Genomic DNA, 112,484 nt, shown 5'->3' with positions numbered 1-112,484 from the left:
TACCGCCTTGTCGAGCAGGCCGACGTCGAGCATGCCTTGCGCCAGTAGGTTCACCGCGCTGTCGTGGATGTCGCTGTAGCGCCGCCCCGGCCGCACCGCCGCCAGCGCCGCGCTGTGCGCCGCCAGTACCAGTTCGTACAGCAGTTTCTGCGGCGCGCTGAAGCGGCCGTTGACCGGATAGGTGCGGGTGATGTCGGCGGCGTAGCTGTCAAGCTCGCAGCCGGCGTCGATCAGCACCAGGTCGCCGTCGCGGCTTTGCGCGCTGTTGGCGTTGTAGTGCAGCACGCAGGCATTCGCGCCGGCGGCGACGATCGGCGTGTATGCCGGGTACTGCGCGCCGCTCTTGCGAAACTCGTGCAGCAGTTCGGCTTCGATTTCGTACTCGAACATGCCGGGCCGCGAGGCGCGCATCGCGCGTTCGTGGGCGCGGCCGGAGATTCGCGCGGCGTGCTGCATCAGCGCCACTTCGCTGTCGTCCTTGAACAGGCGCATTTCGTCGAGCATGGCCAGCAGGTCGTGCGCGACGGCGGGCGCGGTGACGCCGCTGCGGGCCTGGCGCCGCACCGCCTGCAGCCACGTCTTCATCTGCAGGTCGAGCGCGGCGCTGTGACCCAGCGCGTAATAGGCCGCCGGCGCGTTCGCCAGCAGCTTCGCCATTTCGCCGTCGAGGTCCTCGATCGAAAACGCCGCGTCAAAGCCGAAGGCGGCGCGCGCGCCGTCGGGGCCGTGGCGAAAGCCGTCCCAGATTTCGCGCTCGAGGTTTTTCTGGCGGCAGAACAGGATCGCCTGCGCTGCGCTGGCGCCGTTGGCGGCGACCAGCACCAGCACGCTGTCAGGCTCGGTGAAGCCGGTCAGGTAGTAAAAGTAGCTGTCGTGGCGGTACGGGTAATCGGTGTCGCTGTTGCGCATCGCTTCGGGCGCGGTCGGCAGGATCGCCACCGCGCCGGGCGCCATCTGGGCGCACAGCCGAGCGCGCCGTTCGGCGTGGGCCGACGCCGCCAGTGGCGTCATGAAGCGGCCCTGTTCGCCAGCGGCGCGTTGAGCTCGTCGAGCTGGGCGACGGTGCCGACGTTGACCCACTCGCCGGTATAGATTTCGCCGCCCACCAGGCCAAGGTCGATGTACTTGCGCATCAGCGGGCTGAACTTGGCGTGCTGGCCCGGCGTGAGCTCGGCGAACATCTCGGGACGGTAGACGCCGATGCCGGCGAAGTTCCATTTCGGCGTACCGGTGTTCGACAAGGTGTACATGTCGAGCGCGAAGTCGCCCTTGAGGTTGTGGAAAGGATTTGGCGTCAGGTATAGCCACGAGACGTCGCGCTTGTCGGGTGCGTGCGGGTTGCCCCAGATATCCTTGTCGTGCAGCACGTCCTTGACCTGGGCGAAGTCGAAATACGGGCAATAGATGTCGCCCGACACGGCCACGAACGGTTCGTCGCCGAGCAGGTGCAGCGCGTTGGCGATGCCGCCGAACGTTTCCAGCGCCACTTTTTCGTGCGAGTACTCGATGCTGGCGCCGTACTTGCTGCCGTCGCCCAGTTCCTCTTCGATCATGTGGCCCAGGTGGGCCGTGTTGATGACGATCTCGGTAATGCCGGCGCGCACCAGGTTCAGCACGTGCCAGGTGATCAGGGGGCGGCCGCGCACTTTCAGCAGCGGCTTCGGGCAGGCATCGGTCAGCGGGCGCATGCGCTCGCCGCGGCCGGCGGCAAAAATCATCGCTTTCATCAAGACTCCGCCATCAGAAGGTGTAGCCGACAACCGGCGCCTTGTCCTCGAACGCGTCGAGCAAGCGCGCCAGCGGCTTGAGCTCGATGTAGCGGTTCGCGGTCTTGCGCACGTAGTCGAGCACGGTCGGCAGGTCGCCCATGTAGATGCTCTTGCCGTCGCGGTAGTGCAGCCGGCAGAAGATGCCGAGGATCTTCAGGTGGCGCTGCAGGGACATGAATTCGAAGTCGCGGTAGAAGGCGTCGATGTCCGGATTGACCGGCAGGCCGACCTTCTTGGCTGCCTGCCAGTAGCGGATCACCCAGTCGAGCACAATCTCTTCATCCCACTGGATGTAGGCGTCGCGCAGCAGCGAGCCGAGGTCGTAGGTGACCGGGCCGAACACGGCGTCCTGGAAGTCGAGCACGCCGGGATTGTTCTGCTCCATGAACATCAGGTTGCGCGAGTGGAAATCGCGGTGCATGAATACCTGCTGCTGGGCCAGCACGTTGGCGGTGATCGCCTCGAAGACCTTGTCGAGCTGGGCCTGCTGGGTGTCGCTCATCGTCACGCCGAGGTGCTTGCCGACGAACCATTCGGGAAACAGGTTCATCTCGCGCAGCGCGAACGCGCGGTCGAATTCGACCAGCACGCCGGGCACGCTGCTGAGCTGGAACTTGATCAGCGCGTCGACCGCGTCGGAATACATGAAGCCGGCGTTGTCGGCGTCGAGCCGCGCCAGGTAGGTCGTGGTGCCGAGGTCCGACAGCAGCAAAAAGCCGTTCGGCACGTCGCGCGCGACGATCGCCGGCACGTTCACGCCGGCGTCCTGCAACAGGCCGGCGACGTGGATAAAGGCCGGCACGTTCTCGCGCTCGGGCGGCGCGTCCATCGCGATCAGGCTGTGGCCGAGCTTGTCCTGCAGCGCCGGCAGCACGTCGAGCCGGAAGTAGCGGCGAAAGCTGGCGTCGGACGAAGCGGGGCGGCGGCTGGCGACGTCAACCAGGCCGAGCGTATCGAGCCAGGCGGTAAGTTGGGCCAGGCGCGCGTCGGCCGACGGTGGTGTTGCGGGAGGGTGTGACAAAAGAGACATGAAGCGACCTGTAGAGAATCCGGATGAATGTGTAGATTCCCATATAATAAGGGATTAGCCCCAAAAAATCGCCCTTCAATGGTGTTTGCGCCCGTTTCATGAGTTGGTTCTCCTCCCCTCCCTCGTCGCCGCGCTGGGCATATGCCCTGACCGCGCTCGTCACCGTCACCTCGGGGCCGCTGCATGCCCAGAATGCGCCCAAGCGCGAACAGGTCGACGACCCGAATGCGCCGGTCATCTTGCGCGCCGAGGAAATCACCGGACGGCCCGACCGCGAGGTCAATCTCGAGCGCGATGTCGAGCTGATCAAGGGCGCCACGCGCATGACGGCCAGGTCGGCCTGCTACAAGGTGGTTGACGACGTCGTCACGGCCAAGGGCGACATCAACATGTGGCGCTTCGGCGACCGCTACAAGGGCGATCAGCTCGAACTCAATCTCGATTCGGGCCAGGGCTGGGTGCTGCATCCCGAATACCGCATGCAGCTCAACAACGCGCAGGGCAAGGCCAACCGCATCGACTTCGTCAACGAAGACGTCGCCGTCGTTACCGACGGCACCTACAGCACCTGCGAAGGTCCGACTCCCGACTGGTACCTGAAGGCCGATACCTTGCGCCTCGACAGCGGGCGCGACGTCGGCACCGCCGGCAAGACGGTGGTGTACTTCAAGGGCGTGCCGATCATCGGTACCCCGGCGATGTCGTTTTCGCTGTCGGGCGCGCGCCGCTCGGGCTGGCTGCCGCCGACCTTCAGCCCCGGCTCCAAGGGCTCGACCGAAGTGATGATGCCGTATTACTTCAACCTCGCGCCGAACCGCGACCTGACCGTGTTTCCGCGCGTGATCCTGACGCGCGGCCTGCAGATGGGCGCCACCGGCCGCTACATCGGCCAGACCGCGGCCGGCTCGTACTCGGGCGAAACGCACGCCGAATTGCTGGTGCACGACCAGGTCACCGATACCAACCGCTGGCTGATCAACTCGCTGCACTCGCAGGCGATCGCGCCCGGCTGGTCGTATGGCTGGGTGCTGCGGGCGGCGTCCGACAACGAATACCCGAGCGACTTCTCGAAGTCGGTGGCCAACAGCGCCGAGCGCCAGCTGCTGCGCGAACTGCGCACCGATTACCAGAGCAAGTACTGGAGCCTGACGGCGCGCGCGCAAAACTACCAGGTGCTGCAGGATCCGGCCGCGGCGACCAACCCGGGCCTGGCGGTGCCGCGCCCGTACGACCGCCTGCCGCAGATCAATTTTCACGCCGGCCGCTACGACGTTGCCGGCTTCGACTGGGCGCTCGACGCCGAGGTGACCCGCTTCCGGCATCCCGACCTGATCCGCGGCAGCCGCGTGGTGGCCGTGCCGCAGCTGTCGTATCCGATCATCCGGCCGGGTTACTTCATCACCCCGAAGGTGATGGTGCATGCCAGCAAATACCAGCTCGACCGCGACAGCAGCAACCTGGCTACCATGCCCGGCGCCAGCCTGACGCGCGTGCTGCCCACGTTCTCGCTCGACAGCGGTCTGGTGTTCGAGCGCGAAAGCAAGCTGTTCGGCCGCGCCGTCACCCAGACGCTCGAGCCGCGCCTGTTCTATGTCCGCACGCCCTACAAGGACCAGAGCCAGTTCCCCAATTTCGACACGGCCGAGGCGGGCTTTAACTTCGCCCAGATCTTCACCGAAAACCGCTTCATCGGCGCCGACCGCATTTCCGACGCCAACCAGGTCACCGCGGCGCTGGTGTCGCGCTTCATCGAAAGCAACGGTGCCGAACGGCTGCGCCTGGCGCTGGGGCAGCGCTTCTACTTCAGCCAGCAGCGCGTGCGGCTCGACCCGAGCACCCAGCTCAACGTCAGCCGCTCGGACGTGCTGCTGGCCGCCTCCGGCCGCGTCGCCGATAACTGGAGCTTCGACAGCGCGATACAATACAATGCGAGTGCACGCAGCGTGTTCAGTTCGAACTACGGCGTGCAGTGGCTGGCCGGCGCCAAAAAAGTGGTGAATGCCGAGTACCGTTATCAACGCGACAGTTTCAAGAACGTCGACCTGTCGAGCCAGTGGCCGCTGTCGCTGCGCTGGTTCGGCGTTGGCCGGGTCAGCTACTCGGTGCGCGACAAGAAGGTGCTCGAGAGCCTCATCGGACTCGAGTACCAGGCCGACTGCTGGGTGTTGCGGATGGGTGCGCAGCGTTTCGTCACCGCCGCCCAGACCACCTCGTCGTCGCTGTTGTTCCAGCTTGAGCTGAACGGCTTGTCGAAACTTGGCCTCGGCAGCAACCCGCTGGACACGTTTTACAAGAGCATTCCCGGCTACTCCCGGCTCAATCCGGTGACCGGCCGCTGATGAATGAAGTGGCAAGCTGGAAAACGATTTTTTTCATTTACCTGAATATGAGTGCCCCAGATTATGCGTAATATCCGTATGCACCAACTGAAACTCGCCGCTGTCCTGCTGTGCGCGCTGGCCGGTCAGGCCGCCGCGCAGGGACCGGTCGCACCGGCCGCGCCCGCCGCCAAGACGGGCGGCTTCCTGCCGCCGGCGTCGAGCTCGGCCAATGTGATCGATTCGATCGCGGTGGTGGTCAACGACGACGTCATCACGCGCAATGAAATCGCCGCGCGCCTGCGCGGCATCGTCACGCGCATGAAGGCCAGCAATGCGCCGATGCCCGATGCGGCCGACCTGCAGCGCCAGGTGGTCGAAGCGATGATCGTCGAACGCGCCCAGAACCAGCTGGCCAAGGAAATGGGCGTCAAGGTATCCGACCAGGAACTCGACCGCGCGATCGGCCGCATCGCCGAAGGCCAGAAGATGAGCCTGCAGGAAATGCGCAATCAGATGGAAAAGGAAGGCATGACGTATCCGGCCTTCCGCGAAGAGATCCGCAACGAAATCATGCTGCAGCGCCTGCGCGAGCATGAAGTCGACAACAAGATCCAGATTTCGGACGCGGAAGTGGATACCTACCTGGCTGGCGAGCAGGCCGCCGCCGCCGAGCAGTTCGAACTGAACGTCTCGCAGATCCTCGTCAGCATTCCGCAAAACGCCTCGCCCGAGCAGATCGCAGCGCGCAAGGCACGCGCCGACGAGGTGGCGCGCCAGCTGCGCACCGGCGCCGATTTCGCCAAGATCGCCGCCACCTATTCGGACGCGCCGGACGCGCTCAAGGGCGGCGAAGTGGGCTGGCGCGACGCCAACCGCCTGCCGCCGGTGTTTGCCGAAGCACTCGGCAAGTTGGCGCCGGGCCAGGTCACGCCTGTCATCCGCAGCAACACCGGCTTTCACCTGCTCAAACTGGTGGGCAAGCGCAGCGCCGCCGAATCGACCAAGGACAAGACCGCCGAGCAGCAGCAGACGCAGGTGCGCCACATCCTGCTGAAGGTCACGCCGACGATGAGCGCGGCCGACGCCAAGCGCAAGCTGACCGAGCTCAAGGAACGGCTCGACAACAACGCCGCGAAGTTCGAGGAACTGGCGCGCCTGTTCTCGAACGACGGCTCGGCCTCCAAGGGCGGCGACCTCGGCTGGCTGTATCCGGGCGACACCTTGCCGGAAATGGAAGCGGTCATCAATACGCTCAAGCCGGGCGAAGTCAGCGGTGTAGTCGAGACGCCGTTCGGTTTCCACCTGATCCAGGTGCTGGCGCGCAAGACCGATGACGCCTCGAAAGAGCGCCAGCGCAATGCGGCGCGCCAGGTGATCCGCGAGCGCAAGATGCAGGAAGCGTCCGAAGACTGGGCGCGCCAGGTGCGCGACCGCGCCTACGTCGAGTTCCGCGACGAGAAATAAGATGAGTGCCTCCCGTCCGGCGATCGCCATCACCACCGGCGAGCCGGCCGGTATCGGGCCGGAAATATCGCTGCGCGCGGCGTGGGCCATGCGGCACGAAGTCAACTGCGTGCTGCTGGGCGATGCCGCCTTCCTGGCGCTGACCGCCAGCGAACTCGATCCGGACATCGAGGTCGCGGCGCTGTCGGTGCAGGCGCTGCGCAACGGCGGCCTGCCGCAGTTCGGCCCGGGCCGCCTGTCGATCATCGATGTGCCGTTGGCCGCCCACGTCATCCCCGGCACGCTCGATCCGGCCAACGGCCGCGCCGTGCTCGCCACGCTCGACCTGGCGGTGGAGGGCATCGCGGCCGGCTGGTTCGCCGCGATGGTCACCGCGCCGCTGCAGAAAAGCACCATCAACGACGCCGGCGTGGCGTTTTCCGGCCACACCGAATACCTGGCCGACAAGACCGGCACGCCGCTGGTGGTGATGATGCTGGCCGGCGACACGGCCGCCGCGGCGCAATCGGGCGCCGCGCCGCTGCGCGTGGCGCTGGCCACTACCCACCTGGCGCTGCGCGCCGTGCCCGACGCCATCACCGGCGACGGCCTGGCGCGCGTGCTCGACATCATCGACGCCGACCTGAAGGACAAGTTCGGCATCGCCGCGCCGCGCATCCTGGTGGCCGGGCTCAATCCGCATGCGGGCGAAAATGGCTACCTCGGCCGCGAGGAAATCGACACCATCGCGCCGGCCATCGAAGCGGCGCGCGCGCGCGGCATCGACGCGCGCGGGCCGTACCCGGCCGACACGCTGTTCCAGCCGAAATACCTGGGCGACGCCGACTGCGTGCTGGCGATGTACCACGACCAGGGGCTGCCGGTGCTCAAGCACGCCACCTTCGGGCGCGGCGTCAACATCACGCTCGGGCTACCGCTGATCCGCACCTCGGTCGACCACGGCACCGCGCTCGACCTGGCCGCGCGCGGACTCGGGCATGCCGATGCCGCCAGCATGCAGCAGGCCATCCGCAGCGCGCTGCAAATGGTTGCCGCCCAGCGCCGCACCTGAATTCGACATCTCCACATAAAGCAAACACATGAAACACGTAGCCCGCAAGCGCTTCGGCCAGAATTTCTTGACCGACAAATTCGTCCTTGCCGACATCATCGACGCGATCGGTCCGCAGCCGGACCAGGCGATGGTCGAGATCGGGCCCGGCCTGGCGGCGATGACCGCGTTGCTGCTCAAGCACCTGAACCACATGCACGTCGTCGAACTGGACCGCGACTTGGTCGCGCGCCTGGAGAAATCGTTCCCGCGTGACAAGCTGACGATCCATTCCGGCGATGCCCTGAAGTTCGACTTCGGCCAGATCCCGGTGCCGCCGGGGCAGAAGCTGCGGGTGGTCGGCAACCTGCCGTATAACATCTCCAGCCCGCTGCTGTTTCACCTGGCCGACTTTGCCCCGCTGATCGAAGACCAGCACTTCATGCTGCAAAAGGAAGTCGTCGAGCGGATGGTGGCCGAGCCGGGCAGCAAGGTCTACGGGCGCCTGTCGGTGATGCTGCAGTGGCGCTACGACATGAAACTGATGTTCATCGTGCCGCCGACCGCGTTCGAGCCGCCGCCGCAGGTCGAGTCGGCCATCGTGCGGATGGTGCCGGTGGCCGAGCGCCTTGCGTGCGACGGCCCGACCCTCGAGGCGGTGGTGCTGAAGGCGTTCTCGCAACGCCGCAAGGTCATTCGCAACTGCCTGGCCGGCATGTTTACCGAGGCGCAGATCGTCGAAGCAGGCATCGATCCGACGGTGCGGCCGGAAACGGTCGGCCTGGTCCAGTACGTCGCGCTGGCGAACCTGTTGAAGCCGGCTGTCACGCCGTCGGCGTGATCGGCGGCGGCGTAATCGTTTTTTCTTCCACCATCGCCACCGCGGCCTTGCGCGCTTCGGTTTCGGCTTGCGCCTCGGTGGCGAACACGTGCTCCACCGCCACCCGCTGCGCCGGGACGATGCTGTTGCGGTGCATCGGGTTGGCGGATGCGCCGTAGACCGTCACGAACGCGGCCCAGCCGTCGACATCGGTCATCCGGACGCCGGAGTAATCGATCTCGTAATCTCCCAGTTGTTCTGTTGGCACGGAGCCTCCCTGGCATCAAGTAGATGTCGATCATGCCAGTATTGGCCGCAAGGCGGCGCGGCGCTTGTCGCGGCCCGAGGATACGACGCGGGCGAAAAAAAAGCCCGCTGTTGAGCGGGCTTGAAATCCAATTCTTTGTAAGGAGTTGGAGGAGACAAGTGAATTATGCTGCGTTACAGCATATAACGCCAATTTATCTTTCGAATACCAGATATTCCAGAAGAGAATATCTGCTTACTTCGGCACGCAGGTGACCGCGACATTCGTCACCGCCACGTCGCCCATTTCGCCGGTGCCGTTCGCCACGCTGCACGTTTCGGTGGCCGGTTGGGTCAGCACCGTGATGCCGTAGGTGATGCCGAACGGAACCTTGTTCGGCATGGTGAAGGCGGTGGCACCGGCGGCCGCCGTTGAAACGGCTGGGTCGCTGCCATTGGTCAGCTGCAAACCGGTCGACTTCAGGCCGGTGATCGTGCCGCCGACCGGCGCGGTGTTGATGGTGCAGTACACGTCGATATTGATCGAGGACAGCCGCCCGGCCGTCTCGGTGCCGCGCAGCACCTGGCATTCCTGGTGCGCCGGCGGCGTCTTCCGGATCACGGCGTAGACGTCGCCATAGTCGAGCGTGTTCGGGAACGTGAAGGTAGTCGCCTTGGCCGGCACCTTCAGGTCCATGCCATTGGTGCTCAGCACCAGGCCTTCATAGACCAGGCCGTTGATGGTGCCGGTGATCGGGAAGGTCGCTTTGCCGCCGCCGCAAGCGGCCAGGCTCAGCGCGAGCGCCAGCACGATGGCCGGGCGCAGGAAAGATTTGGTCATGTGTTCTCCAGAAAGTAGATGGCGCGGGTCAGCTGCAGATGACCTGGATGTTCTTGATATCGGTCTTGCCGACCGTGCCGACACCGTCGACGATGCGGCAGGTGCGCGAAACGGGCTGGGTCAGGATCGTCACGCCGTACGGCGAACCCTCGGCGACCTTGGTCAGGCTGAAGCTGGTCGCGCCGGCCTTGACTTCGATGCGGTTGGCGCCGTTGACCAGCACCAGGCCGTTGCTGTCGAGACCGCTGACGGTGCCGCCCAGTTCATGGGTGTTGGTGATACAGTTCACAACGACCGTACTGATGCTGAACGAGCCGGTCGCGCCCTTGCCATTGGCGACCGAGCAGACGGCGTTGTCGGGCGAGGCAGAAATGTCGACGTCGAAATTCTCGTCATTGCTCAGCAGCTTGGCGAAGACGAAACCCACCTGCCCCCCCTGTACCGGTTCGACCGCAACTTTGTCGCCGTTGCCCTTGTTGATCAGCACCAGGCCGGTCTTGCTCAGGCCGATGACGGCGCCACCGAGCTGCAGGTTGCCGTCGTTGCCGCCGCCGGCGCCAACGCTCAGTGCGCACGCGAGCGCCACGCTCGAACGCAGGGTCAATCTTTTCATGTGTTCTCCAAAAACAAACAGGGGTAGAGCGGGGGAGGGCTGACGCCGCGCCGCGGGACAGACGGTTTGGCCGTCATTTTAGAGCATTTGGCAAGCTGGAGCGTCTTTCCTCTTGTATCGCGGTGTAACCGGCGTGCAGCACCGGGGTCAGTGCCGCACCGGGGTCAGTGCCGACATTCGGACACGGGTTCATCTGTCGGGCGCCGATTTGCACTTCGCCGCCCGACTCGTTATGCTGGCATCGCCTCCACTTCCGTTTGCCGCAATGACCGCTACTACAAGCACCCAACGTCCCGCCTGGCCGAAGGCGGTCCTGTTCGACCTCGACGACACCTTGTGGCCGATCGCACCCGTCATTGCCCAGGCCGAGCGGTCGCTGCATGCCTGGCTGCAGCAGCACGCGCCGCGCGTGGCGGCCGGCTTTTCGATCGACGCGCTGCGCCAGGCGCGCCAGCGCTTGCTCGAGCGCCGGCCCGAGTTTCACCTCGACCTCGGGGCGCTGCGCCGCGCCGGCCTGCGCGAGGCATTCGCCGATGCCGGCGAGGACAGCACCAAGGTCGAGCACGCGATGGCGCATTTCTTCGCCGCCCGCAACGCCGTCGCGCTGTACGACGACGTGCTGCCCGGCCTCGAGAAGCTCAGCGAGCTGGTGCTGGTCGGCTCGATCTCGAACGGCAACGCCGACTTGCGCGCGATCGGCATGTCGCATCACTTCAAGGTGTCGGTCGCGGCGCACCAGCTCGGCTGCGCCAAACCGGACGCCGCCATTTTCCTGGCCGCCTGCGAACAGCTCGGCGTGGCCCCGCACGAGGCCGTGTATGTCGGCGACGACGTGCTGCTCGATGTGCGCGGCGCCCAGCAGGCCGGCCTGCGCGCGGTGTGGCTGAACCGCACCGGCAGCAGCCGACACCTCGAGCACGGCGTGGTGCCCGACGCCATCTGCGCCGATTTCGGCGAGTTGCTCGACTGGCTGGAGCGCCGCCACGGCTAGTGCCGGGAACTGCACAGCGGCGCCGCGAACGTGCATAATAAGGGTGTCCGTCTTCGCGCCCCCATACAATCATGCAACTCGATACCCGCGCACAAACTTTGCTCAAGGCTCTCGTCGAGCGCTACATCGCCGACGGCCAGCCGGTCGGCTCGCGCGCGCTGTCGAAGATTTCCGGGCTCGACCTGTCGCCGGCGACGATTCGCAACATCATGGCCGACCTCGAGGAAATGGGCTACGTCGCCAGTCCGCACACGTCGGCCGGCCGCATCCCGACCCCGCGCGGCTACCGCATCTTCGTCGACACGCTGCTGACGGTGCAGCACATCGACGAGCACGCCGTCGAGTCGCGCATGCGCATGCCCAACCAGCAGCCGCAAAAGATCATCTCGAACGCCGCGCAGATGCTGTCGTCGCTGTCGCAGTTCGCCGGCGTGGTGCTGAGCCCGCGGCGCGAGTCGGTGTTCCAGCAGATCGAGTTCTTGCGCCTGTCCGAAAAGCGCATCCTGCTCGTCATCGTCGACCCGCGCGGCGACGTCCAGAACCGCCTGCTGCTGACCGACGCCGACTACACCCCGAGCCAGCTGATCGCCTCGGCCAACTACATCAACCAGAATTACGGCGGGCTCTCGTTCGACCAGGTGCGCCTGCGCGTGACGGACGAACTCAAGCAGCTGAGCGACGACATGAGCCGCCTGATGCAGGCCGCGGTCGAAGCGGGCAGCGAGGCGATGACCGACCATTCGACCGACATGGTCATCTCGGGCGAACGCAACCTGCTCAGCGTGTCGGACCTGTCCTCGAACATGGCGTCGCTGCGCCAGATGTTCGACATGTTCGAGCAAAAGACCGGGCTGATGCAGCTGCTCGACGTGTCGAGCAAGGCCACCGGCGTGCAGATTTTCATCGGCGGCGAATCGAACCTGGTGCCGATGGACGAAATGAGCGTGGTGACGGCGCCGTACGAAGTGAACGGCAAGATTGTCGGCACGCTCGGCGTGATCGGCCCGACCCGCATGGCGTACGAGCGCGTGATCCCGATCGTCGACATCACCGCCAAGCTGCTGTCGAACGCGCTGAGCCACGGCGGTCAGGTCTGATATTCGGACATTGCGGCTCGTTGAAATGTTCGAACGTCCCGCCAACGCGAGGGACTGGCCCCAGCTTTTTGCTTAATGCCGGTGCGGGCAGGCCGGCTTGATGCAGTTGCCGTAAATGGCCAGCGCATGCTCGGCGATGTTGAAGCCGCGCTCAGCGGCAACCTTGTGCTGGCGCGACTCGATTTCCTCGTCAAAGAACTCTTCCACCCGCCCGCAGTCGAGGCACACCAGGTGGTCGTGGTGCGAACCGGCATTCAGTTCAAAGATCGCCTTGCCCGTCTCAAAATGGTTGCGGTTGAGCAGGCCGGCCTGTTCGAACTGGGTCAGCACGCGGTACACGGTGGCCAGGCCGACGTCCATGTTTTCGGTCAGCAGGATCTTGTAGACGTCTTCCGCAGTGAGATGGCGTACTTCGCTGTTCTGAAAAATCTCGAGAATTTTCAGGCGAGGAAGGGTCGCTTTCAGGCCGCTGGCCTTGAGATCGCTTGGATTGTTACTCATGTTTGTTGCTCGTATATTGGCATAGTGCTTTATGATATAGCGTTTTGGAGCTAGCGCTCAAACGTTTTGAGGTCACTTATGCGCGTCAAGAATGCTTTTTTGCACAGTTTTTACTCCCGGACACCACTGCTGGCAGTTGCCGTCTGCGCCGCGCTGACCTTGTCGGGCTGCGCATCGTGGCGCAATGCGCTGTCGCCTTCGGCGTCGCAGCCGGTCACGCCGGCGCAAGCTGCCGCCGACGCCGACCAGTCCGCGGCATCGGCCAACGCCGGCGCCCAGACCACCAGCGCGACGTCGCTGCAAAAATTCCTGTGGATATTCAAGCCGTACCGCCCTGACATTCAACAAGGCAACTTCGTCTCGCAGGAAATGCTGGCCCAGTTGAAAGTGGGCCAGACCCGCGAGCAGGTCAAGTTTATCCTCGGTACGCCGCTGCTGACGGACGTGTTCCACACCGATCGCTGGGATTTTCCGTTCTACCTGGCGCGCGGCAATGGGGAGCTGACCAAGGCGCGCGTGACCATCTACTTCAAGGACGACAAGGTCGAGCGTTTCGACGGCGGCAACCTGCCGACCGAGCGCGAGTACATCGCCCGCATCGCCGGCCCTGCCAAGGCCGCGGCGAAAGAGGCACCGAAGAAGGAAGAGGCAGGTTCGGCCTCCATCCAGATCAGAAAATAAGCGGCCAGCGACCATGACTTCACTGAACATTGCGGTGGCAGGCGCCAGCGGGCGCATGGGCAAGATGCTGATCGAGGCGATCGCCAGGGCGCCCGACGCCGAACTGACCGGCGCGCTCGACGTGGCCGGCTCGCCGGCGATCGGCACGGACGCCGCCGCCTTCCTCGGCCAGCCGGCGTCGGTGGCCATCGCCGCCGACCTGGCCACCGCGCTCGCCGGCGCGCGCTGCCTGATCGACTTCACCCGCCCGGAAGGCACGCTCAGGCACCTGGCCTATTGCGCCGAGCACGGCATCGCGATGGTCATCGGCACCACCGGCTTCGACGATGCCGGCAAGGCCGCCATCCGCGCCGCCGCCGCCAAGACCGCGATCGTGTTTGCGCCGAACATGAGTGTCGGCGTCAACGTCACCCTGAAGCTGCTGGAAATGGCGGCAAAGAGTTTCGCTGAAGGGTACGATATCGAGATCATCGAGGCGCACCACCGCCACAAGGTCGATGCGCCGTCCGGCACCGCGCTGAAGATGGGCGAAGTCATCGCCGACGCGCTCGGACGCGACCTCAAGCAGTGCGCCGTGTACGGGCGCGAAGGCGTCACCGGCGAGCGCGACCCGTCCACCATCGGCTTTGCCACCATCCGCGGCGGCGACATCGTCGGCGACCACACGGTGCTGTTTGCCGGCGACGGCGAGCGCATCGAGATCAGCCACAAGTCGGGCAGCCGCGTCACCTACGCCCACGGCGCCTTGCGTGCGGCGCGCTTCCTGGCCGACAAGCAAACCGGCCTGTACGACATGCAGGACGTGCTGGCGCTGGGGCGCTGAGGAGAAAACGATGGCTACTGCAGAACTGAACGGCGCCGTCATCGACGGCTGGGACAGCTTCCACGCGGAATCGCGCAAGACGTTCGGCTTTCCTGAGTCGTACGGCAACACCATCGATTCATGGGTCGATTGCCTCAGCTACCTGCGCGACGCCGACGGCATGAGCAAGTTCCGCCTGAAGCCCAACGAGGTGCTGGAAATCGTCATCAACGACGCCGCCGCCATGCGCGAGAAGGCGCCCGACCTGCTCGAAGAGTTGACCTTCTGCGTCGCCGGCATCAATGAGCGCTATGAGGATTACGGCGAGAAGCCCGCGCTGGCGCTGGTTCTGCGCTGACCGATCGCTAGGGGAAGTAGATCTTGACGATGACGGCAATGAGCATTGCCGTATTTGTCGCACACATCCATCGAAGCAGTTTTAGTTCACCACGTACCCGTGCTATTTCAAGATCCATCCTTGCCTCCAACGCGTCGATCCGTGCGTTGATCCTTGCTTCGAAGGCGTCCATCCGGCCTGTCATCTTCGCCTCGAAGGCATCCATTCGGCCGGTCATCCTCGTTTCGAACGCCTCCATCCTTGTCGTGAGCTGCTCGCCAAGCGAATTCAAATCGGCACGTGAAGCGGCGCAATTAGCCAACGCCTCGGAGAGCAACTTGGCATGCGTTTCAGCTTGAGTTTGCGAAACGCCGACAGCCTGAAGCTGGTGCGAATAATTGATAGCGTTGAATTGGTTGTCCATACTTATTAGACCAAAATGACGCGTTATGGTTCAGACGCAGAGGCTCTGTATTCGCCCTCGGCTCATCCCCGCCACCGCCGGAAATAGCATGAACCAGTATAATGTTCGGTTCAACTCCACTTTCCTGGCCTTTTGATCATCATGCAAGATAAATATAGTCCCGCCGACGTCGAACAAGCCGCCCAATCGCACTGGAAGGCGATCGATGCCTACAAGGCGGTAGAAAACGACCCGCGTTTCCCGAAAGGCAAGTACTACGCTTGCTCGATGCTGCCTTACCCGTCGGGCAAGCTGCACATGGGACACGTGCGCAACTATACGATCAACGACGTGATGTACCGCTACCTGCGCATGAACGGCTACAACGTGCTCATGCCGATGGGCTGGGACGCGTTCGGCATGCCGGCCGAAAACGCCGCGATGGCCAACAACGTGCCGCCGGCGCAGTGGACCTACGCCAACATCGCCCACATGCGCGAGCAGATGGAATCGATGGGCCTGGCGATCGACTGGTCGCGCGAGATGACCGCCTGCAAGCCGGAATACTACAAGTGGAACCAGTGGATGTTCCTCAAGATGCTCGAAAAGGGCATCATCTACAAGAAGACCGGCACCGTCAACTGGGACCCGATCGACCAGACCGTGCTGGCCAACGAGCAGGTCGTCGACGGCCGCGGCTGGCGCTCGGGCGCACCGATCGAAAAGCGCGAGATCCCGATGTACTACGCACGCATCACCGACTACGCCGACGAGCTGCTCGACTACGTCGACAACAAGCTGCCGGGCTGGCCCGAGCGCGTGCGCGTGATGCAGGCCAACTGGATCGGCAAGTCGACCGGCGTGCGCTTCGCCTTCCCGCACACGATCTCGGACGCCGGCGGTGAACTGATCGGCGGCGGCAAGATGCACGTCTTCACCACCCGCGCCGACACCATCATGGGCGTGACCTTCTGCGCCGTCGCGCCGGAACACGCGCTGGCCGCGCACGCCGCGCAGACCAACCCGGAGCTGGCCGCCTTCATCGCCGAGTGCAAACTGGGCAGCGTGATCGAAGCGGACATGGCGACGATGGAGAAGAAGGGCATGCCGACGGGCCTGTTCGTCACCCATCCGCTGACCGGCGACCAGGTCGAAGTCTGGGTCGGCAACTACGTATTGATCACCTACGGCGACGGCGCCGTCATGGGCGTGCCGGCGCACGACGAGCGCGACTTCGCCTTCGCCACCAAGTACCGGCTGCCGATCACCCAGGTCGTCGCCGTCGAAGGCCAGCAGTTTTCGCTGGCCGGCTGGCAGGACTGGTACGGCGACAAGGAGCGCGGCGTGCTGGTCAACTCGGGCAAGTACGATGGGCTCGACTACATCGCCGCTGTCAACGCCATCGCCGGCGACCTGGCCGTGCAGGGCCTGGGCGAAAAGAAGACCACCTTCCGCCTGCGCGACTGGGGCATCTCGCGCCAGCGCTACTGGGGCACGCCGATCCCGATGATCCACTGCGCCGATTGCGGCGTCGTGCCGGTGCCTGAAAAAGACCTGCCGGTGGTGCTGCCCGAGCACCTGGTCCCTGACGGCAGCGGCAACCCGCTGAACAAGGACGAAGCCTTCCTCAAGTGCGAATGCCCGCAGTGCGGCAAGCCGGCGCGCCGCGAGACCGACACGATGGACACCTTCGTCGACTCGTCGTGGTACTACATGCGCTATACCTCGCCCGGCGCGACCGGCATGGTCGACGCGCGCAACGACTACTGGATGCCGATGGACCAGTACATCGGCGGCATCGAGCACGCCGTCATGCACTTGCTGTACGCGCGCTTCTGGACCAAGGTGATGCGCGACATGGACCTGGTCAAGTTCGATGAGCCGTTCGTCAACCTGCTCACGCAAGGCATGGTCCTCAACGAGACGTACTACCGCGAAGACGACGCCGGCAAGAAGACCTGGTTCAACCCGGCCGACATCGATCTCGATCTGGACGACAAGGGCCGCCCGCGCGGCGCGCTGCTCAAGTCGGACGGCCGGAAAGTCGAAATCGGCGGCACCGAAAAGATGTCGAAGTCGAAGAACAACGGCATCGACCCGCAGGCGCAGATCGGCCAGTACGGCGCCGACACCGCGCGCCTGTTCACCATGTTCGCGTCGCCGCCGGAACAGACGCTCGAGTGGTCCGACAGCGGTGTCGAAGGCGCCAGCCGCTTCCTGCGCCGCGTGTGGGCGTTCGCTTGCGCCCAGTCGCCGCGCATCGCCGCCGAACTGGCAAGTCCATCGAAGGATGGCTACGACGACGCGCAAAAAAGCCTGCGCCGCGAACTGCACAAGATCCTGCAGCAGGCCGACTATGACCTCAAGCGCATCCAGTACAACACCGTCGTCTCTGCCTGCATGAAGATGCTCAACACGATGGAGTCCGCCAAACTGGCCGATGGCGCCGCGTCTGACGCGGTGATCGCCGAAGGCCTGTCGATCTTCCTGCGCGTGCTCAACCCGGTCGCGCCGCACATCACCCATGTGCTGTGGGAAGAGCTGGGCTACGCCAGGGTCCATGGCGACATCCTCAACGCCCAGTGGCCGCAGGTCGACCCGCAGGCGCTCGAACAGGCCGAGATCGAGATGATGATCCAGGTGAACGGCAAGCTGCGCGGCTCGATCATGGTGGCGAAAGGCGCCGACAAGGCGTCGATCGAAGCGCAGGCGCTCGCTTGCGAAGCGGTGCAGAAGTACATCGAGACGCCGCCGAAAAAGGTGATCGTCGTTCCCGGCAAGTTGATCAGCATCGTGGTGTAAGCGATGAACGCCCTGCGATCGATCTCCCTGCGCGCCGGCGCCGTGCTGCTGCTGGCGGTGGCGTTATCCGCCTGCGGCTTCCAGCTGCGCGGCTCCAGCGGCCAGTACCAGATGCCGTTCAACAGCATCTACCTCGGCTTTGCCGACACCTCGCCGCTCGGCATCGAGCTGCGCCGCAACCTGCGCGGCGGCGACGCCGTCATCGTCGTCGACGACGCGGCCAAGGGCGAGGCCAGGCTCGACGTGCTGTCCGAGACGCGCGGCAAATCGATCCTGTCGCTCAACAGCCAGGGCCGCGTGCGCGAATACCTGCTGACCTACACGCTGGTGTTTCGCGTGCGCGACGCCAAGGACGCCGAACTGCTCGGCCCCACCGAGATCACCCTCAAGCGCAGCATCGCCTTTAACGAGTCGCAGGTGCTGGCCAAGGAATCGGAAGAAGCGCTGCTGTACCGCGACATGCAGACCGACCTGGTACAGCAGATCCTGCGCCGCCTCGCGGCCATCAAGCGCGCGTAAGGATTGCCGATGCAACTGCGCGTTGACGGACTCGAAGCACACCTGGCCAAGGCGGTCGCGCCGCTGTACGTGATCAGCAGCGACGAGCACCTGCTGGCGCTGGAAGCGGCCGACAAGATCCGCCGCGCCGCGCGCGCCAACGGCTATTCGGAGCGCGACGTGCTCACCGTCGAGCGCACCTTCAAGTGGGGCGAACTGCTCGCCGCCAACAACGAGATGTCGCTGTTCGGCGACAAGAAGCTGATCGAGCTGCGCATCCCCACCGGTAAACCTGGCAAGGATGGCGGCGCCGCGCTGCAAAGCTACGCCAAGAGCCTCAGTCCCGACAACCTGACCCTGATCACCTTGCCCAAGCTGGACTGGCAGACCGCCAAGGCGGCCTGGGTCGGCGCCTTGCAGCAGGCCGCGGTGTACATCGAGATCCCGATCGTCGAGCGAGCCGCGCTGCCGGGCTGGATCGGCACCCGGCTGGCCAGCCAGGGCCAGAGCGTCGACCGCCAGGGCCTCGACTTCATTGCCGAGCGTGTCGAAGGCAACCTGCTGGCGGCGCACCAGGAAATCCAGAAACTCGGCCTGCTGCACGAGCCGGGCAAGCTGACGTTCGAACAGGTCCACGACGCCGTTCTCAACGTCGCCCGCTACGACGTCTTCAAGCTGTCCGAGGCGATGCTGGCCGGCGACGCGGCGCGCCTGGTGCGCATGCTCGAAGGCCTGAAGGGCGAGGGCGAGGCGTTGCCGCTGGTGCTGTGGGCGGTGGCCGATGAAATCCGCACGCTGCTCAAGCTGAAGGCGGCGATGGCGCAGGGCCGCCCGCTCGGCGCGCTGCTGAAGGAATACCGCATCTGGGGGCCGAAGGAGCGCATGATGGAGCCGGCGCTGCGGCGCGTGTCGCTGGCCACGCTGGAACAGGCGCTGCAGGACGCCGCGCAGGTCGACAAGATGATCAAGGGACTGCGCGCCAAGGCATTCGCCGGCGACGCCTGGGACGCGATGCTGCAGCTGGCGCTGAAGGTGGCGCGCTAGGCATGTCGCTATTAACACTAAAGAGCACAACGATGAACATCCCCGACTATATGGAACAGGTAGGCCGCCAGGCCCGCGCCGCATCGCGCGCGATGGCGCGCGCCGACAGCGCCGCCCGCAACCGCGCGCTGCTGCTGATCGCCGATGCGGTCAATCGCGACAGCGCGCTGCTGCGCGCGGCCAACCAGCTCGACCTCGATGCCGCGCGCGCCGCCGGCCTGGCGCCGGCCATGGTCGAGCGCCTCGAGCTGTCCGACGCGGCCATTGCCGCCATGGTCGAAGGCCTGCGCCAGATGGTCGCGCTGCCCGACCCGATCGGCGAAATCTCCAACATGAAGTTTCGCCCCAGCGGCATCCAGGTCGGCCAGATGCGTGTGCCGCTCGGCGTCATCGGCATCATCTACGAAGCGCGCCCCAACGTCACCGTCGATGCCGCCGGCCTGTGCATCAAGAGCGGCAACGCCACCATCCTGCGCGGCGGCTCCGAAGCGATCAACTGCAACCGCGCGCTGGCGGCCATCGTCGCCGAGGGCCTGGCCGGCGCCGGCCTGCCGGCTCACGGCGTGCAGATCGTCGACACCATCGACCGCGCCGCCGTCGGCGCCCTGATCACCATGCCGCAGCATGTCGACGTCATCGTGCCGCGCGGCGGCAAGGGCCTGATCGCGCGCCTGATGAAGGAAAGCACGGTGCCGATGATCAAGCACCTCGACGGCATCTGTCACGTCTACATCGACGCCAAGGCCGATATCGCCAAGGCCCTGCCGATCGCGTTCAACGCCAAGTGTCACCGCTACGGCACCTGCAACACGATGGAGACGCTGCTGGTCGACCGCGCCATCGCCGCCGCCGTGCTGCCGCGGCTGGCCGCGCTGTACCTGGAAAAGCAGGTCGAGCTGCGCGCCGACCCGGAAGCGTTCGCGCTGCTGGCCGCAGCCGAATATCCGCACCTGGCCGCCGCGCTCGAGGAAGACTGGAGCACCGAATACCTGGCGCCGATCCTGGCGGTCAAGGTGGTGGCCGGCATCGACGAGGCGATCGAGCATATCAACACCTGGTCGTCGCACCACACCGACGCGATCATCACCGAAGACTACAGCGACGCGCTGCGCTTTCTGCGCGAAGTCGATTCGGCGTCGGTGATGGTGAACGCGTCGACGCGCTTTGCCGACGGCTTCGAATACGGCCTTGGCGCCGAGATCGGCATTTCCAACGACAAGCTGCACGCGCGCGGCCCGGTCGGCCTCGAAGGCCTGACGTCGCTCAAGTACATCGTCTTCGGCCACGGCGAAGTACGTAGTTAATCAACCTGGAACCCTATGCTCTGGATTAAAGCGTTTCACATCGTCTTCGTCGCCTCGTGGTTTGCCGGCCTGTTGTACCTGCCGCGCATCTTCGTCAACCTGGCGCAGGAGACCGAAACGGTCGCCACCGCGCGCCTGCTGCTGATGGCGCGCAAGCTGTACCGCTTCACCTCGATGCTGATGATTCCGGCCGTCGTGCTGGGCGCCTGGCTGTGGCTCGGCTACGGCTTCAAGGGAGGCTGGCTGCATGCCAAGCTGGCGCTGGTGATCCTGGCGATCGGCTATCATCATGCATGCGGCTCGCTGCTTCGGAAGTTCGAGAACGGCGCCAATCGCCGTGCGCACACCTGGTACCGCTGGTTCAACGAGGTGCCGGTACTGCTGCTGGTGGCGATCACGATCCTCGTCGTCGTCAAACCTTTCTGACGGAGCTGCGATGAGCAAGACCATCCAGTATTATCTGGCCCCGAACTCTCCCTGGACCTACCTCGGCCACCAGCGCTTGGTCGACCTGGCCAAGGCGGCCGGCGCCCAGGTCGAGCTCAAGCCTTTCGATCTCGGCAAGGTGTTCGGCGTGTCCGGCGGCCTGCCGTTGGCCAAGCGCTCGCCGCAGCGCCAGGCTTACCGCCTGGCCGAGCTGGCGCGCTGGTCCGAGTTTCTGCAGGTGCCGCTCAAGCCGCAGCCGGCCTTCTTCCCGGTGCCGGCCGACGCAGCGGCAAAGCTGATCATCGCCGCCCGCACCAGCCTGGGCGGCGACGCCGCGCTGCAAGTGGCCGGCGCCATCATGCGCGCGCTGTGGGCCGAAGACAAGAACATCTCCGACCAGGACGCGCTGGCGCACATTGCCACCATGTGCGGCTTCGACGGGCGCATGCTGGTCAAGTCGTCGCAAACGGCCGGCGTGCAGGAACAGTACGACCGCAACACCGACGAAGCGATGGCCGCCAGCGTGTTCGGCGCGCCTTGGTACGTCGTCGATGGCGAAAGTTTCTGGGGCCAGGACCGTCTCGACTTCGTCGAACGCGCGCTCGCCAAATCGTAATAACGGTAAAACGCAGCACACCAGGATGGGCGGAGGCGCCTGTCCATTGATTCATTGTTTAACGGATAAAGGGTACACCCATGGCTTCATTTTTCTGTCCTTGCCCGCGCGGCATGGAAGCGGCGCTGGCCGAAGAACTCGGCGAAATCGCGCTGCAAAGCACCACCATGAAGGTGCACAACCAGGTCCCCGGCGGCGTGCACTGCTCCGGCCACCTGCTCGACTCGTACCTGATCAACCTGCACTCGCGCATCGCCTCGCGCGTGCTGATGCGCATGGCCCACTCCAGCTACGCCAACGAGAACGACATCTACGACCTGGTGCTGGCGCAGCCGTGGGAAGACTGGTTCGGCGTCGACCACACGATCCGCGTCGACGTCACCGCCATCAAGTCGCCGCTGCGCAGCCTCGAATTCACCACCCTCAAGATCAAGGACGCCGTCTGCGACCGCTTCCGCGACCTGGTCGGCAAGCGCCCGTCGGTCAACACGGCCGAACCGGACGTGCGCATCGTCGGCTTTCTCGACAACCGCAACTTCACCATCTATCTCGATACCTCGGGCGAGGCGCTGTTCAAGCGCGGCTGGCGCGAGGAGACCGGCGACGCGCCGCTGCGCGAGAACCTCGCCGCCGGCATGCTGCGTGTGTCGGGCTGGAAGCCGGGCACCGTGCTGTTCGACCCGATGTGCGGCTCCGGCACCATCCTGATCGAAGCGGCCCAGATGCTGCAGGGGATTGCGCCTGGCGCGCGGCGCAGCTTCGCCTTCGAAAAATTCAACAGCTTCGTCGCCGCCCCGTGGCAGGCGATGAAGGCGGCGATCAAGCCGAACGCGCTGCCGGCGGAACCGACCATTTTCGGCAGCGACATCTCCGGCGACATGATCGAGATGACGCGGCATAACCTGAGAATCGCCGGCATCATGTTCGACGTCCCGCTCAAGCAGATCGAAGCGCAGGAAGTCAAGCCGCCGACCGAGCAGCCGGGCATCCTGCTGACCAATCCGCCGTACGGCGAGCGAATCGGCGTGCGCGGCGACAGCACCATGCCGGCCGACCAGATGAGCGTGTCGTTCTACGCGGCGCTCGGCACCACGCTCAAGCAGCGCTTCGCCGGCTGGACCGTGTTGCTGTTTACCGCCGACCTGTCGCTGCCGAAGCTGCTGCGCCTGAAGGAAGCGCGCAAGACGCCGTTCTTCAATGGCGCGCTCGAATGCCGCCTGTTCCGCTTCGACATGGTCGCCGGCTATAACCGCCGCGAAGAAGCCAAGCCGAAGCAGGTCTGACGATGTTCCCGCAACAGCCGCCGCCGAACGTGCCGCCGGATCCGGTGGTGCCGGTGCCGCTGCCGCCGGTGCACCGCATCGCGCTGCTCGGTTCCGGGGCGCTGGCGGCGCTGCTTGCCTCGCTGTCGATGCTGGGGCCTTTTTCGATCGACGCCTACTTGCCGGCTTTCCCAAACATCCAGGCCGAACTTGGCGCCAGCGCGATCGAAGTGCAGCAGACGCTGACGGCCTACATGCTCGCCTTCGCCGGCATGGTGCTGTGGCACGGCGCGCTGTCGGACGCCTTCGGGCGCCGCAACATCGTGCTCGTGTCGCTGGTGGTGTTCGCCATCGGCACCTTCGGCTGCGCCGCCTCCCATTCGGTGCACTACCTGTGGATATTCCGCATCCTGCAGGGCGTGTCGGCCGGCGCCGGCACCGTGGTCGGGCGCGCCATCATCCGCGATTTGTATGCGGGGGCGCCGGCGGCGCGCCTGCTGTCGATGGTGACGATGATCTTTTCGATCGCTCCGGCCATCGCGCCGGTGCTGGGCGGCTGGATCGTCAAGCTGTTCGACTGGCGCACCATCTTCCTGTTCCTGCTGGCCTATACGGTGGTGCTGTTCGTGGTGTGCTGGCGCTACCTGCCCGAGACGCTCGCGCGCGAGCACCGCCAGCCGTTCAATCCCAGCTACCTGGCCGCCAACTACGGCGCCATCTTCCGTTCGCCGCTTTTTCACATGAAGTCGGGCATCGTCGCCTGCAATTTCGCCGGCCTGTTCCTGTTCATCACTGCCGCGCCGGTGATGCTGCCGGTGCACCTGCACCTGGGCCCCGACGAATTCGCGTGGCTGTTCGTGCCTAGCGTGTCGGGCATCTTCCTCGGCGCGCTGGCGGCCAACCGGCTCGCCGGGCGCATCACGTTCGGACGCCAGATCGGCGTCGGCTTTTGCTTCATGCTGGTGGCGGCGATCTGCAACGTCGGCTATCACCTGGCGTTTGCGCCAAGCCTGCCGTACTCGGTGCTGCCGATGTTTTTCTACACCTTCGGCATGTCGGTGGTCGCGCCCGTCGCCACCTTGCTCACGCTCGACCTGTTCCCGCACATCCGCGGCACCGTCGCGTCGTGCCAGTCGTTCGCCATGACACTGCTCGGCGCGGTGGTGGCCGGCGTCATCGCGCCGTTCCTGTCGCACTCGGTGCTGTGGCTGGCCCTCGGCCAGCTCGGCTTCGTGCTGGTGGCGCTGGCCTTATGGTTGACGTCAAGGCAATACCGGCGCATGATCTCGGCCCAGGCGGTGGACGAAAGCACGTCACCGTAACCGTGGTAAATGTGAACATTTTTCTGGAAATTATTATTCCCAGTGAGAAATTTCGTGTATATATGCTAAGATCATAGTAGTAAATAGTTGAACAGAGCCCCGAACACTGCCTTGTCCGTGGCTTAAAACAAAAAACGTCGTGGCCGCTTCCCCGTTGAGCGCCACTTGCAAACCTTCGACATTGGCGGCTGTGCCTGAGACAATGCATCAATCAGACCATGATATTCGCAATCGACTGCTGATTGCCCGTCTGCCGGCAATGCCGCAGATACTCATCAAGTTGATCGAGCACTTGCAGGCCGACGACCTTGGCATGCCCGAACTGGCCGCGCTGATCTCCAGCGACGCCGGCATGACCAGCAAGATCCTCGCCGTCGCCAACAGCTCTGCCTACCATCGCGCCACCCGCGCGGTCGCCCTCGAGCCGTCCTTGATCGCGCTTGGCACCGACATGATCAAGACGATCGTGATCAGCGAATCGGTATTCCAGACCTTTAACAACTTCCCCCATTCCGGCAGCATCGACTTGCGCGCCTTCTGGAAAAATTCGCTCAGCGCCGCCGTCATCGCGCGCGACTTGGCGCAGCGCATGGAATACGGCCACCCGGAAGAGGCCTACCTCGCCGGCCTGCTGCACAACGTCGGGCGCCTGGCGCTGCTGGCCACCGCGCCGAAAGAATACGCCTTCAACTTCACCGCGCGCGACGACGAAGACCTGTGCGCCGTCGAACAGCGCACCTTGCAGATCACCCACGCCGAAGCGGGCGCCTGGCTGATCGAACGCTGGCATCTCGATTCCTTCCTGGCCGACTCGGTGCTGTACCACCACGAGCCGAGCGAGCGATTGCAGTCGGCCCATCCTTTGATCCGCATCGTCCGCCTGGCGCACCTGATGTCGACCCACCAGCCCGACGACGAGGCCATCGCCGCCGCCGCGCGCCTGTGCGGCCTTGAGCAGGACGCGGTCGACGCGATCGGCGCCGCCGCCGTGCGCCAGGTCGGCAAGTCGGCCGCCCACCTCGGCATCGACCTGTCCGGCGCCGACGATATCCCGGCCCCGCCGGCGTACGCGCCGGCCATGCTCGACCCGGTACGCCAGCGCCTGTCCGACGAAGTGCGCAACCTGGTGCTGGTGTCGGAAGTGGGCCAGAGCTTCGCCCGCCAGCAGGGCCAGGACGGCCTGCTTGAATCGATGACGCGCTCGGCGCGCATCCTGTTCGACTTCGACAACACCGTCATCCTGCTGGAAAACCCGACCGGCCATGCGCTGGTCGGCATGCCCACCGGCGAGCAGCAGCGCATCGCCGAGTTTTCCATTCCTCTCACACGCGGCGGCGTCGTCGCCGAAGCGGCGCTGGCGCGTAAACTCGCCTTCGTCACGCGCGACGCCGACTCGCTCGGACTGGCCGAAGAACAGCTGTTCCGCATGCTCGGCACCGACAGCCTGGTGTGCCTGCCGCTGGTGTCGGGCGGGCGCTGCCTCGGCGTGATGATCGGCGGGCTGGCCGCGTGGCAGGTGCCGCACTGCCAGAAGCGCGAGCGCTTCATGCAGGCGTTCGGCGCGCAGGCGGCCGGCGCGCTCGAAGCGGCGCTGTCCGAGCGCGGCCAGGCGCACCGCCAGTTGGCCCACGTGGCCGAGGAATACCGCGAAGCGTCGCGCCGCGTGGTGCACGAAGTAAACAACCCGCTGTCGATCATCAAGAACTACCTGTCCGTCCTTGACGCCAAGCTGGCCAAGCGCGAGCCGGTGGTCGGCGAGATGTCGATCCTGAACGAAGAGATTGACCGCGTCGGCCAGTTGATCAACGGCCTGGCCGACCTGCAGCCGACCGAGTCGAGCCGCGCCACCAGCGTCGCCCGCGTCGTCGACGATGTGCTGCGCTTGTTCCGCGCCACCGAGTTCGTCCCGGCCGGCGTGCAGATCGTCGTCAACATGCCTGCCGACGCCGGCGAGATCGACGGCGATGCCGACATCCTCAAGCAGATCCTGGTCAACCTGGTCAAGAACGCCGTCGAGGCGCTCGGCGCCAGCGGCCGCATCGAAATCGCCAACCGCGGCCACGTCAACCGCGACCGCACGCTGTACGTCGAGCTGGTGGTCAGCGACAACGGCCCCGGCCTGTCGGCCGACGTGCTGGCCAATCTGTTCTCGGCGGTGCGCAGCACCAAGGACGGCGCCCACCATGGCCTCGGCCTGTCGATCGTGCACGGCCTGGTCAAGAAGATGGGCGGCATGATTGCCTGTCGTAGTGGCCGCGCCGGCACCACATTTGAAATCCTGCTGCCGGCCCGTAGTGGCGCCAGCATGGTCGCCGGCGTCCAGCCGCGCGCAATGGACTCCGTATAAGGTGATAATGAACGCGACAGCTTTCAGCGCAGCCCTGGCCATCAATCCGGCCGACGACGGTACCCCCGCCGATGCGCCCGTCAACCCGCCCAACCTGGCGCATCAGATCGATCCCGAAAACCTGCCGCGCATCCTGCTCGTCGACGACGAACCGCGCCTGCTGTCGTCGCTGTACGAGCTGCTGCGCGAGCGCGACTATCACCTGGTGACCGCCTCGTGCGGCAGCGAAGCGCTGGCGCACCTGTCGCGCGTGCGCTTCGACCTGGTACTGCTCGACCTGCGATTGCCCGACATGAGCGGGCACCAGATCATGGACTTCATCAACGACAAGGGCATCGAAGCCGATGTCATCGTCATGAGCGGCGAAGTGGGCATCGACGCGGCCATCGGCGCCCTCAAGCGCGGCGCCTACGATTACCTGCGCAAGCCCTACAGCCGCGAAGAGCTGCTCAAGACGGTCGCCAACGCGCTGCAGCAGCGCCGCCTCGAGTCGGCCAACCTGCGCATCGCCTCGCAGCTGGAAGACTCGGAAAAGCTGTACCGCTACCTGGTCGACAGCTCGCCCGACATCATCTACACGCTCAACCACGAGGGCCGCTTCACCTTCGTCAACGACCGCGCCTACCAGCTGCTCGGCTTCGCCCGCGATGACCTGATCGGCAAGCACTACTCGATCCTGGTGCACGAAGAAGACCTCGAGCGCGCGCGCTACGTGTTCAACGAGCGCCGCGTCGACGAACGCGCCTCGCGCAATGTCGAACTGCGCCTGAAGTGCCACGCCGGCGGCAGCCAGGACCGCACCTTCAACAACACCTTGATGACCATTTCGCTCAATTCGATCGGCATGCACGTGCCCGACTACGAAGTGAAAAAGCTCGAGTTCTTCGGCACCTACGGCGTCGCGCGCGACATCACCGACCGCAAGCGCGCCGAGGAAGTCATCTCATACCAGGCTTACCACGACATCCTGACCGATTTGCCGAACCGGATGCTGTTCAAGGACCGCCTGGGCCTGGCCGTGATCCAGGCCAAGCGCAAGCTCACCGAGCTGGCCGTGATGTTCATCGACCTCGATCGCTTCAAGCTGGTCAACGACACGCTCGGCCACGTCAAGGGCGACGAGCTGCTGCAGCAGGTGTCGGTGCGCCTGAAGGACTGCCTGCGCCGCGGCGACACGCTGGCGCGCCAGGGCGGCGACGAATTCACCATCGTGCTGCCCGAACTGCGCGACCGTGAAGACGCCAAGCTGATCGCCGACAAATTCCTCGAATGCCTGCACAAGCCGTTCGACCTCGATGGCCACGAAGTGCACATCTCGGCCTCGATCGGCATCGCCATCTACCCGGGCGACGGCGAGTCGATCGACGAGCTGCTGCGCCACGCCGACATCGCCATGTACCAGGTCAAGGCGCTCGGCAAGAACGGCCACAGCTTCTATCACAACTCGATGCTCGACGTGTCGCACCAGAAGATCGCGCTCGAGCAGAGCCTGCGCAAGGCGCTCGAGCAGAACGAGCTGGAGATGTACTACCAGCCGCAGATGGACGTCATCACCGGCCGCATCATCGGCGCCGAAGGCCTGATGCGCTGGAACCATCCGCAGCGCGGCCTCCTGACCGCCGGCGAGTTCCTGCCGTTCGCCGAAGACAACGGCCTGATGCTGCCGATCTCCGACTGGATGATCGGCGCGCTGTGCCGCGACATGTTGCAGTGGAACGCGCTGGGCAGCGAATCGATCCGATTGTCGCTGAACCTGTCGCCGCAATACCTCGACCGCGGCGACTTCTTCGAGAAGATGCGCGGCGCGCTGGTGCGCTACGGGATTTCGCCGGCCCAGATCGAAGTCGAGATCACCGAGAACATCTGCATCCGCAATCCGCAGTACGCGATCGACCAGCTCAATAAACTGTGCCAGCTCGGCGTGTCGGTAGCGATCGACGACTTCGGCACCGGTTACTCGTCGCTGTCGTACCTGCACCGCTTCCCGATCCACACCATCAAGATAGACCAGTCGTTCGTCAAGGAGATCCACGACGAGCACGGCCACTATCCGGTGATCCTGGCGATCATTTCGATCGCGCGCGGCCTCGGCCTGCACCTGATCGCCGAAGGCGTCGAGACCGACGTCCAGGCGCGCTACCTGAAGTCGAACGGCTGCCTGACGATGCAGGGCTACCTGTACCACCGCCCAATCGCGCTGTCCTCCTTCATCGGCCTGCTGCGCGAGCAGGACGCCGCCGACGGCGCGCCAGACGCGCGCGTGCTGCGCGCCTGATAGCGAGGCGCCATGCAACCGCAACCGGTCTCCGCGCGCGCACCAGCGGCCCATACGGCTGAATTTTTGCGCGTCAAGGCACTGGCCGAGCGCGGTGTCGCCAACGCCCAGCACAGCCTGGGCTTCATGTACGTCAACGGCCAGGGCGTCGCGCAGAATTACGAGATGGCGGTGGCCTGGTACCGCATGGCCGCCACCGCCGGCCTGGAACAGGCCCAGTACAACCTCGGCGTGATGTACCAGAAGGGCCAGGGCGTCGGCCAGGACTACCAGCAGGCCGTGTACTGGTACCAGCGCGCCGCCGAACAGGGCTACGCCGCCGCCCAGTACAACCTCGGCTGGCTGTTCGCCAAAGGCCAGGGCGTGGCGCAGGACGTGCACCGCGCGATGTACTGGTTCAGCCAGGCCGCCGAGCAGGGCGATCCCGGCGCCCAGAACAACCTCGGCATGATGTACGAAAGCGGCAAGGGCGTGCCGCAGGACTTCCGCCAGGCGATCGTCTGGTACCGCCGCGCCGCCGAGCAGGGCTACGCGCGCGCCCAGTTCAATCTGGGGCTGCGCTACGCTAACGGCCAGGGCGTGCAGCACGATCCGGTGCAGGCGCTGTCGTGGTTTCGCAAGGCCGCCGAGCAGGGCCACGCACCGGCCCAGTTCAACCTGGCGCTGCGCTACGAAAACGGCCAGGACGTCGCCGCCGACAGCCAGAAGGCGGTCGGCTGGTACCGCCGCGCCGCCGAGCAGGGTCACGCCAGTTCGCAGTTCAACCTGGGCCTCATCTACGACAACGGCCAGGGCGTGGTGCGCGACGAGGCGCAGGCGCTCGGCTGGTTTCGCAAGGCCGCCGGCCAGGGGCACGCCGGCGCGCAGGACAACATCGGCCTGCGCCACGAATTCGGCCAGGGCGTCGACCAGGATTACGCGCTGGCCGCCGAGTGGTACCGCAAGGCGGCGCTGCAAGGCTTCGCCAGCGCCCAGTATCACCTCGCGCAGCTGGTCGACGGCGGCTACGGCATTGAAGCGGACCCGGCGCAGGCGGTCGAGTGGTATCGCAAGGCGGCCGAACAGGGCCACCTGCGCGCCCAGTTCGACCTCGCGCTGCGCTTTGAAAGCGGCATCGGCGTGGCGCAGGATTACGCCGCCGCGATGGCCTGGTACCTGCGCGCGGCCGAACAGGATTACGTCGCCGCCCAGTACAAGGTCGGCGTCATGTTCGACGAAGGCGACCTGGTGGCCGATGCCGGCCAGGCGTACGGCTGGTACCTGAAGGCGGCCGACCGCGGCCACGCCCAGGCCCAGTTCGCGCTGGCGCTGCGTCACGACTGCGGCCAGGGCGTGCCGCGCGATTACCAGGCGGCCCTGTTCTGGTACGAGAGCGCCGCCCGCCAGGGCCACGCGCGCGCCCAGTTCAACCTCGGGTTGATGTACTTGAGCGGCCAGGGCGCCGCCCCCGATGCGCTGACGGCGGCGCTGTGGCTGCAGCGCGCCGCGCAGGCCGGCGTCGAGGCGGCCTGCCGCTACGCCAGGCAGGCCGCCGCGCGCATGGATGCGGCGCAGCGCGCCCAGTTCGAGCGCCTGTCCGAGGAACAGCGCGCGGCCTGAGTCGCTGCACGACCAATCTCGATCTCGTTGTCCCTCCCTGATTATGCAAAACATGAAAATCAGGGTCCTGATTTCCCTCGCCTTGGGCTTTTCGGTGGCCGCGCGTGCCGCCGCCCCGTTGCACAGCAACCAGGCGCCGTTCGACCGCGCCGCCTACACCATCGCCCACAACAAGTTCGTGCTGCCGAACGGCCTGACCTTGCTGGTGCACGAGGACCACAACGCGCCGGTAGTGGCCGTCGACATGTGGTACCACGTCGGTTCACGCAACGAAAAGCGCGGCAAGACCGGCTTCGCCCACCTGTTCGAGCACTTCTTCTTCAACGGCTCGGAAAATTATCCGCATGGTTTTCGCGAAGCGATGGACGACCTTGGCGCCAACAACCGCAACGGCACCACGAATACCGACCGCACCAACTTCTTCGAAGACGTACCGGTGTCGGCGCTCGAGCGCACCTTGTTCCTCGAGTCGGATCGCATGGGCTTTTTGGCCAACTACATTTCGAAGGAAATGCTCGAGCGCGAGCGCGGCGTGGTGCACAACGAAAAACGCCAGGGCGAGAACCAGCCTTACGAGCGCGTGCGCAATGAAGTGAGCGCCAAGATGTACCCGTATTCGTGGTCGACGATCGGCGCCGCAGCTGGCGGCGGCCTCGCGCAAGTTCATCCGTTCCGACGACGTCACCTGGCTGGTGATCGGCGACCTGCGCAAGATCGAAAAAGGCGTGCGTTCGCTCGGCTGGGGCGACGTCATCGTGCTCGACGCCGAAGGCAATCGCTTGACCCGCTAATCTTGTTGTCAACGGGGCGCCGCCCCGCCGTCGTTGGTGTAAGATACTGTATAAACATACAGTAAAGACCTGACGATGGAACTGACCGACAAGCTCGAAATCCTGGCCGACGCCGCCAAATACGACGCGTCCTGCGCCAGCAGCGGCGCGCCGAAGCGTTCATCCGAAGGCAAGGACGGCGTCGGCGCCACCAGCGGCATGGGCATCTGCCACAGCTACACGCCGGATGGGCGCTGCGTCTCGCTGCTCAAGATCCTGCTGACCAACTTCTGCATCTACGACTGCCAGTACTGCGTCAACCGGCGCACGTCCAATGTGCCGCGCGCGCGCTTTTCGGTGGCCGAAGTGATCAAGCTGACGGTCGATTTTTACCTGCGCAACTACATCGACGGCCTGTTCCTCAGTTCCGGCATCATCCGTTCGGCCGACTACACGATGGAGCAGTTGGTCGAGGTCGCGCGCCAGCTGCGCGAAGTGCACCATTTCCGTGGCTACATCCACCTCAAGACCATACCCGACGCCGATCCTGCGCTGATTGCCCTCGCCGGCAAGTACGCCGACCGCCTCAGCGTCAACATCGAGCTGCCGACCGAAGCGAGCGTCGACCGGCTGGCGCCTGAAAAAAGCATCCACACCATCAAGCTGGCGATGGGCTCGATCCGCCGCAAGCTCGACGAAAAGGCGGAGGAACCGAAGTCGCCCCGGTTCGCGCCGGCCGGGCAGAGCACCCAGATGATCGTCGGCGCCGACAGCAGCGACGACCAGACCATCCTCAACACTGCCGAAACGCTGTACAACAGCTACAAGCTCAAGCGCGTCTACTATTCGGCCTTCAGCCCGATTCCGCAAAGTCCGGACAGCGTGCCGCTCGCGCCGCCGCCGATGCTGCGCGAGCACCGGCTGTACCAGGCAGATTTCCTGTTGCGCAGCTACGGTTTTGCCGCCAGCGAACTGCTGCCTGCGTCCGGCGGCAACCTGGCGCTCGACATCGATCCCAAGCTGTCGTGGGCGCTGGCGCACCGCGAGCACTTCCCGATGGACCTGAACCTGGCAGACGCCAGCATGATCGCCCGCGTTCCCGGCATCGGCCTGCGCAATGCCAAGCGGCTGGTCGAATTGCGGCGGCTGCGGCGCATTCGCTATGTCGACCTGACCCGGCTGCGCTGCAGCATGAAAAAAATCGCGCCGTTCATCGTCACCGCCGATTATTCGCCGGTGAACGGGGCCGCCACCTCGGAGATGTTGCGCCGTTCGCTGGCCGACTCGCCGCAGCAAATGAATCTATGGACGGAACTGCAGGCCGCATAAACGCGGCAGTGGCGGCCGCCGCCGGCCAGCCGCTGCTGGTGCAAAGCTTCGCCGATTGGCGCGAGGCGGCGCGCGAGCTGCTGGCGTTCGAGATTGCGCCGCACACGGTCAAGTGGATCACGCACGAGGGCGGTGGCGACCTGTTTTCGGCGGCGCCGCAGCCGCAGTCTGCGCCCGCTGTTGCGTCCGCCACTGCGTCCGCCGACGCCATTGCCGTCCTCAACCCGCGCAAGGCCAATCCCACGCTGCACCTGCCGCGCAAGCTGATGGACATGCTTGCCAGCGCCGCCTGCTGCCGCGTGGCCGATCGCTGGGCTTTCCTGTATCGCGTGGTATGGCGCTGGCAACACGGCGACCAGGTGGTGATGTCGGCGGCCGACGAGGACGGCAGCCGATTGCACGCGATGTTCAAGGCCGTGCATCGCGAGGAGCACGACATGCACGCCTACATCCGTTTTCGCGAGCGCCCCGAAGAGGCCGGTGCGCCGCGTTTTGTCGCCTGGTTCGAGCCTTCCCACGACGTGCTGCCGCAGGTGGCGCAGCACTTCGTCAGCCGCATGGGCCGCATCAGCTGGATGATCGCCACGCCGGACGCCAGCGTGCTGTGGGACGGCGCAACGTTGCACAATACCGGGCCGTTGATGAGCAGTTCGGCCGACCTCGATGATCCGGGCGAAGCGCTGTGGCTGACCTACTACCGCAGCATCTTCAACCCGGCGCGCCTGAACGCGCAGCGATTGCAAAGCCACATCCCGTCGCGTTTCTGGAAGAACCTGCCCGAAGGCGCGGTGGTGCCGGAAATGATCTCGCAGGCCGCCGCCGGCGCGCGCCGCACCGGCCAGGCCGAGGCGGTGGGGCAGCGGCGCGGCACCACGATCGCGATCACGCCCGCGCAGGCCCAGCCGCGGCGCGATGCGCCGTCGACGCTCGACCAGTGCCGCCGTTGCGAGCTGTGGCAGCACGCCACCCAGGCGGTCGGCGGTGAAGGGCCGCAGCGCGCCCGCATCATGCTCGTCGGCGAGCAACCCGGCGACCAGGAAGACCTCGCCGGCCAGCCCTTCGTCGGCCCCGCCGGCAAGCTGCTCGACGTCGCGCTGGCCGACGCCGGGCTCGACCGGCGCACGGTGTACCTGACCAACGCCGTCAAGCATTTCAAGTGGGAGCCGCGCGGCAAGCGGCGCCTGCACAAGACGCCGGCGCAGCGCGAAGTCGAAGCCTGCGCTTACTGGCTCGACCAGGAGCTGGCGCAGGTGCAGCCCGATGTCATCGTCGCGCTCGGCAGCACGGCGCTCAAGGCAGTGCTCGGCAGCAGCCACGCGGTGCTGAAGGACACCCTCGGCCAGCCGATCCGCCACAACGGCCGGTGGGTGGTGACGGTGTACCACCCGTCCTTCATCCTGCGCGTGCCGGACGATGCGGCAAAGAAGAACGCGATGGCCGTGATGGTCGCCGGCCTGAAGCTGGCCCAGCAATTGGCGGCCGGACAGGGGCCGGCGACTCCCGCACCGTGATCGCTGGCGGCGCCGGGCGCCGCGGCGTTTCCGCCCGCTAGACGCAGCAACGAAAACTCACGCGCTCCCGGTGATTGTGACTATATTGAGGCAGTGGGACCCCATGCCGGCGTCCCGCTTCTGAGCCGCACGGTGGACTCGATTGTTGAGTCTAGCCATCGTGATGGAGGTTCATATGAAACGATTTTTGCTGGCCACAGGCCTCGCCACATTGGCGCTCGCGGCAACAGCGCAAACCGCACCGGAAAGACACATCGGTGCGCATTCCTGGCTACCGAATCGAGCTGCCGGAGCAACCCTACCGCCTGATGCCGGGCGACTTCATCGATTTCAAAGGCGCCTACGACATGTCGAACGGCGATACGATGGTGCTGCGCCAATACGGTCGCAAACTGTTCGCCGAAATTGGCGACGGCCCGCGCACCGAGATCATCCCTGCCACGCGCAGCGAATTTGTCTCACTTGATGAACAACTGAAAATGACGCTCAACAGGAACTTCGGTGGGCTGGTAAAAGGCGAACTGCTGATGGCGTCGCCGCCGCAGACGATGGGCCAGGCAGGAGGCACTGGCCGATCGCCTGCAGCATCATGGCGTCGCGTTGCGCGACCGATTGCGCCAGAGCGCTATCGGCGAGCAGGCGAGTCCATTCATCGCACAGTTGCGGCTGAAAACTGCGGTAACTGGGTCTGACCCAAGCTCTGACCCCGGTTTTGCAATCCTCCGAACGGGCGATCCGGGCGCATCGAATAGAACTTGCCGCCGCCGCCGCCGCGCCGGCGGTTTTATGACGACCCATACCTTTCTTTGGCATGCCTGCCGGGCGCTTGCCTCGTCAGGCGACGCGATTGCGTCCGTCCTGCTTCGCCTTGTACAGCGCCTTGTCGGCGCTTTCCATCAGCGACTCGCAGGAGTCGCCAACGCCCATCTCGGCGATGCCGAAACTGGCCGTCAGCACCGGTCCGCCCTCGAGCGCGCTGGTGGCCAGCTGGATCCTGATGCGCTCGGCAATGGCGCGGGCGGCAAGGTGATCGATGCCAGGCAGCACGGCGACGAACTCGTCGCCGCCAAGGCGGCCGAGCAGGTCGGTCGGCCGCAGTGCGTGCTGGGCGATCTTGCAAGCGTGCTTGAGCGCGCGGTCGCCGACGGCGTGGCCGAAGCCATCATTGATGCGCTTGAAGTTGTCGATATCGAACAAGATCATCGTCAGCGCCTCGCCCTGCACTCGGCAGCGCAGCATGTCGAGCCGCACACGCTGCTCGAGGTGAGGGCGCGAGGCGGCCTGGGTCAGCGAATCGGTGTCGGCGATCCTGCGCAGCGCGATGTTGTCGGCCAACAGCGTCGGCAAGGCGAGGGCAAACAGCGAATTGGCCGCGATCACGTTGATGGCGAACTGATACACCATGGAGAATTCCTTCAGCCCGAACACGTGCACCAGCAGCGCGATGGCGACACTGCCCAGCGCCACGCTGACAACATTGCAGAACGCCGATTCAGTGCTGGCAATCCACATGTAGGGGATAACCAGGAAGAAGACGGCAAACGCGCTGTTGGGCGAGCGGGTTGCATGCGCCAGCCACATCGATGCGGCCAGCAAAGTCAGCGTCATCAGCAGCTTGTATTTGAATTGCGCGGTTGCGCGCTGATGGTTCAGCTTGAACGACGCCCGCAGTGATGCCGTTTTGAGCGGGTTCAACGTTACCAGCGCGGCGCCGAAGAAGGGCGCGAGGACGATCACGCCGGCCATGTCGCCGATCCAGTAAGGCAGCCAGGCGGAAGCGGCGTCGGCGGCTGGCATCATGCCGCTGAACACCAGCGCGGCCACGCCCGTTGCAGTGGCCAGCAGCGAGCCGGCGGCGGCGATCAGCAGGAAACCGATCACCAGCAACGGCAGTTCACGCGTGCCGCGCATGACCAGCATGCGCAGCGCGCGCGCGCCGAGCGCATACGAGCCGATGTGCGCCAGCGCGAACAGCATGCCGGCGTACACCAGCTGCAGGTCGGTCAGCGCCACCCCATACTGCGGCCGACCCAGATCGTCATCAGCACGCAGCCGCCGAACAATCCTGGCAACAGGTAGGCGCCTTCCAGCAGCAACACGGCAAACGTCAATCCGGCCACCGGGAACCATACACTGGCGTGCTCGGTATATTCGACCAGCCGGCCCAGCTGCCACACCAGCACCCACAGGACCAGCACCACGATATTGGCCAACACGAGCGAGTTCATGACGATGCGCGTTGCAGCCGCTTCGCGCACACGGGACCACACGCCTGCGTTGACGGCTTCGCAGTGTGTAGTCGAAGGGCTGCCGGATGCTGGCAAGGCAGCGACGAGCTTTGGCTTCGAGTTCTGTTGGGACATTTCGAGTATCTTTCGCCAACCTATCGCGGCATGTCAGCGCAAGGTCTTGCAGAATGGGCCGCCTGGCGCGATGCCAGCGGATGCTCGGAGATCATACCCGCGGACTTCGTGAAAGGTAAGTGAAATTAACTCGGGGAAACCAGGTCGTCAGCAGATACCCGACAAGGCAGGGCGACAGTCGCGAGAGAACGTCTGTATTTCGCCGCAATTGGAGCAAGAGTGTGAAATACGCCGACCATGGGGGGCAGGGCCGGCGAGGTAAAACGACGCGAAAAACGATCAGGCCGGGATCGCTTCCGCTTCCGACTCGGCCGGCACGTCGACCGGCTGGCGGATCAGGTAATCGAAGGCGCTCAGCGCGGCCTTCGAGCCTTCTCCTGCGGCGATGACGATCTGCTTGTACGGCACCGTCGTGACGTCGCCGGCGGCGAACACGCCGGGCAGGCTGGTGTGGCACTTGGCATCGACGACGATTTCGCCAAATTTGCTCAGCTCCAGGGTTCCTTTCAGGAACTCGGTATTCGGCACCAGGCCAATCTGCACGAACACGCCGGCCAGTTCCACATGGTGGATCTGGTTGCTGACCCGGTCCTTGTAGCTGATGCCGTTGACCTTCTGGTCGTCGCCGGTGATTTCCGTGGTCTGCGCGTTGACGTGGATGGTGACGTTGTTCAGGCTTCTCAGCTTGTTCACCAGCACCGCGTCCGCTTTGAGCGCATCGGCAAATTCAATCACCGTCACGTGCTGCACCAGGCCGGCCAGGTCGATCGCCGCTTCGATGCCGGAGTTGCCGCCGCCGATCACCGCGACGCGCTTGCCCTTGAACAGTGGGCCGTCGCAGTGCGGGCAATACGCCACGCCCTTGTTCTTGTATTCCTGCTCGCCTGGCACGTTCACATTGCGCCAGCGCGCGCCGGTCGACACGATCACGCTGCGCGAATGCAGCACGGCGCCGTTTTCCATGTGCACGGCGACCAGCCCGCCTGGCGTTGCGGACGGCACGATGCGATCTGCCTTCTGCAGGTTCATGATGTCGACGTCGTAGTGGCGCACTTGCGCTTCGAGCGCGAGGGCAAACTTCGGACCGTCCGTCTCCAGCACGGAGATGTAATTTTCAATCGCCATGGTGTCGTTGGTCTGGCCGCCGAAGCGCTCGGCCGCGATGCCGACGCGGATGCCTTTGCGTGCGGCGTACACGGCAGCTGCGGCGCCGGCCGGCCCGCCGCCGACGATCAGCACGTCGAACGGCGCTTTCTCGTTCAGCTTGGTCGCTTCGCGGTCGGCCGAAGTGACGTCGAGCTTGGCGACGATTTCTTCCAGCGTCATGCGGCCGGAGCCGAACAGGATGGCGTCCTTGAACACCATCGGCACGCCCATCACCTGGCGCTCGTCGACTTCGGCCTGGTACATACCGCCGTCGATGACGACGGTATTGATATTCGAGTTGTAGATGGCCATCAGGGCCGCTGCCTGCACCACGTCGGGGCAGTTGTGGCAGGAGAGCGACATGTACACCTCGAAGTTGCCGCCGTCGAGCGCCTTGATCTGGTCGAGAATTTCCTGGTTCACTTTCGGCGGATGGCCGCCGGTCCACAGCAGGGCCAGCACCAGCGACGTGAATTCGTGGCCGAGCGGGATGGCGGCAAAGCGCACGCCGCGCGTCTCGCCTTGCTTGGCGATGAGGAACGACGGCGCGCGGCTGTCGCTGCCCGATTCGTCGACCGTGACCTTGTCGGACAGGCTGGCGATGTCAGCCAACAGCTCACGCAGTTCCGTGCTCTTGGCGCTGTCGTCGAGCGTCGCGATGAGCGTGATCGGGGCGCGCAAGTTCTGCAAATAGCCCTGCAATTGAGTCTTTAAGGTGGCGTCAAGCATGTCAGTATCCGTAAAAAAATGCCTTGATTTGAAACTGCGAGAGCCGGTTCAGCTGGCTCCGCGGCAAGAAGGGCGGCAAGGCAGCACGCCCTTCTGTTTCAATGCTAGTTAGATCTTGCCGACCAGGTCCAGCGATGGGGTCAGCGTTGCGGCGCCTTCGTTCCATTTTGCTGGGCAGACCTGGCCAGGGTGGGCGGCGACGAACTGGGCAGCTTTCAGCTTGCGCAGCGTTTCCTTGACGTCGCGTGCGATCGCGTTGTCATGGATCTCCAGCGTCTTGATGACGCCTTCCGGGTTGACGATGAAGGTGCCGCGCAGTGCCAGGCCTTCTTCTTCGATGTGCACGCCGAAGCCGCGCGTGAGCGCGTGGGTCGGGTCGCCGACCAGTGGGAACTGCGCCTTGCCAACCGCTGGCGACGTCTCGTGCCACACCTTGTGCGAGAAATGGGTGTCGGTGGTGACGATGTACACCTCGGCGCCAACTTTCTGGAACTCGGCGTAGTTGTCGGCCGCATCTTCAACTTCGGTTGGGCAGTTGAACGTGAACGCTGCCGGCATGAAAATAATGACGGACCACTTGCCTTTGAGGCTTTCATTCGTGACTTCAACGAATTTGCCGTTATGGAAAGCTTGTGTTTTGAAAACAGGTACTTGGGTATTGATCAGTGACATAGGAATCCTCGTTGGCCGGTTAATAAAAACTATCGAATGAGAAGAACTCATTGCATTCATCATACCCCAACTTGGACGTGCGCCTGATTGGTTGTATTAATCGCTTCGATTGAAAATGCTATCGGCGCGGCGGCGGGCCGGACCGCTGGATGGACCGTTCGAGGCGGCCCGAGCGGGCCAATTGACAGTGGGGCGCAGCCGTAGCGGCAACGCCCCTGGGCGTTACGCGGGCGCGAGCGCCGGATGCAAACCGGACTGCATGACCCGGCTGTGCAGCTGGCGGCCCAGTAGCTGCTCGCAGGCGCGGCCCACGTCCAGCATGGCGGCCAGGTCGATGCCGGTGCGCACGCCTTCCGACTCCAGCAGGTTCACCAGATCCTCGGTGCTGACGTTGCCGGTATGGCCACCGCCGTATTTGACTTTGGCCGGATGGCCGCCGACGCCGCCGATGGCGCTGTCGAAGTAGCGCACGCCGGCGTCGAACGCGGCCATGCAATTGGCCAGTCCCGTGCCGCGCGTGTCGTGGAAGTGCGATATGAACGTCACGTCGGGGAAGAGGGCAATCGCTTCGCCGAACAAGGCCTTCACCGTTTTCGGCGTCGCCATGCCGGTGGTGTCGCCCAGCGTTACATGGCGCACGCCGAGCGCGGCGAAGCGTTCGACGTCCTGCAGCACCGACGCGGTCGAGACCTCGCCTTCGAACGGACAGCCGAAAGCGACCGACAGCGTGCCGACCTTGCGAAACGCCCGTCCCGCCGCGGCGACCATGTCGGCGATGTTCTGCCATTGGTCCTGGCGCGAGCGGCGCAGGTTGCGTTCCGAATGGCTGTCGCTGGCCGAGGCGAGCAGGCTGATTTCGTTCGCGCCAAAACCGGCCGCATCATCGACCAGCGCCCGCTCGACGGCGCGTACATTGGCGCAGGTGGCCTTGTAAAACACGCCCGGCCGGCGCGCGATGCGGCGCAGCAGGTCGGACGCATCGCCAAACTGCGGCACCACGGCCGGATTCGAATACGACGTCGCCTCGATTCGCTCGAAACCGATAGCGCCGAACCGGTCGATCAGCGCCACCTTGGCGTCGGTCGGCACGAAATCGGGCTCGTGCTGCAGGCCGTCGCGCGCAAAGCACTCGCAGATAACGACATCGTTCATGACTGGCTCCCTGCAGTTGGCGCACCCTTTGCGGCGCCCTCGTTGCCGAAGCCGGCCAGCGCTTCCTTCCAATTAGTCTGGCGCAGGTTCTCGTCGATCGCCAGCAGTTCGATCGCCATGGCGCCCTCGCGCGTCGTTTCGACGCCCTGGTCGAGGCAGCGCTTGGTCAGCCGTACCGTCAGCGGCTGGGCGGCTGCGATCTTCTGCGCCATTCCGGCGACGGCGGCGTCGAGCATGTCGCTCTGGTACACATGGTTGACCAGGCCGATCTCCTTCGCTTCGGCGGCATCAAAGACGCGGCCGGTAAACAGCAGCTCCTTCGCCATCCGCGTGCCGGCCAGCCGCGGCAACCGCTGGGTCGCGCCGACCGTGCCCCAGCCGACTTCCGGGTAGCAGAACTTCGCCTCGGAACTGGCCAGCACGAAGTCGCACGCCGCGGCGATCTCGCAGCCGCCGCCGAACGACGGGCCATGCACCACCGCGATCACTGCCTGCGGCAAGCGCTCGATCGCCGCATAAGCGCTAAAGCCGAGCGCCCGCCGTCCCAGCATGTCGGCCGACGACAGGCTCTTGTTTTCCTTGATGTCCATGCCTGCGCAAAACGCCTTGCCGGCGCCGCGCACCAGCACCACGTGCACGCTGTCGTCGCGGCCGAGCTGGTCGGTCGCGGCGAGCAGGTCGCGGCACATCTGCGCATTGCAGGCGTTGCGCGCGTCGGGCCGATTGAGGATCAGCGTGGCGACCGCGCCCTGCTGCGTGACGATCACTGTGTCAAGTTCGAGATTGGTCATGATGCTGGAGTCCTGTTTCTATTTTGCGCCGCGAAAGCCGCGCATCATCACGTTGGCATCGCGCCCGATCGCCAGGCCCGTTTCCAGCGGCACGTCGGCAACGCGGTGAAATAGCCGCTTGGTGGCGCTCATCGCAAGCGGACTCCATGCCGCCATCATGGCCGCCAGCGCAATCGCCGTATCGAGCACGTCGGCCGCAGCGCAGACGCGGTTTGCCAGCCGCATTTCCCGCGCGCGCGCGCCGTCGATCGTCTCGCCCAGCGCGACGAGCTCGAACGCGTCCTTGCGCCCGAGCTGGCGCACCAGGTTTGACATCACGACCGCCGGCAGGATGCCGCGCTTGAGCTCGGGGTAGCCGAAACGCACATCGTCAGCCATCACGGTCATGTCGCACGCCAGTGCCAGCCCGGCGCCGCCGCCGAGCGCATTGCCGCGCACCGCGGCCACCACCGGCTTGGACATCCGCGAAAAGGCCGCATGCAAAGCGGTCGTCAGGTCGGCCCGTTGATTGACGGCCGACGGGTCGTCCGGCACCAGCGCGTCGAACTCCGACGTGTCGGCACCGGCGCAAAACGACTTGCCGCTGCCGGCCAGCACGACGCTGCGCACGGCGCCATCGGTGTCGGCATCGCGCAGCGCCTGCAGCAAACTAGTGGTCAGCTCGGTGTTGAGCGCATTGTGCTTTTCAGGGCGGTTCATCGTCAGGATGCGCACTCCGTCACGGTCTTCGACAAGCAGGCAAGTCATGGTGGATCCTCGTTGGGTTAGCCGCTACTAGTATGAGGCAGGGCGCCACCAACGGCGTGGCGCCCCGACCGGTCAGTCGAGCTTCGCGCCGGACGTCTTGACGATCTTGTTGAACTTGATCTGTTCGGAGCGGTTGTATGCTTCGAATTCGGCAGGCGTGCTGCCGACCGGGATCGAGCCCATGCCGGCGATGCGTTTCGCCGTTTCCGGATCGTGCACGATGCGGTGAATTTCGGTGGACAGCTTCTTGACGATATCGGCCGGCGTGTTGGCCGGCGCCCAGACCCCGTACCAGGTACTGATTTCGTAGCCGGGCAGGCCGGCTTCGGCCACGGTCGGCACATTCGGCAATGCCGCAACGCGCTTGGCGGTGGTCACCGCGATCGGGCGCAGCGATCCGCTGCTGATGAACGGAGTGCTCGACGGCAGCGGGTCGAACATCATGTCGACGTGACCGCCCATGACGTCGGTCAGCGCCGGCGAACTGCCCTTGTACGGGACATGCTGCAGCTTCAGGCCGGCGGCCATGTTGAATGCCTCCCCGGCCAGGTGGGGCGCGGCGCCGTTGCCCGATGAGGCGAACGTCATCGGCTTGGCCTTGGCCTGCGCGATCACGTCCTTGACGGTCTTGGCCGGGTTTTGTGCGCTCACCACCAGCACCATCGGCACATCGGCAATCTGCGAGACGGCGGCAAAATCCTTGATCGGATCGTGCGTCATCTTGGCGTACAGGCTCGGGTTAATCACGTGCAGCGACGCGTTGACAAGGATCGTGTAGCCGTCGGGCGTCGCCTTGGCCACCTGGTCGGCGCCGATCATGCCGCTGGCGCCCGGCTTGTTTTCGACCACGAACGGCTGGCCGAACTTGACGGCCAGCCCTTGCGCGACGATGCGGCCCATGATGTCGGTCGGCCCGCCCGGCGGATACGGGATGATGACCCGGACCGCCTTGGTCGGATACGCTTGCGCAAGCGCCAGTACCGGCGCGGCCAGCAGGGCGGTCGCAACGGCGAGTTTGGACAGGGTGGTGGTAGTGATTCTCATGATCTTGTCTCCTCTATCTTTCTTGGTTGGTAGTGCTGTTATCGCCGGACTTGGTGTTGCGGGTGGCGGGGGATTCGTGCTGCGGTGTGGGCGGTGAACCTTGCTGCGGGCGCGCGTACACCACGCGCGCTGCTTCCAGCGCAGCGATCTCGCGGTCGGCCAGGCCGCAGCCGCGCAGCACCTCGACGGTATGCTGGCCGAGGTAAGGCGCCAGGCAGTCCGGCGGTGGCGCGTCGAGCCCGGGCAGTACGGCGACCGGAATCGTGCCCATGCCCGGCTGGTGGCGTTCGTGGAACAGCTGCTGGTGGATTACCTGCGGATGGGCGCGAAACTGCGTGTAGTCGAACACCGGGGCGCACAGCACGTCCTGGTCCTGGAAGCGCTCGACCCAGTACGCGTTGTCCTGGTGCAGAAGCGATGCCTGGATGCCGGCGTTGATCTCGGCGGCGCGCTCCAGGCGCAGCTGGTTGGTGGCGTAGGCCGGTTCGTCGGTCCACTCCGGGCGCCCCAGCACGCGCGCCATCGCGAAAAACATCTTGTCGCGCAGCGCGGTCAGGTTGATCATGCCGTCGCGCGTGCGAAACGTCCCGGACGGCACCGTCACCGGCGTCTTCGGTATGCCGGCATGCGCATGGTCGTCGATGATCGGCAGCGCCTGCAGCGCGGCGCTCACCGCCAGCAAGGTGACGTCGATGCGTTCGCCCTGGCCGCGGCGCTGGCGCGCGAACAGCGCCGCGCCCACGCGCTGCGCGGCGTACACGCCGGCCGCCGCATCGACCAGCAGCATGCCGACTCGCCGCGGGTTGCCTTCGGCGTCGCCGTTCATGACCATCATGCCGCTCATTGCCTGTACTACCGAGTCGGCCCCGGGCAGGTCGCGCGCCGGTCCATCCTGGCCGAAGCCGGTCACCGACAGGTACAGCACGGCCGGGTTGATGGCGCGGATGGTGGCGTAGTCGAGGCCGAGCTTTTTCATCACGCCCGGACGAAAGCTCTCGATGACGATGTCGACATCGCGCGCCAGGCGCAAGATCAGCGCCGCGCCGTCGGCCTGGCTGGCGTCGATGCAGACGGCCCGCTTGCCGAAATTGGGCGTGACCGACATCGGCGTGATGCCCTCGCTGCCGCCGCCCATCAGGCGCGCCCAGTCGCCGGCAAACGGTTCCACCTTGATCACTTCAGCGCCCTGGCGCGCCAGGATGCCGCCGCACGACGGGCCGGCAATGCCCTGCGACAGATCGAGCACGCGCAATCCTGCGTAAGGCAGCGTCATTGTTTGTCCACCACGATGTGTTGATCGATGAGGGCGGCGATGCGCTCCTCCGAATAACCCAGTTCGGCCAGCACTTCCCGATTGTGTTCGCCGAAGCGGGGCGGCCGCATGCGCACCGAGCCGGGCGTGCGCGACATCTTGACCGGCACGCCGGTGCCGCGGTAGCCGTCCAGTTCGACCGCCATCTCGCGGTGCAGGGTGTGCGGGTGCGACAGCGCGGTGCCGACGTCGCGCACCGGGCCGGCCGGCACGCCGGAACGCGCCAGCTGCTCGCACAAGGCTTCGCCGTCGTGCAGCGCCAGTGCCTGCAGCAGCGTCTCGCGCAGCGCCGGCCGGTTGGCGCCGCGCGCGGCATTGGTGGCGTAGCGCGGATCGGCGGCGACGTCGTCCAGGCCAAGCGCCCTGGCCAGCGCGCAGAACTGGCCGTCGTTGCCGACGCCGATGAAGATGTCGACGGTACGCGTCGGGAATTTATCGTAAGGGACAATATTCGGATGTCCATTGCCGAGCAGCCGCTGCGGCTTTCCCGACATGAACCAGTTGGCGCCCTGCGGGTGCAGCAGCGAGATGGCGACGTCGTACAGCGCCGTTTCGATGAATTGACCGCGCCCGGAGCGCGAGCGCTCGAACAGCGCCATCGCAATGCCGAGCGTGGCATTCAGGCCGGTGGCCATGTCGACGATCGGCACGCCGATGCGGGTGGCGCCGCCTTCCGGCGCGCCGTTGATGCTCATCAGCCCGGACATGGCCTGCACCACGGCGTCGTAGCCGGGCAGGCCGCCCAGCGGGCCGTCGGCGCCGAAGCCGGTAATCTTGCAATGGACCAGGCGCGGAAAGCGCTGCGACAGCACTTCGTCGAAGTCGAGACCCCAGCGTTCCATCGTGCCGGTCTTGAAATTCTCTACCAGGACATCGGCGTCGGCCAGCATGTCGAGCAGTACCTCGCGCCCGGCCGGCACCGACAGGTCCAGCACGATGGCGCGCTTGTTGCGGTTCACGCCCATGTAATACGATGCGGCGCCGTCGGCGAACGGCGGGCCCCACTTGCGGGTGTCGTCGCCGACCGGCGGTTCGACCTTGATCACTTCGGCGCCGTGGTCGGCCAGGATCTGCGTGCACGATGGACCGGCCAACACGCGCGATATGTCGATCACCTTGATTCCGGCCAGGCTGCCTGTCAGGTTGGTTGGCATTGGTTCTCCTGTTGATTCTATGTGGGGCATCTCAGGGCACGGTGGCCAGCGCCAGCGTGAGCTCGATTAGCAGTTTGCCGGTGGTGACCTGGTCGCCGGCCGCAACCGTCAGGCCGCTGACGAAGCCGTCGGCCGGCGCGCAGTGCCGATATTCCATCTTCATCGCTTCGAGCGTTAGCAGCGGGTCGCCGGCCTTGACGGCGGCGCCATTCGCCACGAACACGGCGGCGACGCGCCCGTTCATCGCTGCGCGCACGCGGCCGTCGGCGGCGCCGTCGACGGCGGCCGATGCCGGCGCGTAGGTGACATCGTCAAACGAGTGGACCTGGCCGTCGATCTGCAGGTCGATGCCGCCATCGCGGCGCAGATACGGCACCACCGACGACACGCCGTCGACGGTGCAGCGCAGCTCGTCGTTGCCGCTGAGCGCAAGCGAGATGTCGATGGCCTGCAGCGGCAGCGCAACGTGGTAGTGATTAGCCGCTGTGTGCGTCACGCGCGCCACCGTCACGCTGCCGGACAAGGCGTCGCGCAAGTGGACCATCGCCGATGGGCGTCCCAGGGGCGCCGCCTGCCGATGGTTGCCGTCGTGCGCGCACATCGCAGCGGCGGCCAGCGCCACCACGGACGGCGGTGCGTCGGCAGCTTCGCGGAAGATCTCGTCGCGGCCCGCCTCGAGAAAGCCGGTACCCATGCCGCCGCGGACGAACAGCGGATGCTCGAGGCAGCGCGTGAGCAACGCCTTGTTCGTCTTGACGCCGAATACGACCGTGTTGGTCAAGGCGGCCACCAGCTGCGCGCGCGCTTCTTCGCGGTCACGGCCATACGCGATGATCTTGGCGAACATCGAATCATAGTACGGCGACATTTCGCTGCCCGACGACACGGCCGTTTCGACGCGCACGCCATCGGCGGCGCTCCAGCGGGCAAACACCCCGCTTTGCGGCATGAAGTTATTGTGTTCGTCCTCGGCGCACAGGCGAACTTCGATCGCATGCCCGCTCAGGCGCACCTCGTGCTGCGCCAGCGGCAGCGGCTGGCCTTGCGCGACCGCGATCTGCAGCTTGACCAGATCGAGGCCGGTGATCGCTTCGGTGACCGGGTGCTCGACCTGCAGGCGCGTGTTCATCTCCATGAAGTAGAACTCGCCGCCCTCGTCGAGCAGAAATTCGAGCGTGCCGACGCCTTCGTAGCCGATGGCCAGAGCGGCCGTTACCGCCGCCGCCCCCATCCGCTCGCGCAGCGCTTCGCTGATGCCCACGCCGGGCGCCTCCTCGATCACTTTCTGGTGGCGGCGCTGCACCGAGCAGTCGCGTTCGCCCAAGTGGATGGCATTGCCGGCGCTGTCGGCCACGACCTGGATCTCGATATGGCGCGGATTGTGAATGACGCGCTCGAGGATGACGCGGTCGCTGCCGAAGGCGTTGGCCGCCTCCGACTTGGCCGACGCCAGCGCGGCGTCGAATTCGGGCGCTGCGGTCACGATGCGCATGCCGCGTCCGCCGCCGCCGGCGGTCGCCTTGATCATCACCGGGTAGCCGACCTGCGCGGCGGCCGCGCGCAGCGCCGCCGGGTCCTGGTCGGCGCCATCGTCGCCCGGCACGCAAGGCACGCCGGCGCGGCGCATCAGCACCTTGGCGTTGGCCTTGTCGCCCATCGCGTTGATCGCTGCCGCCGACGGTCCGATGAAGGTCAGGCCGGCGTCACGGCACGCCTGGGCGAAGTCGGCGTTTTCAGCGAGGAAACCGTAGCCCGGATGGACGGCGTCGGCGCCGCTCGCTTTTGCCGCGCTCAGGACAGCGGCGACATTCAGGTAGGAAGCCGACGGCGTGGCCTCGCCGATATGGACAGCCATGTCGGCTGCGCGCACGTGCGCCGACGCCGCGTCGGCGCTGGAGTACACGGCGACGGTCTGGATGCCGAGTGCGCGGGCGGTCTTCATGACGCGCAGCGCCACTTCGCCACGATTGGCAACCAGGATTTTGCGGATTGTCGGCATAGTGTTTGTCCGTTGTGGCTTTGAAGGATGGGGCGTCGGCTCGGCTTATGGCCGCGCGACCGAGAACTGCATCGGGCGCGTGGTGCGGCGGCGCTCCTCCGCGCACACGGCCAAGGCTAGCGCCAGTACGGCGCGGGTGTCGCGCGGGTCGATCACGCCATCGTCGAGCAGGCGCGCGCTGGTGGCGAAGACGTCCATCTGCTGTTCAAAGTTATCGATGATCTGCTTGCGTAGCGCATCCATGCGCGCCTCGTCGATGGCTTTGCCGGCGCGTTCGAGTTTGGCGCGCGCGACGGTGACCATCGTCTCGGCCGCCTGCTCCGGCCCCATCACCGCGGTCTTCGCGTTCGGCCACGAGAAGCACAGGCGCGGCTTGAAGGCGCGGCCGCACATGGCGTAGTGACCGGCGCCGAACGATGCGCCGCAAAACACCGTCAGCTGCGGCACGTTGGCATTGGTGATCGCCTGGATCATCTTCGAGCCGTGCTTGATGCTGCCGGCTTCCTCGAACGCACGGCCAACCATGAAGCCGGTCGTGTTGTTCAGATAGAGCAGGGGCGTGCCGGACTGGCAGCAGGCCTGGATGAAGTGCGTGGTCTTCGACGCGCCGGCAGGGTCGATCGGGCCGTTGTTGGTGATGATGCCGACCGCGTGGCCGTCGATCCGGGCGTGCCCGCACACGGTCGCCGATCCGTACTGCGCGCCGAACTCGCGAAAGTCCGAATCATCGACCAGGCGGGCGATGACTTCTTTCATGTCGACCGGCGTCTTGTAATCGAGCGGCATCACACCGAGAAGGTCTTCGCCGTCGAAGCGCGGCGGCTTGACTGCGGGGCGCGATACTGCCGCCCGGTCGGCGTCCCACTGCAGCGAGTCCATGATTTCGCGCGCGATGCGGATCGCATCGCGGTCGTCCTCGGCCAGGTAGTCGCCCAGGCCAGATATCGAAGAGTGCATTTCGGCGCCGCCGAGTTCTTCTTCGGTGGCGATCTCGCCGGTGGCCGCTTTCAGCAGTGACGGTCCGGCCAGGAAGGCTTTCGAGCGGCCGCGCACGAGGATGACGTAGTCCGACAGGCCGGTCTGGTAGGCGCCGCCGGCGGTGGACGGACCGTGGGTGACGGTCACGACCGGCAAGCCGGCTGCCGACAGCAAGGCCAGGTTGCGGTATTTTTCGCCGCCATCGACAAAGTTTTCGACCCGATAATTCAGCAAGTTGCCGCCTGCGCTTTCGATCAGCTGCACGAACGGCAGTTTGTTTTGCAGTGCGATTTCCTGCGCGCGCAGCAGTTTTTCGAGTCCCTTCGGCTGGAAGGCGCCGGCATCGATGCCGGAGTCGGATACGACCACCATGCAGCGCACGCCGGATACGAAACCAATGCCGGCGAGCAGTCCACCGCCGGCGGTGAGCCGGCCGTCGGCGCCGGCCGGCTTCATGGCGTAGCCGGCCAGCGAGGCTAGTTCAAGAAACGGTGCGCCGCGATCGAGCAGCAGCGCGATACGGTCGACCGGCAGCAGTTGCTTGCGCTTGTCGAAGCGCGGCTTGGCTGCGGCCGACACCGCGCGGGTATCCGATTCGACCTGGTTCACCCGCGCCAGCAACGTGAGCATCGCTTCTTTGTTGCGCTGGAAGGTGGCGCTGGACGGGGAAATCTTGGTTTCTAAAATCGACATCGCAGGCACCTAGGGTTGGCAATCGGGGATCTACCGAGTTGCGCTGTACGCAAATGATTGAATCGACGTGGTGTTTTATAGTAGCGAGTTATTTCGTGTAATGCAATCGAATCGGCGGATTTGTTCGCACTGCCTTGCTATGAGCCCGTTATTGAGGCATTTATTGGTTGCGCTGTACGCAATAACATGCAAAATTCCACGTAGCGCTTGGTGCAATCGCGATTGGATGGCATGATTCTCGTTCCACAGGTGTACGGTGAAGCGACAGGGTTCCACATGACAAGCGACGACAAGGGGCAAGCGACTGAACGTGGGGGCAATGGCGTAGCCGGCTCGATCGAAAAAGCGTGCCGCATCCTGAAGGCGATGACCGATCCGCGCAATGCGCGCTTGACCGATATCGCGACCTACTGCGGCATGGAAAAATCGACTGCCATGCGCGTGCTCGACGCCCTGATGCGCGAAGAGATGGTGGTGCGCGATCCGCTGAGCAAGCGCTATACCTTCGGACCGGAGATCGCCCGCATTGGGTCCTACGGGCAGGAGCGGTTCGACTGGCGCCTGGCCAGCCGCGCCAGCATGGTGCGCCTGGCCGGCGAGTTCGAGGACACGGTGATCTTGTCGGTGCTAAGCGGCGTTGAAACCGTCTGTGTCGATGTGCAGATGGGCAGTTACCCGATCCAGGCGAATTACCAGCAACTGGGCAGCCGGCGCACGCTCGGCGTCGGCTCCGGCGGCATCGCGCTGCTCGCGGCGATGAGCGATGCCGAACGCGAGGCGGCGTTGTCGAAGATTCCGCCGCGGCTGGCAAGTTTCCCCCGGATCAGCGCCGAGTTGCTAAGCGAGCGTATCGACGCGGCGCGACGCGACGGCCACGCGATGCTGATCGACGTGGTGGTCGACCGCATCGGCGGCGCTGCGGTGGCGGTGATGGACCGCGACGGCCGGCCGGTCGCCGCGCTGTCGATCGTCGCCCTGTCCGAACGCGTCACCGCGCGCGAGAAGCAGCTGGCTGCCGCGCTGAAACGTGAGGCTGCGATCATCGGCGCCAATCTCGCCGATGCGAGTCACGGACAAGGTTGATTTTCTACTCAGTTAACAAAGGATTCAGATGCCAGTGCCAGCGATTTTTCAGGGCCTCAGACTGCCCGTCGTTTGCTCGCCAATGTTTATCGTCTCCAGCCTGGAGCTGGTGATTGCGCAATGCAAGGCCGGGGTGGTCGGCTCCTTTCCATCCCTGAATGCGCGGCCGGAAGCGGCATTCGGCGAATGGCTCACACGCATTGCGGCTGAATTGGCGGAGCACGACCGGTTACACCCTGATCAGCCGTCGGCGCCTTTTGCCGTCAACCTGATCGCGCATCGCTCCAATGTGCGGCTCGATCACGACCTGGCGGTGTGCGTCGAGCACAAGGTGCCGATTGTGATTACTTCCCTTGGCGCGCGCGAAGACGTCAATCAGGCGATTCAATCTTACGGCGGCATCGTCCTGCACGATGTCATCAACAACAAGTTCGCGCGCAAGGCGATCGAGAAGGGCGCCGACGGACTCATCGCGGTGGCGGCCGGCGCCGGCGGACATACCGGGGCACAGTCACCGTTTGCGCTGATCCAGGAGATTCGCGAATGGTTTGACGGGCCGCTGCTGCTGTCCGGCGCCATCGCCAATGGCAACGCGATTCTGGCCGCCCAGGCGGCAGGCGCGGACCTGGCGTACATTGGCTCGGCATTCATCGCCACGGAAGAAGCCAACGCTGCTCCGGCCTACAAGCAAATGGTGGTCGAGAGCAGCGCGTCGCAGATCGTGCTGACAAATTTCATCACCGGAGTGCACGGCAATTATTTGCGCGACAGCCTCGTCAACGGCGGACTTGACCCGGACAACATGGCGATTGCCGATCCATCGAAAATGGACTTCAGCGCCGGCAGCTCAAGGCCAAAGGCGTGGAAGGACATTTGGGGCGCGGGGCAGGGTATCGGCGCGGTCAAGCAGGTGATGCCGGTGGCGCAAGTGGTGGCGCGGCTGCAGGACGAGTATCGCGCGGCGCGCCAGCGGCTGGGGTGCTGATCCGCCGGTCTGAAAAAAGGGTGGCGGCACCTTGAATTTGTCAAAGATGCCAGAACGCGCGTAAAATGCGGGCTACGCGGGTGTAGCTCAATGGTAGAGCAGAAGCTTCCCAAGCTTACGACGAGGGTTCGATTCCCTTCACCCGCTCCATAGGTAAATTGGCGCTTTTTCTGGCCGTTCTCTGCTCCGCAAAAGTGGATTTGCTCCCCAAAATCCTATTTCGTCGAATCTACAATCTTGCCCCGGCGTAGGTAATGCCGCTTGGTTGTCTTCACACTGTCGTGCCCCAAAAGATCAATTGCCGCCTGCACGCCGCGCTCGTCGCTGGTGTCGTCGGCGGCCTTCGCGCGCAGGTCGTAGAAATGGAAAGCCTTGATGTCGGCGGCCATCGCTGGGTGCGCTTTGGCCGCCAGGGCGCGCGCATCGTCGAAGTGGTTGCGCAGCACAGCCGGAGTCAGGCGCTTGCCCTGCAGGTTGACCAGCAGCGCGGAAGTAACGATCTTGTGGTCGGCCTTGCGCGCGCGGATGCGCACCAGCAGCTCGGCCAGCTCGCCAGCGATGATGATGCGCAGCGCCTGCTTGGTCTTGCCCTGGGTGACGATCAGGTGGCCGTTGAGGATTACCTGATCGCACAGGGCTATGCCTGGGCGGCCTCGAGCTATTCCAAGAACTACTATGATGTCCGCGCCGGCGTAGAAGATACCAATGCACTGGCGCTCGCGTTCAACCGGATCGCCGCCGCCAATGGCCGCGCACTGTCAGCGCCCAGCAAGACTTATATTATTGGCGTTTCCATGGGCGGTCACGTGACGGCCGCAGCCATTGATGCCGAGGCGGCCGACTATGCCAATCACAAGGTGAAATACGACGGCGCAGTGCCCATGTGCGGCGTGCTGGGCGACACCGAGCTGTATGACTTCCTCGCTGCCTACCAGACCGCGGCCATGCAGCTTGCCGGCGTGCCCGCTACTACCTGGCCGGTAACAAACTGGGAAACGTTGCAGCCCACGGTCAAGAGCGCACTGTTCACAACTTTCCCCAGCACTTCGGCCACCGGCGTCACGACAGAGCTGGGCAACAAGCTCAAGACCATTGCGCAGAACCTCACCGGCGGCCAGCGCCCGATGTTCGAGGTTGGCTTTGCCAGCCCTTACACCGATACGGCCTGGGGCACGTTCGGGCGCGACGGCAAGATGCTGGGCATCCTGAACGAGGATGTGGTGTCGACCAAGGATCTCGTCTATCAACTGGACAATTTGCCTGCGCTGTCGGCGGAAGAAGCCGCCTTCAACAATACGATCTACCGGGTCCAGGCGACGCCGGACGCGAACCGCCTACGCAGGGATGGACTGCGCTGGGTGCCCAAGACCAATGCGCGCTTCAATATCCCGGTCGTTACGCTCCATGGGCTGGGCGACATGTATGTGCCCTTCAGCATGGAGCAGATCTTCAAGAAACGGGCCGACGCCCAAGGCACATCCGGGCGGCTGGTGCAGCGCGCGATCCGTGGCGTGGCGCACTGCGATTTCACGGTCACTGAGCAGGTGAAGGCATTCCAGGACATGGTGAGCTGGGAAAGTGGCGGCGCGAAGCCGCAGGGAGACGACGTGGTTACTGCGGCGACCGTAGCGGACCCAAAGTATGGCTTCAAGTTCACCGACAACACGATGACCGTGGATGAGCCTCCAACATCCGCAATCGCCAAGTCGCGTGCGCAACTCGCCGCGGCGTATCCTTGCAACTAGGAAAGCAGTAGCCTCCTGACTCAACTCGGGCCTAAGCGCCACGGATCGAAATATGTCCTGGCGCTTTGGATGCACTGCGGCTAGCAGGAGTGGCTTGCCGGCACGCCTTTGTCGGCTTCAGGGCGTCGATCACGGACTGCTCGGCGTACACGGCGTGCGGGGTGGCGTCGTCCACGCCGGGTGTGCCGAATTGGTGAATCGTTTTCATAGTTGCGCTCGCGGATTTTGACGGAATTGACTTGCTGGGCGACCCATTCGAGGTTGGCGGTCCACTTCGACTTGCCGGCCGCACGGCCGGTCATGAAATCGCAGTGGTCGGCGATGTACTCGAACAGCTGCTTCCAGTAGTCTAGGCTCTGGTGCTTGGGGTTTTCGCTCCAGCGCGCGCGCAGGGCGTTATGGCGCGCCGGGGTCCAGTCGCGCACCTCACCCAGGTCGTGCAGGTTCTGCTCGACGCGATGTAACCGATCTTGGCGCCCGACTGGTCGCGGTCCTCGCTGCGATAGCCGTGCGCGCGCAGCGCGGCGAGCGCGAGCGCGAGCGCGTGGGAGGCGTCGTAGGCCAGCGTGAAGCGGCTCGCCAGCGACAAGCCGGCATTGTGCGCGTCGGTGGCGCGCTCGACGGCCGAGCGCAGCAAGCCGTCGAATTCACGCGGGCTTGACGGCTCCGCCTTGAGCTTGCGGATCTGGGCCAAATTGGCCAAGAAGTCTGAGGCAGCGCCTCGTCGACCCGGACGAAGAGCACGGCGAGCAGTTTCTGCTGGGCAGGGGTGAACAGGGCTTCGGCGATCATGTGCCAAATTCCAGCATGACTAAGCTAAAATTTGGCATGAACTGGCCGACGCCTGGCGCTTTCATTGATCTGATCAATAATGCGGCGCAGGTCGCCGTACCATCAGCGCCGGCGATGCGCCGCTTCGATAGCCTTCAACCGCGGCATCGCCGCCGCCAGGTCGGCCATCATGGCGGCGACTTGCCGCCGCCGAGTTCGGCATGCTGGCGTTCTTGGCGACGCGGGCCTTTCCTTCTGGCGTCAGGCGTCTCGATGCAGTTCATTTCCGCGCGCGCAACTCAATACGGATCGGGCGACAGCACGCCGGCAGTCACGCCGACCGACCGGTGAATCGGAAAGCTCGACCAGTCCGACATATTAATCACCGTGTCCGAGTCAGCCAATTTGCGAATCTGTACCGCCGATGCGCCAATCGTCAGCGGCTTGCCGGACGCGCACAAGGTCGGACCCTGCGTCACGTTGACGAAATAGACGGCAGCTTCGGTAGTCGGAGCAGGGGTGTTGGTCACCCGCCGGCCGGCGTAGTGGCCATTCACCGGATCCCAATTCACCAGCAGCGCCGATTCCACGCTCACGCCAATTCCCTTGGCCGCATTATTGGCAAGCACACCGCCGGTGCAGCCGAACTGTTGGGAGCCCGATCCCGGATAGCTAGCCACCAGGCGCGATACGAACGTCACCAGGCGCCCCATGCGGTCGCGCGCATCGAGGTGCGAGTCGAAGATGGTATTGGCCAAAGCCGGCGGTGCAAGGAAGCCACCGGACGTGCTCAGCGGCGCCGGATCGAGCGTCATGTATTTGTTGTACGGGTTGCTCATCGCCTGCGCCGAAGTGACGGTGCCGCTTAAGGCCGCGTAGTCGAACTGACCCAGTACAGCGAGTCCCGCGCTGGTACCGCCGACCGGGATGTTGTTCTTCATCAGCGTGTTCAAGGTGCGCTCGAGCGCCTGGCCCTTCCACAGCTTGATGTAATCGCTCTGGTCGCCACCGGCGATCCATACCGCGTTGGCGCGGCCGACGGTTGCGTTGACGAACGCGTCGTTCGCCGCGGCGATGCTCGGGATGACGAGCGTCTCGACCGACGTCAGCCCGAGCGATGCACCACCGACCCAGCCATCGACGATGTCGGCGGAAGCGGTCGACGAAGAAGGGCTGCTGTAATAGATATACGGGTTATAAGCGCCATCGCCGGTAACGCGAATTACCACCAGACGACCGCCGGTTCCAGGACGCACGCCCGCCTGCTTGATCATCCACCGAAATGCTTCATCCACATCGGGGCCGCCGCCCATCAACACATACGATGGATATGGTTGCACGGAGCCGACGGTGGGTGCGGTAGCGGGGTTGCCAACCGAGGTATAGGTGTACGGCGGGGGTTTACCTGCGTAAGCGGCGCCGATCGCCGTCGTCAGCGACAGCGCCAGGACGGAGTTGCAGACGATGCGCCATGCGCGCTTCTGGCCCAACGCTTCGTATAGAAAATTGGTCACGGTCCACTCCCAGGCTAAAGATTGTCCATTCTACTCATAAAAAACAGCGCCGAAGCGCTGTGTTAAATATTTATCTAAATTGACAAATTTGCCCGAGAAGGTCGTGGGCGGAGATGAACTTTTCCCGGCAGCGTCTGCATGGCGAATGTGGATCAGCCGTGGAAGCAAACGCATATCCGGGTCAATAACTTCAACCGGGCGTTGATGTTCTATGCGAAAAACACATGTGACAGCACCGACTCCCCCTTTGTTATACGTGCTCCTTTCGATCGACCAGTACCTTCGAACAGCGCATGAAGTGATCGAACTTGCCCGCCAAATCCTGGGCCAGGGCGTCGAGATCCTGCCCCTTGCCCCGCGTGACAATTTCCTGAAACCGGTCATGGAAGCTGTCGTTCGCTTCCTTCCAGATCTTGTGGGCAGTGCGGAATTCGTCGACGGGTGTCGGCTCGGACAATTGAGTCTGGATCATATCGTTCTCCCTTGATTGGCAACGGCTGACCAGGAATTTCTCCGCCGCCGTTGCAGCATACGCCGTGTTTATGACCGGTTCGTTTCAAGGTTTGGTAGTGGCGATCCTGATCTTGTCTACGAGCCTCCAGCCGCCTTTCGCGTCCATTCGCAAGGTAAAGCGGACCGGTATCGATGGCGCGCTGCGCGGGTCATTCGGCGCGTATTCGATGCCCTCGAGTACCAGCGCATCGGCGTCGCTGCTGACGCCCCGGCTGACGAAACGAACCGGACTGTCGAAGGCGGCCACCGGTGATGAGAGTTCCGGCTGAACGACGTACTGGCCGGTATTGATGGTGGCGATCGACAGGCGCGTCATTTCCGCTCCGGAGCCCTCCATGCAACCGAGGTCGCCGTGCCATAACACCGCGTATTTCGACAGCGCTAAACCGCCGTCGTCCTGGTACGCGCTCAACGTCAGCACATCTTCTGGCTTTATCGATACGCCGCCGCAGGAGACAGCATTCGCGTAGCGCTCGACGACATCCGCAACGCCGCGCTTGATGTCGATTTCCGAACGAGGCGCCGCTGATGCGTCAAGCGAAATGGCCAGGCCGGCCACCAGCACGACTGCGAGTTTCATGAAGGATTCCGTCAAGAGTTGAACGCCCATGTTGCCTGAAAACTAGTGGAAAAGATCATGTTGGCGACCCTGTGGCAACAATATTTATTCGCTACCCGTATCCCCGGTCCTTTCCGTCGTGACGGCGACGCAACGCGGCCGCAGGAAAGTGCGCGTGCGTGCTGCGCGCGCAGGCCCAAAGCGTAAAATCGGGTTAGCGGGTGTTCGATCTCGGAATCTTGATTTATCAACGACCGGAGAATCTCATGCAAAAGCGCAGCTTCCTGCTTCACACCACGGCGGTGCTCGCCTTGTCAGCCTTGGCCCTTAGCGGGTGCAGCATGACGAAGGATACGTCCTCCACAGCGGGCCAGGCCGACAATGCCGCCGTGCGTACCGAAATTCGCACTGGCGTGGACACGACGCTGACGCGACTGTATTCCCAGGCGGCCGGCTCGCGCGAGCTGGTGTCGAAGGCCGAAGGCGTGTTGGTGTTTCCGCGCGTGCTCGCGGCCGGCTTCGTCGTCGGCGGCGAATATGGCAGAGGCGAACTACGCGTCAAAGCAAAACACAGCGGCTACTACAATCTGGCGTCGCTGTCGGTCGGCTTCCAGGCCGGCGCCCAGTCGAAAGCCATGGTGATCCTGTTCATGACGCGCGACTCGCTGGAAAAATTCCAGGCGGGCAGCCACGGCGGCTGGAACCTCGGCGCCGACGCGTCGGTGGCACTGGTGAGAGTGGGCGCCAACGGCCAGATCGACACCACCACCGCGACCCAGCCGGTGCAGGTGATTGTGATGACCAACGCGGGACTGATGGCCAACCTGAGTCTGGAAGGCACCAAAATCACGCCGATCAATTTGTAGCCGCGGCGCGGGCCGGCGGTACCGGCTTCTTCTGGTGTGCGGTGGAGGTAGGGCGCGCCGCGTCCTATCGGGCGAACAATGTTGTCCAAATTGTATAAAATCGGACGAGTTCGACTATTGCCCCACCATTCAAGGAGAAACCCATGCGTGACGCCGTCCCTGTGCGCCTGCTTGCAGCCAGCCTAGTCCTGAGCCTGGCAGCCTGCAGCGAAAAAGCCCTGCTGCCATCGACCGCGGGCGTCGGCCCGGCACCGGTCATTCCCGAGCCGGTCAAGAGCCTGATCCCCACCGTCGACATCGCGCCGGCCAAGGGCTGGCCGGCCGGCGTAATGCCGACCGCGGCGTCCGGCATGGTGGTCAACGCGCTGGCCACTGGCCTAGTGCACCCGCGCTGGCTGCACGTGCTGCCCAACGGTGACGTGCTGGTCGTCGAGACCAACGCGCCGCCGCGGCCGGAAGACGGCAAGGGCATCAAGGGCTTCGTCATGAAAAAAGTGATGGCCAAGGCCGGCGCCGCGGTACCGAGCCCGAACCGCATCACCTTGCTGCGCGACGCCGACGGCGATGGCGTCGCCGAGACGCGCACCGAATTCCTCAAAAATCTCAATTCGCCGTTCGGCATCGCGCTGATCGGCGACATGCTGTATGTCGCCAACACCGACGCGGTGGTGCGCTTCCCGTACAAGGCGGGCGATACGACGATCACCGCGGCGCCGGTCACGGTCGCGGCGCTGCCTGGCGGTCCGCTGAACCACCACTGGACCAAGAACATCATCGCCAGCAAGGACGGCAGCAAGCTGTACGCGACGGTCGGCTCCAACAGCAATGTCGCCGAAAATGGCATGGACAAGGAAGTGAACCGCGCCGCGATCCTCGAGATCGACCTGAAGACCTCGGCCACGCGCCTGTTCGCGTCGGGCCTGCGCAACCCGAACGGCATGGGCTGGCAGCCGCAAAGCGGGGAGTTGTGGACCGTCGTGAACGAGCGCGACGAACTGGGCAGCGACCTGGTGCCCGACTACCTGACGTCGGTCAAGGACGGCGCCTTCTACGGCTGGCCGTACAGCTATTACGGCAGCCACGTCGACAAGCGGGTCGAGCCGCCGCGGCCTGACCTGGTGGCCAAGGCCATCAAGCCGGACTATGCGCTCGGCACCCACGTCGCGCCGCTCGGCATGGTGTTCTACGAGGGCAGCCTGTTCCCGGCGACGTACGCCGGCGGCGCCTTTATTGGCCAGCACGGCTCGTGGAACCGCAAGCCGCTCAACGGCTACAACGTCGTCTTCGTCCCGTTCGTCGGCGGCAAACCGAATGGCAAGCCGATCGAAGTGCTGACCGGTTTCGTCAACAAGGACGGCGACGCGTACGGCCGCCCGGTCGGTGTGGCGGTGGACAAGGCCGGCGCGCTGCTGGTCGCTGACGATGTGGGCAACGTGATCTGGCGCGTCAAGCCGGCGCAGTAGCGCTGTGACGCTGGCGCACTGCCAGCATGGCAGACGGTGTCACCTGCAGCCGTCGACCAGCAGCATGGGCAGAGTCGTCCACACGATGCCCATCGTCGCCAGGACCGCGCTGCCGGCCGCCGCCCAGTCGAGCAGGCTGATGTCGCCGCCGGCGTGGCGCAGCGTCCTGCGGGCGCGCCACAGCATCAGCGCGCACGCCGCCAGGGCCAACGCCGACAGCACCCACAGCATCCAGCGCCGCGGCGACTCCGGCGAAATCGCCGCCGGGCTGCATTGCGCCGCTACCAGCACGTAAGCGGCGAACCAGTGCGCCGCCCACACCATCAGTGGCAAAGTGCCGTGCAGCAGCCGACTCCAGAAATGGTCGCGCATGGTCATCCCATCAGCTTGGGCACGAGATGGATCGCCACCGATGCGGCGATCCCCTGCAGCGTCGTGTAGTGCCACATCAGCGCAGTGTTGTCGAGCGTGGCGCGGCTGCTCTGGCGCACATGGCCGTTCCACGCGCGCGCGCACAGATACAGCCCCGTGATGACCATGCCGGCAACGTGCAGTCCCTGGTAGGCCAGCATGGCGGCCACCGTCGCGCTCCATGCCTGGCGCGTCGGCTCCAGCCCGGCCAGGCGCTGGCCGTTGAAGTCGCACGCGAAAGCGGCCACCATGCACGCCATCGCGGCGAGCACCAGCCAGGGCAGCATCGGCTTGACGAGGAACCGCTTCGACAGCACGATCAGGGCCGACCCGGCCAGCAGCAGGCCGCCCGACAGCAGGGGCCACAGCGGATCGGCCAGCGCGGCGTTCGGCGGCGGGCATACCGTCAGCCGCATCGAGATGTGGATGTAGGCGAACACGAACGAGGCAAAGATGGTGGCGTCGACCACCAGCATGATGATCGTCGCCCACCACGACATCGATGCGGTGCCGCTGGCGCCGATCGGCAGCGTCAACTTGTCGGACACCTTCGCGCTTGCCATCGGCGGCGGGCGGTCCGACTGCCACAGCCACGCGACGATGCCGACCATCGCCATGATCGCGCAGGCCCACGCGGTGAGCGTCATCTTCACGGTCAGCAGCAGGAAAAAGCCGGCGGTGCCGGCGGCGGCGATCAGCGGCCACCAGCTGTCGGTCGGCAGGATCAGCAGGTAGCGCGGCTCGCCGCTGACCGGACTGGTGACGATCGTCTCGCGCTTGCCGGTGGCGCTGCCCGGCAGATAGTGGCGGCCGGCTTCGACTTCCTCTGCCAGCGCCGGCTGGTCCCACAGCGGGTCCATCGACACGATGTGCGGGATGCTGCGATTGCCGTAGTCTTCCGACGGCAGCCACTCGAGCGTCGCCGCGTTCCACGGATTGCCGACCCCTTTTTCAGGCTTGCGAAACGTGCGCACCGCGTCGACGATAAACAACAGCACGCCGGCGGCGAAGATGAAGGCGCCCACCGTCGACAGCATGTTCAGCGCGTTCCATCCCAGCTCGGGTGCGTAGGTGTACACGCGGCGCGGCATGCCGAGCAGGCCGGTGATGTGCATCGGGAAGAACGCCAGGTTGAAGCCGCCGAACATCAGGCCGAACACCCACCGCGCCAGCGATTCGGACAGCCGGTGGCCATTGATGAGCGGGATCCAGTAATACATCGCCGCAAACACCGGGAACACCATGCCGCCGATGAGCACGTAGTGCAGGTGGGCGACGATGAAGTAGGTATCGTGCACCTGCCAGTCGAACGGCAGCACCGCCACCATCACGCCGGTCAGCCCGCCGAGCACGAAGATGAACATGAACCCGAGCAGGAACAGCGTCGGTCCGGTGATCGTCACCTTGCCGCGCCAGAGCGTGGCGATCCAGCCGAATACCTGGATCGCGGTCGGCACCGCGACGGCCATGCTGGCGGCCGACACGAAGCTCATCTCGAGCACGCCGAGGCCGGCGGTGAACATGTGGTGCGCCCACAGCGCGAAGCTGAAAAAGCCCACCGCCACCAGCGCGACGATAATCGGCCGGCGCCCGATCAGCGGCGTGCCGGCAATCGTCGGGATCATCGTCGACACCATGCCGGCCGCCGGCAGGAAGATGATGTACACCTCCGGATGGCCGAAGAACCAGAACAGGTGCTGCCACAGCAGCGGGTCGCCGCCGCGCTCGGCGATGAAGAACGGCCAGTCGTAGGCGCGCTCGAGCTCGAGCAGCGCGGTGCCGGCGATGATCGCCGGGAAGGCGAACACGATCATCACCGCCACCACCAGCATCGCCCAGGCATATACCGGCATGCGGCCAAGCGTCATGCCGGGCGCGCGGGTAAACAGGATGCCGACGATCAGTTCAATGGCGCCCGCGATCGCCGAAATCTCGATGAAGCCGATCCCCAGCAGCCAGAAATCGGCGTTCAGTCCGGGCGAATACTCCTTGCCCGTCAGCGGCGGATACATGAACCAGCCGCCGTCCGGCGCCAGCCCGGCGAACAGCGTGCAGAAAAACGCCAGCCCGCCGATCGCATAGGCCCAGAACGCGTACGCCGACAGGCGCGGGAACGGCAGGTCACGTGCCCCGAGCATGTTTGGCAGCAGGTAGACCGCGATCGCTTCGACGACGGGAATGGCGAACAGGAACATCATCACCGTGCCGTGCATGGTGAACACCTGGTTGTAGGTGGCGGCGCTCAGCAGCGTGTTGTCCGGCACCGCCAGTTGCGCGCGCATCAACAGGCCAAGGATGCCGGCCAGGATGAAGAACAGCAGCGCGGTGCCGATGTACAGCAGGCCGATGCTGGTGTTGTTCACGCTCGAGAAGAAGCGCCAGCCGGTCGGCGTCTTCCACGGCGCTTCCAGGCCGGCCAGTTCGCCGGCGGGACGCGGCAGGGAACTGGGTAAAAATACAGGATCGGCTTCAATCATTTCAGGTGCTCGAGATAAGTGGCAAGGGCGCGCAGGGTGTCGGCGTCGATGTCGGCGGCGGCCGGCATGCGCGCACCCGGCTTGACGCGCTGCGGGTCGGCGATCCAGTCGGCCAGGCTGGCGCGGTGGTTGCGCAACGTGCCGGCGGCGATGTGCATGCGGCTGCCGACGTGGGTCAGGTCGGGGCCGAGCGCATTGACGCCGCCGCCGCTGCCGCTGCCGCTGACGCCGCGGATCGTGTGGCACGCGCTGCAGCGCTGGTCGAGGAAGGCCTGGCGCCCGCGCGCAAGCAGCGCGTCGGTCGGCGCCGCGGCCGGCGGCAGCTGGCCAGCCAGCCAGGCGTCGAACTGCGCCGGCGTTTGGGCCACCACGTGCAGCGCCATGCGCGCGTGCTGTTCGCCGCAGTATTCGGCGCACTGGCCGCGGTAGATGCCGGGTTTGTCGGCGTGCAGCGTCAGGCCGGTGACGTGGCCAGGCACCATGTCCTTCTTGCCGCCCAGCGCCGGCACCCAGAAGCTGTGGATCACGTCGCTGGTGGTCAGGCCCAGGTAGACCGGGCGCCCTGTGGGAATGTGGATTTCATTGGCGGTGACGATCTCGCGGCCGCTCGCCTTGTCGGTGTAGCGCACCTCCCACCACCACATCTTGGCGGTGACGGCGATGGCCAGCGACTGCTGCGACGACTGCGCCGTCAGCTTCGCGCTTTGCCAAGTGCTCCATCCCAGCAGCGCCGTCAGCACCAGCACCGGAAAAGCGACGCCAAGGCCGGCAATCCAGCGCATCGGCCGCACCGGGCGACCTTCGCCGCGCAGGCCAAGCGCCAGCAGGGCCATCACCGCAACGAGGATCACCGCGCCGGCGGCGAACATCACCCACGCGAACTGGCCGATGATGGCCGCATCGGGACCGGCCGGATGCAGCACCGACTGCAGCGGGCCGCTCATCGCAACTCGTACAGGTAGGCCGCAATGTGGCGCGCTTCGGCCGGCGACACGCCCAGGTTCGGCATCGTCGTGCCGGGCTTCATGGCGGGCGGGTTGACCAGCCACTCGGTGAGCGGATCGGGCAGGTTGGGAATGGCGCCGGCGATGTAGCTGCGCCGGCCAAAGTGTGCGAGCGGCGGGCCGAGCGTGCCGCGCGCGGCCGCCACTTCCGGGATCGCGTGGCAGGCGCCGCACTGGTACTGCTCCATCAGGCGCATGCCCAGTTTGGCGTCGCCGCCGTCCACCCGCATCGGTGCGTGCTGCTTGCCGCAGGCGGCCAGCGCCAAGGCGCACAAGGTCGCCGCGATGGCGCCCGGGCCGGCGGCCAGAATTGAAAACACGCGCACGTTAGAATCCTGCCACGACTGGATGGATATATATAATACAAGAAAACAATAGTGGCTTTTTTTCAATAGAACACGCCAATCGGACACCCTCAATGCTGGCCAACCGCACCCGCCTGATGTTCAAGACCGCCGCCGCTACCGTGCTGCTCGGCGCGGTCGGCGCCGGCCTGGTCGGCGCGCTGGTGCTGCGCGGCGGCTGGTACAACATCGCCGCCACGCAGCAGCATTTCCAGGTCGTCCACACGCTGCTCGAACAGGGCATGCGCGACTCGGTGCGCCACCACGCCCGCAAGGTGCTGGCGCCCGACCTGACGTCGGCGCAGCAGGTCAGGCGCGGCGCCGTGCTATACCGCGACAACTGCGCCCATTGCCACGGCGGGCCCGGGTTTGCGCAGTCCGACTGGGGCAAGAGCATGCAGCCGCTGCCCGGGCCGCTGGTCGACGCCTCGCGCCACTGGAATGCCGGTGAGCTGTACTGGATCACCAAGAACGGCATCAAGATGAGCGGCATGCCGGCATGGGAGTACCACATGGCCGACGCCGAGCTGTGGGCGGTGGTCGCTTTCTTGCAGCAGCTGCCGGCGCTGACGCCGAAGTCCTACGCCGACATCACCGCCGGCGAGGTAGCGCGATGACGCGCGCCGCACTGGTGCCGCTGGTGCTGGCGCTGGCCGGCTGCGGCGAACGTCCGCTGCCGGCCGGCGTGCAGGGCAACCCGGAGCGCGGCCGGGTTGCGTTGAACCAGTACGCCTGCCGGGCGTGCCACATGATCCCCGGCGTGACAGGTTCGGAGGTGTATGTCGGGCGCCCGCTCGACAAGCTGGCCGAGCGCCGCTTCATCGCCGGCGCCCTGCCGAACAACCAGGAGAACCTGATCAAGTGGATCCGCAACCCGAAGCAGATCGATCCGCTGACGGCGATGCCGGTGCTCGATGTGTCCGAGGCCGATGCGCGCGACATGGCTGCATATTTGCTGACGCTGCGTTAGCCCGATGGCGCGGATAGCGCAAAAGCGCGCCACGCATCAAGAGCTCCAGTGATGCAAACCGAACGTGGCTGCCAGCGAGGTGGCGATGATGGTGACCATCGTAGCGAGCATCCATGTTTTGAGTTCTGCGTTCATCCGGTACATTTCGGTTCGCAGTTCGCCAAGCTCGGCTTTGGTCGCGCACTGGTCTAGTCTTGCGTCAATTTTGCACAAGCGGGTCTCTACGGCGCGAAACCCCGTGCGCATTTCCACAGCAAGTTCATCTAACCTGCTTTCCAAGCGTTCGATACGGGTATCTTCCATGCTAGTTAGACCTGTCGGAACACTGATCGTTCAAATATCCGCCGAGTTGCGCCCACGGGGTCAGTGCCGACATTCGGACACGAGCTCTGCCGCGCAAACGCTGGCGGCCACAGGCGGTGGCGCCGATTGCGGTGCGATATAATGTCGCCCGACCCTCATTCTCCCTCATCGCATCCCATGTCTTCAGAAACTCCTCCAAGCGGCAGCGCCCGCCCGATGCTGTACGACCCCAGCGAGCACCGCATCCGCAGCTTCGTCACCCGTGCCGGCCGCCTGTCGATCGCGCAGGCGCGCGCGCTGGAAGAACTGGGGCCGCAGTTCCTGATCGAGTACGCCAAGGCGCCGCTCGACTTCGAACAGGCATTCGGCCGCAAGGCGCCGGTGATCCTGGAGATCGGCTTTGGCATGGGCGACACCACCGCACATATCGCCAAAGGCATGCCGGAGAAGGACTTCATCGGTGTCGAAGTGCACACGCCTGGCGTGGGCAGCCTGCTCAAACAGATCGGCGAGCAGGGTATCGCCAACCTGCGCCTGATCCAGCACGATGCGGTCGAAGTGCTGAACCAGATGATCCCTGACGCGTCGCTGGCCGGCGTGCACGTGTTCTTTCCGGACCCATGGCACAAGGCTCGCCACAACAAGCGCCGCCTGCTGCAAACGCCGTTCGTCAAACTGCTGGCCGAAAAGCTGGCGCCAGGCGGCTACCTGCACTGCGCCACCGACTGGGAAGACTACGCGGTGCAGATGCTCGAAGTGCTGGGCAGCGAGCCGCTGCTGCAAAATACCGCCGAAGGCTATGCGCCGCAGCCGGCCTACCGCCCGCTCACCAAATTTGAAAACCGCGGCATCAAGCTCGGTCATGGCGTGTGGGACCTGGTGTTTACGAAAAAGCCGGCCTGAGTCGTCGTTCGTCCCTCCTGCACCGTCGTTCGTCACTTCCGGCTACCTGAAAACGGGCCGCTTCCTTAGACTGCGTGTGTGCTTTACATTACGGGTCTGAGGAGGATTGCCATGTTTCGCAGCGTGTTGAATTGGTACCGCGAGTGGGAGGACGAGCAGATCAACGTCCTGCAGGACCCGAGCCTGATCGAGCAGATGCCGGCTGGCTGGCGCAAGGCGTTCTACAAAAAGCTGGCGGCGCTGTCGCCGATCGAGCGCCACCAGCTGCGTGAATTTTCGATCAAATACCGCGGAGCGCTCCTGCTGGTGCCCATCGCCAAATTGCTGCTCCTGTTTACCTTGATCGGCACCGCGGCGCATCTGCTACTGACAGATTACGCCTGGCTCAGAGGAGTCGTGATGGCCAACGTGCTGGGCTTCGCACTCGTCTGGGCGACGATGGCGGCGTGGTTCAACTACCGCTGGCTGGTCGACAAAAAGCGCAAGGTGATGCTTCGACTCGCCATTGGCATCGTGACCGGGTTGTTCATCGTCACCGTGTTTGGCCTGGCTACGGGACGGTCGGTCGAAGAGATCTTGCGCGGGATTCCCGCCGGCGCGTACACGTATGGATTTGGGCTTGGCATGCTGATCGTGCTGCTGCCGCTGGTGATCGTCGGTACTCTGCGCAACCGCCAGTACGCGACGCTGACGGCGCAGCTGCTGCACGAGACAGAGCGCGAGCGGCTGGCGCGCGAACTGTCCGAGTCGCAGCTGCTGCTGCTGCGGGCGCAGATAGAGCCTCACTTCCTGTTCAACACGCTCGGCGCCGTGCAGCAGCTGGCGGAGCAGGGCGCGCCGCGCGCCGCCGAGCTGACGGCCAACTTGATCACGTTCCTGCGCGCCAGCCTGGCCGAAATGCGCAGCGAACAGGTCACGCTGCGGCAGGAATTCGCGCTGGTCGAGGCCTACCTGCAGGTGATGAAGGCGCGGCTCGGCGAACGGCTGCGCTTCACGCTCGATTTGCCCGATGCGCTGGCGCAGCTGAACATGCCTGGCATGCTGTTGCTGACGCTGGTGGAGAACGCGATCAAGCATGGCATCGAGCCGTCGCTGCGTGGCGGCGCAGTGGCGGTGAGCGCGCTGACGGAAAATGGCGTGGCGCGCATCAGGGTCGAGGACACCGGCGTTGGCATCAGCGGGCAGCCCGGCGACGGCATGGGCCTGGAGAATGTGCGGCGCCGGCTGCAACTGGCCTACGGCGCTGCGGCCAGCCTGGCCTTGCGCGAAGCGGAGCAGGGCGCCATCGCCGACATCATCGTACCGATCGGGGAATCGAAATGACGCGGGTACTGGTGGCGGAAGACGAGCCGTTGATGCGCGAACGTCTGCTGGCGATGCTGGAGGCGTCGTGGCCGGAAGCGCAGGTGGTACTGGTGGCGGAAAACGGCAACGACGCGTGGGATGGTTTTCTCGAGCATGAGCCTGAGGTCGTGTTCCTCGATATCCGCATGCCTGGTTTGTCAGGACTCGAGGTGGCCGAGCGGATCGGCAAGCTGGCGCACATCGTGTTCGTCACCGCTTACGACCAGTATGCGGTCGACGCGTTCGATGCCGGCGCTGTCGACTATCTGCTCAAACCCGTGGAGGCGGACCGGCTGGCCAAGGCGGTAGGGCGTATCCGCGAAAAGCTCAGCGCGCGGCCGGCGGACCTGTCGGATATCGTGCGGCACCTGAAGGCGGCGCTGCCGGGCGCCCCGCGCGAGCACATGAAGTGGATCAAGGCGAGCGTGGGCAAGCAGATACGGCTCATCGACGTCGACCGGGTGCTGTTCTTCCAGTCGGACACGAAGTACACGCGGGTGGTGCTGGCCGACTCCGAAGCGCTGGTGCGCATTCCGCTGAAGGACCTGCTCTCCGGGCTCGATCCGGCGCGGTTCTGGCAGATCCACCGTGGCACGATGGTCAATGTGAATGCGATCGTGGCGGCGGAGAGGGTGGACGCGGAGCGACTGGAGGTGCTGCTGCGCGGCAGCGACGAGAAGCTGCCGGTGAGCCGCACGTTTGCGCATCTGTTCAGGGATTGACGGCTAACGCAAGCTGTCTATCCATGCTGAGCATGTGTCGCGTTACAGCATCTCGCTGATCAACGCGACAATCTCGTCGCCGTAGGAGACCAGCTTCTTCTCGCCGACACCAGACACGCCGCGCAGGTCCTGCAGCGACGTCGGCTTGACCTTGGCGATCTCGCGCAGTGTGGCGTCGACGAAAATCACGTACGCCGGCACGCCGTGCGACCGCGCGGTCTCAACGCGCCACCAGCGCAGCTTCTCGAAAATCTCCTGCTCGGACTTCGACAGGTCCAGCTCCACGTGGCTCTTCGAGCTCGACGTGGCGCGCTTCGGCTTGACCGGCTTCTGGTACTGGCGCAGCTGCACCTTCTGGCCACCCTTGAGCACCGGGCGCGCGGCGTCGGTGAGCTTCAGCGAGCTGTAGACCTCATGGTCGACCGTCACCAGGCCGATGGCGATGGCCTGGCGCAGGATTGCGCGCCACTCCGCTTCGGTGCGCTCGCTGCCGATGCCATACACCGACAATGAATCGTGGTGCCACTGGGTGATGCGCTCGGACGACACGCCGCGCAGCACGTCGATGACGTGGCCGGCGGCAAAGCGCTGGTCGACCCGGTAGATCGCCGACAGCAGCTTTTGCACCGGCACCGTGCCGTCGAACGACACCGGCGGGATCAGGCAAGTATCGCAGTTGCCGCATGGCGTGGAGCGCTCGCCGAAGTATTCGAGCAGGCGCGTGCGGCGGCAGCTGAGGGTTTCGCACAGCCCCAGCATGGCGTCGAGTTTTACGCCGAGCACCCGCTTGAAGGTCTCGTCGGCCTGCGACTCGTCGATCATGCGGCGCTGCTGCACCACGTCCTGCAAGCCATACGCCATCCAGGCACTGGCCGGCAGGCCATCGCGGCCGGCGCGGCCGGTCTCCTGGTAGTAGCCTTCGATACTCTTCGGCAGATCGAGGTGGCAGACGAAGCGCACGTCCGGCTTGTCGATGCCCATGCCGAAAGCGATCGTGGCGACCATGACGATGCTATCCTCGCGCAGGAAGCGCGACTGGTTGGCACTGCGCTTTTCGTACTCCATGCCGGCGTGGTAGGGCAGCGCGCGAATGCCGTTCTGGTTCAGGAATTCGGCGGTCTCTTCGACCTTCTTGCGCGACAGGCAGTAGACGATGCCGGCGTCGCCGCCATGTTCGGTCGTGATGAACTCGAGCAGCTGGTTGCGGCCGTTGGCCTTCTCGACGATCTGGTAGCGGATGTTGGGGCGGTCGAACGACGAGACAAACTGACGCGCGTCTTCCAGCTGCAGGCGCAGCGCGATCTCGGCGCGCGTCTGGTGGTCGGCGGTGGCCGTCAGGGCGATGCGCGGCACCGACGGGAAGCGCTCGTGCAGGATCGACAGCTTGATGTATTCGGGCCGGAAGTCGTGGCCCCATTGCGACACGCAATGCGCTTCGTCGATGGCAAACAGCGCAATCTTCGACGCTTCGAACAGCTCCAGGCAGCGCGGCGTCATCAGGCGCTCGGGCGCGACATACACCAGGTCGATTTCGCCGGTGCGCACCAGGCGCTCGATGCGCATCGACTCTTCGTACGTCTGGGTCGAGTTGAGGAAGGCGGCGCGCACGCCGACTTCGGCCAGCGCGTCGACCTGGTCCTGCATCAGCGCGATCAGCGGCGAGACCACCACGCCGACGCCGTCGCGCAGCAGCGCCGGGATCTGGTAGCACAGCGACTTGCCGCCGCCGGTCGGCATCAGCACCAGCGCGTCGCCGCCGCCGGCGACGTGTTCGACGATGTCGCCCTGCTGCCCGCGGAAGGCCGGGTAGCCGAACACGCTCTCCAGTTGTTCGAGGGCGCGCGCGCCGAGGTCGGTACTCATGATATCAGTCGACCCACTTCACCCACTCGTAGTGGGCGGTCGCCAGGATGACGATGCCGAACACAATGCGGTACCAGGCGAAGATGGTGAAGTCGTGCGAGCTGATATAGCGCAGCAGCCAGCGCACGCACAGGAACGCCGAGATGAACGCCGACAGGCCGCCGAGGCCAAACAGCGGCAGGTCGGCCATCGACAGCAGCGCGCGCTCCTTGTACACCGAGTAGACGGTGGCCGCCAGCAGGGTCGGGATGGCGAGGAAGAACGAGAATTCGGTCGACGCCTTGCGCGACAGGCCAAACAGCATGCCGCCGATGATGGTGGCGCCGGAACGGCTGGTGCCTGGGATCAGGGCAAACGCCTGCGCGCAGCCGACCTTGAAGGCGTCGAGCAAGGTCATGTCGTCGACCGAATCGACGCGCGGCTTTTCCGGCCGCCGGCGGTTGCGGCTCTCGACCCACAGGATAATCAGCCCGCCGACGATGAAGGCCATCGCGACCGGCACCGGCGCGAACAGGAACTGCTTGATCATCTTGCTGAACAGCAGGCCGAGGAAGGCGGCCGGCATGAAGGCGACGATCAGGTTGACGACGAACTTTTGCTGCTTCGGGTCGCTGGTGATGCCGGCAAACACGGCGCCGATGCGTACGCGGAACTCCCAGATCACGGACAACATGGCGCCGGCCTGGATGGCAATCTCGAACACTTTGACCTTCTCGCCGGTGAAATTGAGCAGGCTTGCAGCCAGAATCAGGTGTCCAGTCGACGAAATCGGCAGAAATTCGGTGAAACCTTCCACCAGGCCCATGACGATGGCTTTGAGCGCGAGAAATATGTCCATGAATTGTTGTTTGATAGGTTGAAGGATGCAGGAGTTCGGCAGGCACACCACGCGGGGTCGAAGCTTACCACGAGCACGGCTGGCGCTGGCGGTGCGACCTCAATGGTGGCGTTGTTTTGGCGCTGCGGAGGATGAACAGGAAAACAATCTACTTGAATGCAATCGCAAGTCCCCCATCTGTTAGCAATGTTGAAACAAAAACTAAATTGGAAGAGGCCGCTTTTTTATTTGTTATTGCCGATCTTTCTAATCATGGTTTTCCTCGGCTTTCCTCTGCCGATTGCGCCGCCGCCCGCCACCAAGGCCACTCAGGAGCAATCCGAAACGGTGAAGAAACGCCGCAAGCGCACCAAGTTCCCGGGCATCGTGCCGGGCACCCCCGACGACGCTGACGACTGAACGCCTCCTGACATCGGATTCAGGCTCTGAGCATCGGCGCGGTCGCCCGCTCCAGGGTATCGAGCCACAACATCGCATGCTCGCGGCTCGGTCCGCACATCTCTTGCGATGGTTGCAGTCCGCCGCAAAAGGCAGGGCGTTCCGGCTTGCCGAAGATGAGACAGAAATTGTCGTCGCCAAGCTGAATGCACCGGACGCCAGCTGGCTTCCCATGGGGCATCCCGGGTATCGGACTGGTAATCGAAGGTGCGGTGCAGCACGCGCCGCAACCGGGGCGGCAGGCAAGCGCTGTTTCTGGAGTGTTCATCAGGCGGTCGGGTGCGCGGCCGGGAAAGCCCCGGACAGGCCGCCATTTTACCCGGCTTGCCGCACATTCCGGTGCCACCACGGACTAATTGGTAACAGTTCATTTTTCTTTCCTTACCTGAACCGTGTGGCATATGTTGCATTGCTATAATGCTTTCTCGCCGAAAATCGTTAGTAAAAGTTTATTCTTTTCAAATCGCACGACAAACAAACAGCAATGCATTCGATCGTTCTGAAGCAAGTCGGCAAGAAATACCACCTCGATGCGGTCGAGGTGCCTGCGCTCGTCGATATCAACCTGGAGATTTTGCCGCGCCGTTTCACTGTCATTTCCGGCCCGTCCGGCAGCGGCAAGACCACGTTGCTGAACCTGATGGGCTGCATCGACCGCCCGGACCAGGGCGAGGTAATTGTCGACAACCAGCCGGTACACCTGTTGAGCGACGACGCCTTGTCGGATTTCCGCGCGCGCCATCTCGGCTTCATTTTTCAGAACTTCAATTTGCTGCCGGTGCTGAGCGCGTACGAGAACGTCGAATATCCGCTGCTGCTCACCGGCATGCCGGCCAGGCAGCGGCGCGAGCGGGTGCTCGGGCTGCTTGACGCGGTTGGTCTGGCCGACAAGGGCAACAACCGGCCCGGCCAGTTGTCCGGCGGACAGCGCCAGCGCGTGGCGATTGCGCGCGCCCTGGCGCCGGCGCCGATGCTGGTGCTGGCCGACGAGCCCACCGCCAACCTCGACAGCCACACCGGCGCCGCCATCATCGCGCTGATGCGCAAGATGCAGCATGACCATGACGTATCGTTCGTGTTCTCGTCGCACGATCCGCAGGTGCATGCCGAGGCCGACGACGCCGTCTTTCTGCGCGATGGCCGCATCACGTCGATCCAGCGGCGCGACGAGCCCGGGACCGAAAAGCGATGAGGACAATTTCGATTGCGCTGCGCAACCTGTTGCGAAACCGGCGCCGCTCGCTGGCGACGCTTCTTGCGATGATCATCGGCATGAACGCGATCCTGCTGTTTGGCGGATTCAGCGGCAACGTCATCTTCGCCATGCAGACTGCCTACGTGCAGCGCAGCGGCCACTTCCAGATCCAGGCCAAGGATTATTTTCTTTACGGCAGCGGCGACCCGGCCGCGTACGGCATCGCCGATTACCAGCGCATTGTCGACGTGGTCAGCAATGATCCGGTGCTCAAACCCATGCTGGCAGTGGTCACGCCGAAGCTGAGCCTGGGCGGCATCGCCGGCAATTTTGCCGCGGGCGTGTCAAAAACCGTGATCGCCGGCGGTGTCGTTGTCGATGAGCAGAACACGATGCTGCTGTGGGACGACTACGGCGTGAGCTATTCGAACCCGCTGGCGCTGACCGGCAGCCGTCCGGACTCGGCCGTGATCGGCACCGGTGTCGCCCGCACGCTGCAACTGTGCGGCCCGCTGAAGGTACCGAATTGCCGCGAGTTCGCGCCTAAAGCTGTGGCTGGCGCCAAGTCGGCGCCGGATGATATCCAGGCCTTGTCCGCGCTGGAAAGCTCAGGCGCCCCGGCCGCCAGCGAAACGCGCATCGAGATGCTGGCCGCCAGCGACCATGGCGTGCCGAACGTGACGGCGCTCAACGTCGTCAAGGCTGAAAACCAGGGCCTGAAGGAGTTCGACGACATCTTCATGGTCATGCACCTGGCGCAGGCGCAGCGCCTGATCTTTGGCGACACCGCGCCGAAGGTGACGGCCATCCAGGTGCAGCTCAAGCACACGGCGCAAATGCCGGCGGCGCGCGCGCGGATCGAACAGCTGCTGTCGTCGCTCAAGGGAGCGCCGCTTGAAATCCAGGATTACGAAACGCTGAGCCCGATCTATGGCCAGACGGTGCAGTTCTTCGATTCGGTGTTCGGCTTTATTTCCGTGCTGATCGGCGTGATCGTGCTGTTTACCGTCGGTAACACGATGAGCATGGCGGTCGTCGAGCGCACGTCCGAGATCGGCACCTTGCGCGCGATCGGCCTGCGCCGCGGCGGCATCCGGCGCCTGTTCGTCTGCGAAGGCGTGCTGCTCGGCTCGATCGGCGCCGTGCTGGGCGTGCTGGTGGCATTGCTGATCGCCTACCTGATCAATCACAGCGGCATCACCTGGACGCCGCCCGGTTATGTCTACGAATATCCGCTGATGGTGCGGGTGTGGGGCAGTCCGCACCTGGTCATCGGCAGCTCGATCGGGTTGATGGTGGTGGCGGTGATTTCGGCCTGGTGGCCGGCCAACCGCGCCGCCAGGCTGGCCATCGTCGATGCGCTGCGTCACGTATAGGAAACTTATGCTGAAAATGAAAATGATGATGTCGGGCCTGTTGCTGGCAAGCGCCGCGTGCATGGCGCAAGGGACGCCCGATCCGCAGGAGATACTTGCCGCAAGCGACGCCGTGCGCAACCCGGACAAGCCGTTCAGCCTGGTCACGAACCTCACCGAGTTCCGCGACGGTAAGCAGGTCGGCGAGATGAGCCTGTCGATCTATGCCAAGTCCGAACCGAGCGGCGGGCAGTACCGCAACCTGGTGCGTTTCATCGCCCCGGCGCGCGACGTCAACAAGCTGATGCTCAAGACCGGCAACGACCTGTGGTTTTTCGATCCGTCGAGCAAGGCCAGCATCCGCATGTCGCCGCAGCAGCGATTGCTGGGGCAGGCGGCCAACGGCGACGTCGTGACCGTCAACCTGGCCAAGGATTACCGCGCCAAGCTTGACGCGCAGGAAGATGTGCAGGACGGCGACCGGCAGACGCGCAAGAGCTACAAGCTGGCGCTGGCCGCCTCGACGCCGGACGTGACGTATCACCGAATCGAGCTGTGGGTCGACGCCGCCAACAAGCGTCCCATCAAGGGCAAGTTCTACGCCGAAAGCGGACGCCTGCTGAAGACGGCGTATTACCGCAAATACGAAAAGCAGCTGGGGACGGAACGTGCCACCGAGACCGTCATCATCGATGGCCTGGACCCGAAATGGGTGACTGTAATGCGCTATTCAGACTGGGCCTGGCGCGATGTTCCAGAGGCCTGGTTGCAGCGTGACTACTTACCTCGGTTCAAACCAGAATGAAATTATCCAACTCCCATCGCCTCGCGGCGACGCTGGCCGCCGCCCTGGCGCTGGCCAATCATCCTGTCGCGGCGCAGGAAAAGCCGGCTGAGCCGGACGACCTGTCGGCGTTGACCCTGGCCGACCAGGCGGCTGTCGAGACGGTGGCCACGCGCGACTGGCACCTGTCGAGCGAATTCGCCACCACCAACTCGGTGCTGCGCAACGGCGAGCGTGTCAATGGGCAACGCCTGTCGCTCGACCTGCAGGTCGACAAAACCCTCGGCAAGGGCTGGCGCGTGCTCTTTGCGGACCAGCTCGACTTGCGGCGCCAGCCGCAGCCAGGCGAGAGCAACACGCTCAACACCGTCAAGGAAGCGTACCTCAGCTGGCAGCCCGACGACGGCCTGGCCGTCGACATGGGCCGCGTCAACGCGCGCTATGGCGTTGCCCTCGGCTACAACCCGACCGATTATTTCCGCACCGGCGCCAACCGCTCGATCGTCGCGATCGACCCGGCCAGCCTGAAGACACGTCGGCAAGGCAGCGTCATGCTGCGCGGGCAGCGCGTGTGGGAAGACGGATCGCTGACGGCGCTGTTTTCGCCGAAGATCGAAAGCGAGGCGAAGGATGGCCCGTTCAATCTCGACTTTGGCGCCACCAACTTCGACGACCGCTGGCTGGTCGCGTACAGCCAGCGCATCGGCGGCAGTTTCACCCCGCAAGTGTTGCTGTTCAAGGAAGGCGCGCAGTCGCCTCAGCTTGGCGTGAACCTGACGTCGGTCGTCGGACAGGCCGGCGTGGTCTACCTCGAATGGTCGGGCGGGAAATCGGACTCGCAGCTGGGGCAGGCGACGCGCCGTCAACAGGACTCGTCATTCCGGTCGCGCTTGGCGGCTGGCGGTACGTACAACGCACCGAACAAATTGTCGCTGACGCTGGAATACCACTACAACGGCGACGCGCTCGCCAAGGATAGCTGGGATGCGCTGGTGCCCATGGATCGGCTTGCCTACCGGCTGTGGGTGCAGAACCGCCTGGAAATGGTCAGCAAGAAGTCGGTGTTCGCGTATGCCAGCTGGCAGGACGCCTTGACGAGCAACCTCGACTTCAATGCGATGCTGCGGCAGAACATCGACGACAGCAGCCGGCTCGGCTGGATCGAGGCGCGCTATCACTGGAAGCGCACCGATCTGGCGGTGCAGTGGCAACAGCAGCAGGGCACGCCGGCCAGCGAGTTTGGCGCCTACCCGCAGCGGCGGTCGTTGCAGGTGCTAATGCGCTATTACTTCTAGTTTCGGTGGTGCTGCTTAAGCGCAGGGAGAAAGCGCCTTTGCGCCGCCCTTGACTGGAAAACAACTCGGGTCTATATTAATGACTCAGAAGTAAGTTACCGGATACAAGCATGCACCCCCTCGAAGACATCAAGCCCCGCTGGGAGCGCCGCAAGGATGCGCGCCCCCAGGAGTTGCTTGCCGCTGCGCTCGACCTGTTCGTCGAACGCGGCTTCGCCTCTACCCGGCTCGAGGATGTCGCCAAGCGCGCCGGTGTGTCGAAGGGCACCTTGTACCTGTATTTCACCAACAAGGAAGAGCTCTTCAAGGCGGTGGTACGGGACAACATCGTGCCCGTCATCGGCGCTGTTGAGGAAATCATCGCCGGCTTCGACGGCCACAGCGCCGACCTGTTGCGCAGCGTAATCATCGAGTGGTGGCAGCTGATGGGCGCGAGCAAGGCGTCCGGCATCTCCAAGCTGATCATGGCCGAAGCGGGAAACTTCCCCGACATTGCGTGCTTTTACCAGGACGAAGTGATCACACGCGGCACCAACATGATCGCCAGCATGCTTAATCGCGCCGTCGCGCGCGGCGAGTTCCGGCCAATGGACGTCACCACCGTGACGCAGGTATTGATCGCCCCGATGATGATGCTGATGACCTGGAAGCATTCAGTCGGTCCGTGCGACCAGAGCCAGCTCGACCCGATTGCCTTCCTCGATGCCTTCCTCGACATGGCGCTGCGCGGGCTGCTGGTGCCGCCGGCGTGATCGTCGCCCGACGTGGCAAATCCGCCATGTCGGCGTTAATGTTCGTTCAACCCCTCCAAACTGCAGACTGTCGCAATTTCACGCGATCTGAGCAGCCATGTCGTTAAGATGTCCTGATTGAGGCCGTTCAACGATAAAATATCGGATTATTATTTTTACTCACCGAGTCTTACATGAATATTGAACAAGCCCGTTTTAACATGATCGAACAGCAAATCCGCCCGTGGAACGTGCTGGACCAGGACGTGCTTGACCTGCTGCTGATCGTCAAGCGCGAAGATTTCGTCCCGGCCGACTACAAGAGCCTGGCCTTCGTCGACACCGAAATCCCGCTCGGCGCAGGTGAATCGATGTTTACGCCGAAGCTCGAAGCGCGCCTGCTGCAGGAGCTGCAACTGAAGAAACACGAGACGGTGCTGGAAATCGGCGCCGGCTCCGGCTACATGGCGGCATTGCTGGCGCACAAGGCGCGCCACGTGACGACGGTGGAAATCCTGCCGGAACTGAAAACGATGGCGGAAACGAACCTGGCCAAGGCCGGCATCACCAACGTCACCGTTGCGCTTGGCAATGGCGCGCAGGGCTGGACGCAGGGCGCGCCGTTTGACGTCATCGTCATCTCGGGCGGCCTGGAAGTGCTGCCGGACGCGTTCCTCAAGCAGGTCAAGCTTGGCGGGCGGATTGCCGCGCTGATTGGCCGCGCGCCGGTGATGTCTTGCAATATCGTTACCCGCGTGTCGGAAACGGCGTTCGAGACCACGAAAGTGTTCGAGACCAACGTCAAGTACCTGTCGGGGGCGGTGGCGTCTTCGCACTTCACGTTTTAAACGGGACGCGCGATGCAACAGATGACCGCTCCCGAACTGGCTGCCTGGCTGGGCGATCCGGCACGGCCGCGCCCGCTGCTGCTGGACGTGCGCGAGAACTGGGAATACGAGCTGGGGCATATCGACGGCTCGACCCATATTCCGATGAACACGATTCCGGCGCGCATCGAGGAACTCGATGAGGATGCCGAGATCGTCTGCATCTGCCATCACGGCGCGCGCAGCATGTCGGTCGCGGCCTTCCTCGAGCGCAACGGGTTTGAAAAGATCACCAATTTGACGGGCGGTGTCCACGCCTGGGCTGTGCAGGTCGACAGTGCGATGCCGAAGTACTGAGCGACTTTTTTTTAACTTTTCGATGACTCCAACGGAGAAAGCAATGCAGAAACCCCTGATCGCCGCGCTGATTGCCAGCGCTTTTGTTTCGCTGAACGCCCAGGCGGCCGACCTGATCCAGGTCTACCAGCAGGCGCTGGCGAACGATGCCGTGTACGCCAGCGCGCGTGCATCGCTGGCGGCAGGTCGCGAACGGGTTCCGCAAGGGCGGGCAGCGCTGCTGCCGTCGGTCGGCCTGACCGGCAGCTTCGCGCGCAACGACAATACCTTCTCTCCGTTTAATGAAGGCAACACCATCACGTCGCCAACCGGCGTGACCACGGTGGTTGGCCGCACTGGCGTGCCGATCAACTCGAGCCAGATGACGCTGGCGCTGTCGCAGCCGTTGTTCCGCTGGGACCGCTGGCAGACTTATGAGCAGAGCAAGCTGCAGCAAGCCGTTACCGAAGCGCAGTTTGCGCAGGCGCAACAGGACTTGATCACGCGTGTTTCGCAAGCGTATTTCGACGTGCTGGCGGCGCAGGATACGCTGGAGTCGACACGGGCGCAAAAGAGCGCGACCACCGAGCAGCTGGCGTCGGCCAAGCGCAATTTCGAGGTCGGCACCCAGACCATTACAGATACGCATGAAGCGCAGGCGGCCTACGACCTGGTCGTGGCGCAGGAATTTGCGGCGCTGAACGACCTGGAAAACAAGAAGAGCGCGCTGCAGGCGATCATCGGTACCGCGCCGGCCGCGCTGGCGCCGCTCAAGCCCGGCGTCGCGCTGGCATCGCCGCAGCCGGCGATGATCGATCCGTGGGTGTCGTCCGCCGAAAACCAGAACTATGGCGTGCAGGTGTCGCAACTGTCTCTCGAGCTGGCCAAGCGCGACATCCAGCGCAACCGTGCGGGACACTTGCCGACGCTCGATCTGGTCGCAAGTTCCAGCCGGCTCAAGAACAGCGGGCAGGCCAACGGCACGTCGGGTACGCGTAGCGACAACGCCGTCGGCGTGCAATGGGCGATTCCTATTTTTAACGGTTTCGCCGTGACGAGCCGGGTGCGCGAATCGATCGCGCTGGAAGACAAGGCGCGCAACGACCTGGAATCGACGCGCCGTAATGCAGCTCAGCTCGCGCGCCAATCGTACCTGGGCGTCAACAGCGGCCTGGCCCAGGTGCGGGCGCTGGAAGCGGCGGAAGTGTCGAGCCAGTCTGCGCTCGAATCGAACAAGCTCGGCTACCAGGTGGGTGTGCGAATCAACATCGACGTGCTCAATGCACAGCGCCAGTTGTACTCGACCCGCCGCGATTTGTCGCGCGCGCGCTATGACACGATCATGAATGGCTTGCGCCTGAAGGCAGCGTCGGGTTCGCTGCGCGAAGAAGATCTGGTGCCGGTGAATAGTCTGCTGGTGAAGTAGTCGCGTTGCCTCGGCGACGATGCATACCCGTCGCCCAGGCCCATTCACAACGGCAGCCACCGCACTAAATGACGGTTATGCGGATTTAACCGGCGTTTAGCCCTGCGCCGCGCGCGCCGTTCTTGCGCTCGATGAGCTCGACCTTGTAGCCATCCGGATCGGTCACGAACGCGATCACCGTGCTGCCGCCCTTGACCGGGCCCGGCTCGCGCGTGACGTTGCCGCCATTTGCGCGCGCCGATGCGCAGGCCGCGACGATATCGTCGGCCGAAATGGCGATGTGGCCGTACGCCGTCCCCATCTCATACTTGTCGACACCGTAGTTGTACGTCAGCTCCAGCTCCGCGTGCTCTGGATTGTTGCCGTAGCCGACGAACGCCAAGGTGTACTGGTACTCGGGATTGTCGCTGGTGCGCAGCAGTTTCATGCCGAGCACCTTGGTATAGAAGTCTATCGAGCGCTGCAGGTCGCCGACCCGTAACATGGTGTGGAGGATGCGCATCGGAATAGCCCTTCAGTTTTAATCTGGAAGGCATGATTTTATGCGCTCCGCCACGTTCGTGCTCGATTGCGCCTAGCCTTCCAGCCTTGCGTCGAGCGTGATGGTGGCATTGAACAGTTTCGACACCGGGCAGTTCTGCTTGGCCTTGAGCGCGGCCGCCTGGAATGCTTCTTCGTTGGCGCCGGGAATCTGGGCCACCAGGTTCAGGTGCACCGCCGTGATCGCGAAGCCGCCTTCGACCTTGTCCAGCGACACCGTCGCCGTGGTGTTCATCTGCTTGGCCGTCATGCCGGCTTCGCCCAGGGTGCCCGACACCGCCATCGTGAAGCAACTGGCGTGGGCGGCGGCGATCAGTTCCTCTGGATTGCTGCCCTTGCCGCCTTCGAAGCGCGCGTTGAAGCCGTAAGGCGCCTTGTCCAGCACGCCGCTTTCGGTCGACACGCTGCCGATACCGTCCTTGATGCCGCCGCTCCAGATTGCACTACCGCTTTTCTTGATGGTCATGTCGTGGACTCCTGGTTGGTCATTGAAATTAATGTTGGTTGTCTTTGCCGCGCACGGGCGTGGCCAGGCGCATGCCGTCGGCGGCGTCCGCCCGCGGCTTGGCCTGGCCGGAAGCGCCGTTTTGCGGAACCACCTGGTCGATGCCTGGCGTGCCACGCAGATCAGTGTCGACCAGGCCTTGCTCAAGGTCGGACGCCGCCTGCTTCATCACGCCGCGCGGATCCTCGTCTTGTCCATCGGGCGACTCGTCGCGCTCATGCGGCATGCGCTTGCCGCCGTCGTTCTCGATCTTCTCGGTCGTGTCGACGTGCTTCTCGCGTAATTTGCTGTCCATGTGCTTCTCCTGTCATCTGTTGCTGCAATCCTAAGGCCTGGCGTGAAAAAGAGTCGCGCCCTTGAAACTGAGCAATAATTCATTTTTGCAATGCAATGCCTTACTATGTTGCGGTGCCTGATTTTTAAGGAACCAGCGTTTTGAAACCACATCTCTCAATCCCGCCTGGGAAGCAAAAATCATGAAAATCGCCGCGCTGTCGCAGAATGACGCGATAGCGATTTTCAAGAACACCTTCTTCGCCTACGTGCCGTATGCGATGTTCTGCCTGATGCCGGTGTTTGCGCTTTACCTGAGGCTGCTGTACCTGCGCTCCGGGCGCCGTTATGGCGAGCACATGCTGTTCGCCCTTCACGCCAACGCGTTTGCATTCCTGCTGCTCGGCGTGATCCAGACATACCGTGGACCTGGGCCAACCTTGCCTTGCTGGTTTGGCTGCTGGCCTACCTGCCGGTGGCGATGCAGCGCGTCTATGGTGGCCGCAAGTTGACCACCGCCGTGCGCTGGCTGGTGCTGATGGCGTTCTACGTCTGCACGGCAGCAGCGGTGATGTTCGGCACCGTGTTTGCCGGCACCATCATGATCTGAGGCGGCGTGGCGCCGCCTTGCTGAACCAGCCACCCGCCTCTATACTGTGGATGCATACAGTGCCGGCGCCGCACGAGTGCGCCATGCCGCGTATACCAGAGTCGCCCTTTTGGGTTAATCTGCTGCGTGTCGCCCTTACAACTGCCGAGACCTTCATGCCCGTTACGCCAGCACCGCAAAAAACCATCGCGCTCGTGGTCCGGCACAACGCGGTCGGCATCGAAAAGCCGGTCAATGGCGTGGTCGACTACTTGCAGGGCGCCGGCTACCGCGTGGTGTTCGAAGCGGAGACGGCGGCGCACCTGGGCATGCCCGGCATCGAGTCGATGAGCGTGGCGCAGATTGGCGAAACAGCCAGCGCGGCGGTCGTGATGGGCGGCGACGGCACCATGCTCGGCATCGCGCGCCAGCTGGCGCCGTACTCGGTGCCGCTGATCGGCATCAACCAGGGCCGGCTCGGCTTCATGACCGACATTCCGAGCGAGCGCATGATCCCGGTGCTGGCCGAAATCCTCAACGGCAAGGCCGAGGCGGAGCGCCGCACCTTGCTCGAAGGGCGCGTGATGCGCGGCGGCGCCACGATTACCTGCGGGCTGGCTGTCAACGACGTGGTGGTGGCGCGCGGCGCCGGCGCCGGCATGGTCGAACTGAAAGTCACCGTCGACGGCCGCTTCATGTACAACCAGCGTTCGGACGGCCTGATCATCTCGACGCCGACCGGCTCGACTGCGTACGCGCTGTCAGCCGGCGGGCCGCTGCTGCATCCGAGCCTGTCGGGCACCGTGCTGGTGCCGATCGCGCCGCACGCGCTGTCGAACCGGCCGATCGTGGTGCCCGATTCGAGCGAGATCGTCATCGAGATCGTCAGCGGGCGCGACGTCAGCGTCAATTTCGACATGCAAACCTTCGCCAGCCTGGTGCACGGTGACCAGATCACCATTTCACGCTCGCCGAACTGCATCACCTTCCTGCACCCGGAAGGCTGGAGCTACTACGACACGCTGCGCGAAAAGCTGCACTGGAACGAATATCCGTCCGGCGACGGCAAGCTCAAGTAGCGCGCCGGCCGATCAACACATATTACTTATACATGCTGCGTACACTTACTATTCGCGATTTCGTGATCGTCGATGCCATCGAACTCGAGTTCGCCAGTGGCTTTTCCGTTTTTACCGGCGAGACCGGCGCCGGCAAGTCGATCCTGATCGACGCGCTGCAGCTCGCGCTCGGCGGGCGCGGCGACGCGTCGGTGGTGCGCGAGGGCGCCGCCAAGGCCGACATCACGGCCGATTTCACCGTCAGCGAGGCGGCCGCTGCCTGGCTGGCGCACAACGAATTTGCCATCGACGAAGGCGGCGCGCTGCTGCGCCGCGTGATCGACAACGCCGGCCGCTCGAAGGCCTACATCAACGGCATCGCCGCCACCGCCACCCAGCTGCGCGACCTCGGCGACATGCTGGTCGACATCCACGGCCAGCATGCGCACCAGTCCTTGCTCAAGGGCGACGCCCAGCGGGCGCTGCTCGACAACCAGGCCGGCTTCAAGGATGCCGGCGCTGCCTTGATTGCGCAGGAAGTTGCCGCCAGCCACAAGCAGTGGCGCGCGCTGGTGCGCCAGCGCGCGGAATTCGAGCATGACGCCAAGAACGTGCTGATCGAGCGCGAGCGCCTTGAATGGCAGGTGGGCGAATTCGACAAGCTGGCGGTCAAGCCGGGCGAGTGGACCGAGGTTAGCAACGAACACAGCCGTCTGTCGCACGCCGCCAGCCTGCTCGAAGGCGCGCAGGAGGCGCTCGCCGCCATTTCCGAATCGGACCACCCGATCCTGTCGCAGCTGTCGTCGCTCAACGCCAAGCTGGGCAAGCTGGTCGATGTCGATGCCGGCCTGCAAGGCGTGCTCGATTGCATGGAGCCGGCCCGCATCCAGTTGCAGGAAGCGGTGTACGCGCTCAACGATTATCTCGACAAGGTCGAACTCGACCCTGAGCGGCTGCGCCAGGTCGATGCGCGCCTCGAAGCATTGCACGGCGCGGCGCGCAATTACCGCGTTGCGCCGGAAGATTTGCCGGCCGAACACGCGGCGCTGGCCGAAAAACTGCGCCAGCTGGCCGACGCCAGCGACATGGACGGCTTGCGCAAGCAGGAGCAACTGGTGGAGGCGCGCTACATGGCGGCGGCGGCCAGGCTGTCGAAGATTCGCGCGGCGGCCGCCAGGCAGCTGGGCATCCAGGTGACGGCGGCAATGCAGGAACTGAACATGACAGGCGGCAGCTTCGCGGTCGGCCTGAACCCGAGCGAGCCGAGTTCAAACGGCCTCGAGCAAGTCGAGTTCCTGGTTGCCGGCCACGCCGGCGTGGCGCCGCGGCCGCTGGCCAAGGTCGCCTCCGGCGGCGAACTGGCGCGCATCGCGCTGGCCATTTCCGTCATCACCTCGAACGCCACGACCACGCCGACCTTGATCTTCGACGAGGTCGACAGCGGCATCGGCGGCGCAGTGGCCGAAGTGGTCGGCCGGCTGCTCAAGCGGCTCGGCCAGGAACGCCAGGTGCTGTGCGTGACGCACTTGCCGCAGGTGGCGAGCCAGGCGAACCAGCATTTCCAGGTCGCCAAAGGCACGACCGACGCCGGCAAGACCGTCTCCCACATCGACGTGCTCGACAACAAGGCCCGGGTCGAGGAAGTGGCGCGCATGCTCGGCGGCCTCGAGATCACCGCTACCACCCGCAAGCACGCGCGCGAACTGCTGGCAGGGGTCTAATACGTCATCTGGGTCAAATTCCAAATTCCACCGGGGTCAGTGCCACTGACCCCGGTTGAAAAAATATGTATTTTGCATCGCTTGGAATATCTATAATAGCGGCCTTGCCGCTAATTCCAGATTTCCTCCCATGTCTTTCCGCAAAGAACCTCCGTTCACCCATGGCACCGTGGCGCGCAGCGCAGTCGTGCTCGTCAATCTCGGCACACCCGACGAGCCTACCCGCGGCGCCGTGCGGCGCTACCTGAAGGAGTTCCTGTCCGATCCGCGCGTGGTCGAGATCCCGCGCCTGGTGTGGTGGTTCATCCTCAACCTGATCATCCTGCCGTTCCGGTCGGGCAAGTCGGCGGCGAAATACCGCAGCATCTGGACGCGCGACGGCTCGCCGCTGAAAGCGCACACGCAAAAGCAGGCGATGCTGCTGCGCGGCGCCCTCGGCGAACGCGGCCATGACGCGCTGCGCGTGGTGATGGCGATGCGCTACGGCTCGCCGTCACTGCCGGAAGTGCTCGACAAGCTCAAGGCCGAACATTGCGAGCGCATCGTCATCCTGCCCGCCTATCCGCAATATTCCGGCACCACCACCGCGTCCATCTTCGACGCCGTGTTCGCCTACTTCGGCAAGGCGCGCAACATTCCCGAACTGCGTTTGGTCAAGCATTACCACGATCACGACAGCTACATCGAGGCGCTGCACGACAGCGTGCTGGCGTTCTGGGAAACCAACGGCCGCGGCCAGAAGCTGGTGATGAGTTTTCACGGCGTGCCCAAGCGCACCCTGATGCTGGGCGACCCGTACCATTGCGAGTGCTACAAGACGGCGCGATTGCTGGCCGCCAAGCTGCGCCTGCAGCCCGATCAGTACATGGTGACGTTCCAGTCGCGCTTTGGCAAGGCCGAGTGGCTGCAGCCGTACACGGCGCCGACCTTGCAGAAGCTGGCGCGCGAGGGCCTCGAAAAGGTCGACGTCATCTGCCCGGGCTTTACCAGCGATTGCCTGGAAACGCTGGAAGAGATCGCGATGGAGGCGAAACACGATTTCCTCGCCGCCGGCGGCAAGCAGTTTCACTACATCCCGTGCCTGAACGAAGATCCGTCATGGATCGCCGGCCTGGCCGAGATTGCCGAGCAGCACTTGATCGGCTGGCCGACGATGATGACGGCGGCCCAGCGCGATGCGGAAAAGAAGGATGCCGAAGTCGGCCGTGCGCACGCAGTGGCGCTAGGCGCCGACTGACACAGAAAGGTGCGTCAAGGCAGCAGCAGCTCGGCGTAGCAGATAAACGCGATCGTGCCGAGCGCATAAGCGACGACCGTTGCCGAAATCAGTTGCAGCTTCATGAGGAACTCCTGGGCAAGGGCGCCGGCGCACAATCGCGGGCGTTGCCTTGGTTACTCCATGGTAGTGCGCCCGGCCATTAATTGAATCGCCCAACCGGTAAAAGTTGTAACAAAAGTTACATTGGCTGGAACGGTCGAGCCCGCACGCTAAACCCCTTGAAAACGTCGGGTATAGCCCCATCTGGGGCGCAGTGTGGTGATACAGACACGCTGGCCAACCGCTAAGTTATTGTTTTTAGGAGTTTTTTCGATGCAAGACCAAGAAAAGCAAGAAGTTCCCCAAGCTCTGGATGATGGCGAAACTGTGCAGGTGTCGGCCTTGCCGGCCGAAAACGACCTCGAGCAGCAACTGAGCGCGACCGAAGCGAAGCTCGCCGAAATGCACGATGCGTTCATGCGCGCCAAGGCCGAAACGGAAAACATTCGCCGCCGCGCCCAGGAAGACGTCAGCAAGGCGCATAAGTTTGCCGTGGAAAGTTTTGCGGAAGCAATGCTGCCGGTGCGCGACAGCCTGGAAATGGCGCTGAAGGTCGCTACGCCGTCGGTCGAGTCGCTGAAGGAAGGCGTCGAGATGACGCTCAAGCAGATGACCGCGGCATTCGAGAAGAACCGCCTGGTCGAAGTGACGCCGGCGCAGGGCGACAAGCTCGACCCGATGAAACACCAGGCAGTGGCAGTCGTGCCGGCCGACCAGGAAGCCAATACGGTCGTCAGCGTGCTGCAAAAAGGCTACATGATCGCCGACCGGCTGTTGCGCCCGGCGATCGTCACGGCAGCGCAAGCAAAATAAAAACAGCGGTGCTGCGGCGCAAGCTCTTGAAAGCGCGCAGTTCTTCCGCATATTTGAACTATCTGAAACTTAGTAACTAAAAGGACAACAATCATGGGCAGAATTATCGGTATTGACTTGGGAACCACCAACTCCTGCGTCGCGATCATGGAAAACGGTACGCCGAAAGTCATCGAGAACGCCGAAGGTGCGCGTACCACGCCGTCGATCATTGCGTACCAGGAAGACGGCGAGATCCTCGTTGGCGCGCCGGCAAAACGCCAGGCGGTCACCAACCCGAAGAACACCCTGTTCGCGGTCAAGCGCCTGATCGGCCGTAAGTTCGATGAAAAAGAAGTCCAAAAAGACATCGGCCTGATGCCGTACGAGATCGTCAAAGCCGAAAACGGCGATGCGTGGATTGGCGTGCGCGGCAAAAAGCTGGCAGCCCAGCAAGTGTCCGCGGAAATCCTGCGCAAGATGAAGAAGACCGCTGAAGACTACCTCGGCGAAGAAGTCACCGAAGCGGTCATCACCGTGCCGGCTTACTTCAACGACTCGCAGCGCCAGGCCACCAAGGACGCCGGCCGTATCGCCGGCCTCGACGTCAAGCGCATCATCAACGAGCCGACCGCGGCCGCGCTGGCGTTCGGCCTCGACCGCACCGACAAGGGCGACCGCAAGATTGCCGTGTATGACCTCGGCGGCGGCACGTTCGACATCTCGATCATCGAGATCGCCAACGTCGACGGCGAGAAGCAGTTCGAAGTGTTGTCGACCAACGGCGACACCTTCCTCGGCGGCGAAGACTTCGACCAGCGCATCATCGATTACATCATCGACGAGTTCAAGAAGATCAATGGCCTGGACCTGAAGAAGGATCCGATCGCGCTGCAGCGCATCAAGGCTTCGGCCGAGCGCGCCAAGATCGAACTGTCGTCGGCCGCGCAGACCGAAATCAACGAGCCGTACATCGCCATGGCGAACGGCGCGCCGGTCCACCTGACGCTCAAGATGACGCGCTCGAAGCTCGAGTCGCTGGTCGAAGAACTGATCAACGCCACCATCGAGCCGTGCAAGATGGCCATCAAGGATGCCGGCGTCAAGGTTTCCGACATCGACGACATCATCCTGGTCGGCGGCATGACCCGGATGCCGAAGGTGCAGGAAAAAGTGAAGGAATTCTTTGGCAAGGATCCACGCAAGGACGTCAACCCGGATGAAGCGGTTGCGGTCGGCGCGGCGATCCAGGGCTCGGTGCTGTCGGGCGAGCGCAAGGACTTGCTGCTGCTCGACGTCACCCCGCTGTCGCTCGGTATCGAAACGCTGGGCGGTGTGATGACCAAGATGATCCACAAGAACACGACGATTCCTACCAAGTTCTCGCAAGTGTTCTCCACCGCCGACGACAACCAGCCGGCAGTGACGATCAAGGTCTATCAGGGCGAGCGCGAAATCGCCGTTGGCAACAAGGGCCTGGGCGAATTCAACCTCGAAGGCATCCCGCCGGCATCGCGCGGCACGCCGCAGATTGAAGTGACTTTTGACATCGACGCCAACGGCATCTTGCACGTCGGCGCCAAGGACAAGGCCACCGGCAAAGAGAACAAGATCACGATCAAGGCGAACTCCGGCCTGACCGAGGCGGAAATCCAGAAGATGGTCAAGGACGCCGAGCTCAACGCTGAAGAAGATCACAAGCTGAAAGAGCTGGCCGAATCGCGCAACCAGGCTGACGCATTGGTGCACTCGACCAAGAAGTCGCTGACCGAATTCGGTTCGAAGCTTGACGCTGCCGAGAAAGAAAAGATCGAAAGCGCGATCACCGACCTGGAAGGCGTCCTGAAGCTGGCCGACAAGTCGGAAATCGACAGCAAGATGGCGGCGCTGTCGACCGCTGCGCAGACCCTCGGCGAGAAGATGTACGCCGACCAGCAGGCGCAGCAGCAGGCCGGCGGCGGCGAAGGCGGCCAGCAGGCTGGCGGAGGCGAATCGAACGCCAAGCAGGACGACGTCGTCGACGCCGACTTCAAGGAAGTCAAAGACGCCAAGTAAGCGCCTCAGCATTTAGCAGCAACGTTGTAGCATATAATGCCGAGCCGCTTACCCGGCTCGGTTTTTTTGCATATTGAGTTCAAGTAGTCAGACAGACAGCAAGGTGCCCTATTTATGGCAAAGCGTGATTTTTACGAGATCCTCGGGGTCGCCAAGAATTCTTCGGAAGAAGAGATCAAGAAGGCTTACCGCAAGCTCGCGATGAAATACCATCCGGACCGCAATCCGGACAGTAAGGAATCCGAGGAGAAGTTCAAGGAAGTCAAAGAAGCGTACGAGATGCTGACCAATCCGGAAAAGCGCGAGGCGTATGACCGCTATGGTCACGCCGGCGTCGATCCGAACATGGGCGGTGGCGGCGGCTTCGGCGGCGGCCAGGGCGGCTTTGCCGACAGTTTCGGCGACATCTTCGGCGATATCTTCGGCGGCGGCGGACGCGGCCGCGGTGCCGGCCCGCAGGTCTACCGCGGCGCCGACCTGCGCTACAACCTCGAAATTACCCTCGAGCAGGCCGCGCACGGCTTCGACACCACCATCCGCGTGCCGAGCTGGGACAAGTGCGACACCTGCCACGGCAGCGGCGCCAAGCCGGGCACGTCGCCGACCACGTGCACCACCTGCGCCGGCCACGGCCAGGTGCGCATGCAGCAAGGTTTCTTCAGCATCCAGCAGACTTGCCCGAAGTGCCATGGCAGCGGCAAGGTCATCACCGATCCGTGCGCACCGTGCGGCGGCCAGGGACGCATCAAGCGCAACAAGACGCTGGAAGTGAAGATCCCGGTCGGCATCGACAACGGCATGCGGATCCGCTCGTCGGGCAACGGCGAGCCGGGCACCAACGGCGGGCCGCCGGGCGACCTGTACGTGGAAATCCACATCAAGCCGCACGCGGTGTTCCAGCGCGAAGGCGACGACCTGCATTGCGAAATGCCGATCTCGTTCGTGAAGGCAACCTTGGGTGGCGAGATCGAAGTGCCTACGCTGTCGGGCAAGGTATCGTTCACGATTCCGGAAGGTACCCAGTCGGGCAAGACGTTCCGCCTGAAGGCAAAGGGCATCAAGGGCGTGCGTTCCGGCTACGCCGGCGATCTGTTCTGCCATGTGGCGGTGGAAACGCCGGTCAAGCTGACCGACAAGCAAAAGGAATTGCTGAAGGAATTCGAGCGCCTGACCGTCGAGGGCGGCGCCAAGCACAGCCCGCAAAGCAAGGGCTGGATGGACAAGGTCAAGGATTTTTTCGAATAAAGACCCCATGAACCGCTGAGATGGCACTCGCCACTCAGCGGTTTTTTTTGCGAACAGGAATTCTAAAATGACACTAGTAACGGGCTCCGGCCTGACCACCGACGAGCTATTTCAGCGCAACAAAGACTGGGCGGCGGCGCGCGTCGCCGAAGACCCGACCTACTTCAAGTCGCTGGCGTCGCAGCAATCGCCCGAATACCTGTGGATCGGCTGCTCCGACAGCCGGGTGCCGGCCAACGAGCTGCTCGGCCTGGCGCCGGGCGAGCTGTTCGTCCACCGCAACATCGCCAACGTGGTGGTGCATTCCGACTTGAACTGCCTGACGGTGCTGCAGTTCGCCATCGACGTGCTGAAGGTCAAGCACATTATCGTGTGCGGCCACTACGGCTGCTCCGGCGTGCATGCGGCAATGACGAACCGCCGCGTCGGGCTTGCCGACAACTGGCTGCGCCACGTGCAGGACGTGCACCAGAAACACGAGAAGTACCTCGGTGAAGTGCTGCCGGAGCGCGACCGTGCCAACCGGCTGTGCGAACTCAACGTGACCGAGCAGGTCGTCAACGTGGCGCAGACGACGGTGGTGCGGGACGCCTGGGAGCGCGGCCAGGAGCTCAGCGTGCACGGCTGGGTGTACGGCTTGCATGACGGCTTGCTGCGCGACCTCGGCATGACGGTGTCCAAGGCCGAGCACCTGGCGCCGCAGTTCGAAGCGCGCCTGGCCAATTACGAGATCTGACGCCGATGGGGGAACTGACCAGCCTGCGCGATGTAATGCGCGAGTTCGTCGCCGAGCGCGACTGGGACCAGTTTCATACGCCCAAAAACCTGTCGGCCGCGCTGACGGTCGAGGCAGCCGAGCTGCTGGAGCATTTCCAGTGGCTCGCGCGCGGCGACGCTGCCGAACTGGGCGACGCCAAGCTCGAACAGGTGCGCCACGAAATGGCCGATGTGCTGGTCTACCTGATCCGGCTGGCCGACAAGCTCGATGTCGACCTGCATGCGGCGGTGCTGGAAAAGATGGTGCTCAACCGCGCCAAGTACCCCGCCGACAAGGTCCGCGGCGACGCCCGCAAGTACAACGAGTACCCACAAGACTAATCGCGATCCATTCGCCGACGCAAGCGTCGTCATCCTCGCGCATTCGGGATGACGGTCTTTAGGGCACGAGCTTGGTTTAAATCCCGCCCATGCAGATGTACTTGATGACCAGGTAGTCGTCCATGCCGTACTTCGAGCCTTCGCGGCCCAGGCCCGATTGCTTGACGCCGCCGAACGGCGCGATCTCGTTCGAGATCAAGCCCGTGTTGACGCCAACCATGCCCGACTCCAGCGCCTCGGCGACGCGCCACACGCGGCCAATATCGCGCGAGTAGAAATACGCGGCCAAACCGAATTCGGTATCGTTGGCCATCGCGATGACTTCATCCTCGGTCTTGAAGCGGAACAGCGGCGCCAACGGCCCGAACGTTTCCTCCGTCGCCACCTGCATGTCCGACGTCACGTCGGCCAGCACGGTCGGCTGGAAGAAGCTGTGGCCCAGTTCATGGCGCTTGCCGCCGACCATCAGGCGCGCGCCTTTCGACAGCGCATCGGCGATGTGCTGCTCCACCTTCAGCACGGCCTTTTCCTCGATCAGCGGGCCTTGCGTGACGCCGCTTTCCTGGCCGTTGCCAACCTTCAGCTTGCCGACCGCTTCGACCAGCTTGGCCGCAAACTTGTCGTAAATGCCGTCCTGCACGTACAGGCGGTTGGCGCAGACGCAGGTCTGGCCGGCATTGCGGTATTTCGACGCGATGGCGCCCTCGACAGCGGCGTCGAGGTCGGCGTCGTCGAACACGATGAATGGCGCGTTGCCGCCCAGTTCCAGCGACAGCTTCTTGATGGTCGGCGCCGATTGCTGCATCAAGATGCGGCCGACCTGGGTCGAGCCGGTAAAGCTGACCTTGCGCACGATCGGGTTGCTCGTCATTTCCAGGCCGATCGATTTCGAGTCGCCGGTGATGACGGAGAACACGCCTTTCGGCACACCGGCGCGCTCGGCCAGCACCGCCATCGCAAACGCCGAGAACGGCGTCAGCTCAGCCGGCTTGACGACGATCGGGCAACCGGCGGCCAGCGCCGGGCCGACCTTGCGGGTGATCATCGCCGCCGGGAAATTCCACGGCGTGATCGCCGCGCACACGCCGATCGGCTCGCGCGTGACCACCAGGCGGCGGTCGGCCCACGGCGACTGCAGCGTGTCGCCCTCGATGCGCTTGGCTTGCTCGCCGAACCACTCGAGGAACGAGGCCGCGTAGACCACTTCGCCGTTCGCTTCCTGCAGCGGTTTTCCTTGCTCGGCCGTCATGATCAGCGCCAGGTCGTCGGCGTTTTCCAGCATCAGGTCGTTCCACTTGCGCAGCACCGCGGCGCGCTCCTTGGCCGGCTTCTTGCGCCAGGCCGGCCATGCCGCGTTGGCCGCGTCGATCGCCCGCTTCGTTTCGGCCGCGCCCATGTGCGGCGCCGTGCCGACCGTCTCGCCCGTGGCCGGGTTGGTCACCTTGATGGTGGTGCCGTCGTCGGCATCGCACCACTCGCCGTTGAGGAAAGCTTGCTGGCGCAGCAGGGAAGGGTCTTTCAGGTTCAGCATGGTGGTCTCGCGATCAATTTTGGCAACCGCACCATGGTAGCCGCTTTTTCCTCGGGTCGCTCGACGTTGCTTCGCGTCGCTTTGGGGTCAGACCTGGGTCTGACCCCAAATTGCGGCATGGTGGTCTCGCGATCAATTTTGGCAACCGCACCATGGTAGCCGCTTTTTCCTCGGGTCGCTCGACGTTGCTTCGCGTCGCTTTGGGGTCAGACCTGGGTCTGACCCCAAATTGCGTTGCTTCGGGTCGGACCTGGGTCTGCAGCTGGATTGCCGTTCGTGTTGGCATGAAGGGCCGATTGACAGTATTATTTTGGCAAGTAACACTTTGATTTGAATCCACCGCCCCTCGCACTCGGGCCAATTTGCATTTATCATGGACCGAGCGTAAGAGCACACACAGGGTTACCCGTATGCGCCGTCCCATCGTTCTCGTTGCAGCCTGCACCTGCGATATCGGTTCCCATCCGTATCACGCGGTGCAACTCAAGTATGTCGACGCCGTCGTCCAGGGCGCCGCCTGCGCGCCACTGATCTTGCCCGCGCTTGGCGACGCGCTCGAACTCGACACCATGCTGTCCGCCTGCGACGGCATCATGCTGACCGGCTCGGCCTCGAACGTCCACCCCAGCTATTATTCCGAGGACGTGCTCGACCCGAGCCTGCCGCAAGACCAGGCGCGCGACCAGACCACCTTGCCGCTGATTCGCGCGGCGATCCGGCGCGGCATCCCGATCCTGGCCATCTGCCGCGGCTTCCAGGAGATGAACGTCGCCCTCGGTGGCAGCCTGCACCAGGCGCTGCACGGCGTCGACGGCCTGATGGACCACCGCGAAAATCCCGACCTGGCGCTCGAGCAGCAGTACGGCCCGGCCCATACGGTGGCGCTGACGCCGCTCGGCGCCATGGCCAGCATCCTCGGCCCCGGTGACATCGAGGTCAACTCGCTGCACGGCCAGGGCGTCAACCGGCTGGCCAAGGGCCTGGCGATCGAAGCGCGCGCCGCCGACGGCGTGGTCGAGGCGTTCTCGGTGGCCGGCGCGCCTGGCTTCACGCTGGCGCTGCAGTGGCACCCCGAGTGGCGCCTGACCGAAAACCCGGTGTCGATGAAGCTGTTCGGCGCCTTCGGCCAGGCTTGCCGCGATTACCTCGCCGCGCGCGGCAGGGACGCATGATCTGCCGCATGTTCTGCAATCAATGGGCCGCCTCCGGCGTCCCCTAGCGCCGCCATCGACGTCCGCACCCACCCGCAGGCGCCAGGCGCCGCGGGCCCAATTAGACAACAGAGAGAAAACGATGGCAATCCGCGAAAACTTCACCTATACCGACATGGATTTGTGGCTCAATGAAAAACGCGTCACCGAAATCGAATGCCTGATTCCCGACCTGACCGGTGTCGCCCGCGGCAAGATCATGCCGCGCGCGAAATTTACCCAGGAGCGCGGCATGCGCATCCCGGAAGCGGTGCTCGGCATGACCGTCACCGGCAACTACCCGGTCGGCGACGCGCCGTATGACCGCGCCATTTCCACCACCGACCGCGACATGATCCTGAAGGCCGACCCGACCACCATCACGATGGTGCCGTGGGCGGTCGACCCGACCGCGCAGGTCATCCACGACTGCTACTTTTCCGACGGCGCGCTGGTCGACTTCGCGCCGCGCACGGTGCTGCGGCGCGTGCTCAAGCTGTACGCCGACAAGGGCTGGCAGCCGGTCGTCGCCCCCGAACTCGAGTTCTACCTCACTGCCAAGAACATCGACCCGGACCTGCCGCTGCGCGCGCCGGTCGGCCGCAGCGGGCGCGCCGAAACCAGCCGCCAGGTCTACAGCATCGACGCCGTCAACGAGTTCGATCCGCTGTTCGAAGACATCTACGACTACTGCGAGATGATGAACCTCGACGTCGACACCCTGATCCACGAGATCGGCGCCGGCCAGATGGAGATCAACTTCCTGCACGGCGACCCGATGGGACTGGCCGACAAGGTGTTCTTCTTCAAGCGCACCTTGCGCGAAGCGGCCCTCAAGCACGACATGTACGCCACCTTCATGGCCAAGCCGATGGCCGGCGAACCCGGTTCGGCGATGCACGTTCACCAGAGCGTGGTCGACATCAAGACCGGCATGAACATCTTTAGCGCCGACGACGGTTCGGCCGCGCCGATCTTCAAGCACTACATCGGCGGACTGCAGCGCTACATGCCGTCGGCGATGGCGATCGTCGCGCCGTACGTCAATTCGTACCGCCGCATCGTGCGCCACACCGCCGCGCCGATCAATATCCAGTGGGGCATCGATAACCGCACAGTGGGTTTTCGCGTGCCCGAGTCGGGCGTGCAGGACCGGCGCGTGGAGAACCGCATCATCGGCGCCGACGCCAACCCTTACCTGGCGCTGGCGGTGACGCTGGCCTGCGGCTACCTCGGCATGACCGAGCAGATCGAGCCGACGCCGATGATGTCGGGCAGCGCCTACGACATGCCGTTCGAACTGCCGCATAGCCTGCCGGAGGCGCTGCACCTGCTGCGCGCCGAAGACAAGCTGCGCACCGTCCTGGGCGACCGCTTCGTCGACGTCTACGCCGCCATCAAGGACCTCGAGCACCAGGAGTTCATGACCGTCATCAGTCCGTGGGAGCGCGAGCACCTGCTGCTGCACGTTTAAGCGGCGGCCAACATGGACCAATCAATGACAGACACCCGCACCATCCAGCGGCTCGATTCGGCGCATTTCCTGCATCCATTCACCGACCACAAGGCGCTGGCCGAACACGGCGCGCGCGTGATGGTAAAGGGCGAGGGCATCTACCTGTGGGATTCGGAGGGCAACAAGATCCTCGACGGCATGTCGGGCCTGTGGTGCGTGAATATCGGGTACGGGCGCACCAGCATGTCCGACGCGGTGTACCGCCAGATGCAGCAGCTGCCGTTCTATAACAGCTTCTTCAACACCACCAATGTGCCGGCGGTGCAGCTGGCCGCGCTGCTGGTGGAGGTGTCGCCGCCGCAGTTCAACCACGTGTTCTTCACAGGCTCGGGCTCGGAAGCGAACGACACCATCGTACGCATGGTGCGGCGCTACTGGGAACTGCAGGCGCAGCCCGAGCGCCACATCATCATCAGCCGCAAGAACGCCTATCACGGCAGCACCATCGCCGGCGCCTCGCTCGGCGGCATGGCCGGCATGCACGCGCAGGGCGGACCTGGCGTGCCTGGCATTGTCCACATCGGCCAGCCGAGCTATCTCGAAGGCGGCGCCGGCATGAGCGAGGACGAATTCGGCATCGCCGCCGCCGGCTGGCTCGAGGAGCGCATCCGCGAACTCGGTCCCGACAACGTCGCCGCCTTCATCGGCGAGCCGGTGCAGGGCGCCGGCGGCGTGATCATCCCGCCGAAGACCTACTGGCCCGAGATCGGCCGCATCTGCGACAAGTACGGCATCCTGCTGGTGGCCGATGAAGTCATCTGCGGCTTCGGGCGCCTGGGCAGCTGGTTCGGCTCGGAGCTGATGGGCATCCGGCCGGACCTGATCGCGTTTGCCAAGGGCGTCACCTCCGGCTACATCCCGCTTGGCGGCGTGCTGGTGGGCGACCGCGTGGCTACCGTGCTGACCGAAAAGGGCGGCGACTTCAATCATGGCTTCACCTATTCGGGCCACCCGGTGGCGTGCGCCGCGGCGCTGGAAAACATCCGCATCCTCATCGACGAGGACCTGGTCGGCAAGGTGGCGCGCGATACGGGGCCTTACCTGAAGGAGAAGTTCGGCGCACTGCGCGCGCATGCGCTGGTGGGCCACGCCGACAGCTGCGGCTTTGTCGCCGGCCTGAACCTGGTGCGCATCAAGGGCGCGACGGTGTTCGACAACATCGTGTTCGACGGCGACGACGGCGTCGGGATGATCTGCCGCGGCTTCATGTTCGCCAACGGGATCATCATGCGCGCCGTCGGCGACCGCATGATCATCGCGCCGCCGCTGGTGATGACGCGCGCCGACATCGACGAGATGGTCAAGCGCATCCGCGCCGCGCTCGACGACACGCTGGCGGAGCTCAAGCGCCGTGGGATGACTAGTTGAGTTAGCTGTGAGACGTCGTTCCCTGCGCTCGAATGACGTGGCTGAAGGTGGTGGCTGTCAAAGAAGACCGATCAAGCAGTCTGCGTCCTGACCCGATCGTGCCGGTTGGCCAGCAGCTGCGGCATCAGCGAACCGATGAACATGCCGGCGAACCCCACCAGCAGACCCGCCAGCTGGCCCGGGAACACCGCGCCCAAGCCGCTCAACTGCGGGAAGAACAGCAGCCAGGTGACGATGCCCGCGGCGATCGACAGCACCGCGCCCTGGGTGGTGGCGCGCTTCCAGTACAGGCCCATCACCAGCGGCACAAAGGCCCCCACCAGCGTGACCTGGTAAGCCGACGACACCAGCTCGTAGATCGAGGTGCCCTTCATGGCGATCGCGTACGTCAGCACCAGCGCCGCAAACACCACGATCGAGCAGCGCATCGCGAACAGCTGCTGGCGGTCGGTCATGTCAGGGCGCAGGTGCTTGAGGATGTTTTCGACAAAGCTGGTAGACGGCGCCAGCAAGGTGGCCGACGAGGTGCTCTTGATGGCCGACAGCAGCGCGCCGAAGAAGATGATCTGCATCGCCAGCGGCATCTTGGTCAGCACGAAGGTCGGCAGCAGGCGCTGGTAGTCGTTCTTGGCCATCTGCATGCCGCTGTCGCCAAGCACGATGACGGCGCAGGCGACGATAAACATCGGCACGAACGCGAACATGATGTAGCTGGCGCCGCCGATGATGGCGCCGGTGCGCGCGGTCGGCGCGTTCTTGGCCGACATCACGCGCTGGTACACGTCCTGCTGCGGGATCGAGCCGAACATCATGGTGACCGCGGCGGCAACGAAGAAGGCGATATCGGTAAACGTCGGCGCCGGCCAGAATCGCCACAGGTCGCCGTTCGACGCCAGCGCCATCACCGGCGCGGCGCCGCCGGCCAGGTCGGCGGCGAACCAGGCGATGATCGACATGCCGATCACCAGCACGATCATCTGGATGAAATCGGTGAGCGCGATGGCCAGGAAGCCGCCCGCCACCACGTAGATCAGCACCGACAGCGTGCCGACGATCATGCCGGTGGTCTCGGACATGGCGCCGCCCGTCAGCACCGAGAACACCAGCCCGAGCGCGGTGATCTGCGCGGCGACCCATCCGAGATAGCTGAGGATGATCGCCGCCGATCAGAATATCTCGACGCCTTTGCCGTAGCGCACCCGGTAGTAGTCGCCGATGGTCAGCAGATTCAGTTTGTACAGTTTGGCGGCGAAGAACACGCCCACCAGGATCAGGCAGGTGCCGGCGCCGAACGGGTCTTCCACCACCGCGTTCAGGCCGCCCTGGACGAAGCGGGCGGGAATGCCCATCACCGTCTCGGCGCCGAACCAGGTGGCGAACGTGGTGGTCACCACCATGATCAACGGCAGGCTGCGCCCGGCCACCGCGAAGTCGCTGGTGTTCTTGATGCGCGAGCCGGCCCACACTCCCAGCGCCAGCGTGCCGAGCAGGTACAGCACGACAGAAGTAATCAGTGTGGTGTTCATCGCTGCCGGCCCATTCTGGTCAAAATTTCAGTCTGTAAATTTCGGCGATTATAGCGCCAGAAGTTGGCCCTGGCACACTCTGGCAGTACAATCGTGGAGGAATGGCATTTCGGCAACTGGCGGCATCTGCGCTGGATCAAGCCGTTTTTCAACCAGAATGCGGCTGACGTGCAATAACAAGCATGCAGGCGGGATGGCCCGCCGGGGTTTCTGTTTGGGTCAATGTGGACAATACACAGCGGGACCACGACATCACGACGTATGAGCGGCACCTGTGGCGCGTGCTCGCCGTGCTCGCGCGCGCCGGCTACTTCGTGCCGCCGCAGGATGCCCGCGACCTGATCCACGATTTTTATTTCGACCAATGGGACGGCCTGCTGCTGCGCTACGATAGCGATCGCAGCCAGTTCGCCACGTATGTCAGCGCCGCCTTCTACCGCTTTGCGCGGCGCCGCATCCTCGCCCTGCAGCGCTGGCGCCTTCGCACGGTCGATCTGGACGATGCCGGCGAACTGGCGTCCACCGCCCCCGCGCCGGATCAGCAGCTCGAATCGAGCGAACGCATAGCGCTGATCCGCGCCCGGCTGGCGAGTCTGCCGGCGCTCGAGCGGGCGGTGCTGTTTGATTTTCTCGCCGGCGACGACGCCAACGAGCGCTCGCTGGCGCGGCGCCATTCGCTCACGCGTTACGGTCTGCGCGAGGTGCTCGCCAATGCGCTCGGCCGGCTGATGGTCGCGCTTGCGGCCGATGAGGCGGCGCCCACCCTGGAGGCGCAGGTCGCCAAAAGCCTGTGGATCGATTCACTGAGCCCACGCCACGTCGCCCGCTTGCACGGCATTGGCACTGCCGAAGTCAACACCGCGCGCTGGCGCTTTGTCGCCGAATTGATCAAGTCACTACGCCAGTTCAACCACCCCCCGAAACCTGCCAGGAAAACCATGGACACCGCGACCGAGATTCTGAAATCCGCCTTGTTTGCCGTTGGCGACGACGCCGCGCTGGCGCGGGTGCGCGACCATGCCGCCGTGCTGCTCGCCGCGCTGGCCGACGACGACCTGGATCTGTCGATCAATCAACAGCAGGCGCAATTCCTGGAGGCCAACGCGCGTTGGGTTGGCGAGGTATATGACGCCATCGGCGTCGACGACAGCGAGGCAACCCAGCCGAGCGAGCTGCAATGCGCGATTGCCGACTTGATGCTCGATGAAGCGCAACAGATCGGCGACGCGTTCAGTGCGCTGGCCGAGTCGCTGGCCGAGCGCGGCTATCGATGGACGCATCGCTTCGAAGGGCTCAAGCCATCGGGACCCGAACTGATGCACCTGATCGACGAGCCCACCTTGCGCGATGGCGGCGCCGCCGCAAGCACGCTATTCGAGTTCGGCCTCACGCCTGGAATGATTTACGGCGCAACGCGCGGGCTGTGCCTGCTGTTTTCCCGCATCAGCCGCGCTCTTGCTGCCGGCACGACTCTGGCGCCGCAGATGGCCGAGCGCACCGGTGCATCATTTTGCATCGTTGGCGATGCGCTGGAACTGGTCTTTCTGCCGCATGCGCTCGCCTGCGCCGCAGTGGCTGGCACACCCGACCTGCCGGCGCAGGCCGTCGAGCCGCTGCTTGCGTGGATCAAGGACGTGCTGCCGCTGTCGCCATGGTTGATAGAGGGCTACACCTGGGAGGACAGCGCCGGCGGCATCGAGCTCATGCTGCCGGTGGTGCAGCGCGCGCCCGACCTGGTAGCGCAGTGGTTGCAGCAGGGATCGACTGTGCCCCCGGCGCACGACTACGCTGCAGCGGCCGTGCGCAAGCTCGCTGACGCGTAGCACCGGCGTTATAGCAAGGCGAACTGTTTGTTCCATTGCTTCACGTGTTTAAATCCGCCAGGGGCGCGCGCGTACAGTTCGGCATGCCAGCGCACCGCAAGCGGGTCGTCGTAGACACGGTGGACGATCAGTGAATTCGGATCCCAGCTGCGCGCCGGACGCTTCTGCAACATGGTTTTCCATTTCAGCGGCACGCTGTCATGCTGGGCGCTCGATCCGCTGCGCAATTCGTGCACGGTTGCGGTGCCGAGCGGACCGGTGGCTGTAAAATCATTCATCAAGGGGGCGTGCGAATGGCCGCACAGCATGGCCGATACCTCGTTTTCGACCAGGAACTGCTCGAGCGCCGCGCGCGACGCTGCGGTCATCCGTAGCGTGTGCTGGCGCTGAAACCACGAGTGATGGATCAGCATGATGCGAAATTCGTTGGCCGGCTTGGGGCCGATCGTCGCCTGCAGCGACTGCAGCTGTGACTGGAAGGCGCCGTGCGCCAGCAGCCGTGGCACGGACTGCGCCTTGATGTCGGCATCGGAATCGATGCAGAGGAAGGCGATGTGCCTGCCGTTAGAAAGCGGCACCTTGTCAATCCGCAGCAGCGGCGTTGGGAACACGCCGCCGTACTGCGACGGCCAGGCGCTGAGCGGTCCGGCAGCGCCGCCCCACTGATCGTGATTGCCGGGAATCGCATGGATGTGCCCGGCGAGCCGCAGTCCCGCCATGTTGCCCAATGCCGGCGACAGGTCGATTTCCCCTTCCAGGAAGGCGCGCGCGCCGAGCAATTCATCGGACCCGCCAAACCGGCTCAGGTCGCCCGTGACGAGGAGCCGCGCTTCGGGCTCGCGCGCGCGCAACGTGGCGACGAAGTCATCAAGCTCGTGCAGCGCGCGGCCGTGGTGGCCGAGCAGGCCATCGAGCCACGGCAGATTGCTGTAAGCCCGCGCCGCCGCCGCCGAGGTGCTGGCATCGCCCGTTGTCTTGTCGATCTCACCGATGTGAATGTCGGAAATGTCAACGAAGGTGGCCAATAGGGTACGGGCCGCTTGAATGCCTGCCATGTCGCCTCCATGAGTGCTGCGCAGACATTAGCACGACAATATTTTAATAACAACATTATTCGGGCCAGTCCGGCCGCTTTGTCGCGTGAACACGCGCCGCATTGTTCGATATGATGGCGTACTGAGCGCGTTGCTGACGGACGCCGATAGCGCAACAAATTACTGGAGCAAACATGGCAAATACAGATTGGCACCAACGCGCCGCGGCGCTCGACATCGACGGACGCGCGTTCATCAACGGCCAGCGCGTCGGCGCCGTATCCGAGCAGACCTTCGACAAGCATTCGCCGATCGACGGCCGCCTGCTGACCAAAGTGGCGCGCGGCGACGCCGCCGACATCGACGCCGCCGTCGTGGCCGCGCGGGCCGCGTTCGACGACCGCCGCTGGGCCGGCAAGTCGCCGGCGCAGCGCAAGCGCACGCTGATCAAGTTTGCCGACCTGGTGCTGAAAAACACCGCCGAACTGGCGCTGCTCGAAACGCTCGACATGGGTAAACCGATCAAGTACAGCCAGAGCGTCGACGTGCCCTCGTGCGCCAACTGCATCCGCTGGTATGGCGAGGCGATCGACAAGATCTACGATGAAATCGCACCGACGGCCGACAACAGCCTGGCGCTGATCACGCGCGAACCGGTCGGCGTGGTCGGCGCCATCGTGCCGTGGAACTACCCTTTGATCATGACCGCCTGGAAGATCGCCCCGGCGCTCGCCGCCGGCAACAGCGTGGTGCTCAAGCCGTCCGAGAAGTCGCCGCTGTCGGCCCTCAAGCTGGCCGAGATCGCGCTCGAAGCAGGCATCCCGGCCGGCGTGTTCAACGTGGTGCCGGGCTACGGCCACGAAGCCGGCGCCGCACTGGCGCTGCACATGGATGTCGACTGCATCGCCTTCACCGGCTCGACCCCGGTCGGCAAGAAGATCATGCAGATGGCCGGCCAGTCCAACCTGAAGCGGGCCTGGACTGAACTGGGCGGCAAGTCGGCCAACATCGTCTGCGCCGACTGTCCCGACCTCGACGCCGCGGTGAAGGCGGCGATCGGCTCGATCTACTTCAACCAGGGCGAAAGCTGCAACGCGCCGTCGCGCCTGTTCGTCGAAGAGTCGATCAAGGAAGCGTTCCTGGAAAAGGCGATGGCGATGATGCCGCGCTTTCAGCCGGGCGATCCGCTCGACGAGGCCACTGTGATGGGCGCCATCGTCGACGCCACCCAGATGAAGACCGTGATGGGCTACATCGAGGCCGGCAAGGCGGCCGGCGCCAAACTGCTGTCGGGCGGCGAGGCGGCGCGCGGCGACACGGGCGGCTTCTACATCACGCCGACGCTGTTCGACCAGGTCGACAGCGGCATGAGCATCGCTCGCGAAGAGATCTTCGGGCCGGTGCTGTCGGTGCTCGGCTTCACCGACATCAACGAGGCAATCCGCCAGGCCAATTCGACGCCGTACGGCCTGCAGGCGGCAGTGTGGACACGCGACATGACGAAGGCGATCCAGACCGCGCGCTCCCTGCGCGCCGGCACCGTGCACGTGAACCAGTACGACAACGACGACATCACGGTGCCGTTCGGCGGCGTCAAGCAGTCCGGCAACGGCCGCGACAAGTCGCTGCACGCGATCGACAAGTACACCGAGCTCAAGACCACCTGGATTCAGATCGGGTGATCAGGCTTGGCGTAAGCCTGCACGACGCTGTATGCCGAGCCGTCACCGGTCTTCGATTGCATGAGCGCGTAGCCGTCGACCCGCCACGCAATCGGCGGCCCGGCAATCGTTTCTGTCAGGTGAGCCGCACGCCGCGCCAGCGTAACGTGCGGCCGATACGCCCGCGCCTCCGGCGTTATCCCCAGGCGCTCGAGCGCTTCGGCCAGCGACGCGTGCAGCGCCAGCAATGGCGCCGGCACCGGGTCGGGCGCGAGCACGGCGATGCTGCCATGCCACAGCTCGCGATGGCCGAACTCAAGCTCGAACGGATCGAATGGAACACGCAGTCGCTGCGCCAGCTGCGTGATCCGCTCGCGCGGCACGCTGCCGAGGAAATGCAGCGTCACGTGCAGCTGCTCGGTGCGCGCCGGCGACGCCGATGCGGGCCACGCCACGCCGTCGCGCCACTGGACCAGCGCCGCGCGCACGGCAGGGCCGGGCCACAAGGCGATAAACAAGCGAACGGTGTCAGCGCCCATCACACTGACTCAGAAGCAGTGCTCCGGGCCCGGGAAGCTGCGGTCGGTCACGGCATTGATGTAGGCGCTGACGGCGCCTTCGACGCTGCCCTGGCCGTCCATGAAGTTCTTCACGAAGCGCGCTTTGCGCCCTGGGAAAACGCCCAGCATGTCGTGCATCACCAGCACCTGGCCCGAGCAATCGGGTCCGGCGCCGATGCCGATGGTCGGCATTGCCAGCAGGTCGGTCACTTCCTTGCCCAGCGCCGTAGGAATCGCTTCGAGCACCAGCAGCGAGGCGCCGGCCTGCTGCAGCAGCAGCGCGTCCGACTTGAGCTGGTCGGCGCTTTCAATCGTCTTGCCTTGCACCTTGTAGCCGCCCAGCTGGTGCACCGACTGCGGCGTCAGGCCAAGGTGGGCGCATACCGGCACCGCGCGCTCGGTGAGGAACTTGACGGTGTCGGCCAGCCAGGCGCCGCCTTCGAGCTTGACCATGTGGGCGCCGGCCTGGATCAGCTTGACCGCGTTGTCGAACGCCGACTCGCGCGTGGCGTAGGCGCCGAACGGCAGGTCGGCGACGATCATCGCGCTCTTGCTGCCGCGCGCCACTGCCGCGGTGTGATACGCCACCTCGGCCACCGTCACCGGCAAGGTCGAGTTGTGGCCGTTGCAGACCATGCCGAGCGAGTCGCCGATCAGCAGCACATGCACGCCGCAGCGGTCCATCAGCGCGGCGAAGCTGGCGTCGTAGCAGGTCAGCATGACGATCGGCGTGCGCGACGCACGCATCGCGTTCAGCGATGGAATCGTCACCGCCTTGTTGGCCACCGCCTTGGCCGGCGCCGGCGCCGGGGTTGGCGCTTCGCCGGTCATCTCTTTACCCTGCAAATATGAGCTCATTGTTTGTCCTCGATGTTTGGGGTCAGGTCTGACATTCGGACATTTCAGCTTCTTGAAATGTCCGAATGTCAGACCTGACCCCAGCGTGTAAGCCGGCCGAACGGCGCCAGCGATTTTTCTAGTAGTGTAATGCCAAGCCGCGAAAGCTGCCGGCTCAGTCGATCCGGCCGATGGCCTGGCCGGCGACGTCAGCGAGCAGCGCGGCCGCCGCGCCGTGTCCGGGAACGGCAATGCGGGGCGCGATCTCGAGCAGCGGCGCCAGCACGAAGGCGCGCTGGTGCATGCGCGGATGCGGCACCTGCAGCGCCGGCGTGTCGATCACTTCGTCGCCATACATCAGCAGGTCGAGGTCGAGCGTGCGCGGCGCGTTGCGGTAGGGTCGCTCGCGGCCATGCGCCAGTTCGATTGCCTGCAGCGCGGCCAGCAGGTCGGCGGCCGCCAGCGTGGTGTCGATGCAGGCGACGGCATTGACGTAGTCGTCGCCGGAGGAGTCGATCGGCGCGCTGCGCCAGGCGGAAGAACGGCGTAGCAGCGCGGTGGCCGGCAGCGCGCCAAGGCGCGCCAGCGCATCCTCGACATTGGCCCGGGCGTCGCCCAGGTTGGCGCCGACGCCGATGTAGGCGATCATTCGTCGGTGTTGCCGCCGGCCGTCGCTTCGGCGCCGCTCTTGCGCGGACCGCGCCGCGGCGCGCGCTTGCGCTTGGCGCCGGCAGGGGCGGCGCGCTCGCTCGTGAGCAGGCTTTCGCGCTCGCTGGCGTCGCCTTCGTAGAATGCGGTCCACCATTCGCCGAGCTCCATGTCGATTTCGCCCGACTCGCAGCGCAGCAGCAGGAAGTCGTAGCCGGCGCGAAAGCGCACGTGTTCGAGCAGCTTGTAGGGCGACTTGCCGCTGCGCCGCTCGAAGCGCGGCTGCATCGACCAGATGTCGCGCATGTCGGAGGCGATCTTGCGCTGCAGCGCCAGCTGCTCGGTCTGCGAATCGAGGACGTCGTCGGCGGCCAGGTGCAGCGCCGGAATCGGCGACTCGCCGGCGGCGCGGTAGGCGGTCCACTTTTCCACCACCTGGTGCCACAACAGCGACGCAAACAGAAAGCCGGGCGAGACGCCCTTGCCGGCCTTGACGCGGTTGTCGGTCGACTCCAGCGCCAGCGTGACGAACTTCATGCCGATCGGCTGCTCGAGCACGACGTCGAGCAGCGGCAACAGGCCATGGTGCAGGCCTTCCTTGCGCAGCTGCTGCAGGCAGGCCAGCGCATGGCCGCTCATCAGGAGCTTGAGCATTTCGTCGAACACGCGCGCGGCCGGGACGTTGTTGATCAACGGCGCCATCACGGCGATCGGCGCCTGCGTCGAGTGCTCGATGTTAAAGCGCAGGCGCGCGGCGAAGCGCACCACGCGCAGCATGCGCACCGGGTCTTCGCGGTAGCGCGCTTCCGGCACCCCGATGATGCGCAGCGTCTTGTCGCGGATGTCGGCGATGCCGCCGTGGTAGTCGAGCACCTGTTGGGTCGCCGGGTCGTAATACATGGCGTTGATGGTGAAGTCGCGCCGCATCGCGTCTTCGTGCTGCGGGCCGAAGCTGTTGTCGCGCAGGACGCGGCCGTGTTCATCCTTCGGCGCGTTCACTTCGCCGGCGCCGCGGAAGGTGGTCACCTCCAGCAGGTCCTGGCCGAACATGACATGCACGATCTGGAAGCGCTTGCCGATGATGAAGGCGCGGCGAAACAGCCGCTTGACCTGTTCGGGCGTGGCGTCGGTGGCGATGTCGAAGTCTTTCGGTTTGACCCCCAGCAGCAGGTCGCGCACCGCGCCGCCGACGACGAACGCCTTGAAGCCGGCTTCTTGCAACGATGACGTCACCCGGATCGCGTTCGACGACACCAGCTTCGGATCGATGCCGTGTTCTTCCGGACCGAGGACGATGGGTTCGGTCAGGTCGCGCGCTGGCTTGTCTTTGACGCCGAGGATCTTGCGGATGAATTTTTTAATCATTGAATAGATAAAGTGAGGGCCAGCCAAGGCCCGTTGCGTGCGTTGCCAGCGCGGCGTTGGGATTGGTCGCAACAGGGTGGGTGACGACCGACAGGAGGGGAATATCGTTGTGCGAATCGCTGTAGAAATAGCTGCTCTCGAACGCGCCGAGCGGCTTGCCGATCTTTTCCAGCCAGGCGTGCGTATGCGTCACCTTGCCGGCGCCGGAGGTGGGCACGCCCACCAGCTTGCCGGTCAGGTTGCCCTGCTCGTCTTCTTCGGGGATCGCGGCGATCAGGTGCTCGACCCCGAGCGCGGCGGCGATCGGCGCGGTGACGAAGCGGTTGGTGGCAGTGACAATCGCCACCAGGTCGCCGCCGTCACGGTGCTTTTGCAGCAGCGCGCGCGCGGCCGGCAAAATCGCCGGCTCGATCACTTCGCGCATGAACTGGCGGTGCATGGCATCTAAACGTGGGCGGGTAAACTGCGCCAGCGTGCCGAGCGAGAATTCGAGGTATTCGACCGGGTCGAGCGTGCCGGCCTGGTACTGGGCGAAGAAGTCGTCGTTGGCGCGCTTGAAGGCGTCGGCGTCGACGGCGCCGGTGCGCACCAGGAACTGGCCCCACTCGTAGTCGGAGTCGAGCGGCAGCAAGGTGTGGTCGAGGTCGAACAGGGCGAGCTTGTTCATGCTTTGGGGTCGCCTTCGTGATTGGCCTGCGAAAGCAGGTCGCGCAGCAGCGGCAAGGTGACCGGGCGCTGGGTTTCGAGTGAATACTGATCGAGTGCGTCTAGCATCGTCGACAGGGAGCGCATGTCGCGCCGGAAGTGGGACAGCAGGTAGGGTAACACGCTGGCCGACAGCGTCAAACCGCGGGCGTCGGCAGCATGGGTCAGCGCGGCGATCTTGTCGTCGTCGGACAGGCCGTGGATCTGGTACACCAGGCCCCAGCCCATGCGCGTGCGCAGGTCTTCGCGCACCGGCAGCACCGCCGGCGGCACCGGCCCGGTCGAGACCATGTAGGCGCCGTGTTCGCGGATCTGGTTGAACAGCGCAAAGGCGTCGATCTGGGCGTCGGCCGACAGCAGATTACAGTCGTCGAGCAGGTACAGGCTGACGTCGCTCGCGTAGACAAAGTCCGATTCGGCCGCGCCGGCGCCGATGTAGCGCGAGCCGGGCGTAGCGCCCAGCGAGTGCAGCAGGTGGGTCTTGCCGGCGGCCGTCTCGCCCCACAGGTAGGCGAAATGCTCGCGCGACATGCGCGACGCAAACTGGTGCATCAGGTGCGCCAGCTCGGCATTCTGCCCGACCTCGAACGTGTCGAGGCTCTGCGCCTGGTCGGCGCCCAGGTCGAGCACCAGCTGTTTCATGGCGTTCGTCTCATGCGAGGATGGTTGATAGGCTCGGAGTGTGCATCACGCATTATAGAAGCTGCTGCGCAGATAGTGGTGGCGCAAGTGGCGAAATGCCACCATCAGCACGGCCGAAGCGGGCAGCGCGAGCAGCACGCCGACGAAACCGAACAGCTGGCCGAAGGCGAGCAGGGCGAAAATCACCGCCAGCGGATTGAGGCCAATCCGTTCGCCGACCAGCCGCGGCGTCAGGAAAAAGCCTTCCACGACCTGGCCGGCGCCGTAGATGATGGCGACGGCGACGACGCCGCTCCAGTCGGCAAACTGCAGCACCGCGGCGATCAGCGCCAGGATCAGGCCGAGGCCGAATCCCAGGTAGGGGATGAATACCAAGAGGCCCGTGAGGATGCCGACCGGCAGCGCCACTTCGAAGCCGGCGATCGTCAGCGCCATCGAGTAGTACGCCGCCAGCACCAGCATCACCAAGAGCTGGCCGCGCAGGTACTGCGCCAGCAGCACGTTCACTTCGTGCGCCATGCCGACCGTCTGCACCAGCCAGCGGCGCGGCACCGCGCCGGTGATCCGATCGAGGATCTTGTGCCAGTCGAGCAGCAGGTAGAACAGCGCCACCGGGATCAGCACCAGCGTCACCAGCCAGCCGAGCACGCGGGTGCCGCCGATGCGCGCCGACGACAGCACGGTGGTCCAGATCTCGTCGCCGCCGCTCTCGAACTGCTGGCTGAGGATGGCGCGGATGCCGCTGCCGTCGAGGCGGAACTTGATGCCCATCTCCTGCAGCCGCGGCGCCAGCACGGCGTCGATGCGCACCAAAAAAGCGGGAATCTGCGCCATCAGCAGCGGAATTTCGACCTGCAGCACCGGGATCACGATCAACACCAGCGCAGTGACGGCCGACAGGAACAGCAGCATCACCAGCACCACCGCCAGCGCGCGCGGCAGCGGCCAGCGGCCGACGCGGCGTCGGTCGAGGTAGTCGACGCCGCCATTGAGCGCGTACGCCAACATGGCGGCGGCGATGAAGGGCGTGAGCACCGGTCCGAGCGCGTACAGCAGCAGCACGAACGCGACCCCGAGTCCGAGCCAAAAGGCGGACTGCTTCTGATCCGGGGTGAACGAAAATGGCATCGGGATGGCCGCTGAAATGGTGAATGGGCCGAAATCGGGCTGAAAGCGGGCCGGTTTGATAAAATGGCGGATTGAGCACTTGCTGGCGTTATCGACTTGCAACTGTTCCGTCGCCTTTCTATTTTACCGCCTCCGCTGCCAAATACACCATGAGCCAACCTTCAAATGTTTCACTTTCCTACCGCGATGCCGGTGTCGATATCGATGCCGGCGACGCCCTGGTCGAGGCGATCAAGCCGCTTGCCAAGCGCACCATGCGCGAAGGCGTGCTCAAGGGAATCGGCGGTTTCGGCGCGCTGTTCGAGATCAGCAAGAAGTACAAGGAGCCGGTGCTGGTGTCCGGCACCGACGGCGTCGGCACCAAGCTCAAGCTCGCCTTCGAGCTGAATCGGCATGACACTGTCGGCATCGATCTGGTCGCCATGAGCGTCAACGACATCCTGGTGCAAGGCGCCGAGCCGCTGTTCTTCCTCGACTACTTCGCCTGCGGCAAGCTCGACGTGCCGACCGCCACCGCGGTCGTCGGCGGCATCGCCCGCGGCTGCGAGCAGGCCGGCTGCGCACTGATCGGCGGCGAGACGGCGGAAATGCCGAGCATGTACCCGGCCGGCGAATACGACCTGGCCGGCTTTGCCGTCGGCGCGGTGGAAAAATCGAAGATCATCGACGGCACCACGATCGCCGCCGGTGACGTCATCCTCGGCCTGGCCTCGTCGGGCGTGCATTCGAACGGCTACTCGCTGGTGCGCAAGATCATCGAAGTGGCCAAGCCGGACCTGGACGGCGACTTCCACGGCCGCAAGCTGGCCGACGTGCTGATGGAGCCGACCCGCATCTACGTCAAGCCGCTGCTGGCGCTGATGGAAACGACGGACGTCAAAGGCATGGTCCACATTACCGGCGGCGGCCTGGTGGAAAACATCCCGCGCGTGCTGCAGCCGCACCTGACGGCCGAGCTCGACTCGACGGCGTGGACGATGCCGCCGCTGTTCCAGTGGCTGCAGCAGCACGGCGGCGTCGCCGACGACGAGATGCACCGCGTGTTCAACTGCGGCATCGGCATGGTCGTCATCGTCGCCGCCGAGCAGGCCGACGCCGCGATGGCGCAGCTGCAGGCGGCCGGCGAGACCGTGTTCCGCGTCGGCGCGATCCGCGCCCGCGCCGGCGAAGAGCACCAGACCATCGTCGTCTAAGCTCGCGCCGAAACGCCGGGGTCAGACCTGACCCCGATGAATCGCACGCTCGGCATCACCGAGCAGAACCTCTCGCTGCTTAAATCCGGCAAGGTCAAGGGGATCCGCTTTGCCACGCTGGGCAAGATCTGCGAACGGCTCGACTGCCAGCCCGGCGACATCATGGAGTGGGTGGCCGGCGCAGATGGCTACGACGGTGACGACGCGGAAAGTTCGGCGTGACAGGTTTGGCCGGGCGATGCTGGCGGGTTAGGAGTCGGCTGATATGGCGGTTTCACCTGAACCATAACGGCTCCCGCGGGGTCAAAATGACATAGTCATTTTGAGAAGCGAGCGACAAAAGACGGCGACCCGAGAGTCGCCGTTTGTGTATTTTGGGGCGGCCATGGGACGAGAGTTACATTCCCCGTACCAGCTCTTCCCGGGCCAACGGTCCGACCCCGCTCCGACTCCTAGGCTTTTGCGCCCGGCCTCGCTTGAAACGGCGCGAGCGCCCACTAGACTTAGATTGCGCGGAGGGCTGCTGCGCCCTCCATGAGCCTGGCATCCTTGCGAATTGTGTTGACGCAGGACTGATTCGCCTGATGGTGCGATTTTTTTTCCAACAGGATGGATTGGAACAATCATGCGCACACTTATCTTGCTTCCCCTGGCATTTGCACTCGTTTATACGACGTCTACTGCAGCGCCTTATCCGGGCGATCGGCAGTTGCGACGCGAGTCCGGGCAAACCTACCAGCCGCGGCCGATGGAAGTGGCTGAAGTCACCGGCGTGTATGAGCTCGACAATGGTGAGACCGTGAAGATATCGGTCGAGCGCCGCAGCTTGTATGCGCGGATCGGTCTGCGCGCGCCAATTCAGTTGGTGGCCGTCGCCGAACACAAGTTCGTCTCGGTCGACCGGCGGGTGACGCTGCAATTCAAGCCGATCGCGTTCGGCGACCAGATCGTGCTGACGTACCCGGTGGCGCCGGGACAGGTCTCGCGCGGCACGCCGGAAGTAGTGGCGCAGCACCGCGACGATTGACACGCATGATGCGACGAACCGGCGACGTGCGAGTCGCCGTTTCCGTTTGAAAGGCGGGGCGCGACCGCTTACTTGTTGAGGATCTTGGCCACCGGCGCGGCGCGCAGCCGGTGTGCGTCGGGCATGCCGGCGCCGAGCAGCGGGCGCAGGTACTGGCGGAATGCGTCGGTGACGTCGGTGCCGCTTTCGCTGATGAATTCATCTTCCATCACGCGCGTCTTGCCGGCCACCGACGCGAGCGGCACCAGAGCGTACTCGACCGAGTAGTCGCTGCAACGGCGGATTGCCACCGAGCCGTCCTGCTCGCCCCACATGGCATACTGCACCGCTTTTTCGCCCACTTCGCGCGCCTCGCGCTGGTCGACGTCGGAGACGCAGCCGATGAAGGAGCGCTGCAGGTAGCCGAAGGTGTCGCCGCGCACCCGCTTGATGCCGAGCTTGGCCTTGATCTCGTCGCACAGCAGGTCGGCCAGCGCGCCGGTGCCCGACAGCTGGACGTTGCCGTGGGCGTCGCGCTCGACTTCCTTCGACAGCAGGCTGGCGATCGCTTCGCCGGAGGCGTCGTGGATGCCTTCGGACACGGCGATGACGCAGCGGCCGTAACGGGCGTAGGTCGCCTTGACGTCGGCGAGGAAGTTCTCCAGTACGAAGGTGCGCTCAGGCAGGTAGATCAGGTGCGGGCCGTCGTCGGGGAATTTCTTGGCCAGCGCGGCGGCAGCGGTGAGAAAGCCGGCGTGGCGGCCCATGACGACGCCGACGTAGACGCCGGGCAGCGCGGCGTTGTCGAGATTGGCGCCGGCGAAGGCCTGGGCGACGAAGCGCGCCGCCGACGGGAAGCCGGGGGTATGGTCATTGCCGACCAGGTCGTTGTCGATGGTTTTCGGGATGTGGATGCAGCGCAGCGGATAGCCGGCCTTGTGCGCTTCGAGGCTGACGATGCGCACCGTGTCGGACGAGTCGTTGCCGCCGATGTAGAAGAAGTGTTCGATCTCGTGGGCGCGCAGCACCTCGAAAATTTTCTGGCAGTAGGCGATGTCGGGCTTGTCGCGGGTCGAGCCGAGCGCCGACGACGGCGTGGCGCCGACCAGTTCGAGGTTGGCGACGGTCTCTTGCGTGAGGTCGACGAACTGCTCGTCGACGATACCGCGCACGCCGTGCAGCGCGCCGTAGACGCGCGTGACGTGCGGGAAGCGGCGCGCTTCGAGGGCGACGCCGACCAGCGACTGGTTGATGACGGCAGTCGGCCCGCCTCCCTGGGCGACCAGAATTTTTCCCGACGGCATGCGCAGCTCCTTGCGTGGTGGACAGGCTCCTAGGTTACTCCAAAACCTGGCGCCCGCTGCCGATATTCTTGTCGAGGAATTTTTCGACGCGGGTCCAGAAATCGTTTTGCATCGCCAGACCCCATTGCTTCCAGCCGGCGCGATAATGATTGCCGTGTACCAGTACCACCATCGGCAGGTTCTTGCCGTTGCTGCCGTGCGGCAGGGTCAGCACGCCCGGGATGTCGAGGCCGTCGCGCGCCTTGTAGCGCACCGCTTCAGCTGCCCCATCTCGGCCGACTTGATCGCCGGCCGCGTGTCGCCCACCTTGTTCAGTTTGCCCGTTTCGGTATCGAACACGTTTCACGCGCTTGGCTCGATGTCCGAATACAAGCGCACCAGCACCCATTTCGATTCCGCGCGCGGGGCCACCGACACGATGTTGACCGTGCCCGGCAGCAGGGAATCGGTATGTTGCTGCACCGCTTGCATGCCGGCGTCGAACCACACGGTGGAGCGCGCGTCGGTCAGCACCCGCACGCCGAGCAGCTTGCCATCGGCGATCACCAGGCGGCCGGTGAAATCGTGGTCTGCCAACTCTACCAGGGGGCTGGCCGCCTGCGCTCCGACACTGCGCCGGTCTCTTCGCGCATCCCAAGCTGCCGGAAATTGCTGCCGTCGCGATCGACGGCTTACAGGCCGGGATAGTAACGAACGTCACCCTGGCCGATGGTCTAGTCGGTGGCGTCGAACACCAGGCGGTCGTCATTGACCCAGTGAAAACTGCCGACATCGGCCGGCGCAAAGCTGGCCACCAGTTTGGCCGCGTTGTTGGTCAGGTCGATGACCACCAGCGCGCCGCGCCTGCCGGTCCGGCCAAGGCGGGCGGCGAGGTTCTTGGCATTCGGCGACAGCAGCGCGCCGGCAAAAGCGGCATTCTTGAAAAAGTGTTCAATCGGCACCGGCGCGGCGGGCGCGGCTTGGGCGGAACCGGAGGCGCACATTACGATCAGGAAAAGTCGTCCGAGGTGGTGTAGCATTTCTGGCGACACGCTATTCCGGCGCCCGGATGTGGTCGATGAAACTGGTGTTGAGCGGGTCCGGCGCGCGCGTGAGCAGGCTGACGACGACCAGCACCGCCATGCCGGCCGGCACGCCAAACACGCCGGCCGAGATCGGCGCGATGTGGAACCACTGGCCGGCCGCGGCGCCGCCGAGGATCGGGTTGGTGTGCAGCATGTAGTAGACGCAGACGGCAAAGCCCGACGCCATGCCGGCCAGCGCGCCGGCGCGGTTGGCGCGCTTCCAGAACACGCCCAGCGCCAGCGCCGGGAACAGCGCCGAGCCGGCCAGCGAGAACGCCGCGCCGACCAGCGACAGGATGTCGGCCGGCTTTTGCGAGGCGGCGTAGGCGGCGATGAAGGCCACCGCCAGCAGCAGCAGCTTGGAAATGGTCACCCGCTTCTGGGTCGAGGCGGCCGGGTCGACCACCTTGTAGTAGACGTCGTGCGACAGCGCGTTGGAAATGGCCAGCAGCAGGCCGTCGGCAGTCGACAGCGCGGCGGCCAGGCCGCCGGCGGCCACCAGGCCGGAAATGACATACGGCAGGCCGCCGATTTCCGGCGTGGCCAGCACCAGCACGTCGCCGTCGATGGCGATTTCGGCCAGCTGCACGATGCCGTCGCGGTTGATGTCGGCAATGGCGATCAGGGGATTGAGCTTGTCGACGTTGGCCCAGTATGAAATCCAGGTCGGCAGGTCGGAAAAATTGCTGCCCACCAGGTGGCTGTAGATGTCGTACTTGACCAGCACCGCCAGCGCCGGAATGGTCAGGTACACCAGCAGGATGAAAAACAGCGTCCAGAACACCGACACGCGCGTCTCGCGCACCGACGGCGTGGTGTAGGAGCGCATCAGGATGTGCGGCAGCGCGGCGGTGCCGAGCATCAGGCAGAACACCAGCGCCAGGAAGTTGTTGCGCCGGCTGTCGGACTGTTCGGCATCCTCGCCTGGGAACGGCGTCATGTGCGGCTCGGGCGCCTGCGCGCGCGCCTGGTTGGCCGCCTGCATCTCGGCCCACAGGCGCACCGCCTCGTCGGCCGTTTTCGGATACGCCATCAGTTCGCGTTCGGTGGCGCGGATGTCGATCAGCGAGCCTTTGCGCAGCCGCACCGCGTCGAGCCGGCGCTGGGCATCGAGCTTGCCTTGTTCCCACGACGCCGGCAGCGCCTTGATGCGGGCGGCGTAGAACTCGGCGCGCTCGCGGAAGATGGCGCGCACCTCGAGCTCCTTCGGGTCGAACGCGAGCTGCGCCTCGCGCGCGGCCAGCTTCGGCAGCACCGCGCCGTAGGCCACCTGCGGCAGCGGGTTGTCGGCGT

Annotated in this window: 110 protein-coding genes, 1 tRNA gene and 1 pseudogene (2 of these 112 only partly in view); 60 read left to right on the top strand and 52 right to left on the bottom strand. The window is 64.6% G+C overall.

Translation table 11 applies throughout. The features are described 5' to 3' along the window. The 3 genes in view from pepP to ACP7DD_RS12810 are tightly spaced (at most 13 nt apart) and all read right to left on the bottom strand, a layout consistent with a single transcriptional unit that may run on beyond the window. On the bottom strand, positions 1–1,011 hold the 5' portion of the coding sequence (gene pepP / locus ACP7DD_RS12820; RefSeq protein ID WP_426175200.1) for a Xaa-Pro aminopeptidase. 336 nt of this gene lie to the left of the window's left edge; only the first 1,011 of its 1,347 coding nucleotides appear in the window; the start codon lies at positions 1,009–1,011; the stop codon falls past the left edge of the window. Next, positions 1,008–1,727, bottom strand: a complete 720-nt coding sequence (murU, locus tag ACP7DD_RS12815) for an N-acetylmuramate alpha-1-phosphate uridylyltransferase MurU (protein WP_426175199.1) — start codon at positions 1,725–1,727, stop codon at positions 1,008–1,010. The genes pepP and murU overlap by 4 nt, the downstream gene beginning before the upstream one ends. A gap of 13 nt (positions 1,728–1,740) precedes the next feature. Next, entirely contained in the window at positions 1,741–2,799 is a 1,059-nt protein-coding gene (locus ACP7DD_RS12810; protein WP_426175198.1) for an aminoglycoside phosphotransferase family protein, read from the bottom strand. A 98-nt stretch (positions 2,800–2,897) separates the two neighbouring features. On the opposite strand from ACP7DD_RS12810, the gene ACP7DD_RS12805 reads away from it, so the two are divergent. The 4 genes from ACP7DD_RS12805 to rsmA all read left to right on the top strand — a co-directional run bounded on the left by ACP7DD_RS12805 (position 2,898) and on the right by rsmA (position 8,455). Next, positions 2,898–5,138: an LPS-assembly protein LptD gene (locus ACP7DD_RS12805; RefSeq protein ID WP_426175196.1), complete on the top strand. Its 2,241-nt coding sequence runs from the start codon at positions 2,898–2,900 to the stop codon at positions 5,136–5,138. Positions 5,139–5,216: 78 nt separating this feature from the next. After that, on the top strand, positions 5,217–6,584 hold the full coding sequence (locus tag ACP7DD_RS12800; protein ID WP_426175195.1) for a peptidylprolyl isomerase: 1,368 nt from the start codon (positions 5,217–5,219) through the stop codon (positions 6,582–6,584). Between the two features lies 1 nt (position 6,585). Beyond that, positions 6,586–7,635, top strand: a complete 1,050-nt coding sequence (gene pdxA / locus ACP7DD_RS12795) for a 4-hydroxythreonine-4-phosphate dehydrogenase PdxA (RefSeq protein ID WP_426175193.1) — start codon at positions 6,586–6,588, stop codon at positions 7,633–7,635. A 28-nt stretch (positions 7,636–7,663) separates the two neighbouring features. Then, the gene (gene rsmA, locus ACP7DD_RS12790) at positions 7,664–8,455 is read left to right on the top strand and encodes a 16S rRNA (adenine(1518)-N(6)/adenine(1519)-N(6))-dimethyltransferase RsmA (protein ID WP_426175192.1); all 792 of its coding nucleotides are present in this window, start codon (positions 7,664–7,666) and stop codon (positions 8,453–8,455) included. Here the strand turns inward: rsmA and ACP7DD_RS12785 are convergent. The 3 genes from ACP7DD_RS12785 to ACP7DD_RS12775 form a co-directional block, all read right to left on the bottom strand. After that, positions 8,439–8,702, bottom strand: coding sequence for a hypothetical protein (locus tag ACP7DD_RS12785; RefSeq protein ID WP_426175191.1), 264 nt, complete (start codon positions 8,700–8,702; stop codon positions 8,439–8,441). The genes rsmA and ACP7DD_RS12785 overlap by 17 nt on opposite strands. A gap of 234 nt (positions 8,703–8,936) precedes the next feature. Continuing rightward, complete coding sequence (locus ACP7DD_RS12780; protein ID WP_426175190.1) at positions 8,937–9,521, bottom strand: hypothetical protein; 585 nt, start codon at positions 9,519–9,521, stop codon at positions 8,937–8,939. Positions 9,522–9,549: 28 nt separating this feature from the next. Next, positions 9,550–10,134, bottom strand: a complete 585-nt coding sequence (locus ACP7DD_RS12775; protein WP_426175189.1) for a hypothetical protein — start codon at positions 10,132–10,134, stop codon at positions 9,550–9,552. Between the two features lie 265 nt (positions 10,135–10,399). Between ACP7DD_RS12775 and ACP7DD_RS12770 the strand changes: the two genes are divergently transcribed. Beyond that, a complete protein-coding gene (locus tag ACP7DD_RS12770; protein ID WP_426175188.1) occupies positions 10,400–11,125 on the top strand; it encodes an HAD family hydrolase in 726 nt (241 codons plus the stop codon). 71 nt (positions 11,126–11,196) lie between these two features. Then, positions 11,197–12,222: a heat-inducible transcriptional repressor HrcA gene (gene hrcA, locus ACP7DD_RS12765; protein ID WP_426175187.1), complete on the top strand. Its 1,026-nt coding sequence runs from the start codon at positions 11,197–11,199 to the stop codon at positions 12,220–12,222. 72 nt (positions 12,223–12,294) lie between these two features. Here the strand turns inward: hrcA and fur are convergent, their stop codons facing one another. Then, entirely contained in the window at positions 12,295–12,723 is a 429-nt protein-coding gene (gene fur / locus ACP7DD_RS12760) for a ferric iron uptake transcriptional regulator (RefSeq protein WP_099787326.1), read from the bottom strand. Between the two features lie 99 nt (positions 12,724–12,822). On the opposite strand from fur, the gene bamE reads away from it, so the two are divergent. Genes bamE through ACP7DD_RS12745 form a run of 3 tightly spaced genes read left to right on the top strand, consistent with a single transcriptional unit; the run spans position 12,823 to position 14,564 of the window. Next, positions 12,823–13,404, top strand: coding sequence for an outer membrane protein assembly factor BamE domain-containing protein (gene bamE, locus ACP7DD_RS12755; RefSeq protein WP_426175186.1), 582 nt, complete (start codon positions 12,823–12,825; stop codon positions 13,402–13,404). Positions 13,405–13,417: 13 nt separating this feature from the next. After that, positions 13,418–14,227 (top strand): 4-hydroxy-tetrahydrodipicolinate reductase, encoded by an 810-nt coding sequence (gene dapB, locus ACP7DD_RS12750; RefSeq protein ID WP_426175185.1) that lies wholly within the window; start codon positions 13,418–13,420, stop codon positions 14,225–14,227. A 10-nt stretch (positions 14,228–14,237) separates the two neighbouring features. Next, positions 14,238–14,564: a barstar family protein gene (locus ACP7DD_RS12745; RefSeq protein WP_426175184.1), complete on the top strand. Its 327-nt coding sequence runs from the start codon at positions 14,238–14,240 to the stop codon at positions 14,562–14,564. A 7-nt stretch (positions 14,565–14,571) separates the two neighbouring features. Here ACP7DD_RS12745 and ACP7DD_RS12740 read toward each other — a convergent pair whose 3' ends face one another. After that, a complete protein-coding gene (locus ACP7DD_RS12740) occupies positions 14,572–14,967 on the bottom strand; it encodes a hypothetical protein (RefSeq protein ID WP_426175183.1) in 396 nt (131 codons plus the stop codon). A gap of 141 nt (positions 14,968–15,108) precedes the next feature. On the opposite strand from ACP7DD_RS12740, the gene leuS reads away from it, so the two are divergent. The 15 genes from leuS (at position 15,109) to ACP7DD_RS12665 (ending at position 34,743) form a co-directional block, all read left to right on the top strand. Then, the gene (gene leuS / locus ACP7DD_RS12735) at positions 15,109–17,748 is read left to right on the top strand and encodes a leucine--tRNA ligase (RefSeq protein WP_426175182.1); all 2,640 of its coding nucleotides are present in this window, start codon (positions 15,109–15,111) and stop codon (positions 17,746–17,748) included. Positions 17,749–17,751: 3 nt separating this feature from the next. Further along, positions 17,752–18,267, top strand: coding sequence for an LPS assembly lipoprotein LptE (gene lptE, locus ACP7DD_RS12730; RefSeq protein WP_426175181.1), 516 nt, complete (start codon positions 17,752–17,754; stop codon positions 18,265–18,267). A gap of 9 nt (positions 18,268–18,276) precedes the next feature. Next, on the top strand, positions 18,277–19,290 hold the full coding sequence (holA, locus tag ACP7DD_RS12725) for a DNA polymerase III subunit delta (RefSeq protein WP_426175180.1): 1,014 nt from the start codon (positions 18,277–18,279) through the stop codon (positions 19,288–19,290). Positions 19,291–19,322: 32 nt separating this feature from the next. Continuing rightward, on the top strand, positions 19,323–20,594 hold the full coding sequence (locus ACP7DD_RS12720; protein ID WP_426175179.1) for a glutamate-5-semialdehyde dehydrogenase: 1,272 nt from the start codon (positions 19,323–19,325) through the stop codon (positions 20,592–20,594). Positions 20,595–20,609: 15 nt separating this feature from the next. Continuing rightward, positions 20,610–21,020 carry a CopD family protein gene (locus ACP7DD_RS12715; protein WP_426175178.1) on the top strand — a complete coding sequence of 137 codons (411 nt, stop codon included), beginning with the start codon at positions 20,610–20,612 and terminating at the stop codon, positions 21,018–21,020. A 10-nt stretch (positions 21,021–21,030) separates the two neighbouring features. Beyond that, entirely contained in the window at positions 21,031–21,636 is a 606-nt protein-coding gene (locus tag ACP7DD_RS12710; RefSeq protein ID WP_426175177.1) for a 2-hydroxychromene-2-carboxylate isomerase, read from the top strand. 80 nt (positions 21,637–21,716) lie between these two features. Then, on the top strand, positions 21,717–22,919 hold the full coding sequence (locus tag ACP7DD_RS12705) for a THUMP domain-containing class I SAM-dependent RNA methyltransferase (RefSeq protein WP_426175176.1): 1,203 nt from the start codon (positions 21,717–21,719) through the stop codon (positions 22,917–22,919). 2 nt (positions 22,920–22,921) lie between these two features. Next, positions 22,922–24,220: a multidrug effflux MFS transporter gene (locus ACP7DD_RS12700; protein WP_426175175.1), complete on the top strand. Its 1,299-nt coding sequence runs from the start codon at positions 22,922–22,924 to the stop codon at positions 24,218–24,220. Between the two features lie 259 nt (positions 24,221–24,479). Then, positions 24,480–26,567: an HDOD domain-containing protein gene (locus ACP7DD_RS12695; RefSeq protein ID WP_426175174.1), complete on the top strand. Its 2,088-nt coding sequence runs from the start codon at positions 24,480–24,482 to the stop codon at positions 26,565–26,567. 7 nt (positions 26,568–26,574) lie between these two features. Further along, a complete protein-coding gene (locus ACP7DD_RS12690) occupies positions 26,575–28,842 on the top strand; it encodes a putative bifunctional diguanylate cyclase/phosphodiesterase (RefSeq protein ID WP_426175173.1) in 2,268 nt (755 codons plus the stop codon). A gap of 12 nt (positions 28,843–28,854) precedes the next feature. After that, entirely contained in the window at positions 28,855–30,441 is a 1,587-nt protein-coding gene (locus tag ACP7DD_RS12685; RefSeq protein ID WP_426175172.1) for a tetratricopeptide repeat protein, read from the top strand. A gap of 52 nt (positions 30,442–30,493) precedes the next feature. After that, complete coding sequence (locus tag ACP7DD_RS12680) at positions 30,494–31,297, top strand: M16 family metallopeptidase (RefSeq protein WP_426175171.1); 804 nt, start codon at positions 30,494–30,496, stop codon at positions 31,295–31,297. Positions 31,298–31,307: 10 nt separating this feature from the next. Beyond that, a complete protein-coding gene (locus tag ACP7DD_RS12675; protein ID WP_426175170.1) occupies positions 31,308–32,540 on the top strand; it encodes a putative DNA modification/repair radical SAM protein in 1,233 nt (410 codons plus the stop codon). Next, complete coding sequence (locus ACP7DD_RS12670; RefSeq protein ID WP_426175169.1) at positions 32,516–34,051, top strand: UdgX family uracil-DNA binding protein; 1,536 nt, start codon at positions 32,516–32,518, stop codon at positions 34,049–34,051. Before ACP7DD_RS12675 ends, ACP7DD_RS12670 begins: the two co-directional genes overlap by 25 nt. A gap of 257 nt (positions 34,052–34,308) precedes the next feature. Continuing rightward, the gene (locus ACP7DD_RS12665) at positions 34,309–34,743 is read left to right on the top strand and encodes a hypothetical protein (protein WP_426175168.1); all 435 of its coding nucleotides are present in this window, start codon (positions 34,309–34,311) and stop codon (positions 34,741–34,743) included. Positions 34,744–34,885: 142 nt separating this feature from the next. Here ACP7DD_RS12665 and ACP7DD_RS12660 read toward each other — a convergent pair whose 3' ends face one another. The 12 genes from ACP7DD_RS12660 to ACP7DD_RS12605 form a co-directional block, all read right to left on the bottom strand. Then, positions 34,886–36,064, bottom strand: coding sequence for a diguanylate cyclase (locus ACP7DD_RS12660; RefSeq protein WP_426175167.1), 1,179 nt, complete (start codon positions 36,062–36,064; stop codon positions 34,886–34,888). Further along, positions 36,055–36,414, bottom strand: coding sequence for a hypothetical protein (locus tag ACP7DD_RS12655; protein WP_426175166.1), 360 nt, complete (start codon positions 36,412–36,414; stop codon positions 36,055–36,057). Before ACP7DD_RS12655 ends, ACP7DD_RS12660 begins: the two co-directional genes overlap by 10 nt. 279 nt (positions 36,415–36,693) lie before the next feature. Next, positions 36,694–38,289 carry an alkyl hydroperoxide reductase subunit F gene (gene ahpF, locus ACP7DD_RS12650; protein ID WP_426175165.1) on the bottom strand — a complete coding sequence of 532 codons (1,596 nt, stop codon included), beginning with the start codon at positions 38,287–38,289 and terminating at the stop codon, positions 36,694–36,696. Between the two features lie 108 nt (positions 38,290–38,397). Beyond that, positions 38,398–38,961, bottom strand: coding sequence for an alkyl hydroperoxide reductase subunit C (gene ahpC / locus ACP7DD_RS12645; protein WP_426175164.1), 564 nt, complete (start codon positions 38,959–38,961; stop codon positions 38,398–38,400). A gap of 222 nt (positions 38,962–39,183) precedes the next feature. After that, positions 39,184–40,113, bottom strand: a complete 930-nt coding sequence (locus tag ACP7DD_RS12640) for a hydroxymethylglutaryl-CoA lyase (RefSeq protein WP_426175163.1) — start codon at positions 40,111–40,113, stop codon at positions 39,184–39,186. Then, a complete protein-coding gene (locus tag ACP7DD_RS12635) occupies positions 40,110–40,904 on the bottom strand; it encodes an enoyl-CoA hydratase/isomerase family protein (protein ID WP_426175162.1) in 795 nt (264 codons plus the stop codon). The genes ACP7DD_RS12640 and ACP7DD_RS12635 overlap by 4 nt, the downstream gene beginning before the upstream one ends. Before the next feature lie 18 nt (positions 40,905–40,922). Continuing rightward, positions 40,923–41,651, bottom strand: coding sequence for an enoyl-CoA hydratase/isomerase family protein (locus ACP7DD_RS12630; protein WP_426175161.1), 729 nt, complete (start codon positions 41,649–41,651; stop codon positions 40,923–40,925). 72 nt (positions 41,652–41,723) lie between these two features. Beyond that, complete coding sequence (locus ACP7DD_RS12625; RefSeq protein WP_426175160.1) at positions 41,724–42,695, bottom strand: tripartite tricarboxylate transporter substrate binding protein; 972 nt, start codon at positions 42,693–42,695, stop codon at positions 41,724–41,726. A 13-nt stretch (positions 42,696–42,708) separates the two neighbouring features. Next, a complete protein-coding gene (locus ACP7DD_RS12620; protein WP_426175159.1) occupies positions 42,709–43,968 on the bottom strand; it encodes a CaiB/BaiF CoA transferase family protein in 1,260 nt (419 codons plus the stop codon). Beyond that, positions 43,965–45,161 (bottom strand): CaiB/BaiF CoA transferase family protein, encoded by a 1,197-nt coding sequence (locus tag ACP7DD_RS12615; protein ID WP_426175158.1) that lies wholly within the window; start codon positions 45,159–45,161, stop codon positions 43,965–43,967. The genes ACP7DD_RS12620 and ACP7DD_RS12615 overlap by 4 nt, the downstream gene beginning before the upstream one ends. A gap of 31 nt (positions 45,162–45,192) precedes the next feature. Further along, a complete protein-coding gene (locus ACP7DD_RS12610; RefSeq protein ID WP_426175157.1) occupies positions 45,193–47,160 on the bottom strand; it encodes an acetyl/propionyl/methylcrotonyl-CoA carboxylase subunit alpha in 1,968 nt (655 codons plus the stop codon). A gap of 45 nt (positions 47,161–47,205) precedes the next feature. Continuing rightward, a complete protein-coding gene (locus ACP7DD_RS12605; RefSeq protein ID WP_426175156.1) occupies positions 47,206–48,831 on the bottom strand; it encodes an acyl-CoA carboxylase subunit beta in 1,626 nt (541 codons plus the stop codon). Between the two features lie 276 nt (positions 48,832–49,107). Between ACP7DD_RS12605 and ACP7DD_RS12600 the strand changes: the two genes are divergently transcribed. From ACP7DD_RS12600 to ACP7DD_RS12590, 3 genes are all read left to right on the top strand, one after another. Continuing rightward, positions 49,108–49,914 (top strand): IclR family transcriptional regulator, encoded by an 807-nt coding sequence (locus tag ACP7DD_RS12600; protein ID WP_426175155.1) that lies wholly within the window; start codon positions 49,108–49,110, stop codon positions 49,912–49,914. A gap of 28 nt (positions 49,915–49,942) precedes the next feature. After that, on the top strand, positions 49,943–50,899 hold the full coding sequence (locus ACP7DD_RS12595; protein ID WP_426175154.1) for an NAD(P)H-dependent flavin oxidoreductase: 957 nt from the start codon (positions 49,943–49,945) through the stop codon (positions 50,897–50,899). Positions 50,900–50,975: 76 nt separating this feature from the next. After that, a tRNA-Gly gene (locus ACP7DD_RS12590) sits at positions 50,976–51,049 on the top strand. A 65-nt stretch (positions 51,050–51,114) separates the two neighbouring features. Here the strand turns inward: ACP7DD_RS12590 and ACP7DD_RS12585 are convergent. The 5 genes from ACP7DD_RS12585 to ACP7DD_RS12565 all read right to left on the bottom strand — a co-directional run bounded on the left by ACP7DD_RS12585 (position 51,115) and on the right by ACP7DD_RS12565 (position 56,022). Next, a complete protein-coding gene (locus ACP7DD_RS12585; protein WP_426175218.1) occupies positions 51,115–51,459 on the bottom strand; it encodes a tyrosine-type recombinase/integrase in 345 nt (114 codons plus the stop codon). Positions 51,460–52,993: 1,534 nt separating this feature from the next. Next, entirely contained in the window at positions 52,994–53,347 is a 354-nt protein-coding gene (locus ACP7DD_RS12580; protein ID WP_426175153.1) for a hypothetical protein, read from the bottom strand. A 367-nt stretch (positions 53,348–53,714) separates the two neighbouring features. After that, entirely contained in the window at positions 53,715–54,929 is a 1,215-nt protein-coding gene (locus ACP7DD_RS12575) for a cyanophycinase (protein WP_426175152.1), read from the bottom strand. A 250-nt stretch (positions 54,930–55,179) separates the two neighbouring features. Then, positions 55,180–55,401, bottom strand: a complete 222-nt coding sequence (locus tag ACP7DD_RS12570) for a hypothetical protein (RefSeq protein ID WP_426175151.1) — start codon at positions 55,399–55,401, stop codon at positions 55,180–55,182. Between the two features lie 84 nt (positions 55,402–55,485). Beyond that, positions 55,486–56,022, bottom strand: a complete 537-nt coding sequence (locus tag ACP7DD_RS12565; protein WP_426175150.1) for a hypothetical protein — start codon at positions 56,020–56,022, stop codon at positions 55,486–55,488. Positions 56,023–56,267: 245 nt separating this feature from the next. On the opposite strand from ACP7DD_RS12565, the gene ACP7DD_RS12560 reads away from it, so the two are divergent. Both ACP7DD_RS12560 and ACP7DD_RS12555 read left to right on the top strand, forming a co-directional pair. Further along, positions 56,268–56,867, top strand: coding sequence for a BPSL1445 family SYLF domain-containing lipoprotein (locus ACP7DD_RS12560; RefSeq protein WP_426175149.1), 600 nt, complete (start codon positions 56,268–56,270; stop codon positions 56,865–56,867). A 143-nt stretch (positions 56,868–57,010) separates the two neighbouring features. Next, the gene (locus tag ACP7DD_RS12555; RefSeq protein ID WP_426175148.1) at positions 57,011–58,330 is read left to right on the top strand and encodes a PQQ-dependent sugar dehydrogenase; all 1,320 of its coding nucleotides are present in this window, start codon (positions 57,011–57,013) and stop codon (positions 58,328–58,330) included. Between the two features lie 39 nt (positions 58,331–58,369). On the opposite strand, the gene ACP7DD_RS12550 is transcribed toward ACP7DD_RS12555, so the two are convergent. From ACP7DD_RS12550 to ACP7DD_RS12535, 4 genes are read right to left on the bottom strand one after another with little or no spacing between them, the layout of a single operon-like run. Beyond that, on the bottom strand, positions 58,370–58,702 hold the full coding sequence (locus tag ACP7DD_RS12550; RefSeq protein WP_426175147.1) for a hypothetical protein: 333 nt from the start codon (positions 58,700–58,702) through the stop codon (positions 58,370–58,372). A 2-nt stretch (positions 58,703–58,704) separates the two neighbouring features. Then, a complete protein-coding gene (ctaD, locus tag ACP7DD_RS12545; RefSeq protein ID WP_426175146.1) occupies positions 58,705–61,218 on the bottom strand; it encodes a cytochrome c oxidase subunit I in 2,514 nt (837 codons plus the stop codon). Continuing rightward, positions 61,215–62,162, bottom strand: a complete 948-nt coding sequence (gene coxB, locus ACP7DD_RS12540) for a cytochrome c oxidase subunit II (protein ID WP_426175145.1) — start codon at positions 62,160–62,162, stop codon at positions 61,215–61,217. Before coxB ends, ctaD begins: the two co-directional genes overlap by 4 nt. Beyond that, the gene (locus tag ACP7DD_RS12535; RefSeq protein WP_426175144.1) at positions 62,159–62,548 is read right to left on the bottom strand and encodes a c-type cytochrome; all 390 of its coding nucleotides are present in this window, start codon (positions 62,546–62,548) and stop codon (positions 62,159–62,161) included. The genes coxB and ACP7DD_RS12535 overlap by 4 nt, the downstream gene beginning before the upstream one ends. 92 nt (positions 62,549–62,640) lie before the next feature. Between ACP7DD_RS12535 and ACP7DD_RS12530 the strand changes: the two genes are divergently transcribed. Further along, complete coding sequence (locus ACP7DD_RS12530; protein WP_426175143.1) at positions 62,641–63,183, top strand: c-type cytochrome; 543 nt, start codon at positions 62,641–62,643, stop codon at positions 63,181–63,183. Beyond that, positions 63,180–63,536, top strand: coding sequence for a c-type cytochrome (locus ACP7DD_RS12525; RefSeq protein ID WP_426175142.1), 357 nt, complete (start codon positions 63,180–63,182; stop codon positions 63,534–63,536). Before ACP7DD_RS12530 ends, ACP7DD_RS12525 begins: the two co-directional genes overlap by 4 nt. A gap of 36 nt (positions 63,537–63,572) precedes the next feature. Here ACP7DD_RS12525 and ACP7DD_RS12520 read toward each other — a convergent pair whose 3' ends face one another. Then, a complete protein-coding gene (locus ACP7DD_RS12520; protein WP_426175141.1) occupies positions 63,573–63,839 on the bottom strand; it encodes a hypothetical protein in 267 nt (88 codons plus the stop codon). A gap of 216 nt (positions 63,840–64,055) precedes the next feature. Here ACP7DD_RS12520 and trmB point away from each other — a divergent pair, with 216 nt between their 5' ends. From trmB to ACP7DD_RS12505, 3 genes are all read left to right on the top strand, one after another. Continuing rightward, the gene (gene trmB / locus ACP7DD_RS12515; RefSeq protein WP_426175217.1) at positions 64,056–64,742 is read left to right on the top strand and encodes a tRNA (guanosine(46)-N7)-methyltransferase TrmB; all 687 of its coding nucleotides are present in this window, start codon (positions 64,056–64,058) and stop codon (positions 64,740–64,742) included. Positions 64,743–64,853: 111 nt separating this feature from the next. Next, positions 64,854–66,065, top strand: a complete 1,212-nt coding sequence (locus ACP7DD_RS12510) for a sensor histidine kinase (RefSeq protein ID WP_426175140.1) — start codon at positions 64,854–64,856, stop codon at positions 66,063–66,065. Continuing rightward, positions 66,062–66,808 (top strand): LytR/AlgR family response regulator transcription factor, encoded by a 747-nt coding sequence (locus ACP7DD_RS12505; RefSeq protein WP_426175139.1) that lies wholly within the window; start codon positions 66,062–66,064, stop codon positions 66,806–66,808. Before ACP7DD_RS12510 ends, ACP7DD_RS12505 begins: the two co-directional genes overlap by 4 nt. Positions 66,809–66,850: 42 nt before the next feature. Here the strand turns inward: ACP7DD_RS12505 and recQ are convergent, their stop codons facing one another. Both recQ and ACP7DD_RS12495 read right to left on the bottom strand, forming a co-directional pair. Further along, positions 66,851–68,671 (bottom strand): DNA helicase RecQ, encoded by a 1,821-nt coding sequence (gene recQ, locus ACP7DD_RS12500; protein WP_426175138.1) that lies wholly within the window; start codon positions 68,669–68,671, stop codon positions 66,851–66,853. Between the two features lie 4 nt (positions 68,672–68,675). Continuing rightward, complete coding sequence (locus ACP7DD_RS12495) at positions 68,676–69,509, bottom strand: undecaprenyl-diphosphate phosphatase (protein WP_426175137.1); 834 nt, start codon at positions 69,507–69,509, stop codon at positions 68,676–68,678. Positions 69,510–69,695: 186 nt separating this feature from the next. Here ACP7DD_RS12495 and ACP7DD_RS12490 point away from each other — a divergent pair, with 186 nt between their 5' ends. Then, complete coding sequence (locus ACP7DD_RS12490) at positions 69,696–69,908, top strand: hypothetical protein (RefSeq protein ID WP_426175136.1); 213 nt, start codon at positions 69,696–69,698, stop codon at positions 69,906–69,908. A 19-nt stretch (positions 69,909–69,927) separates the two neighbouring features. On the opposite strand, the gene ACP7DD_RS12485 is transcribed toward ACP7DD_RS12490, so the two are convergent. Next, positions 69,928–70,215: a YkgJ family cysteine cluster protein gene (locus ACP7DD_RS12485; protein ID WP_426175135.1), complete on the bottom strand. Its 288-nt coding sequence runs from the start codon at positions 70,213–70,215 to the stop codon at positions 69,928–69,930. A gap of 216 nt (positions 70,216–70,431) precedes the next feature. Here ACP7DD_RS12485 and ACP7DD_RS12480 point away from each other — a divergent pair, with 216 nt between their 5' ends. The 8 genes from ACP7DD_RS12480 to ACP7DD_RS12445 all read left to right on the top strand — a co-directional run bounded on the left by ACP7DD_RS12480 (position 70,432) and on the right by ACP7DD_RS12445 (position 77,896). Beyond that, positions 70,432–71,139 carry an ABC transporter ATP-binding protein gene (locus tag ACP7DD_RS12480; RefSeq protein WP_426175134.1) on the top strand — a complete coding sequence of 236 codons (708 nt, stop codon included), beginning with the start codon at positions 70,432–70,434 and terminating at the stop codon, positions 71,137–71,139. Further along, positions 71,136–72,518 carry an ABC transporter permease gene (locus ACP7DD_RS12475; protein WP_426175133.1) on the top strand — a complete coding sequence of 461 codons (1,383 nt, stop codon included), beginning with the start codon at positions 71,136–71,138 and terminating at the stop codon, positions 72,516–72,518. Before ACP7DD_RS12480 ends, ACP7DD_RS12475 begins: the two co-directional genes overlap by 4 nt. Positions 72,519–72,525: 7 nt before the next feature. Then, a complete protein-coding gene (locus tag ACP7DD_RS12470; RefSeq protein ID WP_426175132.1) occupies positions 72,526–73,302 on the top strand; it encodes an outer membrane lipoprotein-sorting protein in 777 nt (258 codons plus the stop codon). After that, positions 73,299–74,576 carry a hypothetical protein gene (locus tag ACP7DD_RS12465; RefSeq protein WP_426175131.1) on the top strand — a complete coding sequence of 426 codons (1,278 nt, stop codon included), beginning with the start codon at positions 73,299–73,301 and terminating at the stop codon, positions 74,574–74,576. Before ACP7DD_RS12470 ends, ACP7DD_RS12465 begins: the two co-directional genes overlap by 4 nt. Positions 74,577–74,686: 110 nt before the next feature. Further along, entirely contained in the window at positions 74,687–75,328 is a 642-nt protein-coding gene (locus tag ACP7DD_RS12460) for a TetR/AcrR family transcriptional regulator (RefSeq protein WP_426175130.1), read from the top strand. A gap of 173 nt (positions 75,329–75,501) precedes the next feature. Next, entirely contained in the window at positions 75,502–76,155 is a 654-nt protein-coding gene (locus ACP7DD_RS12455) for a protein-L-isoaspartate O-methyltransferase family protein (RefSeq protein WP_426175129.1), read from the top strand. Between the two features lie 12 nt (positions 76,156–76,167). Continuing rightward, on the top strand, positions 76,168–76,491 hold the full coding sequence (locus tag ACP7DD_RS12450) for a rhodanese-like domain-containing protein (protein ID WP_426175128.1): 324 nt from the start codon (positions 76,168–76,170) through the stop codon (positions 76,489–76,491). Positions 76,492–76,534: 43 nt separating this feature from the next. Further along, positions 76,535–77,896: a TolC family outer membrane protein gene (locus tag ACP7DD_RS12445; protein WP_426175127.1), complete on the top strand. Its 1,362-nt coding sequence runs from the start codon at positions 76,535–76,537 to the stop codon at positions 77,894–77,896. 85 nt (positions 77,897–77,981) lie between these two features. On the opposite strand, the gene gloA is transcribed toward ACP7DD_RS12445, so the two are convergent. From gloA to ACP7DD_RS12425, 4 genes are all read right to left on the bottom strand, one after another. Further along, complete coding sequence (gene gloA, locus ACP7DD_RS12440; RefSeq protein WP_426175126.1) at positions 77,982–78,398, bottom strand: lactoylglutathione lyase; 417 nt, start codon at positions 78,396–78,398, stop codon at positions 77,982–77,984. Positions 78,399–78,470: 72 nt separating this feature from the next. Further along, positions 78,471–78,902 (bottom strand): OsmC family protein, encoded by a 432-nt coding sequence (locus ACP7DD_RS12435; protein WP_426175125.1) that lies wholly within the window; start codon positions 78,900–78,902, stop codon positions 78,471–78,473. A 28-nt stretch (positions 78,903–78,930) separates the two neighbouring features. Then, positions 78,931–79,236, bottom strand: coding sequence for a hypothetical protein (locus tag ACP7DD_RS12430; RefSeq protein WP_426175124.1), 306 nt, complete (start codon positions 79,234–79,236; stop codon positions 78,931–78,933). Positions 79,237–79,266: 30 nt separating this feature from the next. After that, a complete protein-coding gene (locus ACP7DD_RS12425) occupies positions 79,267–79,464 on the bottom strand; it encodes a hypothetical protein (RefSeq protein ID WP_426175123.1) in 198 nt (65 codons plus the stop codon). 195 nt (positions 79,465–79,659) lie between these two features. On the opposite strand from ACP7DD_RS12425, the gene ACP7DD_RS12420 reads away from it, so the two are divergent. The 9 genes from ACP7DD_RS12420 (at position 79,660) to ACP7DD_RS12380 (ending at position 89,090) form a co-directional block, all read left to right on the top strand. After that, positions 79,660–79,824, top strand: a complete 165-nt coding sequence (locus ACP7DD_RS12420) for a hypothetical protein (protein WP_426175122.1) — start codon at positions 79,660–79,662, stop codon at positions 79,822–79,824. A 155-nt stretch (positions 79,825–79,979) separates the two neighbouring features. Then, positions 79,980–80,882: an NAD kinase gene (locus ACP7DD_RS12415; RefSeq protein WP_426175121.1), complete on the top strand. Its 903-nt coding sequence runs from the start codon at positions 79,980–79,982 to the stop codon at positions 80,880–80,882. 32 nt (positions 80,883–80,914) lie between these two features. Further along, positions 80,915–82,582, top strand: a complete 1,668-nt coding sequence (gene recN, locus ACP7DD_RS12410; protein ID WP_426175120.1) for a DNA repair protein RecN — start codon at positions 80,915–80,917, stop codon at positions 82,580–82,582. Between the two features lie 130 nt (positions 82,583–82,712). Next, the gene (hemH, locus tag ACP7DD_RS12405; protein WP_426175119.1) at positions 82,713–83,819 is read left to right on the top strand and encodes a ferrochelatase; all 1,107 of its coding nucleotides are present in this window, start codon (positions 82,713–82,715) and stop codon (positions 83,817–83,819) included. A gap of 354 nt (positions 83,820–84,173) precedes the next feature. Beyond that, entirely contained in the window at positions 84,174–84,713 is a 540-nt protein-coding gene (gene grpE, locus ACP7DD_RS12400; protein ID WP_426175118.1) for a nucleotide exchange factor GrpE, read from the top strand. Between the two features lie 93 nt (positions 84,714–84,806). Then, positions 84,807–86,747 carry a molecular chaperone DnaK gene (gene dnaK, locus ACP7DD_RS12395; RefSeq protein ID WP_426175117.1) on the top strand — a complete coding sequence of 647 codons (1,941 nt, stop codon included), beginning with the start codon at positions 84,807–84,809 and terminating at the stop codon, positions 86,745–86,747. Positions 86,748–86,861: 114 nt separating this feature from the next. After that, complete coding sequence (gene dnaJ / locus ACP7DD_RS12390; protein WP_426175115.1) at positions 86,862–87,992, top strand: molecular chaperone DnaJ; 1,131 nt, start codon at positions 86,862–86,864, stop codon at positions 87,990–87,992. A gap of 67 nt (positions 87,993–88,059) precedes the next feature. Further along, a complete protein-coding gene (gene can / locus ACP7DD_RS12385; RefSeq protein WP_426175114.1) occupies positions 88,060–88,728 on the top strand; it encodes a carbonate dehydratase in 669 nt (222 codons plus the stop codon). Positions 88,729–88,733: 5 nt separating this feature from the next. Next, positions 88,734–89,090: a nucleotide pyrophosphohydrolase gene (locus tag ACP7DD_RS12380; RefSeq protein ID WP_426175113.1), complete on the top strand. Its 357-nt coding sequence runs from the start codon at positions 88,734–88,736 to the stop codon at positions 89,088–89,090. A gap of 76 nt (positions 89,091–89,166) precedes the next feature. On the opposite strand, the gene gabD is transcribed toward ACP7DD_RS12380, so the two are convergent. Further along, positions 89,167–90,621, bottom strand: coding sequence for an NADP-dependent succinate-semialdehyde dehydrogenase (gabD, locus tag ACP7DD_RS12375; RefSeq protein WP_426175112.1), 1,455 nt, complete (start codon positions 90,619–90,621; stop codon positions 89,167–89,169). Positions 90,622–91,031: 410 nt separating this feature from the next. Between gabD and ACP7DD_RS12370 the strand changes: the two genes are divergently transcribed. From ACP7DD_RS12370 to ACP7DD_RS12360, 3 genes are all read left to right on the top strand, one after another. After that, on the top strand, positions 91,032–91,793 hold the full coding sequence (locus tag ACP7DD_RS12370; RefSeq protein ID WP_426175111.1) for a gamma-glutamyl-gamma-aminobutyrate hydrolase family protein: 762 nt from the start codon (positions 91,032–91,034) through the stop codon (positions 91,791–91,793). Positions 91,794–91,914: 121 nt separating this feature from the next. Next, on the top strand, positions 91,915–93,285 hold the full coding sequence (locus tag ACP7DD_RS12365) for a glutamine synthetase family protein (protein ID WP_426175110.1): 1,371 nt from the start codon (positions 91,915–91,917) through the stop codon (positions 93,283–93,285). Between the two features lie 24 nt (positions 93,286–93,309). Continuing rightward, positions 93,310–94,695 carry an aspartate aminotransferase family protein gene (locus tag ACP7DD_RS12360; RefSeq protein WP_426175109.1) on the top strand — a complete coding sequence of 462 codons (1,386 nt, stop codon included), beginning with the start codon at positions 93,310–93,312 and terminating at the stop codon, positions 94,693–94,695. A gap of 71 nt (positions 94,696–94,766) precedes the next feature. On the opposite strand, the pseudogene ACP7DD_RS12355 reads toward ACP7DD_RS12360, so the two are convergent. Next, positions 94,767–96,221, bottom strand: a pseudogene (locus ACP7DD_RS12355) (sodium:solute symporter family protein). Positions 96,222–96,445: 224 nt separating this feature from the next. On the opposite strand from ACP7DD_RS12355, the gene ACP7DD_RS12350 reads away from it, so the two are divergent. Further along, on the top strand, positions 96,446–98,044 hold the full coding sequence (locus ACP7DD_RS12350; RefSeq protein WP_426175108.1) for an RNA polymerase sigma factor: 1,599 nt from the start codon (positions 96,446–96,448) through the stop codon (positions 98,042–98,044). Between the two features lie 8 nt (positions 98,045–98,052). On the opposite strand, the gene ACP7DD_RS12345 is transcribed toward ACP7DD_RS12350, so the two are convergent. Then, positions 98,053–99,099 (bottom strand): metallophosphoesterase family protein, encoded by a 1,047-nt coding sequence (locus ACP7DD_RS12345; protein WP_426175107.1) that lies wholly within the window; start codon positions 99,097–99,099, stop codon positions 98,053–98,055. Positions 99,100–99,272: 173 nt separating this feature from the next. Between ACP7DD_RS12345 and ACP7DD_RS12340 the strand changes: the two genes are divergently transcribed. Then, positions 99,273–100,760, top strand: coding sequence for an aldehyde dehydrogenase (locus ACP7DD_RS12340; RefSeq protein WP_426175106.1), 1,488 nt, complete (start codon positions 99,273–99,275; stop codon positions 100,758–100,760). Here the strand turns inward: ACP7DD_RS12340 and thpR are convergent. From thpR to ACP7DD_RS12305, 7 genes are all read right to left on the bottom strand, one after another. Next, complete coding sequence (gene thpR / locus ACP7DD_RS12335) at positions 100,748–101,278, bottom strand: RNA 2',3'-cyclic phosphodiesterase (RefSeq protein ID WP_426175105.1); 531 nt, start codon at positions 101,276–101,278, stop codon at positions 100,748–100,750. The genes ACP7DD_RS12340 and thpR overlap by 13 nt on opposite strands. Before the next feature lie 9 nt (positions 101,279–101,287). Continuing rightward, positions 101,288–102,157 carry a 3-methyl-2-oxobutanoate hydroxymethyltransferase gene (gene panB / locus ACP7DD_RS12330; protein WP_426175104.1) on the bottom strand — a complete coding sequence of 290 codons (870 nt, stop codon included), beginning with the start codon at positions 102,155–102,157 and terminating at the stop codon, positions 101,288–101,290. Between the two features lie 154 nt (positions 102,158–102,311). Beyond that, on the bottom strand, positions 102,312–102,785 hold the full coding sequence (gene folK / locus ACP7DD_RS12325; protein ID WP_426175103.1) for a 2-amino-4-hydroxy-6-hydroxymethyldihydropteridine diphosphokinase: 474 nt from the start codon (positions 102,783–102,785) through the stop codon (positions 102,312–102,314). After that, complete coding sequence (pcnB, locus tag ACP7DD_RS12320) at positions 102,782–104,149, bottom strand: polynucleotide adenylyltransferase PcnB (RefSeq protein ID WP_426175102.1); 1,368 nt, start codon at positions 104,147–104,149, stop codon at positions 102,782–102,784. The genes folK and pcnB overlap by 4 nt, the downstream gene beginning before the upstream one ends. Next, complete coding sequence (locus ACP7DD_RS12315) at positions 104,142–104,816, bottom strand: HAD family hydrolase (protein ID WP_426175101.1); 675 nt, start codon at positions 104,814–104,816, stop codon at positions 104,142–104,144. The genes pcnB and ACP7DD_RS12315 overlap by 8 nt, the downstream gene beginning before the upstream one ends. Then, complete coding sequence (gene hda, locus ACP7DD_RS12310; protein WP_426175100.1) at positions 104,813–105,496, bottom strand: DnaA regulatory inactivator Hda; 684 nt, start codon at positions 105,494–105,496, stop codon at positions 104,813–104,815. The genes ACP7DD_RS12315 and hda overlap by 4 nt, the downstream gene beginning before the upstream one ends. Positions 105,497–105,541: 45 nt before the next feature. Next, positions 105,542–106,624: an AI-2E family transporter gene (locus ACP7DD_RS12305; protein WP_426175099.1), complete on the bottom strand. Its 1,083-nt coding sequence runs from the start codon at positions 106,622–106,624 to the stop codon at positions 105,542–105,544. 149 nt (positions 106,625–106,773) lie between these two features. On the opposite strand from ACP7DD_RS12305, the gene purM reads away from it, so the two are divergent. The 3 genes from purM (at position 106,774) to ACP7DD_RS12290 (ending at position 108,844) form a co-directional block, all read left to right on the top strand. Next, entirely contained in the window at positions 106,774–107,817 is a 1,044-nt protein-coding gene (gene purM / locus ACP7DD_RS12300) for a phosphoribosylformylglycinamidine cyclo-ligase (protein ID WP_426175098.1), read from the top strand. 36 nt (positions 107,818–107,853) lie between these two features. After that, the gene (locus tag ACP7DD_RS12295) at positions 107,854–108,039 is read left to right on the top strand and encodes a helix-turn-helix domain-containing protein (protein ID WP_426175097.1); all 186 of its coding nucleotides are present in this window, start codon (positions 107,854–107,856) and stop codon (positions 108,037–108,039) included. A gap of 403 nt (positions 108,040–108,442) precedes the next feature. Beyond that, positions 108,443–108,844: a hypothetical protein gene (locus tag ACP7DD_RS12290; protein WP_426175095.1), complete on the top strand. Its 402-nt coding sequence runs from the start codon at positions 108,443–108,445 to the stop codon at positions 108,842–108,844. Between the two features lie 68 nt (positions 108,845–108,912). Here the strand turns inward: ACP7DD_RS12290 and ACP7DD_RS12285 are convergent, their stop codons facing one another. From ACP7DD_RS12285 to ACP7DD_RS12265, 5 genes are all read right to left on the bottom strand, one after another. Further along, complete coding sequence (locus ACP7DD_RS12285) at positions 108,913–110,127, bottom strand: 6-phosphofructokinase (RefSeq protein WP_426175094.1); 1,215 nt, start codon at positions 110,125–110,127, stop codon at positions 108,913–108,915. 34 nt (positions 110,128–110,161) lie between these two features. Then, the gene (locus ACP7DD_RS12280; protein WP_426175092.1) at positions 110,162–110,380 is read right to left on the bottom strand and encodes an alpha/beta hydrolase family protein; all 219 of its coding nucleotides are present in this window, start codon (positions 110,378–110,380) and stop codon (positions 110,162–110,164) included. An 89-nt stretch (positions 110,381–110,469) separates the two neighbouring features. After that, the gene (locus ACP7DD_RS12275; RefSeq protein WP_426175091.1) at positions 110,470–110,703 is read right to left on the bottom strand and encodes a hypothetical protein; all 234 of its coding nucleotides are present in this window, start codon (positions 110,701–110,703) and stop codon (positions 110,470–110,472) included. 137 nt (positions 110,704–110,840) lie between these two features. Next, positions 110,841–111,158: a hypothetical protein gene (locus ACP7DD_RS12270; RefSeq protein ID WP_426175090.1), complete on the bottom strand. Its 318-nt coding sequence runs from the start codon at positions 111,156–111,158 to the stop codon at positions 110,841–110,843. Position 111,159: 1 nt separating this feature from the next. Next, positions 111,160–112,484, bottom strand: the 3' portion of a protein-coding gene (locus tag ACP7DD_RS12265; protein WP_426175089.1) for a sodium:solute symporter family protein. The gene runs 715 nt beyond the window's last position; only the last 1,325 of its 2,040 coding nucleotides appear in the window; the start codon falls outside the window, past its right edge; its stop codon occupies positions 111,160–111,162.

The organism is Massilia sp. TWR1-2-2 (assembly GCF_049897565.1).
In the GTDB taxonomy this organism is placed as follows: Bacteria; Pseudomonadota; Gammaproteobacteria; order Burkholderiales; family Burkholderiaceae_D; genus JAFCUW01.
The sequence above is the reverse complement of the archived record's forward strand: the minus strand, read 5'-3'. Positions and strand labels throughout refer to the sequence as shown.

Bases quoted from the DNA above. Each gene is read 5' to 3' on its own strand.
- murU (WP_426175199.1), bottom strand. From the start codon at position 1,727: ATGAAAGCGATGATTTTTGCCGCCGGCCGCGGCGAGCGCATGCGCCCG.
- ACP7DD_RS12810 (WP_426175198.1), bottom strand. From the start codon at position 2,799: ATGTCTCTTTTGTCACACCCTCCCGCAACACCACCGTCGGCCGACGCG.
- ACP7DD_RS12805 (WP_426175196.1), top strand. From the start codon at position 2,898: ATGAGTTGGTTCTCCTCCCCTCCCTCGTCGCCGCGCTGGGCATATGCC.
- ACP7DD_RS12800 (WP_426175195.1), top strand. From the start codon at position 5,217: ATGCACCAACTGAAACTCGCCGCTGTCCTGCTGTGCGCGCTGGCCGGT.
- pdxA (WP_426175193.1), top strand. From the start codon at position 6,586: ATGAGTGCCTCCCGTCCGGCGATCGCCATCACCACCGGCGAGCCGGCC.
- rsmA (WP_426175192.1), top strand. From the start codon at position 7,664: ATGAAACACGTAGCCCGCAAGCGCTTCGGCCAGAATTTCTTGACCGAC.
- ACP7DD_RS12780 (WP_426175190.1), bottom strand. From the start codon at position 9,521: ATGACCAAATCTTTCCTGCGCCCGGCCATCGTGCTGGCGCTCGCGCTG.
- ACP7DD_RS12775 (WP_426175189.1), bottom strand. From the start codon at position 10,134: ATGAAAAGATTGACCCTGCGTTCGAGCGTGGCGCTCGCGTGCGCACTG.
- ACP7DD_RS12770 (WP_426175188.1), top strand. From the start codon at position 10,400: ATGACCGCTACTACAAGCACCCAACGTCCCGCCTGGCCGAAGGCGGTC.
- hrcA (WP_426175187.1), top strand. From the start codon at position 11,197: ATGCAACTCGATACCCGCGCACAAACTTTGCTCAAGGCTCTCGTCGAG.
- fur (WP_099787326.1), bottom strand. From the start codon at position 12,723: ATGAGTAACAATCCAAGCGATCTCAAGGCCAGCGGCCTGAAAGCGACC.
- dapB (WP_426175185.1), top strand. From the start codon at position 13,418: ATGACTTCACTGAACATTGCGGTGGCAGGCGCCAGCGGGCGCATGGGC.
- ACP7DD_RS12745 (WP_426175184.1), top strand. From the start codon at position 14,238: ATGGCTACTGCAGAACTGAACGGCGCCGTCATCGACGGCTGGGACAGC.
- ACP7DD_RS12740 (WP_426175183.1), bottom strand. From the start codon at position 14,967: ATGGACAACCAATTCAACGCTATCAATTATTCGCACCAGCTTCAGGCT.
- leuS (WP_426175182.1), top strand. From the start codon at position 15,109: ATGCAAGATAAATATAGTCCCGCCGACGTCGAACAAGCCGCCCAATCG.
- lptE (WP_426175181.1), top strand. From the start codon at position 17,752: ATGAACGCCCTGCGATCGATCTCCCTGCGCGCCGGCGCCGTGCTGCTG.
- holA (WP_426175180.1), top strand. From the start codon at position 18,277: ATGCAACTGCGCGTTGACGGACTCGAAGCACACCTGGCCAAGGCGGTC.
- ACP7DD_RS12720 (WP_426175179.1), top strand. From the start codon at position 19,323: ATGAACATCCCCGACTATATGGAACAGGTAGGCCGCCAGGCCCGCGCC.
- ACP7DD_RS12715 (WP_426175178.1), top strand. From the start codon at position 20,610: ATGCTCTGGATTAAAGCGTTTCACATCGTCTTCGTCGCCTCGTGGTTT.
- ACP7DD_RS12710 (WP_426175177.1), top strand. From the start codon at position 21,031: ATGAGCAAGACCATCCAGTATTATCTGGCCCCGAACTCTCCCTGGACC.
- ACP7DD_RS12705 (WP_426175176.1), top strand. From the start codon at position 21,717: ATGGCTTCATTTTTCTGTCCTTGCCCGCGCGGCATGGAAGCGGCGCTG.
- ACP7DD_RS12700 (WP_426175175.1), top strand. From the start codon at position 22,922: ATGTTCCCGCAACAGCCGCCGCCGAACGTGCCGCCGGATCCGGTGGTG.
- ACP7DD_RS12695 (WP_426175174.1), top strand. From the start codon at position 24,480: ATGCCGCAGATACTCATCAAGTTGATCGAGCACTTGCAGGCCGACGAC.
- ACP7DD_RS12690 (WP_426175173.1), top strand. From the start codon at position 26,575: ATGAACGCGACAGCTTTCAGCGCAGCCCTGGCCATCAATCCGGCCGAC.
- ACP7DD_RS12685 (WP_426175172.1), top strand. From the start codon at position 28,855: ATGCAACCGCAACCGGTCTCCGCGCGCGCACCAGCGGCCCATACGGCT.
- ACP7DD_RS12680 (WP_426175171.1), top strand. From the start codon at position 30,494: ATGAAAATCAGGGTCCTGATTTCCCTCGCCTTGGGCTTTTCGGTGGCC.
- ACP7DD_RS12675 (WP_426175170.1), top strand. From the start codon at position 31,308: ATGGAACTGACCGACAAGCTCGAAATCCTGGCCGACGCCGCCAAATAC.
- ACP7DD_RS12670 (WP_426175169.1), top strand. From the start codon at position 32,516: ATGGACGGAACTGCAGGCCGCATAAACGCGGCAGTGGCGGCCGCCGCC.
- ACP7DD_RS12655 (WP_426175166.1), bottom strand. From the start codon at position 36,414: ATGTCCCAACAGAACTCGAAGCCAAAGCTCGTCGCTGCCTTGCCAGCA.
- ahpF (WP_426175165.1), bottom strand. From the start codon at position 38,289: ATGCTTGACGCCACCTTAAAGACTCAATTGCAGGGCTATTTGCAGAAC.
- ahpC (WP_426175164.1), bottom strand. From the start codon at position 38,961: ATGTCACTGATCAATACCCAAGTACCTGTTTTCAAAACACAAGCTTTC.
- ACP7DD_RS12640 (WP_426175163.1), bottom strand. From the start codon at position 40,113: ATGAACGATGTCGTTATCTGCGAGTGCTTTGCGCGCGACGGCCTGCAG.
- ACP7DD_RS12635 (WP_426175162.1), bottom strand. From the start codon at position 40,904: ATGACCAATCTCGAACTTGACACAGTGATCGTCACGCAGCAGGGCGCG.
- ACP7DD_RS12630 (WP_426175161.1), bottom strand. From the start codon at position 41,651: ATGACTTGCCTGCTTGTCGAAGACCGTGACGGAGTGCGCATCCTGACG.
- ACP7DD_RS12625 (WP_426175160.1), bottom strand. From the start codon at position 42,695: ATGAGAATCACTACCACCACCCTGTCCAAACTCGCCGTTGCGACCGCC.
- ACP7DD_RS12620 (WP_426175159.1), bottom strand. From the start codon at position 43,968: ATGACGCTGCCTTACGCAGGATTGCGCGTGCTCGATCTGTCGCAGGGC.
- ACP7DD_RS12615 (WP_426175158.1), bottom strand. From the start codon at position 45,161: ATGCCAACCAACCTGACAGGCAGCCTGGCCGGAATCAAGGTGATCGAC.
- ACP7DD_RS12610 (WP_426175157.1), bottom strand. From the start codon at position 47,160: ATGCCGACAATCCGCAAAATCCTGGTTGCCAATCGTGGCGAAGTGGCG.
- ACP7DD_RS12605 (WP_426175156.1), bottom strand. From the start codon at position 48,831: ATGTCGATTTTAGAAACCAAGATTTCCCCGTCCAGCGCCACCTTCCAG.
- ACP7DD_RS12600 (WP_426175155.1), top strand. From the start codon at position 49,108: ATGACAAGCGACGACAAGGGGCAAGCGACTGAACGTGGGGGCAATGGC.
- ACP7DD_RS12595 (WP_426175154.1), top strand. From the start codon at position 49,943: ATGCCAGTGCCAGCGATTTTTCAGGGCCTCAGACTGCCCGTCGTTTGC.
- ACP7DD_RS12570 (WP_426175151.1), bottom strand. From the start codon at position 55,401: ATGATCCAGACTCAATTGTCCGAGCCGACACCCGTCGACGAATTCCGC.
- ACP7DD_RS12565 (WP_426175150.1), bottom strand. From the start codon at position 56,022: ATGAAACTCGCAGTCGTGCTGGTGGCCGGCCTGGCCATTTCGCTTGAC.
- ACP7DD_RS12560 (WP_426175149.1), top strand. From the start codon at position 56,268: ATGCAAAAGCGCAGCTTCCTGCTTCACACCACGGCGGTGCTCGCCTTG.
- ACP7DD_RS12555 (WP_426175148.1), top strand. From the start codon at position 57,011: ATGCGTGACGCCGTCCCTGTGCGCCTGCTTGCAGCCAGCCTAGTCCTG.
- ACP7DD_RS12550 (WP_426175147.1), bottom strand. From the start codon at position 58,702: ATGCGCGACCATTTCTGGAGTCGGCTGCTGCACGGCACTTTGCCACTG.
- ctaD (WP_426175146.1), bottom strand. From the start codon at position 61,218: ATGATTGAAGCCGATCCTGTATTTTTACCCAGTTCCCTGCCGCGTCCC.
- coxB (WP_426175145.1), bottom strand. From the start codon at position 62,162: ATGAGCGGCCCGCTGCAGTCGGTGCTGCATCCGGCCGGTCCCGATGCG.
- ACP7DD_RS12530 (WP_426175143.1), top strand. From the start codon at position 62,641: ATGCTGGCCAACCGCACCCGCCTGATGTTCAAGACCGCCGCCGCTACC.
- ACP7DD_RS12525 (WP_426175142.1), top strand. From the start codon at position 63,180: ATGACGCGCGCCGCACTGGTGCCGCTGGTGCTGGCGCTGGCCGGCTGC.
- ACP7DD_RS12520 (WP_426175141.1), bottom strand. From the start codon at position 63,839: ATGGAAGATACCCGTATCGAACGCTTGGAAAGCAGGTTAGATGAACTT.
- trmB (WP_426175217.1), top strand. From the start codon at position 64,056: ATGCTGTACGACCCCAGCGAGCACCGCATCCGCAGCTTCGTCACCCGT.
- ACP7DD_RS12510 (WP_426175140.1), top strand. From the start codon at position 64,854: ATGTTTCGCAGCGTGTTGAATTGGTACCGCGAGTGGGAGGACGAGCAG.
- ACP7DD_RS12505 (WP_426175139.1), top strand. From the start codon at position 66,062: ATGACGCGGGTACTGGTGGCGGAAGACGAGCCGTTGATGCGCGAACGT.
- recQ (WP_426175138.1), bottom strand. From the start codon at position 68,671: ATGAGTACCGACCTCGGCGCGCGCGCCCTCGAACAACTGGAGAGCGTG.
- ACP7DD_RS12495 (WP_426175137.1), bottom strand. From the start codon at position 69,509: ATGGACATATTTCTCGCGCTCAAAGCCATCGTCATGGGCCTGGTGGAA.
- ACP7DD_RS12490 (WP_426175136.1), top strand. From the start codon at position 69,696: ATGTTGAAACAAAAACTAAATTGGAAGAGGCCGCTTTTTTATTTGTTA.
- ACP7DD_RS12485 (WP_426175135.1), bottom strand. From the start codon at position 70,215: ATGAACACTCCAGAAACAGCGCTTGCCTGCCGCCCCGGTTGCGGCGCG.
- ACP7DD_RS12480 (WP_426175134.1), top strand. From the start codon at position 70,432: ATGCATTCGATCGTTCTGAAGCAAGTCGGCAAGAAATACCACCTCGAT.
- ACP7DD_RS12475 (WP_426175133.1), top strand. From the start codon at position 71,136: ATGAGGACAATTTCGATTGCGCTGCGCAACCTGTTGCGAAACCGGCGC.
- ACP7DD_RS12470 (WP_426175132.1), top strand. From the start codon at position 72,526: ATGCTGAAAATGAAAATGATGATGTCGGGCCTGTTGCTGGCAAGCGCC.
- ACP7DD_RS12465 (WP_426175131.1), top strand. From the start codon at position 73,299: ATGAAATTATCCAACTCCCATCGCCTCGCGGCGACGCTGGCCGCCGCC.
- ACP7DD_RS12460 (WP_426175130.1), top strand. From the start codon at position 74,687: ATGCACCCCCTCGAAGACATCAAGCCCCGCTGGGAGCGCCGCAAGGAT.
- ACP7DD_RS12455 (WP_426175129.1), top strand. From the start codon at position 75,502: ATGAATATTGAACAAGCCCGTTTTAACATGATCGAACAGCAAATCCGC.
- ACP7DD_RS12450 (WP_426175128.1), top strand. From the start codon at position 76,168: ATGCAACAGATGACCGCTCCCGAACTGGCTGCCTGGCTGGGCGATCCG.
- ACP7DD_RS12445 (WP_426175127.1), top strand. From the start codon at position 76,535: ATGCAGAAACCCCTGATCGCCGCGCTGATTGCCAGCGCTTTTGTTTCG.
- gloA (WP_426175126.1), bottom strand. From the start codon at position 78,398: ATGCGCATCCTCCACACCATGTTACGGGTCGGCGACCTGCAGCGCTCG.
- ACP7DD_RS12435 (WP_426175125.1), bottom strand. From the start codon at position 78,902: ATGACCATCAAGAAAAGCGGTAGTGCAATCTGGAGCGGCGGCATCAAG.
- ACP7DD_RS12430 (WP_426175124.1), bottom strand. From the start codon at position 79,236: ATGGACAGCAAATTACGCGAGAAGCACGTCGACACGACCGAGAAGATC.
- ACP7DD_RS12415 (WP_426175121.1), top strand. From the start codon at position 79,980: ATGCCCGTTACGCCAGCACCGCAAAAAACCATCGCGCTCGTGGTCCGG.
- recN (WP_426175120.1), top strand. From the start codon at position 80,915: ATGCTGCGTACACTTACTATTCGCGATTTCGTGATCGTCGATGCCATC.
- hemH (WP_426175119.1), top strand. From the start codon at position 82,713: ATGTCTTTCCGCAAAGAACCTCCGTTCACCCATGGCACCGTGGCGCGC.
- grpE (WP_426175118.1), top strand. From the start codon at position 84,174: ATGCAAGACCAAGAAAAGCAAGAAGTTCCCCAAGCTCTGGATGATGGC.
- dnaK (WP_426175117.1), top strand. From the start codon at position 84,807: ATGGGCAGAATTATCGGTATTGACTTGGGAACCACCAACTCCTGCGTC.
- dnaJ (WP_426175115.1), top strand. From the start codon at position 86,862: ATGGCAAAGCGTGATTTTTACGAGATCCTCGGGGTCGCCAAGAATTCT.
- can (WP_426175114.1), top strand. From the start codon at position 88,060: ATGACACTAGTAACGGGCTCCGGCCTGACCACCGACGAGCTATTTCAG.
- ACP7DD_RS12380 (WP_426175113.1), top strand. From the start codon at position 88,734: ATGGGGGAACTGACCAGCCTGCGCGATGTAATGCGCGAGTTCGTCGCC.
- gabD (WP_426175112.1), bottom strand. From the start codon at position 90,621: ATGCTGAACCTGAAAGACCCTTCCCTGCTGCGCCAGCAAGCTTTCCTC.
- ACP7DD_RS12370 (WP_426175111.1), top strand. From the start codon at position 91,032: ATGCGCCGTCCCATCGTTCTCGTTGCAGCCTGCACCTGCGATATCGGT.
- ACP7DD_RS12365 (WP_426175110.1), top strand. From the start codon at position 91,915: ATGGCAATCCGCGAAAACTTCACCTATACCGACATGGATTTGTGGCTC.
- ACP7DD_RS12360 (WP_426175109.1), top strand. From the start codon at position 93,310: ATGACAGACACCCGCACCATCCAGCGGCTCGATTCGGCGCATTTCCTG.
- ACP7DD_RS12345 (WP_426175107.1), bottom strand. From the start codon at position 99,099: ATGGCAGGCATTCAAGCGGCCCGTACCCTATTGGCCACCTTCGTTGAC.
- ACP7DD_RS12340 (WP_426175106.1), top strand. From the start codon at position 99,273: ATGGCAAATACAGATTGGCACCAACGCGCCGCGGCGCTCGACATCGAC.
- thpR (WP_426175105.1), bottom strand. From the start codon at position 101,278: ATGGGCGCTGACACCGTTCGCTTGTTTATCGCCTTGTGGCCCGGCCCT.
- panB (WP_426175104.1), bottom strand. From the start codon at position 102,157: ATGAGCTCATATTTGCAGGGTAAAGAGATGACCGGCGAAGCGCCAACC.
- folK (WP_426175103.1), bottom strand. From the start codon at position 102,785: ATGATCGCCTACATCGGCGTCGGCGCCAACCTGGGCGACGCCCGGGCC.
- pcnB (WP_426175102.1), bottom strand. From the start codon at position 104,149: ATGATTAAAAAATTCATCCGCAAGATCCTCGGCGTCAAAGACAAGCCA.
- ACP7DD_RS12315 (WP_426175101.1), bottom strand. From the start codon at position 104,816: ATGAACAAGCTCGCCCTGTTCGACCTCGACCACACCTTGCTGCCGCTC.
- hda (WP_426175100.1), bottom strand. From the start codon at position 105,496: ATGAAACAGCTGGTGCTCGACCTGGGCGCCGACCAGGCGCAGAGCCTC.
- ACP7DD_RS12305 (WP_426175099.1), bottom strand. From the start codon at position 106,624: ATGCCATTTTCGTTCACCCCGGATCAGAAGCAGTCCGCCTTTTGGCTC.
- purM (WP_426175098.1), top strand. From the start codon at position 106,774: ATGAGCCAACCTTCAAATGTTTCACTTTCCTACCGCGATGCCGGTGTC.
- ACP7DD_RS12295 (WP_426175097.1), top strand. From the start codon at position 107,854: ATGAATCGCACGCTCGGCATCACCGAGCAGAACCTCTCGCTGCTTAAA.
- ACP7DD_RS12290 (WP_426175095.1), top strand. From the start codon at position 108,443: ATGCGCACACTTATCTTGCTTCCCCTGGCATTTGCACTCGTTTATACG.
- ACP7DD_RS12285 (WP_426175094.1), bottom strand. From the start codon at position 110,127: ATGCCGTCGGGAAAAATTCTGGTCGCCCAGGGAGGCGGGCCGACTGCC.